Origin of the sequence: Achromobacter piechaudii NBRC 102461, from assembly GCF_001571245.1 — a bacterium.
In the GTDB taxonomy this organism is placed as follows: Bacteria; Pseudomonadota; Gammaproteobacteria; order Burkholderiales; family Burkholderiaceae_B; genus Achromobacter; species Achromobacter piechaudii.
Window position 1 is genome coordinate 226028 of the sequence record NZ_BCTK01000013.1, and the last position, 114746, is coordinate 340773.

The following is a 114746-nucleotide window of genomic DNA, read 5'->3' on the forward strand; positions in this document are numbered from 1 at the left end:
GTAGGGTTCAGCAAGGTCGCTATCAAAGCTGGCAATTCCTGGACACCTGGGGCCTTTCTGCTGCCAGCCCCCCAGTTAATGAGGACGGTTCTCAGCGCGCGTGCCAATAGCGCCGCGTTTGCTTTAGTCGGTGCTGCCAGGTATGGCTTCGCCAATCCATTTACCAAGTGATAATCATGGTGGTATCCAGCATTGAACGAATTAATGGCGGTGACGATGGCCGCGTGGGGTGCAACAACAGTTAGTGGCATCGCTTCCAGTTCCCTACACATGCCCTTTGAACTCTTTTGAGAATTGCTGCCATAGCTCTACGTGTTCCCCACATTTGCGCGCTACTTGAATTGTGAGACCTCCACGTGTCTACGAAAGCCCGGGCGATTCACACATCCCACTCTTGTGACCGTTATTTTTAAATGGGGAGTCAGAGTCGTAGACTACCCCATCACTTCAATGAAACAACGATGCCAATCACAGCCAAGGCAGTTCCCGTGATCCACTGCCAGTGCTCCAGCCAGAAAGCAGCTAGCAACTTAATTGCCTTTACAAGCGGGGGCTGCTTGTAATGTCCTGGTCCAATAAAGACTACGTGACTGTCCGGATCATTTGGAGGTGGAGGCACGTAGGTGCCTTGGTACCATTCTCGCACGCGCTGTCTAATGCTCTTCTTGACGTTCAGGTGCCTGTTCATGTTGAGAGTGGACTGGAGGGAGCTCTATGTAGACACTCAAGTAGCGTCGCCCGGCCTTGTTGTGCGAGGAAAGAACCCTTAGCTTTTCCAACTAGCAAACGCAGAGTTATTCGGTTCACCATCACGGCCGAGAAGTTTTTCGGAGCTGCTTAGGTAAGAGGTGGTCAAGTTCTGAGTCGCTGAAGAAAAGCTCTTCCTGATGCTTGAGCGCGTTCTGCGCCGCGACGTAGGCTTTCGCATCCGTTCGGGGCGCGCTGCGGTAAATCTGCTCAAGCTCCTCGTTCATCGAGTCTCGTGCCGCAGCCGCTGCGTCGATCGAACCGCCCCGGGCAAGATCGACCAGGACGCTGAGTAGACGCTCTCGAACCCCCCATAATTTGGAAGCAGTCACAGTGTGCTTCTGCGCTTGCTCACCCAAGCTGGCCTCCTTGAAATACAGCAATAGCCCCAGTAGCACGGTTGAAAGCAGCGCACCCGCAATCGTCCCGGCCTTGCTATCTCCGAGCGCTGCAATCACAAGGCTCCCAGACGAAATTGCGGACAGAGCGATCTCAATCCGCTTGATGAGCTTATAGCGAGCGATATACCCGTCCGCCATTTTTTCGTGCGTCTTGTGCGTGTAGGCAACGCGTCCATACATTTCGCGAAGCTGCCCTTCTAAAGTGTCGTTCATCATGGTCACGATGGAAACTGAGTCCCGTAGATTTGCCGAAACTTATTCTTAGCCGCCCAGTTTTCGTTGGCTAGAACGTTCTTGATTGCGTCCACGGCGAGCGTATGGGCCATTCGTGCTTTGCGTTCGAATCCCCCCGTTCTCCGAGCCCAGGACTGACTGCCTGGCGCTCGCCAGTGGTTTTGGCTCGAGTCTTGATTCGCGAGAAAGTTAAAAAAGTCACGCGTCATAAAATCGTAGTAGAGATACGATTTGAGGCGGTGCTCCCATGTTTCAATGAACTGGTACGCGAGGGTGTCAATAAGCATCCCGCTCATCGGTACGTCGTTAGTATCGCGCCAGGCACGAACCATACGTCCGAGCGGGACTAAGTTGTAGTTGCAAGCTTGATTGCGTGTCGCAAATGCGTTGATCTCGTCTTTGGGCCAACATACCTTCCAGCTGCCTCCGTTGTTGTCATCTGCGAACGTGTAGCTGCCGTCAGTATTGAGAAAAACCGGCACGATCTCGAACGTGACGTTGTCAGTGAAGGGAATTTGGACGATCTGCCCATCAGCAATAACGACCGAGTTAGGGTAAGTTACTTCGATAGAGCGCTTCACCGATTGCAAAAGGGCCGACTGTCCGTTCGAAGAATGGCCGTCGTACTGCTTGTAGATGCTGTATGGCAATACGTACATGAGGTCAATGTCACTTACGCTGGCCACAGCTGTATTCCGTCCGTAAGATCCCCCATAGAAACGATTGGCTGTGTCAGATGTGGAATCCCGGAAGTCTGAATTGAGCCTTCTTGTGAGCCGTCCAGTTCGGTCAGCGATTGAAGCGCGCTTCAAAATGCCGGGCGGCAAAGCGCCGCAAAAAGTACTGAACCAGTCCGCCACTGACATGTTCGTTGGCCTCTAAGGTCTTGATTAGGAATCGGTGAACCCGGGGATGCCCCGTGCAACGCTCGTCTGCATCAGATGTGCTGTAATTTTATCCCAACGACTGTCAAGTAAAATTGAAAGTCTGGCATGCACGCTATTGCCCGCATGTTCTTGGACTCGCTCGCGAGATTCAAAATTGAATTATGTCCCAAAGTTCTGCTAATGAGTCACTTTGACGATCTACCGCGCCGCGACCGGAATCACGAGATCGAGGGTAAAGCGATCGCGGCATTTCAGCGACTCCTTAGCGAAAGTGGAGTCTTCATTCTGCAAGCGGCTGACCGCAAGGATTACGGCACCGATTGCCAGATCGAGGTTGTGGCCAACGGACAGGCCACGAATGTCCGGCTCCACGTACAACTTAAGGGAACTGAAAGTGCTTTGAAGGCGGATGGATCGTTCAACGTCGAAGTGCGTCGAACTAATCTCAACTATCTGCTGATGCAGGCCAGCAGCATGTATGTCGCCTATCACCTGCCTACAGATTCCTTACGCGTTCGCACGGCGGAGAGTATCACTCGTCAATATGAGCATGGCGGCAAGAACTGGACCAACCAGCAGTCGTTGACGGTTGCCTTCGCCGAAGAGTTGACGAGTGGGCGTCTGACCCAGCTGGCAGACGTCGCTCTTGCGGAGACGCTGTCCTCACGTGACCGGCGCGTCGCTCTAGCCCGTGTGCACGATGTGGAGCTGTGCACTCACGTTCTTGAGGCTCCACCAGACGTTCTCGTTCCCGCCGACCTCGCTCTAGCACGCAAGATGTTGGTGCAACTCTACGAGAGCGACGCAGACGTGACAATCAGCGCGGGCTTCGAAAAGTTTGCGGCCGTCCTGGGCACAGATAGTGAGGAAATGGGCATGTGCTATATGTCCGAGATTAACCTCGGAATGGATGGCTTGAGCCTCCACGCCGAGAGAATCGAGGAGGCTATCAGCCATTTCCAGGCAAGGCTCACAGAAAATCGTCACCTGATAGGTGCTCTGCACTACACGATCGGCAATGCTTTCCATGCGCTACGTAGAGAGCAGGAAGCAAAGTGTGCTTTCGAAGCTGCACTCGCTGATCCGGCGCTTACGACCAATCGCGAACTCGCGGCCATGGTTCATAAAAACCTTGGCACCAGTCTCGCGTTGCTGGGAGATATGGAGCGAGCGGTAACTCACTATCGGGAAGCTATACGGTTGAGTCCCAACCTCGCGGAGGCCCACACCGCATTGGGTATCTACTATATCAAGCTGGGGCTGTACCCGGACGCATTGCATCACTTCGACCAAGTTGTTTTTTCGGAACAAAGGCAAGGCCGCACTTCTACGGTTACCGGATGGCGGGCCAATGTCCTTTTCAACCTTGGCGATGGCCGGGCGGCGTTTCGAGAAATCAATGGGTTGATGGCTCAGGCCGGCCGCCTCCGTTGGATTTGGCCTTGGTGTGGTCGTCTGGTTGCAAGCTTTGGCCGCGCGAATGTAGACAACGCCCGCCAAGCTCTACCTTTTTGGCAACGCTACGTGAAGGCGAACCCCGATGACCCCGCCGGTAAGTGGGAACTTCTCATGGCCACGTTTTATCTGCGCGGTGAGGGGGAGGATGTTGCGAAGACTTACCGTGAACATCGCGAAGAGTTTGATCAGCACATCACACACATCGGTGCGGACCACGCGGCTCTAGCCTGGGACCAGTTAGGCCACTGGGCGCAGGACGACAAGGACTGGGTGGAGGCAGAGCGCTGCTTTCGCAAGGCATATGACTTGGCGGGTGGCGATTATGGTTATTGCCTAGCGATGGCCCTCAATGAATTGAAGCGCTTCGATGAGAGCGTGCCGCTGCTGCGGGAACAGGCTCTTATCGTTCAGCCGGATGCGTTGAGCTGGTTTCAACTGGGTGCTACTCAGTCCAACCTTAGTAGATGGCCAGAGGCAATCGAAGCATACGAGAGGGCGCTTGTCCTCGACCCAGAATATGCCCTCGCTATGTTCAACCTTGGCGGCGCTCACTGGAACAGTGGTGATAGAGCGATGGCGGAGGAGGTTTGGACGGCTGCAATTGAGCGTTTCCCCGACCATGAGCTAAGCGCGACTCTCAAGCGCGATCTTTCGCCGTTGTTTGGCGATCCTGCCACAGGCCAATGCTGCTAAAGCTTGCTAGACGTCCCGTGCTGCGGGAACTTACTGGCTGGAATGTCGACGATGCCTCATCAGATCCGGCGTGGTTGACCGAATGGATTCTTCTGTGAGCTAGGCAGGGCCTACGTTTTCCACGAGATTCTACCGGTTCAACGCGACCGACACCCGATCAAACAAATATGCCGTGAATTTCCCCGTGGGGTGTGCCGATCTTTCCCTCTGGTGGATGCATCCACGTCGACATTGAAGGTGTCCGTAGGTGCATTCGAGTGGACGCGGACTTTTGTCCGCACGAATTCAGGGGCACAACGACGCCAGTCACAGCAAGAGCAGTGGCCGTGAACCGCCGTTAGTGACCGGCCGCTGCCGGCCAGGAGCAGTCGACAGCGCTTAGGAAAGCCGACAGTTAACTTCAAGCCAAAGTATGTGCAGAAACTAGATCAAAGAGGCTTCAATGGGGCTCATCTACTGCGGCAGCGATTCTCTAAAGTTTGGTTAAAGGGCAAGACCAATTCCGAGTTCATCTGCGCGCGACTTGAGTAAGGCATGATCCGTTTTTGCACGCCCACGCCAGTAGGTTTGATTATTGCCTTCGATCCCAGCTAATAGCTCAGTCATTCTCTCAATGTCAAACTCTGCGGCATGAGGACGGATGAAACGTGCGAAGGTTGAATCGGCAGTGCTGAACGCCCCACTTGCGCAGTAGATTCTGATAGCGATACGAAGGGGCTCCTGTCTAAGATTGCCTTGATCTGCAAAACTACTACAACCTACTCGGCACATACGCCGGTGAGGCTGTTTTACTTTAACCAAGCAGGCTCCGCGAAAACCGGGGCGATTCAGGAGGAAACCATGATTTCAGTTGGTGCGGTGTATCACGGTCCAGAACTTCAAGGCTGCGAAGTTAACCAAGCCATCATGGCCGCGAGCAAGATTCTTAAGGGTTTCAGAGGCGGGCTTGAATCGATAAGTACGCCATGGGTGAATGCGGTGTTTGTTGTTTCTGGATCCTTGGCTCAGGTGGATTTTCAGGGTTTGGAGTACGGGAAATATTCAAAAGAAAACAAGGGTGTGGTTGTTAAAGTTGCCGTACCAAAGAAAGTCATTGATGGTGGTGATTTAAGAAAGTTCATCATTGATTCTTTGCATGGCGCGAATGCGATGGCATTCGAATTTTTCCGGCAAAAGGGAGAAGAGTTTCCGCTGCGTGATGCGGAAAATCTGGTCGCCAAAGTTGAGGAGGAGTTCCAAGAAGGGTAGAAATTGCTCTTGGCGCTCGTATGTCGCCTGAGTCAGTCCACCAACGGCGCGGGCGAGACCACTTACTTCCGCTATGACCTGCGCGGCAACGTCACAGGCGTGCGCAATCCCGGAATGTCCACGGAACTGCGCACCGCCTACGACGCGCGCGGCAACAAGAACTTCGAGGCCGACGGCAACGGCAGTGCGTCGACCTGGGCCTATGACTACTTCGGCCGTCTGGTGGCGCACACCGACATTGGCGGCGCCAAGTACTTCTATACCTACGACAATGCCCGTCAGCTTCTGACCCAGACGAATACGCGCGGCCAGAACCTGAACTACAGCTACGACGCCGCGGGCCAGGTCACGCGCATCTATGACGCCGCCATAGGTCAGATCAAGGACTATTCCTACGACCATGCGGGCAACAAGGTGCGCGAGCGCACCGCGCAGGGTGGAGGCGTCTACCAGAACAACATCATGGCGTATGACGCGCTGGGACGGCTGCGGCAGGTCTCGGACAACTACCTGCGCCAGATCATCGACTACGACGCCAACGGCAACCGGACCCGGGTGCAAACCCAGTACGCGGATTCGTCCGATACGTGGCGCAACCAACAATGGTGTCAGACTGCGATTTCGCGGCGAAATTGCGAAACTGCAGTCCGACACCATTAATCGTTCCAGACGCTGTCTACGACCGTTGAGTCGCATATGGCCAGAATTGGAGGCATGCGGTACGCTGTGCCCCCTGCGTCAGGGAGGCCGATGGCAAACCCTTCGGCAGCATTCGAGCCCAAGGCCTACAGCGTAGCTTTTGAAATGCAGCTGCTTGATGAAGACCTCGATAGAGGAAGAAAAATACATTTTAATCGGGCGAACGCTGCTCTTGATAATGCAATGAAAGCGAATCCGGATTTTGCAAAAATGATGAACGACATGATGAAGGTCCGGTTTCAGTAAAATTGGCTGATAGTTTTGAAGAGTTCATCGCTGGATTGTCCGTTGATCCAGACAATATATGAAGGAAGATCATGGACCGATATGCGGGAAAACCTCTTTTGCGGCTCCTCGAATGTTATGTGTTGCATGCAATTGGTCACCTTGATGCAAAGCAGGGTGATTTGTTGAAGGCCATGGAGCCAAAGTTGGCAGAAATATTTGGCGCGAAAGGGACGTGGATTGATATTGTGAGCGCGCAAGTGGGATTTGCGCCGGAAATGTCTGGAAAAATTAGAGCGATATGGGAGGCTGGGGTTTTGAAGTCCCAGCAGATGGGCTTGGATGTTGATCCAAATGATTTTGCAGTCGAATTTGTGGATACTAATTTTTCCACTATGGACTAATCCCGACGCGAATTTTTCAGGGAGTTGCCGCAGTGACGGTTTTTTCAGAATGCCCTGCGTCAACTCGGAACATGCGGTGGGCAATAGAGCGACTTAATATTCTGGCTGCATGCTGCAAAGCTTCGCATTGGCTGCGCCCTGTGAAATTCGCTGGCGCGTCCTCCTACTTGCCGCACCTTTTCTTGCAGCATGACGCGGGCCGCGTCTGTAGCCTCCCATCCTGATACCCCCCGCCGATGTCGGGTTGCGCGCCGATAAACGAGTGCTGCTCGACGGGCGGGTGGGCCGGGCTGGATGGGGAGCCAGCCCGACGGTCCGCAGCGTCAGGCGGCGTTCGGGACGTGGCTTTTTAGTTTCTGGTCGTTGAGGTTGGCGAGCTTGGGCAACAAGCCCAGCTCTACGTTAGGCGCGGGCGACACCACTTACTTCCGCTATGACCTGCGCGGCAACAAGAACTTCGAGGCCGACGGCAACGGCAGTGCGTCGACCTGGGCCTATGACTACTTCGGCCGTCTGGTGGCGCACACCGACATTGGCGGCGCCAAGTACTTCTATACCTACGACAATGCCCGCCAGCTTCTGACCCAGACGAACACGCGCGGCCAGAACCTGAACTACAACTACGACGCTGCGGGCCAGGTCACGCGCATCTATGACGCCGCCATAGGTCAGATCACGGACTATTCCTACGACCATGCGGGCAACAAGGTGCGCGAGCGCACCGCCCAAGGTGGAGGCGTCTACCAGAACAACATCATGGCGTATGACGCGCTGGGACGGGCAGTAAGCAATTAGGAGTTAACGGTCAGAAGCAGTAAGGATAGCAAGGGATCGAAGAAGCCCACTGACGAATGATTGCTTTCGGCCCATTCCAGCCGGTCAGCTCAGTCAAAAACCAGCCAGAAGGGGGCGGCCATGCAGCGGCTTCGAGAGCATCTACTTGAGGATTGAAGGTGTCTACGAAAGCGAGACTGATTCAGTTTGAAAGTCCGAGTTAGTTCAGATCGAGTCCACTCCCATACGCATAGCAGAGAATGCTAGGTACGCATCAGAGGGATCCAATTCTTCAGCTTCCGGACCTGCAAGCCAGGAATCGAGCTCGTCGTCAAACTCGGAGATAACCCATTTCAGGTTTTCCTTTACCGACTGAGGAGTTTTACTAAAGACATCCTCCCGAATCCAGTCATCCGTTACCCCCCAGAAGACAGCGTATGGAACAAGTACTCTGAGACCTTGGGGAACGTCGTCGATGTCCATCGACACTCGTGCCGCAACTTGGACGAAGCTCGGCCATTCGTCCTCTATTTCTTGCTGACTAAGAACACGTCTTTCACTACTCATTTTGACAAGGCCTCCTTCATTCGCTCATAAGAATTCCAGTACTCCTGGCGGATTACCGACGGAACCCTGGCAGCATCAAACATCTTCTCAGAATGAGCCGCCGACATACAGGTGGTGCGGCGAGTATGTCAAAAAATGCGGCGTTGGTGACTGTCCGCTTGAATCCACAGCCGAAAGCCGCCACTGGCAACAAGCGCCCCGATGTCGCCAATACAAAGCACGACGCTTCCAACTCTGACAATTCCCAACTCACAGCCGAGTGTCTCGAGACGTCCGTGTCTCCTCCGCAAAGCCCGTACTGGCATCTCCCATATCTTGGGGCTTAGACCGTCGAACCAATTCAATTGCGTTTGTTGCTAAGTTCGCCATTCCTTGACCTGCAGACCGTTTATCGGCGAGGAATAGAAGAAGATCTCCGCACAATGGCAGGTGTTGCCCACCAAAGCCAAAAGGCGAACTTCAACGCAAAAGGCGAACTTTCTTCCCTCCGCTCGGGATTCCCCCAATTCAAATTCCTCTTGCGGAAAATCAATGTTCTATAGGACACTTTGTGTCATTAGAGCGGCGAGACCGCATTCCAGGGGAAGAGCATGAAACTTTTGAGCAAGATGGCTGCGCTGGCGGCGGCGTTCGTTGTTGCGGGCAACGCGCAGGCGGCGTATCCCGAGCGGCCGATCCGCCTGGTGGTGCCTTTTGGGGCGGGCGGCATCACCGATATCGTGGCGCGGCAGGTGGGCAAGGGCATGGGGGACGCGTTGGGGCAGGGCGTCGTCATTGAAAACCGGCCCGGCGCGGGTGGTGTGATCGCCGCGCAGTTGGCGGCCAGTGCGCCGGCAGATGGCTACACGATTTTCATGGGCACCGTGGGCACGCAGATCGTGAACCCGCTGATCTATCGCAAACTCAGCTACGACGCCAACGCGTTCGCGCCGGTGGGGATGGTGTCGGGATCGCCGTTCGTGCTGGCGACGCGGGCGGGCTTGCCTGCCGCGAATTTCGAGGCCTTCGTCGCCTATGCGCGCGCCAATCCCGGTCGGCTGAATTTTGGTTCGGCGGGCAATGCCAGTTCGCCGCACCTGGGCCTGGAGCTGTTGAAGCTGACGGCGGGCGTGGATATCGTTCATGTGCCGTTCAAGAGCGGCAGCGAAGCGGTCAATGCCGCCATCGGTGAGCAGGTCGACGTGGTGATGGACGCCAGCCCGATCATCATGCCGCACGTGGCTTCGGGCAAGCTGCGCGCGTTGGCGGTGGCGTCGGACAAGCGATTGGTATCAGCGCAGGCCGTGCCCGCCAGTGCGGAAGTCGGCGACGCCGGTTTGCAGATCAGTTCGTGGAATGCGTTGCTGGCGCCGGCGGGCACGCCGCCCGAGGTGCTGGCGGCGTTGAACGCGGCGTTGCAGAAGACGCTGGCGTCCAAGGAATTGAAGGACCGGCTCGCGGCTCAGGGTACGCAGCTGTACACGGGGTCGGCAGAGGAATATCAGCGGTTTATCGCGGCCGAGAAGTCCAAGTGGACCGACATCGTGAAGCGCGCCGATATCAAGATGGATTGAGGACGGGGGCGGTCCGCATGGAGCCGCCCGATGATCGATGCACCCTTTCAACCCTCACCGCCGTCCGTCGCGCTCACGCGCGCGGACGGCATAGACGCTGTCCAGGACGGACGGCATGACGGAGACAAGATGAGCGATACGATGCACCTGGGAAAAGACGAACTGATCGCGCGCGCGCAGGCCGAGATGCAGCGCCAGTTCGATACGCCGCAATGGACCCTGCGCGAACGGCTGGCGCTGACGTGCCGCATCCTGTTCGATGGCGGTCATGATTCCGGGTTGGCCGGGCAGATCACTGCGCGCACGCCGGAAGCGGGGCGTTACTACACGCAGCGCTTGGGCCTGGGGTTCGATGAAATCACGGCCAGCAACCTGTTGGTCGTGGACGAAGACCTGCGCGTGCAAGAAGGCGGCGGCATGCCGAATCCGGCCAATCGCTTTCATTCTTGGATCTATCGCGCGCGGCCCGATGTGAACTGCATCATCCACACGCACCCCTTGCATGTCGCGTCGCTGTCGATGCTGGAGGTGCCGCTGGAGGTGTCTCACATGGACAACTGCACGCTGTACGACGATGTGGCGTTTCTGAAGGACTGGCCGGGCGTGCCGGTCGGCAATGAGGAAGGCGAGATCATCTCGGCCGCGCTGGGCGACAAGCGCGCAATTCTGCTGTCGCACCACGGCATGCTGATCGCGGCGGGTTCGGTGGAGGAGGCTTGCGTGCTGGCGTTGCAGTTTGAACGCGCGGCTCGCATGCAGCTGTTGGCCATGTCGGCCGGCAAGATCCAGCCCATCCCCCCCGCGCTGGGCCGCGAGGCGCACGACTGGATCCTGACGCCCAAGCGTTCGCAGGTGGGCTTTTCTTATTACGCGCGCCGCGCGTTGCGGGCGCATCCGGACGTGTTGTCCTAAGCGGGGAACAGGCGGGGGGGTGCCCCCGCTCGACGGCGGCGTCGGTTTCGGGCATTCTTACCGGTCGGATTTTCACCGCCCTGTCCATGAACGACCTGCCGCCCCGTCTACGCACCCTGCGCCGCCAGCAAGCGCTTTCCCTGGAGCAGCTTGCGCAGCGCACCGGGCTGACCAAAAGCTATCTGTCCAAACTCGAGCGCGGCTTGAGCGAACCGTCGATCTCGACGGTGTTGCGCCTGGCCGAAGCGTATGGCGTGGGCGTGTCGCAATTGGTGGGCGCGGACGACGCCGCCCAGGACGAAGTGGTCAGCGTGGTGCGCGTGGCGGATCGCGAGGCGCTGCAACGCGGCGGGCCCGGCTCGCAATACCATTACGAATCGCTGGCCGGACACCGCAAGATCAAGGCGATGGAGCCTTTCGTGGTGCATCCGCCGCGCGACTTTCCGGATGCGGCGGCCGTGTTCCCGCATCCCGGCGAAGAATTCCTGCTGGTGCTCAAGGGCGCCATCGAGGTGCAGGTGGGCGAACGCCAGTTCCGTCTGGAAACCGGCGATTCCGTCTATTTCGATTCCGAATTGCCGCATCGCATGCGCACCGTCAGCCGGGCGATGGCTGAAGTGCTGGTGGTCGCGGCGCATTGACCACAAACAACACAAGATCCCACAAGACAGGCAGCCCATGAAACACGACCAATCGCGGCTCGTCCGCATCGATGCCGGCCCGATGAAGAACCCGGTGCCCGGCAAGCCGCGCCGCCCGATCTCGGGCGATGCCGCCTTCCAGACCGTTACCGCCTTCGAAGGCAATGCCGGCAAGGCCGAAGCCGGCGTGTGGGAAAGCACCGCAGGCGTGTTCCAGTCCAACACGACGGGCTATATCGAATTCGGCACCATCGTCGAAGGCTCGGCGCGCCTGGTCGATCCGGACGGCACCGTGCACGAGCTGACCGTGGGCGCCGCCTTCGTCATGCCCGAGGGGTATACCGGCCGCTGGGAAGTGGATCAGTTCGTCAAGAAGATCTATTTCATCAGCCGGACGGCATGAAGACGGGCACGACGTCCATCATGCGTTCTGGCAAAACACCCGCGCGCTAAGGCTGAGGCCGCTGCGGGTAGGCGGACGTGCCAAACGTATTGCCCATGCGGTTGCCGATGGTGGCCGGCGTGGGCAGACCCATCTGGTTGGGCGGGCGTTGCGTGATGGCCTCGGACTCCAGCACGGTGGGCGGGCGGGGCCGCACGTCGGGCGCCATCTTCTGGTTCAGGCAATCGTAGGACAAGGCCCGGTAGCCATTGACCTCGGTGTCGATGCACGCGCCGCCGGGGCGCGCCGGCGCCGGCGCGGTTTGCGCCGCTTGGGATGGCGATGGCGCGACCGGCGCGTCGGTCCCGAGGGCCTGCGCGGCAACATCCGACATGACGGGCAGCATCGCCGCCGACCACAGCAACAGGCCAGCGGCCCGGAACACCCCGCGCATGCGCGCTCCTTGAACAGCGTGGCCAGGCGTGGCCGCGCAACGCAAAAAGTATAAAGATCGCCACCCCCGCATAGGTGACGGTTGCGTGGCGCTTGCGCGGCGAACGCGCGGCAAGTGTCACGAATGCGTCATTCGACGCCTCTAGCATGGCGGCTTTTCCAGGCGCGGGCGCTTACGGCGTCCTCTGTTGCGGCCATGTCAGGCGTTTTTCCCTTGCGGTCACGGATATGAAAGGCGTCTTCACGGGGCCCGGCGCAGCCTTGCGCGCCTGTATCGCCTGGGGGCTGCTGGCGCTTGCGCCCACCGGCCATGCCGCGCCGCCCGCCAAGCCCATGCACTTTGCCATCGCGGCGCAGCCGTTGGCGCAGGCGCTGGTCGAGTACAGCCTGGCCAGCGGCCTGACGGTGCTGGTGGACAGCAGCTTGACGGCCGGTCGGCACGCGCCCGCCGTGGTGGGCGCCTATACGCCAAGCGAAGCGCTGCGCAAGCTGCTGGCGGATTCGCCCTTGGCGATTCGCTATGCCAGCGCGCAGTCGTTCACGCTGGTCGCCAAGGATGACGATGCGGCCGCTGCCCGCGCGGTTTCGGGCAAACGTTTGCGCGACACGCCCTATGCCGCCGTGGTGCAGACGGCGCTCAAGCGTGCCCTGTGCTCGGCGGCGTCCACGCAGCCGGGGAACTATCGCGCATTGGTGCAGTTGTGGTTCGACAAGGCCTGGCGCGTCAGTCGCGTGGGCTGGGTGTCGACCACGGGGCAGGCGGCTCTGGACCGTCGCCTTGAGTCCGCACTGCAAGGCGTGGTGATCGGCCCGTTGCCGGCGGGTACGTCGCAACCGCTGACCGTGTTGTTGACGCCACGCAGCACGGCGCAATGCAACGCTGACGGGGGAGCCGGCAGTGCGGGATAACAAGCCGGACGGATCGTTGCGGGCGTTGTTCCTGGAACGCTACAACGACTTTCGCAATCAGCTGCGCCGCCGCCTGGGCTCCGACGACCTGGCGCACGACGCCATGCAGGAAGCCTTTCTGAAGGTGAATGACTTGCCCGCCAGCTCGTCGATCCAGCAGCCCGCGGCCTATCTGTTTCGCGTGGCGTTGAACATTGCGGAAGACCAGCGGCGACGGGATTCGCGGCTGCTGACCGGGGTCGAGATCAGCGAACTGATCCACTTGGCCGACGAGGCCGCAGACCCGGCGCGCATCGCGCAGGGCCGCAACCAGATCGACGCGTTTCAGCGTGCACTGCAAAAGCTGCCCGAGCGCACGCAGCAGATGGTGCTGGCGGCGCGCGTGCATGAGTTGCCGCATGCGGAAATCGCGCGGCGCTACGGCGTGTCGGAACGCATCGTGTCCAAGGAACTGAAGCGGGCGCTGGACCATTGCGCACAAGAACTGCTCGCGGCCGGCCAGGCAAGCGGCAACGGAACGAGCGCCGCCTCTCGCGATGCGCGCCGGGACGACACACCATGGCGTTGACGATGAGCATGCCCGCAAGGAACAAGAATGAAGATGCCGCCACGCGGCAGGCGCAGGCCTGGTTGCTGGCGCTGACCTCTGGCCGCGCCACCGAACAGGACGCGCAGCGGTTTCGTGATTGGCTGCGGGCGGACAGCCGCCATCAGGCCGCGTTCTCCGCGCAGAAGCAGCTGTGGCAAGGCATGGGCCCGGCCATCCAGCAGGTGCATGCCGAGCGCGCAAGCCGCCGCGCGTCCAAGCCGGTCTTCACCGGACGCCGCGCGTTTCTTGGCGGCGCGCTGGCGGCGTCGGCGGCGTATCTGGCGTTCAAGCCACCGCTGGGTCTATGGCCCAGCGTCGATGCGCTGGGCGCGGATTACCGCACGGCGGCTGGCGAGCAGCGGCGCGTGTCGCCGGTGCAGGGGCTGGACGTGGACATGAATACGTTGACGCGCATCAACGTGGGCCGCGACGCCAACGGTGCGGTGATCGAGCTGGCCGAAGGCGAGGCCGAGATACGCAGCGGCGCCACGCCCGCGATCGTGGTGGCGGGCAGCGGCCGCATCAGCGCCAAGAATGCCACGTTCAATCTGCGCTACATCGACGGGCAGGCGCGGCTGTGCTGCCTGTCGGGCGCGCTGCGGCTCGTGCATGGCCAAGGCGTGTTCGACGTGGCCGCCAACCGCGAACTGCGCTATGACGATGCGCGCGTGATCCCGCCCGTCGCCGTGGACACGGCCGTCGTGACGGCCTGGCGCCAGGGCTGGCTGGTGTTCAACCAGCAGCCGCTGGCGCAGGTGGTGGACGAACTGAACCGCTATCGCCGGGGCCGTCTGGTGCTGATGAACGAGCAATTGGGCAAGCGCCTGGTGCAAGCGCGATTTTCGTTGGCGCAGGTGGCCGATGCCGAGCGCTTGATCAGGGATGCGTATGGCGCCCGCGTGACACATCTGCCGGCAGGCGTGGTGTTGTTGTCATAAGTGCGTCGCAAAGCGCCTGTCTGGATGAATTATTTGTGACAGCGTTCCGGTCTGCATTTTTCTATCCGTCTGTCTTGTTCTAGGTGACGAACACGCGCGATTGGAACAAGGGATGGCGATCATGCAGGCACGGATGGCGGATACGGGTGGCAAGCGGAACATTGGGCGCGTGCCGGGGCACAGGCGCCCGAATTGGCGTCCTACGCCGCTGTCGCAGGCCGTCACCGCATTGCTGATTGCCGGCAGCGCAAGCAGCGCGGCCCAGGCGCAGCAACGCGCTTTCAGCCCCGGATGGTTCTCAGACAAGAACGCGGTGCAATCGACCGCGCAACGCACCGGCCGCATGCCCGACGGCAGTCTGGCCGGCATCGGCGCAGGCGCGCGCCAACAGGCGCAATCGCGTCAACAGTTGCAGCGCTCGCTCGATAACCTGAACCGCACGGCCGCTGCCGTCGCCGCGCAGCAAGCGGCGCAGGCCGCGGCACGCGCCGCCGCGATGGCAGCCGCTGGCGATACGCCGGACGGGCTGGTCGAAGGCGGCCTGTGGGCGGCAACGGGCGATCAGGCCAAATGGGAAGGCGCCAAGGCCGCGACGTCCAGCGTGGACAAAGGACGCCAGCTTGTCACGATCGAGCAGACGCAGTCGCGCGCGATCCTGAACTGGGACACCTTCAACGTCGGACGCAACACGACGCTGCAATTCAAGCAGGGCGCGGACGACGCGGTGCTGAACCGGGTGGTGGGCGCGGCGGCCAAGCCCAGCCAGATCCAGGGGGCGATCAAAGCTGATGGCACGGTGATGGTCGTGAACCAGAACGGCGTGATCTTCTCCGGCACCAGCCAGGTGAATGCGCGCAATCTGGTGGCCGCCGCCGCCACGATCACGGACGCGCAGTTTCGTGACAAGGGCCTGTACGCGGACAACGGCGCGCAGCCGACCTTCCAGGACGCGCGCGGCAATATCGAGGTGCAGGCCGGCGCATTGATCGGCACCGCCGCGCCGACCACGTCTACGGCGGGTGGCGGCTATGTGCTGCTGCTGGGCAAGGAAGCGACGAACGCGGGCACCATCGATACGCCGTCGGGGCAGGCTGCGCTGGCGGCGGGCGACCACTTCGTGATCAAGCGCGGACAGGGCACGTCGGGCAATCTGGTGTCTACGACCAAGGGCAATGAGGTGTCCCTGACCGGCACGCCGGGGCGGGTCGTCAACACGGGTCTGATCCAGGCCGCCGTGGGCGACGTCACGATGACCGGTGGCGACGTCGTTCAGAACGGCGTGGTGCTGTCCAGCACGTCCGTCGATACGCGCGGCACGGTCCATCTGAATGCGGTGGGCGACGGCGGCAAGATCACGCTGGCCGAATCGAGCACAACGGCGATCCTGCTCGATCGCAGCGGCGCGCTCGCGCTGGACAGCCAGCGCGACGGTTTGCGCGTGCCGGTCACGCCGGCTTCCGACACCACGGTAGTGGCGGCGGGCGCGGATCGGCGCGAGCTGTCGCGCGTGGAGATCGCCAGCTCGGGTACGGTGGATTTCGCGTCCGGTTCGATCACCTTGGCAACGGGCGGCCAGATCGCCGTGCAGGCCGCGCAGCGCACGCTGCTGCGCGATGGCGCCATCCTGGACGTCGCGGGCGCGGTAGGCGTGCCGGTGGCGATGGAGAACAACAGCGTCAAGATCAACGTCCAGGGCAATGAACAGCGCGATGCGCCGATCAACCGCGACAGCGGCAAACTGAACAGCAACGATATCTGGGTGGACGCGCGCGAACTGGTGCTGGTGAAGGCCGGCACCAACGGCTATGCCAACGACCGCTGGTACACGGCGGGCGGCTTGTTGGAAGTCAGCGGCTACCTGGGCACGCAGGGCCACGCGGTCAACGAGTGGATGGCGCAAGGCGGCAACGTCGAGTTCACGGGCGGCGACGTGGTCACGCGCGCGGGTTCGCAGATCAACGTGTCGGGCGGCACGCTGGATGTGCAGGACGGCAAGATCCAGCAGACCTGGCTGCGCGGCGTGGACGGCCGGCTGTACGAAGTGTCGCGCGCGCCGGGCGACCTGGCCTACACCGGCCTGTACAAAGGCTACGAGGCCGTGCACGAACGCTGGGGTCAGACGCAGTATTACTACAACCCGCTGATCGCGCCGAAGGAGCGTTTCGAAAGCGGCTACACCGTGGGCCGCGACGCGGGCCGGCTGGTGGTCGGCACGAAGAGCGCGGTGCTGGAAGGTGAATTGGTCGGGCTCTCGTACCAAGGCGAGCGTCAGACCGCTGCCCCGCAGGCCGGGCTGGATGGTTATCAGCAGTCGCAGCGGGCGGCGGCGCGGGGCGCGCAGTTGGTGGTCGGCACGTATACGCCGTATTACATCAAGCGCACGGGCGCGTTGGACTACGCGCTGGGCTTGTCGGATGGCACGATCCAGCACGTGATGTTGTCGGATCAGGTGGCGGCCATCGCGGCCGGCCTGGAGCTGGACACGGCGTTGCCCGAGGACCGCGCGGGTAGCCTGCACCTGGACGCCGCGCAGTTGAATCGCGCGGGGTTGGGCGCGATCAGAATCGCGGCGCAGGACATCACGGTGCAATCGGATGTGCAGGTCGGGCCGGCCGGCGACATCACCTTGTTCGCCAACAAGGTGTCGGTGGACGCCACGCTGACCGCGCGCGCGGGCAGCATCCGCCTGGGCAATGTGCTGAACCAGATCACGGCGGCGGGTGCGATGGACAGCATTGCGGGCGTCGCCGAGCAACCGTCCGTGACCTTGAGCGAGCGCGCCCGGCTGGACGCCCGAGGCATGTGGACGAACCTGGCCTTGTCGCCCGAGCTGACGGCCAGCATGCCGTATTTGAACGGCGGCTCGGTCTCGGTGCGCGGCACCGGCGATATCGCGCTGGCAGAGGGCAGTGTGATCGACGTCAGCTCGGGCGCTGTGCTGCGCCCCAAGAACAAAGTGACGGGCGGCAAGGGCGGCAACACGACGATCGACGCGGTGGCCGCAAGCGACGGCTCCGTGGGCGCGGTCACCCTGGGCGCGCAGCTGCGCGGCTACGGCGTGGAGGGTGGGGGAACGCTGACGCTCGTCGCGGGAAAAATTGCGCTGGGGGAGGCATCGACCAGCGTGCCGGCCGTGGCCTCGACGCTTGCAGCGGTGGGCCAAGACGACACCGTGCTGACGCTTGCCGCGCCGTTCTTCCAGCAGGGCTATTCACGCTACGAGATCACCGGCAACCAAGGCCTGACCGTGGCCGAGGACGCGCGCATCGACGTGCTGATGCCGGTCTATCGTCCGATTGCGGGCGCGGCGAGCTTGGCGACCGGCACCGACCCGGCAGCGGCGCTGGACCAGTGGTTGCCGCCGCTCTATCAGCATGATCCCGTGGCGGGGACGGCGACGCTGCGGCGCGGCGCAAGCCTGCTGCTGCAAAGCGGCCGCAGCGTGGCGCCGGCCGGCGCCGACACCAATGTCGAACTGAATATCGGCCGGGGCGCGCAGATCAATGTGGATCCTGGCCAGACCATCCAGTTGCGTGGCGCCGGGCAGATCACGGTGTCGGGCGCGCTGACGGCGGCGGGCGGCAAGATCGATATCCGCCAGCTGCGCATGGGCGCGCTGGACGTGGCCGAGTCCTTGGAAACCGCCGATGGCCAGGTGCACAACCGGTCCATCTGGATAGGCGAGCAAGCGGTGCTGGATGTGGCGGGCCGCGCGGAAACCGGCGTGGATGCGCAAGGCCGCCGCTACGGCGTGGCGGACGCGGGCGGCTCCATCGTGATTGGTGGCGAGATCGACCACGATCGCGCCTCGGCGACGTCGGCCGACGCCTACGTCATCGTGCGCCCCGGCGCGGTGCTGAACGCGTCCGGCGCGAGCGCGCTGGTGGATGTGAATGGCGTGGGTCCGGTAATGCTTAACCGCGATGGCGGCCGCATCTCGCTCAGCTCGTACAACGGCCTGCATCTGGATGGCACGTTCATCGCACGGGCCGGTGGCGCCAACGCGTCGGGCGGCACGCTGGACATCGCGCTGGAAACGCCCTTGTATCGCACCTGGGGCGAAAACGTCGCCGGCATCGACGTGCAGGTTCCGCGCGAACTGGTCCTCGGAGCGGGCCGTGCCGGCGATGCGCTGGATGCCGATCTGAAGCCGGGGCAAGCCGCCGCAGCGCTGCGCGATGGCCAGACCCGCCTGGATACCGCTCGCCTGTTGGCGGGCGGGGGCTTCGACCACCTGGGGCTGCTGTCCAACGGCCTGATGTCCTTTGATGGCGATGTTGACGTGCGGACGGCGCAGAGCCTGCGTCTGTACGCCGGCGCGTATTCGCTGGCGCCGGACGCTGACGCGCAGACTCGCGTGAACCTGGCGTCTTCGTATGTGCGCTTGTCTGGCTTGGGCAAGTACGCGGCCTCCAATGGCGTGCTGCGGCCACGCGTGCTGTTCAGCGACGCGCGCGAGGTCGGCGAGGGCGCGTTCACGGTGAACGCGGGCAGACTGCTGGAAGTGGGCAACAGCTTTTCCTTCGGCACGCAGGGGGCCATCGTCCGCAGCGAGGGTGGCGCGCTGCCGGTGGCGCGTGCCGGCTTTGACCGCGTGACGCTGGACAGCGCGGGCGACCTGCGCTTTCTGGCACAGAACGATAACGAGCCACGCACGCGCTTGTGGACGCGCGGCGATCTGACCTTGAGCGCCGCGCAGATCTATCCTGCCACGGGCGCGGAAGCCGAAGTGCGCGCGGGCTACACGCGCCGCGAGGACGGCACGCAGTACTTCGATCCTGAACGCCGCTTGACGGTGGCCCGCCACGACGGCGCGTCGGGTGAGTTGCCCGCGATCCCGTATTCCGCGTTCGGCTCCTTGCATCTGGCCGCCGCCAGCATCGAGCAGGGCGGCGTGATCCGCGCGCCGTTGGGCGCGATCGTGCTGGGCGAGATGAGCGAACGCATGGGCACGCAGCGCCTGAGCCTGTTGCCGGGCAGCGTCACGTCCGTCAGCGGCAACGGATTGCTGATGCCTTATGGCGGCACGACTGATGGCGTGTCGTACAAATTCAAGGGCGCGGACGTGTCGCTGGTGGGCGTGGGGGGCGCGACGGGCCTGGACGGCCAGGCCATGCTGCGCACGGGCATCACCTTGGCGTTTCAGGACGTGGACGCACAGCCCGGTTCGGTCATCGACCTGTCGGGCGGCGGCGAGTTGACGGGCGCGGGCTTCGTGTCCGGCCGGGGTGGTTCCACCGATGCGCGCTATTCGCCGCTGGTGCGCATCAATCCCAATGGCGGCTTCACGTTGCCAGGCCTGGCCAGCAACCCCGTCTACGCCATCGTGCCGGGCGCACAGGCGACGGTGGCGCCCGTGGGCGGCGAGGCCGGCGCGTCCACGCCCGGCCTGGGCCAGCAGATCACCATAGGCGCGGGCGTACCGGGCCTGGCGGCCGGCACGTATACCTTGATGCCGTCCACCTACGCCCTCTTGCCCGGCGCGTTCCGGGTCGAGATCAACGGCGGGGCGTCGGCGGGCGCGGCGGTGACGCCGATGCAGATGCGCAACCGGTCGTGGGCCGCCAGCGGCACCTTGTCGACGGCGGGCTCTCAGGTGGCGAACAGCCTGGCCAGCGCGGTCATCCTGACCCCGGCGAGCGTGCTGCGCACGCTGTCGCAATACAACGAGATGAGCTACGCGAGCTTTGTGGCGGCCGACGCCGTGACGCGTGGCGTGCCGCGCGCGATGTTGCCGGCCGACGCGCGCACCTTGCGGCTGGCGCTGCATCCCGGCTCGACAGACGGGCAGGCCCTGAGCTTCGAAGGCCTGGCCAACTTCAAGGCCGCGCAAGGCGGCTTCGGCGGGGCGGTGGCGCTTAACGGCGGCAGCTCGACGGTGGAACTGCTGGGCACGGGCCAATCGCCCACGGCCGGCTTCGAGGGCGCCTCGGTCGCGGCCGACGCTTTGACGGCGATGGGCGCCAGCCGTCTGGTCATCGGCGCGTTGCCGGTGGTGTGGTACGGGCAGGGCGGCCGCTTCTATACCTTCCAGGCGTCGGCCAACAATGTCGTGCTGCGCGCGGGCGCACAGTTGATGGCGCCCGAAGTGTTGATTTCGGCGCGCACGATCGAGCTTGAGGCCGGCGCGGGAATATCGACCTTGGGCCGGGGCGCGCCGTCCGTGGATTCCACCAGCGGCTACGCCTTCCAGCCCGGCGTCGCCGGCTTGCTGGCGGTTTCCAATGGCCGCCTGGACGTGCTGGCGCCCAACGCGCTGGGCACGGGCGCCATCCGCATCGGGACGTGCGCCGCCGCGCCTTGCGCAGGATCGACGAACCTGTATTCCGAAGGGACCATCGCCGCCGCCACCAATGGCGCGTTCGATCTGGGCGAGCAGGTGCGCTACGGCACGCGCAACCTGTCCCTGGCCGTCGGCGCGGTCAACGTTGGGACGGCGCAAGCGCTGGAGCATGCCGCGACGCAGGGCCTGCTGCCCGCCGGCCTGACGCTGAACCAGGACATCCTGGGGCGTCTGTTGCGGGGCGACACCAGCACGGGCGCGCCCGCGCTGGAAGTCCTGACGCTGACCGCGCGCGACTCGATGAACTTCTACGGCACCGTGGCGCTGGACACGCGCGATCCGGTGGCCGGCAAATACAGCCTGGCCACCTTGGCGCTGGGCACCCCCGCCATCTATGGGTACGGCCAGGCGGGCGACGAGGCCGGCATCCGCACCCAGAACCTGGTGTGGAACGGCGCCACGCAAGCGCCGGGCGCGGTGGTCGCGGGCGGCGCGGGCACGGGCAAGGGCGTGCTGCGCATCGATGCCGAACGCATTGAATTCGGCTACGCCCAGGGGGCGCAGCCGAACGGGCAGGAAGACAATGCGCGGCTGGCGCTGGGCTTTGCCAGCGTCAACCTGAACGCCAGCGACCGGATCACCGCCAACCATCGCGGCAGCCTCTCTGTCTATGAATCGCAAGGCGCGTTCGACAGCGCCACCGGCCGCTATGCCTATAGCGGCGGAGACTTGAATCTGAATACGCCTTTGCTGACGGGCGGTTCGGGTTCCGTCAACCGGATGCTGGCGGGCGGCAACCTGCGCCTGGCGGCGCTGCCTGGCGCGATCACGGCACCGGTGCAGGACCTGGGCGCGGAGGTCGGCCTGTCCGGCGCCACCGTGCAAGTGGATGGCAGGATCGTGCTGCCCAGCGGCAAGCTTACGGTGCAAGGCCGGGATGGCGTCGTGCTGACCGGGGCGTCGCAGATCGACGTGGCCGGCCGCGCCGTCGCATTCAACGACGTGATGCGCTACAGCTGGGGCGGCGACGTGATCCTGGAAAGCAGCCAGGGCAACATCCGGCAAGAGGGCGGGGCGGTGATCGACCTGTCGGCGCAACAGAACAACGCGGGCACGTTGCGGGCCGACGCGTTGGCGTCGTCAGCCGGCGTGGTCGATCTGCAAGGCCGCATTCTTGGGGCAAGCACGGGCCATTACGATGCGGGCGGCACGGCCGTGCCGTATCGCGCCGGCAGCATCGACGTGCGCGCCCAGCATCTGGGCGCGGCCGGCTCGTTGAGCGCTGACTTTGACGCATTGAACCAACGGCTGAACGAGGGCGGCGTCTTTGGCGCGCGCAGCTTCCAGTTCAAACAGGGCAGCCTGACGCTGGGCAACGCGCTGCGCGCCAACGACATCAACCTGTCGATCGACGGCGGCAGCCTGACCGTGGCCGGCGTGGTGGATGGCAGCGGCGAACGCGTGGGGCGCATCCGCATGGCGGCGCGCGACGGGCTGACGCTGGCGTCCAACGCCGTACTGGACGCGCATGGCTCCGTGTTGCGAGTGGACAGCTACGGCAAGATCATCGACGCGCCCAACCGCGCGGTGATTGAACTGAATGCCGGCAGCGGCGTGCTGACGCTGGCTGGGGGCGCGCGCATCGACCTGCGCCATGGCACGGCGGCCACGCCCGGCATGGGCGCAGGCCAGCACGATGGCATGGCGCGCGGCACGCTGGACCTGCTGGCGCCGCGCATCGACGCGGCCGGCAACACCGGCATCAACGGCGGCGCGGCGGCGACTCACGGCGATATCGCCATCGACGCGCGCGGGCCGCTCACGATCGAGGGCGCCAAATCCATTTCGCTGGTGGCGACGCAACGCTACGACGATGCGCGCCCCGGCGATCCGGCGGACCGGGCCAGCGGGCGGGGCTATCAGATCATCGACCAGGCCTACCTGGACACTCTGCACAGCGACAGCACGACCTTCATCCGCAATGCGTTGGCCAACGGCAATCTGCTGAACGCCAAGCTGGCCGGCTTGAACAACGCCGCCTACCGCGACGTGTTCCACCTGCGGCCGGGCGTCGAGATCGTCAGCAGCACGGCCGATGGCGATCTGGTGGTGCAGGGCGATCTGGACCTGTCGCGGTATCGCTATGCCAGCCTCAATCCGCGTTCGCCGATGACCTCGGCCTATGGCTCCGGCGAGGCCGGCGCGCTGACCCTGCGCGCCAAGGGCAACCTGGACGTTTACGGCAGCATCAACGATGGCTTCGCGCCGCCGTCCGCCACGCCCGACGATGAGCATGGCTGGATTCTCGTACCCGGCGCGCAACCGTTCGGCGGCGACGTGGTCTTGCCGCGCGGCGGCGTCGAGCTGGTCGCGGGCACCGAGTTTCCCGGTGGCAAGACGTTGAACTACGCGCTGCCCTTGCAGGCGACCACGCTGGCCGCTGGCACGCGCCTGCCCGTCGAAGCCGCGCTGAACCAGCCGCTGTCGATCGCGGCGGGCACGGTGCTGTCGGGCGACGTGCGCGACTCAGCAGGCCAGTTGCTGTACGCGGCTGGCAGCATACTCAAGCAGGCGGTCGATCTGCCGGTGGGCACGCGCCTGGGCGCGGGCACGCTGCTGACCGCGGGCACGGCGATGCAGGCCTTCACCTGGCCGGCCAACGTGGCGCTGCCCAATCTGCACACCACGCAGGCCTATGAGCCCAACGTGCTGCTGATGGCGGGCGCGATCACGCTCAAGCAGGGCGCGTTGATTCCGTCGCAGGCCAAGCTGGTGTTTCCGGAAGGCGTGGACTATGTCGAGCTGCGGCCCGGCACGGCGGCGGACCAACGGCGCAATTGGGCGCTGGCGCAGATGTTGCCGGCCGGCAGCCAGTCCTGGTCGCTGCGGCTGGTGGCCGGCGCGGACCTGGGCGCGGCGGACCCGCTGCGCGTGCTGCCCGGGCCTGGCGCGGGCAAGCTGAATCTGGCGGACAGCCATTACAACGCCACGTTGACGGCCGGCGCCGGCCTGGTCTGGGGGCCGGAGGCCGAGCCGTCGGGCTTTGATCCCTACACCAAGGTGCCGGACGATCTGCTCTGGTTGTGCGACGTCGTCGAAGGGCTGTGCATGCCGCCGCCTCGTTGGGCCTGGGGTCCGGACAACTGGTTCGGGCACCCGGCCGGATCGCCCGTGGCGGAGGCCGATCTTGGGCTCTGTGAGCTGTCGACGGAGCAGTGCTACGAGAATAAATCGTCGACGACGGTTACCGCGCATACCCAGAATTTCAGCGTGCTGCGCACCGGTACCGGCGATCTGGATCTGGCGGCGGGCGGCGACATCAGCCTGATGTCGGCCTACGGCGTCTACACGGCGGGAACGCAGTCCACCGACGTGGCGGCCGCCTACCAGTTGCCGCGTGGCCGCTACGAAGCGACGGTGCTGGGCGATGCGCATTCCACCACCTACGAACCCTTCGTCACGGCGGGCGCCGGGTATCAGGCCTGGTATCCGGAAGAAGGCGGCAACCTGGGCCTGTACACGGGCGGCGCGTTGCGCGGCGACGTATGGGGCCAGACGCGCGGCGCCACCTACGATGCGCGCGTGATCGATCCCAGCGTGGGCATCGGCAACTGGTTGTGGCGCCAAGGATCCGGCAGCGCCAACGGCGGCGATACGCCGACCGCGTGGTGGATCAACTTCGGCAGCTACGTCAAGGCGCCCGGGGAATTCAAGGACAACACGCCGCTGCTGGTGGGCTTCACGGGCTTTGGCGCGTTGGGCGGCGGCAACGTCAGCCTGCGCGTGGACGGTGACGCGGGCAACATCGAGTCGCGCGGGTCCCTGAGCAACCCGCGCAGCCAGGGCCTGATCGTGGCGGTGGGCAGCAGCGGGCGCGTCGCGGCCGACGGCAGCATCACGCTGACGGGCGGCGGCGATATCGACATGCGCGTCGGGGGCGGCCTGAACCCGACGCAGAACGCGCGCGGCCTGGTGTCTTCCACGGCGGGATCCACGCCGTACTACGGCGACCCCGCGCTGGACCTGCAAGGCGCGCTGATCAACCTGCGCGGCCATGCGGGGCTGTCTGGCGGCGCAGTCGGCGGACTGGATTTGCAGTACGGCAACCAGACGACCCAGCAGGACGCCAAGGACAGCCGTGGCTACGACCCCTACGTCTCGACGATGGCCAGCGCCACGGGCGGACTGGTGCTGATTCCTGGCGACTCGGTCATGCGCGTGGATACGCGCGGCGATCTGGTCGTGGGCGGGGCCAGCGACCCCGGCCGGGTCGCGTTGCCCAACAGCACGCCGTACCGCATGACCGACGGAACCTTGCGCACGGGCGGCGGCTACAGCTGGTTTTCGATGTGGACGGAGAACACCGCCATCGAACTGTCCAGCGCGGGCGGCAACCTGACGCCCAGCCGGCAGACCTCGCATAGCGCGCAGGGCCTGAGCCTGCAAACCCGGCGCAATACGTCCGCGTCGGATGGACGCTATCTGTATCCGTCGATCCTGCGCGCCACCGCCTATGACGGCAGCATTTATGCGGGCCTGTCGGCGGGCTATCTGAACAGCGAGCAGACGGGCCTGCCGTACTCGCTGACCTTGGCGCCGGGCATGCATGGCCAATTGGAAATGCTGGCGGGCGATTCGATTTACGCGGGCGGATACGCCATCAACCGTTCGGGCGCGGATCCGTCGAGCGTGGCGAACGTGCTGTCGCCGGCCTTTGCGGGCTACCTGTCCGAGGCCAACTCCAATGCGGCGCTGGGCAACAAGGGTGTGGACGGCATCGCCGGCGACCGCTACACCCATTTCCCCCTGTTCTACTTCAATGCGCCGACGGCAGGCGAGGCGGGCTCCAACGCCGTCACGCGCTTCTACGCCCGCGATGGCGACATCGTCGGGCTGCGCACGGGCGAGCTGCTGTCCGTCGTGCAGGGGCCGAACACCGGGCAGTCGTGGTACGAAGCGTCGGGTCCGGTCTGGATGATGGCGGGCCGCGACATCGTGGCCTCCGGCACCGACACGGGCGTCAAGACCGACGTGCCGACGACCAATGGCATGAACTTCGGCGCGAGCGGCACGTCCGTGACGTCCACCGGCAATCTGTTCCTGCACCGCGATCCGCTGGACGTATCGCGGGTCTCGGCCGGGCGCGACATTCTGTACAGCTCGTTCCAGGTGGCCGGCCCCGGCGTGCTGGACGTGTCGGCGGGCCGCAACGTGCTGATGGCGGACCGCGCGTCCATCACCAGTCTGGGCGCGGTGCTGCCGGGCGATTCACGCCTGGGCGCATCGATTGCCATTCAGGCGGGCGTGGGCCCCAAGGGTCCGGATTACGCGGGCTTCATCGCTCGCTATCTGGACCCGGCCAAAGCGGCCGACCCCGGCCGCCCGCTTGTGGACCAGGGCTTGCCGTTCAAGACCTACGAGGCCGAGCTGCTGTTGTGGTTGACCCAGCGCTACGGCTTTGCCGGCAGCACGGACGACGCACGCGCCGTGTTCGCGGCGCTGCCTGCCGAACAGCAGCGCATCTTCGCCCGCCAGGTTTATTTTGCCGAGCTGCGCGCCGGTGGCCGCGAATACAACGACAAGACCAGCCCTCGCAATGGCAGCTATCTGCGCGGCCGCCAGGCCATCGCCGCGTTGTTTTCCGACGCGACGCCAGGCGCTTACGCAGGCGACATCACCTTGTACGGCGCGGCGGGCATACGCAGCACCTTTGGCGGCGACATTCAGCTGATGACGCCCGGCGGGCAGCAGGTGTTCGGCGTGGAAGGCGTGGCGCCGCCCGCCACGGCCGGCATCATCACGCAGGGCGAGGGCAACATCCAGCTGTATGCACGCGGCAGCATCCTGCTGGGGCAGAGCCGCGTCATGACGACCTTTGGCGGCGACATCACCGCCTGGTCGGCCGAAGGCGACATCAACGCCGGCCGGGGGTCCAAGACCACCGTGCTGTATTCGCCGCCCAAGCGTGTCTACGACGCGGTCGGCAACGTGACCCTGTCGCCCAACGCGCCCAGCACCGGCGCGGGCATCGCGACGCTGGCGCCCTTGCCGGAGGTGCCCGCGGGCGACGTGGACCTCTACGCCCCGTTGGGCACCATCGACGCGGGCGAGGCCGGCATCCGTGTGTCGGGCAACGTCAACATCGCGGCCTTGCAGGTGGTGAACGCCGCCAACATCCAGGCCCAGGGAGACAGCGTGGGCGTGCCGGTCGCGGCGTCCGTCAATGCCGGCGCCCTGTCATCGGCCAGCGCGGCGGCCACTTCGGCCGTCAACGCGGCGGAAGCTTCGGCGCAGCGCGCACAGAACGAGGCGCGTCAAAACCAGCCTTCGGTCATCAACGTGCAGATCCTGGGATATGGCGACGAGCCGGTGGCGGGCGCTGCACCGGCCGCCGCGCCTGCGGGCTCGGCGGCGGCGCTGCCCAAGTACGACGCCGCCAGCGCCGTGCAAGTGCTGGGCGCCGGGGCACTGAACGCCAGCGAAACCGGGGGCCTGAGCGCGGAGGAAAAAAGCAGGCTGACGATGTGATCGCGGCGGCGCGCAGGGGCGGGCGACGTCCGCCGCTGCGCTCGCCGCGATTTTTTTTTGATGAAGTTTTTCTTACAACGCGTGGGTCACGGCCAGCCAATACGTCTAGTAACAAGCAGAAGCCATGGACGTGGCGTTGCAGGCGGAAGCCGTAACGGGATTGTCGTAAAGCGCTGCACGGCAGGGGCCGGTATCAACCGGTTTTCACACAAGGAACTGAGTGCATCGTCATGCATGATTTCGAAAGTAGGGGCAGCGCGTTGCGCGCCATATTGCGCCGCGCGCCGCACGCGTTTGCCTTGGCCATCGCCATCAATACCGCTTGGGCGCAGGCCGAGCCCGCAGACGCTGGCCGCCGCGTGAACATCAACGAATACATCGTGCGCGGCAACACCGTGCTGCAAGCCCGCGACATCGAACGCGCCGTCTATCCCTACCTGGGCCCGGACCGCACGCTGTCCGATATCGAAGCGGCGCGCGAGGCCTTGCAGACCGTCTATCAGGAACAGGGCTATCAATCCGTCTACGTGGATCTGCCCGAGCAGCAGGTGGCCGATGGCATCGTCTTCCTGCAGGTGTCCGAAACCAAAATCGGCCGGGTACGGGTGGTGGGTGCGCAGCACTATTCGCCGCTGACGATCCGCGACGAGGTGCCCGCGTTGCAGGAGGGGCAGGTGCCCAACTTCAACCAGGCGCAGGCAGAACTGACCGGCTTGAACAAGGGCGCGAGCCGTCAGGTGGTGCCGCTGGTGAAGGAAGGGCGCTTGCCTGGCACCATGGACGTGGACCTGAAGGTGGAAGACAAAAGCCCCTGGCATGCCAGCGTCGGCTTGAACAATGACTACAGCGCCGACACCTCGCGGCTGCGCAGCACGGCGTCGCTGGGCTACGACAACCTGTGGCAACTGGGCCATTCCGTCAGCCTGACCTTCTTTACCGCGCCGCAGGAAACCGACAACGCCAAAGTGTGGTCCGGTTCGTACTCGATGCCGCTCGCGCCGCGCTGGGGATTGCAGTTCTCGGGCTACAAGAGCGACAGCAACGTCGCGACCCTCGGCGGCACCAACGTGCTGGGCAAGGGCTATTCGTTTGGCGTGTCGGCCATCTACACGATGGACCCGCAAGGCGACTGGAGCAATTCCCTGTCCATCGGCCTGGACTACAAGAAGTTCGACGAGTCCACCCGGTTCGGCGCCAGCGAAGACCAGATCCCCATCAAATACCTGCCGTTCACGCTGGCCTACAACGGCTATCGCTATACCGAGTCGTCGCAAAGCAGCCTGGGGCTGTCGGTGGTGGGGGCCAGCGGCTCCTTCTTCAACCAGGGCAGCGACTGGAAGGAATTCGACGACAAGCGCTATCAGGCCAACCCCAGCTTCGCCCTCGTGCGCGGCGATGGCACGCATACGCAAAACCTGTTCGGCGACTGGCAACTGGGCCTGCGCGGCGCATTCCAGCTGGCCTCGGGCGCGCTTGTCTCGAACGAACAGTTCTCGGCCGGTGGCGCGACCAGCGTGCGCGGTTACCTGGCGGCCGAACGCACGGGCGATGACGGCATCCTGGCTTCGCTCGAATGGCGCACGCCGTCGCTGGCGCGCTGGCTGGGTCCGAACGTCAATGAATGGCGCTTCTACGCCTTTGCGGACGCCGCGAGCTTGCGCTTGCGCGACCCGCTGCCCGAACAGGATTCCCGTTATTCGCTGGCCAGCGTCGGCCTGGGCACGCGCCTGCAAATGATCGATTGGCTGTCGGGTTCCCTGGATTGGGGCTATCCGTTGAAAGACGGCCCCAACACCCGCAAACACGATCCCCGCCTGAACTTCAGCGTGCGCGCCAGCTTCTGAGCGCACGCGACTTTTCCATCCCGGAGTCTTACTCATGCAACGCCTATTGATGCTCCTGCTGACCGTGTTGGCCGGCGTCTTGCCGTCCGCCGCCAATGCCTGGTGGCAACCGGACTGGCAGTACCGCAAGCAAATCACCGTCGACAGCACCGCGCAGGGCATGCCGCTGGGCGGCGCTGCCGGCCGCACGCCGCTGCTGGTGCGCCTGCATACCGGCAATTTCACCTTTGACGGCATCAACGAGAAGGGCGCCGACATCCGCTTCGTGGCGGCCGACGACCAGACCGTGCTGAACCATCAGCTGGAGTCGTTCGACCCCTTGCTGGGCATGGCACTGGTGTGGGTGGACCTGCCCGATCTGGCCGACGGCCAGCGCCAGGACATCTGGATGTACTACGGCAACCAGAAGGCGCCGGCGTCCGCCAACGGGCAACTGAGCTTTGACCCGAACTACACGCTGGTCTATCACTTCGACGGCGCGGCTGGCGCGCCGCCGCGCGACACCACCGCCTACAGCAACCATGGCCAGACGCCCACGGGCGCGGCGGTTGACGGCGTGATCGGCCGCGCCGCGCAGTTCACGGGCAACGCGCCCTTGATGCTGCCCGCCAGCCCCTCGCTGGCTATTCCCGCCGCGGGCGCGTTTACGTTCAGCGCCTGGGTGCGCGCCGACCAGCCGGCCGGCGAACAGCTGGTCTATGCCCGCCGCGATGCCGGCAACTCGCTGCTGATCGGCATCAACCAGGGCGTGCCCTTCGTGGAAGTGAACGGCCAGCGCAGCCAGCCCGGCCAGCCGCTGACGCCCGCCGCCTGGCAGCACCTTGCCGTGTCGGCCGATGGCAGCCAGGTACACCTGTATGTGAACGGCCGCGCGACCGCATCGCTGGCCGCCAGCCTGCCGCCGCTGGCCACGCCCGCCGCGCTGGGTGGCGATGTGCCGCTGCCCGCCGTTGCCGCCGCGCCGGCCACGCCCGCCGTCGATGGCGCGGCGTCGGCCGACGCCGCCACGGCTCCCGCGCCGCGTCCGGTGTACGCGCCGTTCGTGGGCGCGATGGATGAAGTGCGCCTGTCCAAAGTGGCGCGTCCGGCAGCGCTGATCCATGCGGATGCCGCCTCGCAGGGCGCGGAGTCCCGGCTGGTGGCCTATGGCGCCGACGAAGAGCAGTCGGGCATGGGCTTTGGCGGCCTGGGCTTCCTGCTCAAGGCGGTGCCGCTGGACGCGTGGATCATCATCGGCGTGCTGGTGCTGATGATGGTGCAGTCCTGGATCATCATGTTCAGAAAGAGCCGCAACGTGGCCCGCGTGTCCGCCGCGAACGAGGCGTTCCGCGACAGCTTTGCGACGGTTGGCCAGCGGCTGGAACTGCTGGCCGATGACACGGCCCTGGCTCAACGGCTTGCCAACGCATCGCTGTGGCGCCTGTACCGCGTGGCCATCAACGAAATCCGCACGCGTCGGGCCCAGGGCGCCGACACCACGTCGATCTCGGCCGCCACCATCGAAGCCATCCGCGCATCGATGGACGCCGTGCGCACCAAGGAAAACCTGGCGCTGGGTTCCAAGCTGGGCTCGTTGTCCAACGCGATTGCCGGCGGCCCCTACATCGGACTGCTGGGCACGGTGCTGGGCATCATGGTCGTGTTCCTGGGCACCGCGATGGCGGGCGACGTGAACATCAACGCCATCGCCCCGGGCATGGCCGCCGCCTTGCTGGCAACCGCGATGGGCCTGTTCGTGGCCATCCCCGCGCTGTTTGGCTACAACCGCCTGGTGTCGCGCAACAAGGAAGTCAGCGCCGACATGCGCGTGTTCGTCGACGAATTCATCACGCGCCTGGCCGAAGTGCACGGCGAAACGCAAGCGCAGGAAGCGGCCCACCGCCCCGCCACGCGCGCAGCGGCCGAACGCCCGGCCATGCGCGAGGCGCAACCCGCGTCCGCAGAAGCGTAAGGAGCAGCCATGGCTTCCGTATCCACTTCCCAGGACGATGATGACGACGCGCCCGTGGACGGCATCAACATCACGCCGCTCGTCGACGTGTTGATGGTCGTGCTGGTCATGTTCATCCTGACCGCCACCGCGCAGATCGCCGGCATCAAGGTCAACCTGCCCAAGGCCAGCTCCACCATGGCCCTGTCGCAACCCAAGACCAAGGCCATTTCCGTCAACGACGCCGGCCAGGTATTCCTGGACGCGTACCCCGTGACCTTGCCCGAGCTGGAAGACCGGCTGCGCACCGAAAAGGCGCTGAACCCCGACTTCCCGGTGATCGTGCGCGGCGATGCCGCCGTGCAATACCAGAAGGTCGTGGAAGTGCTGGACCTGCTGCGCCGCCTGGAGCTTGCTCAGGTCGGCCTGGTTACCGGCAAGCCGCAATAAGGCGGGATCAACGTCATGCCGCAACACGCATCCGATCCCTTGCGCGGGCCGCATCCGGCGCGCCGCTGGCTGAAGCTGGCGGCCGTGGCCGTGGCGGCGATCCTGGCAGCCTACGCACTTTGGCGCTGGGCCAACGATATGTCCGGTGTCCGGCGCGATGCGCCCAAGGTCACGGCCATCATCCCGCTGCCTCCGCCGCCGCCTCCCCCGCCCGAACCCGAGAAGCCGCCCGAACCCGAGCAGCCCAAGGAAGAGCCGGTGGCCACGCCCGAGCCTGAACCGCAACCCACGCCCGAACCGCCCAAGCCGCAGGACGACGCGCCCGTGCGCCCGGCCGACGACCTGGCCAACCCGATGCAGATCGACGGCGATGCGCAGGCCGGCAGCGACGCCTTCAACATCGGCGCGGGACAGGGCAAGGGCATGTCGGGCGGCGGCGGGGGCCGCGCGGGCAACGCCACCTACAGCCAATACCTGGCCTATGCGCTGCAAAAGATCCTGCGCGAAGACGAACGCACCCGCAATCTGACCTTCCGCCTGCAAGCCAACATCTGGCTCACGGCATCGGGGCAGATCACGCGCGTTGAGTTGACGCGCGGCAGCGGCGACGCCGACGTCGATGCCCGCGTGGTCGCCGCCCTGCGCGCGGTGCCGGGGCTGGACGAACGTCCGCCGGCATCGGCCAGCATGCCCATCCGCGCCTCGCTGACCGGCCGTCGCCCGTCTTGATGTCTCACATTGAATTGATCCTGGAGTGACTAGAGCATGAAGTTCCCTTTGAACCGGTTGGCGGCATCGCTGGCGTTGGTCCTGGCGGGCGCCGCCTCGCTGCCTGCGCACGCCGCGCCCGCGCCGTCCGAGAACGCCACCATCAATCTGATCCGCCTGCTGGTGCAGCAAGGCGTGCTCAAACCCGAACAGGCCAACGCGCTGGTGGCGCAGGCCGAAGCGGAAGCCAGCGCTGCCCGCCAGGCTACGCCGGACCGGGGCGCCTCTGTCGCGCAGGCCGGCGACGTGCGCGTGCCGTACATCCCTCAGACCGTGCGCGACCAGATCCGCGATGAGGTCAAGGCCGAAGTCATGGTGCAGGCCAAGGAAGAGAACTGGGCGCAACCGAACACGTTCCCCGACTGGGTCTCGCGCATCACGGTGGAGGGAGACGTCCGCGTGCGCGACGAATCGCGCCTGTACAACGGCGGCAACAGCAACGAGATCACCGACTTCGCCAAGCTCAACGCCAAGGGGCCTTACGACGTCAACCCCAACACCAACGGCGGCTATCCGCCCATGCTGAACACGCGCGAAGACCGCCGCAACCAGCTGCGCATCCGCGCCCGGCTGGGTGTGCGCGCAGAGATGTCGGAAGCCTGGTCGGCCGGCATCCGCCTGGCCACGGGCAGCGACGACAGCCCGGTGTCCACGTCGCAGACGCTGGGCGGCGGCATGGGTAAGAAGGACATCTGGCTGGACCAGGCTTACCTGACCTATCGCCCCGCCAAGTGGGCGACGGTGACGGGCGGACGTATCGCCAACCCCTTCGAGTCCACCGACACGCTGTTCTCCAATGACCTGAATTTCGATGGCATCGCCGCGATCTTCAAGCAGCCGCTGCAAGGCCGCGACGTGACCCTGTTCGGCACCTTGGGCGCGTTTGCGACCGAATACGCGAACAACGGCTGGAACTCATCGTCGATGAATGAAGGCGCAACGGAAAACAAATGGCTGCTGGGCGCGCAGGTGGGCGCGGACTGGAAGATCAACCCGCAGAACAGCCTGCGCGGTGCGTTGGCCTACTACCATTTCGACAACATCGCGGGCCAGCGCTCAAGTTCGTGCTCGCCTTGGGCCGGCGCGGAAAACTGCGACACCGACTGGTCGCGTCCCGCCTTCATGCAGAAGGGCAACACCCTGTTCCTGCTGCGTAATATCGCGCCCAATCCGCTCAATCCGGCCGATACGCCGCAGCCGCAATACGTGGGCCTGGCGTCCAAGTTCGACCTGTTGGACCTGAACCTGCGCTGGGACACGCGCGTGTTCGACGGACTGGGCCTGCGCCTGAACGGCAACTACATCCGCAACCTGGCCTACAGCAAGAACAAGATGGCGACCCGCTCGCAGGGCTATATCGTCAATAACTTCGGCGACAACGGCGACATCGAAAGCGGCCCCAATGCCTGGATGCTGCAAGCCACGCTGGGCCGCTCGTATGACTTGAAGGAAAAGGGCGATTGGCTGGCCTTCGTCGGCTACAAGTACATCCAGCCGGACGCGCTGCCCGATGCATTCAACGATTCGAGCTTCCACCAGGGCGGCACCAACGCGCGCGGCTACTACATCGGCGCGGGTTATGCCTTCGAGAAGAACGTGTACGGCGTGTTCCGCTGGATGAGCACCAAGGAGATCTACGGTCCGCCCTTGGCCATCGACACGATGCAGTTTGAAATCAACGCCAGGTTCTAAGGCCATGGACATGCATACCTTATGGGATGAATCGCGCCATGGGCCCGCATCGGGACGCGGGCGGCGGCTGGCGGCGGCCGTGGCCTTGTGCGCGGCCGGGCTGGGTATCGCGGGCGGCGCGCGTGCCGAAAGCATGGAAGAGCGCCTGCGCGCCCAGCTGCGCATCACCACGCAGCAGCTACAGCAGTTGCAAAGCGAACAGGCGCAGAGCAATGCCGCCAAGGTGGCCGCCGAAACGCAACGCGATGCGGCGCAGAAAGAGCTGGAGTCGTTGCGCGCGCAATTGGCCAAGAGCCGGGGGCAGGCTGAGAAGCTGGCCGAGCAGCAGGACGCCGTGAGGGAAAGCGCACAGACCCAGGTCGCGGCCACGCAGGCGCAGTTGGGCAAGTTCAAGGGCGCGTACGACGAACTGCTGGCGATGGCGCGAGCCAAGGAAGCGGAACGCCTGGCCCTGGCCCGCACGGTGGCGCTGCGCGATGAAGAGATCAAGACCTGCGTGGCCAGGAACCGCCAGATGTACGAGGCGGGCAAGGAAATCCTGCACGCCTATGAAGGCATCAGCACCGGCGACATCCTGGCCATCAGGCAACCCTTTGCGGGCAAGGCGCGCGTGCAGTTCGAAGAGCAGGCGCAGGCCTATGGCGACAAACTCTACGACGCGAAGATCCCCGCCAGTCAAAGTCAAGTCGCTGCAACCTCGCGCCCGTAGCCTTGCTTTTCCGAATCGTCTTACTTGAATTTCAGGACCCTCAGAATGACCGAATCCAGCTTGATCCTTGATGTCAACGCCGAACGCCTGCAAGCGCTGCTGCAATCCGTTGGCTATCGCGTAACGCTGTCCGAGCAGAACGGCATGGTGCAGCTTTTGAGCGCCAGCCAGGGCGTGGGCTTTGCCGCCCGCATGGGCAACCCGGCCGAGCAGGAAGGCCATTTCCTGGACTACACGTTGAGCTGCGCGCTGCGCGTGCAAGGCGAGGTGCCCGCAGGCCTGGCCGAGCGCTGGAACGTGGAAAAGCGCTTTGCCCGGCTGTCGGTGCAGGGCGCGTTCCTGGTGCTGGAGCTGGACGTGATCGTGGCCGGTGGCGTCTCGGAATCTTATTTGCGCGCCACGACCGAATTATGGGACCGGCTGCTGCAAGAGTTCCTGTTGTTCCTGCGCGCCAACGCGTCGGCCCAGGCGGACGCTGAGGCGGCGGAAGGAACCGAACCATGAACCCGGCCGCTATTCCCGGCAGGCGGCTGCGCGTGACGGCGGCCGTGCTGCTGATCGCCGCGCTGGCGGGCGCCGTTGCCCTGATGCGCGGCAAGGGCGCGCCAAGCAGCGAGGCCGCTCCTGCTCCTGCTCCTGCCACTGCAATGGCCGCACCAGCCCCCGCCGCCGTCAAGCCGTCGGCGAATACGCCTGAACCCCGGCCCACGGCAGTCGCTACGCTGGGCGCGGTGCGTGTCGAACGCGACGAGCTGCTGGGCCAATTGCAGACCTTGCCGCCGCAGGCGCGCCAGCAGTTGCAGGACAATCGCGCGGGAATGGAACAGTGGCTGCGCGCCCGGCTGGCCGAGAAGGCGTTGATCGAACAGGCGCGCGCGCAAGGCTGGCAGGACCAGCCCGAGATCCGGCGCGCGGTGCAGGCTGCCCAGGAGCGCATCGTGGTGCAAAGCTATCTGGAGTCGGTCAGCCGTGCGCCCGACGGCTATCCCACCGACGCGGACTTGCAAGCCGCCTATGAGCGCGCCAAGCCGCAGCTTGCCGTGCCCGCGCAATACCACGTCAGCCAGATCTTTCTGCCCGCGCCGCTGGGCGATGCCGACGCGGTGGCGGCGACGCGCAAGCAAGCGCAGGAACTGACCAAGCGCGCCCAGGCGCCCAAGGCGGATTTTGCGGCGCTGGCGCAAGCCCATTCGCGCGATGAGACCTCGCGCGGGCAAGGCGGCGACATCGGCTTTGTGCCGCTGGCGCAATTGACGCCCGAAATGCGTCCGGTCATCGAGCAGATGAAAGCCGGCGAGGTCTCTGCACCGGTCCAGTCGGCAGCCGGCTTCCATATCCTGAAGTTGACAGCGCTGCGGCCGGCCAGCGTGACGCCGTTCGAGCAGGTCAGCCCGCAACTGCGTACCGCGCTGCGCAGCCAACGCCAGGAGCTGGCGGCGCGCGCCTATATGGAAGGTTTGCTGAATGCGGGAACCGTCAGCATCGATGGCGCAGCGCTGAACGCCGCGCTTGAGCAGGCCATGGCGGCAAAGCCCGTCCAAGGCTCGGTCGCCCGCGTTCCGTGAACGGTCCGGCGCCGTGACGCATGAGCCGGCTCGCGCCGCGACCCACGAGCCGGCTTGCTCCGTCACGCAAGCGCTGGACCATCGCCTGACCGAAGCGCTGGGAAAAGCCCAACCGCCCGCCACGCTGCAAGGGGCGACGGCGTTGTTGCAGGCGTTGCGGCGCGCCTTCCCGGATGATCTGGCGCGCTGGTTTCCCCTGGTTCCGGTGTCACCGCCGGAACCCCTGTCGGACCCCGCGCCGCAGCGTACGCGCGACCCGGCGCGCGTGATGGGGCTGGATGCGTCCGACCTGCGCGTCCTGTATCACGCCATCCGGGTCGTCTGGCTGGCCGAACTGGTGTTCGGCTGCCCGGATGAAGCGCGGCGCTGGCTGCGCGCGCCGAAGCGGCGGCTGCACGGCCGTGTGCCATTGCTGCTATGCCAGCACGGGCGTTACGCCGCGCTGATCGAACAATGGCTGATCGATATCGACGAAGGAAACGGACCATGACCGCGCTGTGGCGCCTGAGCAATGCTCGTGACCTGATGCCGCGTGCCCGCCCGGCCGGCCGTTGGCATGGCGCGGGCGCGCCCGTCATCGTGCTGGAGGCAAGCGCGGCGGCGGCCGTCCTGGCGCGGCTGCTCCTGGCCGAGGTCGCACACCCGCGCTCGCTGCCGCGCCACTACCAACTGCTGGCGGTGACGGCGCCCGCTGGCTCGGTCGATCAGGCCGCGGCGCCCCTGCGCTGGCAGACGGACCTGCGCGCCACCCAGGCGGTGGGCGACGCGTGGCTGAAGCAGGGAAGCTCGTTGCTGCTGCGCGTGCCCGCGAGCGCGGGTGGATTCCAGTACCTGCTCAACACCGCGCATCCCGACATGGCGCGCTGCCGGGTGGCGTCGTCGGCGGTGTATCCCTATGCGCCGCACCTGGGCGCCATGGCCGCGGCCGTCCGCGAGAACGCCGATTGGCTGGCCCCCGCCAGCGAGGCCGCCCAGCGGGACTAGAATGTTGCCAGCCGGCGCCACGCCGCATGCAACCTTGTTCCGTCAGGAGCCCGCCGTATGACCGCCATCTCCGCTGCCCCCACGCCCGGCGCAGCGTTGCCCGCCACCACCGCGCAGGTGGACATCATTTCAATTCAGTCTCAAGTGGTCTACGGCTACGTGGGCAACAACGCGGCAATGCCCATCTTCCGCCGCGCCGGCTTGCGCGCGGTGGCGGTGCCGACTGTCGTACTGAGCAACACGCCGCACTACCCGACGCTGCATGGCGGCGCGGTGCCGCTGGATTGGTTCGAAGGCCTGCTCAAAGGCTTGGATGAGCGCGGCGTGACGCGTGTGGCGCGCGCCGTGGTGTGCGGTTATCTGGGGCAGCCGGGGCAGGCGGATCTGCTGGCGCGCTGGTTGCCCGCGCTGCGCGCCGCGCGGCCTGACGTGCGCGTGCATATCGATCCCGTCATGGGCGACCGCAACGACGGGCTCTATGTCGATGCGGGCCTGGTCGCGCAATACCGCAAGCTGCTCGTGCCCTTGGCCGATGGCATGACGCCCAATCATTTTGAACTTGAGATGCTGGTGGGCCGGCCCTTGTCCACGATCGACGAGGTGGCGGCGGCGGCGCGTGAATTGATCGCGCTGGGGCCAGACTGGATCGTCGTGACCAGCGCCGCGCCGATGGCGGCGCCAGCAGGGTCCTTGCAGCTGGCCATCGTCACGCGCGACGACCTCAGCATGGTGACGCACCCCGAAATCGCCATTCCGCCGTCGGTGCATGGCACCGGCGACGTGTTCATGGCCAGCGTGACCGCGCAGCTGTTGACGGGGCTGGCGCTGCCCGAGGCGGTGCGCCGGGCGGCGGACGAAGTCACGTCCGCGTTGCGGCGCACGCGCGAGTTGGGCTGGGAAGAACTGGCGGTCGAAGGGTAGGCCGGGCGCGCCGGATCAATACGTCTTGTACGGCAGGAACTTGCCGCTCATGACGATCTGCACGCGGTCCCCTTTGGGATCGGCTTCGCGCGACAGGTCCATCTTGAAGTCGATCGCGCTCATGATGCCGTCGCCGAACTCTTCGTTGATCAGCGCCTTGAAGGTCGTGCCGTACACGTTGATCAGTTCGTAGAAGCGATAGATCAGCGGGTCGGTGGGCACCGAGGTCGGCAGCGAACCCTTGTAGGGCACCACTTGCAGTTGCACCACCGCATCTTCGGGCAGGTCCAGGATGCGGGCGGCGGCGCGCGCCTGATCCTCGGTCATCGTCATCTGGCCCAGGAGCGCGGCGGTAGTCCATTCCTTGCTCTGGCCGACGGCTTCGGCAATGGCCGTCCACGACAGCTTCTTGTGCAGCTTGCGGGTCACGACCAGTTCGGTCACTTCAGCACGGGACATCATGATGGGGTTCACTCCTTGTGGGATGCCTTGTCGACCAGGAAGTCGACGAGATGGTTGCGGATTTCGTAGTAGCGCGGTTCGTGGTGCAGGCTGGCGCGGGTGCGGTCGCGTGGCAGGTCCACGCTGACCGACTCGGCGATGCGGGCGTAGGGGCCCGCGCTCATGAGCAGGATGCGGTCCGATAGCAGGATGGCTTCGTCCACATCGTGCGTGATCATGAATACGGTCTGGCGGGTCTGCTGCACGATGGCGCGCAGCTCGTCCTGGATGGTGCCGCGCGTCAGCGCGTCCAGCGCGCCGAAGGGTTCGTCCAGCAGCAGCATCTTGGGCTGGATGGCGAAGGCGCGGGCGATGCCCACGCGCTGCTTCATGCCGCCCGACAATTCGCTGGGCTTCTTGCCAGCCGCATGCGCCAGCCCGACCATGTCCAGATAGCGCATGCTGTGTTCACGCACCTGGTCGCGGGTATAGGCCGGCCAGCGCGAACGCACGCCGAATTCCACGTTTTGCAGGGCGGTCAGCCAGGGCAAGAGCGCGTGCGCCTGGAACACCACGCCGCGTTCCAGCGACGGCCCGGCGATCTGGCGGCCGTCCATGATGACGACGCCCTCATTGGTGTCGTCGATGCCGGCCAGCACGTTCAGGATGGTGGTCTTGCCGCAGCCGGAATGGCCGATCACGCAAACGAACTGGCCTTGTTCGATGTCGAAGTCGATGTGCTCGAAGACGGGCGGCTGCGGCTGGCCATTGCGTCCCGGATAGCGCTTGCCCAGGCCCTGGACTTGTAGAAAGGCTTGGCTCATGGCGTCACTCCCGATAGCTGACCAGCCGTGCGGCGCGCGCCAGCACGGTGTCCAGCAGCATGCCGATCAGGCCGATGAAAAGAATCGCGCAGATGATGTTCGCAATCGACAGGTTGTTCCATTCGTTCCAGACGAAGTAGCCGATGCCGGTGCCGCCGATCAGCATTTCAGCGGCCACGATCACCAGCCACGCAATGCCCACCGAAATCCGCATGCCGGTCATGATGGTCGGCGCGGCGGCGGGCAGGATCACCTGCAAAGCCGTGCGTAGCCGCGATACTTCCAGCGTGCGAGCCACGTTCAGCCAGTCCTGCCGCACCGCGCCCACGCCGAACGCGGTGTTGACCAGCATGGGCCACAGCGAGCAGATGAAGATGACGAAGATGGCGGACGTGTCGGCGTCCTTGATGGTGTAGAGCGCCAGCGGCATCCAGGCCAGCGGCGAGATCGGCTTGAGCACCTGGATGAAGGGGTCGAAGGCGCGATAGACGGTCTTGGACATGCCGATCAGGAACCCCAGCGGGATGGCGACCAGCGCGGCCAGGCTGAAACCCGTCAACACGCGCGCCACCGAGTACGCCAGTTGAACGCCGATGCCCTTGTCATTGGGGCCTCGGTCGTAGAACGGATCCTTGATGTGCTGCCACAGCTTTTCACCGACCTTGGGCGGGCCGGGAAACGGCGTCTTCGATCCGCTGGCCGCCGCATTGCCCACCAGCGCCGCGTAGGCCGGGTCCACCGTCACGCCGCCCGTGTCGGGGCGGGTGGCGGCGTGCCACAGCAGCAGGAACAGGAGGAACAGCGCGACGGACAGGAACGTCGCCCGCCAATATTGCACCGACCGCATCAGCTTCTCCGGATCTTGAAGCTGGCCAGATAGGCTTCGGGCTGCGCGGGGTCGAACGGCTTGCCCATGACGCTGAACGTCTTGACGGTCTCGGCGGGCGGCGTCAGCCCGGCTTCACGCATCAGGCGCACGGCATCGGTCGCCAGGAACACGTCGGCCGCGACCTTCTGGTAGTCGATGTCGCCCTTGACCTGGCCCCAGCGCTTCATCTGCGTCAGGATCCATACGGCGAAGGACTGCCACGGCATGGGGTCGAAGTCGATGCGGTTGGGATCGGTCAACACTTTGCCCAGGCCGTCGGCGTAGGTGCCGGTCAGCACCTGTTCGACCACGGTGACCGGCTGGTTCAGGTAGTTGGGCGCAGCGATGACGGACGCGATCTCCTTGCGGTGCGCGGCGTCGCGGGCATAGGCGGTGGCTTCGATGATGGACTTGAGCAGCGCCTGATAGGTGTTGGGCATGGCCGTCACGAATTCCTTGCTGGCGGAAAACGCGCAGCAGGGGTGGCCGTCCCACAAGGCCTTGGACAGCGTGTGGATGAAGCCCACGCCGTCGTACACGGCGCGCTGGTTGACCGGGTCGGGCGCCAGGAAGCCGTCGATGTTGTCGGCGCGCAGGTTGGCCACCATTTCGGGAGGCGGCACCGAACGGATCTGCACGTCGGTGTCGGGGTCCAGCCCGTGTTCGGCCAGGTAGTAGCGCAACAGGTAGTTGTGCATCGAGTAGTCGAACGGGACGGCGAACTTGAAGCCCTTCCAGTCTTTGGGATCGCGCCGATCCTTGTGTTTCATGGACAGCGTGATGGCCTGGCCGTTGATGTTTTCCACGGCCGGCATCGTCCACGGCACGGCGCGGCTGGCGCCCACGCCCATCGAGATGGCCAGCGGCATCGGCGACAACATGTGGGCGGCGTCGAATTCGCCGGACATGGCCTTGTCGCGGATCAACGCCCAGCCGGCCGTCTTGACCACTTCCACGTCCAGCCCCTGCTTGGCGTAAAAGCCCATCGGGTGAGCCATGATGATCGGCGTGGCGCAGGTGATGGGGATGAAGCCGACTTTCAGTTTCTGCTTTTCCAGCGGCCCGGTCGATTGCGCGAAGGCTTCGCGCGCGGCGGCCAGCGGGAAGATCGACGCGATGGCGGCCATGGCGGTGCTGCCGCCCACGGCGCGCAGGAAGCGGCGGCGCAGGGCGTCTTGCGGAAAGATCGCGCGCATGACGGCCTGGTCGACGGCGTTGCTGGCCGCGTCGCCGCTGACGGCGGATTGGGCAGCGCGTTCGTGCTCGGCCTGCGAGGCATGGCGGCCGCAACCGCAGGCAAGTCGGCTGTTGGCGTCAAAGGGATTGGTGAACAGGGACATGGTCGGCTCCGGCCAGTAGGGGTTGGAGCCATCATGGGGCCGTGCGCGCCGTGCCGGTATCCCGGCTTTGACGATATGCGTGTAGGGGGCTTACTACGCGGTGCGCGGGCGCGCCGCGCTGGTGCGATCAGGGGCTACAGCGCACCCAACTGGTGCGTGTTGGCGTAGGCGACCAGCTCGACCAGCGTGCGCACGCCCAGCTTTTCAAAGATGCGGCTGCGATACGTGGAGATGGTGTTCACCGACAGGGCTAGCTGTTCACCGATGGCGGACACGGAGCGCCCGGCCACGAGCAGTTGCAAGACCTGGAATTCACGGTTGGACAGTTGTTCGTGCGGCGGGCGGCTGCTGTCCTGGCGCACGGTGTGGGCCAGCAGTTCGGCCACGGCGGGCGTGACGTAGAGCTTGCCGGCCGCCGCGTTGACCAGCGCGCGCAGCAGCTCGTCCGGGTCGCAACCCTTGTTCAGGTAAGCGTGCGCGCCGGTGCGCAGGGCGCGCACGGCGAATTGCGTTTCGGGATAGACGGACAGCATGACGACGCCAAGCGCGGGGTAGTCGGCGCGCACGGTCTTCAAGACGTCCAGCCCGTCGCGTTCGCCCAGCGCCACGTCCAGCACCATGGCGTCGTAGTGGGTCGTGCGCAGCGCGCGCAGCGCCGAGGGGGCGTCCGCCGCGTCGTGCACCAGGGCGACGCGCGGGTCTTCTTCCAGAATGCGGGCCAGCCCCCGGCGGATGATGAGGTGGTCGTCGACGATAAGCAGGTTCAGAGCCATGGGACGGGTCAGGTGGGATGGAGCCGCAGGCGGGCGCGCATGCCGGCGCCGGGCGCGCTGTCCAGCGCCAGGTCACCGCCGATGCCGCGCGCGCGTTCGCGCATGCCGAGGATGCCGAAGGTGTGGCGCGCTTCGGGCAGCTGCATGCCGATGCCGTCGTCTTCCACGGTCAGCAGCAGCCCGTCGTCGCTCCAGACGGCGCTGACGTTGACGCTGCGCGCGCAGGCGTGGCGCTGCACGTTGGTCAGCAGTTCCTGCACGATGCGGTAGACGGCGATCTCCGCGTTACGGTCCAGGCGGCGGCGTTCGGTGTCGGGCGGGCACAGGTAGCGGCATTGCAGGCCGGTGCGGGTTTGCAGGTCTTGCAGCAGGGATTCCAGCGCGGCCCACAGGCCCAGGTGGTCCAGCACCACGGGGCGCAGGTCGCTCAGGATGCGGCGCGTCGCGCCCATGGCGGTCTGCGTCACTTCCAGCATGCGGTCCACGTGCGATTGCAGGGCTGGGGTGGCGCCCAGCTGGCGGCGCAACCAGTTCAGGTCCAGTTGCAGCGCGGTGAACGAGGCGCCCAGGTCGTCGTGGATATTGCGCGCGATGTGGGCGCGTTCTTCTTCGCGCAAGGTGGACAGGTGCGAGGACAGCCGGCGCAGCGACTCGTGCGCGTTGCTCAGTTCGGCCGTGCGTTCGCCGACGCGGCGTTCGAGCAAGGCCTGCGTGCCGTGCAGTTCACGTTCGATGCGCTTGCGCTCGGTGATGTCGGAAAACGTGACGACGGCGCCAACTACCTCGCCCTCGTTGCGGATGGGGTAGGACGCGTATTGCGCGTCGAAGCAGGAACCGTCGCGGCGCCACAGCACTTCGTCATCGACGCGCACGCCCCGGCCTTCTCGGAAAGCCTGGAAGATGCGGCAGTCGTGCACGGGCATCAGCGCGCGGTCGGCGTGGGAGTGATGAATCAGGTAATGCATGTTGCGGCCCACGACTTCATCAGGCGTGTAGCCCAGCAACGTCGCGCCCGCGCCGTTGATGAAGATGCAGCGGCCGCGCAGGTCGATGCCGTAGATGCCTTCGCCGGCCGATTCCAGCAGCATTTCAAGCTGGCGTCGCCACGCGGCGTGATGCGACAGATGTTTGAGGTCGGCAAACATGGCGCGGCCCGGATTCCCTTGTTGTGTTTTTTTAAGGGAGTTTACGGGATCGGATGTTTGCTGCGGGTCGAACTCAGGGTGGGGATATCCCTTGCGCGATCCACCCGGATCGCGCAAGCGGGGCGTTGCCTTACGCGATCAGGGCACCAACGACAGGCCCACGCGGAACTGCGATTCGTTGCGCTGGTTGTAGCCCAGCAGCGTTTCGCCGTAGCCGTTGAAATATTGCAGATGCAGATAGCCGTTCATGTTCAGCCACGTGCGTTGCAAGGGCCAGGCGAAGTCCAGCTGCGTGGTGCGGCGCTTCTGGTCGCCCTGGCGATACATGGCCGAGACCACCGCGCCATTGTCCTGCGCCCAGCGCAATTGCCAGTCGACGCGGCCGGCGTAGTCGGCGTAGTCGCGGTTTTCGTCGGCCACGCTGAAGTAGGCCTTGACCTTGGGGGCGAAGGTCAGCGTGCTGCCGCTGTCGAAGCGGTAGTGGAAGCGCGGCTCGATGTAGCCGTCGTTGACCGAGCGCGAATCGGCCCCGTCCTTGCCATTCGAGTTGTGTTCCACGCCGGTGTTCATGCCGAAGCGCCAGTTCTGGTTGGCGGACTGCCAGATGTTGTCCGACAGCCAGAACGCGCTGGGGTTGAACGTCGTGTCGATGAACGGCATCGAATCGCTTTGCAGGTCCCACAGCGAGGTCTGCGTGTAGGCCAGGTAGAAGTTCTCGCCCCAGGTTGCCGGGCGGTCGCCCGAGGGGCTGAAGAGGCGGTACTTGGCGCTGATCTGAAAGCGAGCGGTCGTCTGGCCGCGCGTGCCGATGTCGAAGTACACCGGCTTGTATTCCGAAATCGAACTGCGGAAGCGGTCGAACGCCGTGACGGGCTGCGCCGAGGGAATGGCGGCGGCGGTGGGCGCGGGGCCTCCGTCGGGCGAGGCCCCCACGGCGGTGACGGCGGCCACGGGCACCGGTTGGCCGCTGCGGGCGTCCACCACCGGGCCTTGGGCCGGCGTGCTGGCCAGGGTGCCGGTCTCGCGCCCGGTGGCGTCCAGCGCCATCATCGACGGCTGGCCTTCAATGGAAACCGCTTGCAGGCCGCGCGCGGTGCTGGGCACCACGGCGGTCCACGCCATGCGCGCAAAGTTGTTGACCGGCACGCTGTAGCTGGCGCGGTCGCCGGCCAGCTTGGCCAGGCTGCGCACGATCTGGCCGTCCTGGCTGCGCCATTGCAGCACCAGTTCGGGTGGCGCTTCCCAGTTGGCGCGCGCGCTGCCTTCGTTGAAGTACACGGCTTCGATGGTGACGGTCTCGCCCGGCGCGGCCGAGGGCCGGTCCAGGCGATACGACACGCCCGCAGCGGCGGAGCCGGCAGCGCAAAGGGCGACGGCGGCAGCCAGGACGTGCAGAGAGAAACGAGGGTGTGCAAGACGGCGTGAGGGCATGGTGCGGTGTGTTGTTCTTGTGACGAGGCAATGTAGCATCGCCCGCCGCAACTATTTGTAAGGCAGGCTTATCGGATGTAGGAGGTGTAATAAACAGGCGTTACGCGGCGATTCAGCGCGATGCCTCGCAGGCCGCATGCAACAAGGCCCCGCGCGTTGCGGACAACGCGCGGGGCCTTGCTTGTCAGGCTTGACGGTCGGGCTTATTGGCCGAACTTGATGCCTTGAGCCAAGGGCAGGTTGCGCGAGTAGTTGATGGTGTTCGTCGCGCGGCGCATGTAATTGCGCCAGGCGTCCGAACCCGATTCGCGGCCGCCGCCCGTTTCTTTTTCGCCACCAAAGGCGCCGCCGATCTCAGCGCCGGACGTGCCGATGTTGACGTTGGCGATGCCGCAATCCGAACCCGAGGCAGACAGGAAGGTCTCGGCTTCGCGCAGGTCGTTGGTGAAGATGGCCGACGACAGGCCTTGCGGCACGCCGTTCTGCAACGCCAGCGCGTCGGAGAATTCCTTGTAGCGCATCACGTACAGGATGGGCGCGAAGGTTTCGTGGCAGACCACGTCGGTCTGGCCGGGCATCTCGGCGATGGCCGGACGCATGTACCAGGCGTTAGGGTATTCATCGGCCAGCACGCGTTCGCCGCCCGTGACCTTGCCGCCCTGTTCGCGCGCGGCCTTCAGCGCGTCCTGCATGGCGTCGAACGAACCGCGATCGATCAGCGGACCGACCAGCTTGCCGCTGTCCAGCGGGTTGCCGATGGGCGCGCTGGCATAAGCCTTGTGCAGGCGCTCGACCAGCGCATCGGCCACGCTTTCATGCACGATCAGGCGGCGAGTGGTGGTGCAACGCTGACCGGCCGTGCCGATGGCGCCGAACACGATGCCGCGCGCGGCCATGTCCAGATCGGCGGTGGGGCCGACGATGATGGCGTTGTTGCCGCCCAGTTCCAGCAGCACGCGGCCGAAGCGTTGCGCCACGCGCGGGCCCACCTGGCGGCCCATGCGGGTCGAACCGGTGGCCGACACCAGCGCCACGGTGTGCGAATCGACCAGCGCTTCGCCGACTTCACGGCCGCCGATCAGCACTTCGGACAGGCCCGCGGGCGCATCGCCGAAACGCTGCATCGCCTGCGCGAAGAGGGCCTGGCAGGCCAGCGCGGTCAAGGGCGTTTTTTCAGACGGCTTCCACACCACGGCGTTGCCGCAGACGATGGCCAGCGCGGCGTTCCAGGACCACACGGCCACCGGGAAGTTGAACGCGCTGATGATGCCGATGACGCCCAGCGGATGCCAGGTTTCCATCATGCGGTGGCCGGGGCGTTCGGACGCGATGGTCAGGCCGTACAACTGGCGCGACAGGCCCACGGCGAAGTCGCAGATGTCGATCATTTCCTGCACTTCGCCTTCGCCTTCGGCGATGATCTTGCCCGCTTCCAGGCTGACCAGCCGGCCTAGCGCGGTCTTGTTTTCGCGCAGCGTTTCGCCCAACAGGCGGATCAGTTCGCCCCGGCGCGGTGCCGGCACGTCGCGCCAGGCCAGGCTGGCCTGGCGCGCGCGCGTGATGGCGGAATGGGCCTGGGCCACCGTGTGTTCATGGACCTGCGCCAGTTCAGCGCCGTCAATCGGGCTGCGCGCGGTCAGCGTGCCGCCGGTAAGGGCGTCGGCGTTCAGGCCGAGCGCTCGCAGGATGTCTTGGGGGGTGTCCATGCCGGTTCCTTGGATTGCCAGCGAAGTCATTGCTTCGCTTAAGGGTTATGCCTAAGTGGCGATTCGGGAAAAAAATTTACTATACGAAACTCCAGCGTGAATTGCGAAACTTTTTTTCTAAACCGTCTTTAGCGTCGTTTGCCCCCCTGGGCGGCGGAGCGGGGCGGTCGGAAACCCTCTTCGAGGTGCATCAGTGGCAGACGCTTTACTCGATGTCCAGGCAGTCACCAAGACCTTCCAGCGCGACGGGCAAGCCCCGCATCTGGCCCTGGACAACGTGGATTGCCAGCTGAACCGGGGGGAAGTGATGGTCGTCGTCGGCCCATCCGGTTCCGGCAAGAGCACCTTGCTGCGCACGCTGAATGGCCTGGAAAGCATCGATAGCGGCACGATCCGCGTGGACGGCGTGTCGCTGACCGATCCGGCCACCGATGTGAACCGCTGGCGCACCGAAGTGGGCATGGTGTTCCAGCACTTCAACCTGTTCCAACACCGTACTGCGCTGGATAACGTTGCGCTACCCCAGCGCGTGGTGCGTGGGCGCAGCCGCGCCGATGCCGAGCGCTACGCTCGCGAGCTGCTGGGCCGGGTCGGCATGGCCGACTACGGCGAGCGCTATCCCAGCCAGTTGTCCGGCGGCCAGCAGCAACGCGTGGCGATCGCCCGGGCGCTGGCCATGGACCCCAAACTGATGCTGTTCGACGAAGCCACCTCGGCGCTCGATCCCGAAACCGTGGGCGGCATCCTGGAACTGATGCGCCAACTGGCGCGCGATGGCATGACGATGGCGGTCGTGACCCACGAAATGGGTTTCGCCCGCGACGTCGGCGATCGCGCGCTGTTCATGGACGCGGGCCGCATCGTGGAGCGCGGTACCCCCGACGAGGTTTTCTGCCACCCCAAGGAGCCGCGCACGCGCGCCTTCCTGGACAAGATCCTGTAGTCCAAGCACAGGCCGGTCCGGCAACTCCGGGCGCTGCCGGCCATGCGGCATCACCACCAGCTTTGCCCGGAATGACACGGTTTCATCCACCTCTAGGGGACATTCAAATGTTGAAAATCAAACAATGGCTGGGCGTGGCCAGCGTCGCGTTCGCGGCGGCCACCGTGGCGCTGCCGGCGCAGGCCGACGAGTTGGGCGACATCATCAAGCGCGGCGAATTGCGCGTGGCGGTGCAGACATCGGGACCGCTGATGAGCTTCATGGACAAGTCGGGCAATCGCACCGGCCTGGCCGTGGAAGTGGCCAAGCGCATGGCCGACGACCTGGGCGTCAAGCTCGTGTTGCAGGACTACGAGTGGAAGGGCCTGCTGCCCGCGCTCTTGTCGGGCAAGGCCGACATGGTGGCCGCCGACATGACGCCCACCCCGCAACGCGCCGCGCAGGTGCTGTTCTCGGCGCCGATGTTCTACGCCGAAACCGTCGCCGTCGTGCCCAAGGATTCGCCCTACAAGTCGTATGAGGAATTGGACAAGGCGGGCGTGAACGTCGGCGTGCTGGGCGCCAGCACCTACGCCGAAGTGGGCAAGAAAATGCTGCCCAAGGCCACGATGAAAGAGTTTTCGGGTGGCAGCGCGCCGGTCGGCCAGGCCCTGTCCAGCGGCCGTCTGGACGCCGGCATCATGTCCATGTCCACCGCCAACCAGTTCCTGGTGGACTTCGGCAACCTGCGCGTGCTGGACGGCGTGATGGTGCGCGAGCCGCTGGCCTTCGCCGTCGGCCCCAACGCCTTCCGCCTGAAGTTCTGGCTGGACAACTGGCAGACGCTCAAGACCGCCGACAACACGCTGCCCGAACAGGTGAAGTACTGGTACTCCACCGACTGGAAGAAAGACCACTGATCGATAGCGCGGCACAACAGGGGAGACCGGAGCGCCCATGGACTGGTTGATTGATTACTACAACTGGCGCATCGTCAGCCAGTACACGGGCCAGTTCGCCACCGGCCTGGCCAACACGCTGATCGCGGCGGGCGCAAGCCTGGTGCTGTCGGTGCTGGCCGGCGTGCCGCTGGCCTTGCTGCACATGTCGCACCGCGCCGCCGTGTGGCGGCCGGTCGCCGCCTACGTGCAATTCATCCGGTCCACGCCCCTGCTCGTGCAGATCTACCTGGTCTATTACGCCGTGCCCATGCTGATCCCCGGCGCCAAGGGCTGGAGCGAAATGGTGCTGGGCATCATGGCCATGACCCTGCACCACGCGGCCTACATGAGCGAGATCATCCGCGTCGGCATCGAGTCCGTGCCGCGTGGCCAGATCGAAGGCGCCAAGGCCTGCGGCATGAACTATCACCAGCGGCTGCGCTACGTCGTGCTGCCGCAAGCCTTCGTCAACACGCTGCCGCCCCTGTTGGGGCAGACCGCCGTGCTGATCAAGGACACCTCGCTGCTGTCCTTGATCACCGTATTCGAATTGGTTGCGGCGGGCGTCCAGATGAACAGCGATCGCATCGTGCCCAACGAAAGCTTCCTGACCATCGCCGCCGGTTATCTGCTGATCTACGGCGTGATGTTGTTGTTGTCCCGAGGCGTCAGCCACTGGTTGGCCGGCCCGGCCTGGAACGCGAGGTAAGCATGCTGGATTCCTATCTGTCCACCGCCGGCGTCGTGCTGCCCTTTCTGCTCAAGGGCTTCTGGGTGACGCTGAAGATTTCGTTCGTGGCCATCATCGCCGGGTCGCTGCTGGGCTTTGTGATCGGCGTGATCCGCAGCTATCACATCCGTGGTATCCACCAACTGCTCGGCCTGTACATCCACATCCTGCGCGGCACGCCGTTTCTGGTGCAGCTTTATATCTTCTACTTCGTGCTGCCCAGCACCGGCATCGAACTGCTGCATTGGGATTCCGGCACCGCCGCGTTCGTGTCGCTGTCGGTGTACACGTCCTGCTATGTCGCGGAAATCGTCATGGGCGCGATCCAGTCCGTGCCGCGCGGCCAGACCGAAGGCGCGATGACGCTGGGCCTGCGGCCCCTGCAAATCCTGCGGCTGGTGGTGTTGCCGCAGGCGATGCGCCTGATCGTGCAGCCCATGAGCGGCGTCTACGTCATGCTGATCAAGAGCACCGCCATCCTGTCGGTCGTCGGCATCACCGAACTGACGCGCCAGGGCGAGGTGTTCATCATCACGTTCCCGGCCAAGTCGCTGTTCATCTACGGCATGATCGCCGCCATCTACTTCATCTATTGCTACCCGTTGCTGCGCCTGGCCAACTGGCTGGAGAAGCGCCTGACGGGCGGCCTGCAAGGCGCAAGCCTGCACTGACACGGACCCCACCGGCATGGCCTCCGAGTACATCGACACCTATTACAAGCGCACGCTGTCCGACAGCGACACGCGCTATCCGCCGTTGGCCGGCGTGGCCAGCACCGACGTCTGCGTGGTCGGCGCCGGCCTGGCCGGCTTGTCCACCGCGCTGGAACTGGCGCGGCGCGGGCGCAACGTCACGTTGCTGGAAGGCCGGCGCATTGCCTGGGGTGCTTCCGGCCGCAACGGCGGCTCGGTCTCGCCCGCGTTCTCGGCGGGCGCGGACGCCATCAAGCGCCATGTCGACGAAGACCACTACCGGCAGCTGTACCGGCTGTCGATGGAAGGCGTGGAGATCATCCGCGACAACATCCGCACGCTGGCCATCGCCGATGCGCACAAGGTGGACGGCCGCCTGCGCGTGGTGCGCTACGAAGCCACCGACGCGCTGAACCAGTGGTGCGACGCGCAGCGCCGCGACTTCGGGCGCGACGTGCGGTTCCTGACGCGCGCCCAGGTGCGCGAACGGCTGGTGTCCGACGTCTATCACCAGGGCGTCGAAGACCCGGCATCTTTTCACTTCCACCCCTTGAACTACGCGCGGGCGCTGGCCCGGGAATGTGTCCGGCTGGGCGTGCGCATCCATGAAGATTCCCCGGTCACGGGCGTGACGCTGGACGGCGCGATCAAGCACCTGAAAACAGCGCAAGGCCAGGTCGACGCGCGCACCGTGGTACTGGCCACGGGCGGCTATACGGGCGACGTGGTGCCGGCCTTGCGGCGCGCCATGTTGCCGATCGCCACCTACATCATGCTGACCGAACCGCTGGGCGACCGGGTGCTGGACGCCATCCGCAGCACCGCCGCCATCGGCGACGACCGGCGCGCTGGCAACTATTACCGCGTGCTCGATGGCGGCCGCATCGGCTGGGGCAGTAGAATCACCACCCGTGTCGAGGACCCGCCCGATCTGGCCGAGTCCTTGCGCCGCGAATTGCTGTCCGTCTACCCGCAGTTAAAGGGCGTGCGCGTTGAAACCGCATGGTCGGGCCGCATGGCCTACGCCCGTCACCTGATGCCGCAGATCGGCCAGTTGGCCCCGGACGTCTGGTACTGCACGGCGTTCGGCGGGCACGGCATGAATACCACCTCGATTGGCGGGCGCGTCGTGGCCGAAGGGATCACCGGCGACACGCAGCGCTACAAGCTGTTCGAACCCTTTGGCCTGGCCTGGAACGGCGGCGCGCTGGGGACGGCGGCGGTTCAACTGACTTATTGGTCTTACCAGGCGCGCGACTGGTGGCGGGAGCGCACTACGCGGGCATGACAAGGTACACAGGATGCAAGGCAACAAACAAAGCGCATTGGCACAACGGCTGCGAGCCTTGCGCCAGGCGCGCAACTGGACTCTGAAGCAGGCGGCGGCGGCCACCGGCGTCGCCGCCTCGACCCTGTCCAAGATAGAGAACAGCCTGCTGTCGCCCACCTATGACAACCTGATCAAGATCGCGGCGGGCCTGGAACTGGACGTGGCCGAACTGTTCAGCGCGTCCGACGCCCACATGGGCACCGGCCGGCGCAGCCTGAGCCGCCAGGGCGAAGGCCGCCAATACGAAACCCCGTACTACGACCACCGCCTGCTGTGCACCGCGCTGTCGCACAAGCGCATGATGCCGTTCCACACCCGCGTCAAGGCGCGCTCGTTCGACGAATTCCAGGACTGGAGCCGCCACGGCGGGGAAGAATTCGTCTATGTGCTGGAGGGCGAAGTCCAGCTCTACACCGAGTTCTACGAACCGGCCCGCCTGAAAGCCGGCGAGAGCTTCTATATAGACAGCCGCATGGGCCACCGGGTGATTAGTCTGAGCCCGGAGGACGCCATTGTGCTGTGGGTGTCGACGCACACGGATATCGAGGAAGCCTAGGCGACGATCCGGGCGCGCACACCTTTTTGCGCAACAAGGTAAAATGCGCCGCCCGGATATATTCCGGAGCGTCAAAGACTGCGCGGCAGTAGCTCAGCTGGATAGAGCACGGGCCTTCTAAGCCCGGGGTCGGGGGTTCGAGCCCCTCCTGCCGCGCCATCAAACTGTAAAAAGGGTTAGGCTCGGGAATTATTTTCGAGAGGCCCGTGTAAATTTGCACTCGCCATTCTGAGTGCGCTCGGATTTGCACTCAGTTTGCACTCGCAGCCGCCCGGTCCCGCATAGCTTCCAGCGCCGCGATGTAGCGCAACGCCGCGTCCTTGTCGTCGGTCCATGCAGAGGCCAACAGCGACCCTTGCTTGTTCAGCGACTGCACGATCCACCAACGGCCGCGCTCGCGCAGGCGGTTCTGCGCAATAGATGTGTAGTACAGGCGGACGGTCGTTTGCTTGGCCTTGGCTCGCGCCGGGTTCCACGCGGACTGCTGCGCAATCACCCCATCACCGAATTCCACATACGTGCCTGTGGCCCTTACGCCTTCCGGGCGGTATTTCTGTGGCTGCTCGCTTAGCACCTGCTCGATAACCGCGAGGGGATCAGCCGGAGCGGGCACGGGTGTGTACGAAACGATCTTGGATGCGCAGGCGGTCAGCAGCACCGTCAGCATCGCAGCGAGTATTGCTTTCATGGGTCCTCCCGGAACGTGAGGCCGAAATGATAGCTGGACGACGCAGGCCGAATTTCGATGCGATTTTCCGAAGGGGCAGACGCACACCGGTCATCCCTGCCGTCATCTGTTAATGCACCCGAAGGTTGCCAACCCTACACCCGGTCCTGGGGAAAGAACCCGGCCTGCAATGCCTGTTTCAGGCATTGCAGGATTGCCGCTGCCGGACCGCCCGGGGGTGCTGTGTTTATAATGCGAATCGTTATTGTTCCAATTTTTGTGCGGGCGCAGCCTTGTCTTCCTCATCCGATGTTATGAAAGGCCGGGCGGTCGAGGACCTTTATCGTGTCCATCACCGCTGGCTGGTGACACTACTGCGGCGCAAGACGGGTAACGTCGACCAGGCGGCCGACTTGGCGCACGACACCTTCGAACGGGTCTTGCGTGACGATATCCGGGCCATCATCGCGGCGCCGCGCGCCTGCCTGACCAACATCGCTCGTACGCTGACTATCGGCCATTTCCGCCGGGCGGCCGTCGAGGCGGCCTATTGCGAGGTGCTGGCGCGCCAGCCCGTCGACGTGGCCCCTTCGCCGGAAGAGCAGGCGCTGGTGATCGAGGCGGTGACGGCGGTGTGCGCCGTGTTGGATGGCTTGTCGGTGCACGTGCACCGGGTGTTCATGCTGGCGCAGGTGCAAGGCCTGTCGCAGCCCGAGATCGCCCGCGAACTGGGCATATCCACCAACGCCGTACAGAAAGCCTTGTCCAAGGCCTTGCAGCATTGCTATCTGGCGATCTATGGCTGACGCCACGATGCAGAGCAAGCGTGCCCCGGACGGCTTGCCGGTCGATCGCAAGCGCCTGGCGCAGGCGGCCGACTGGATGGCACGCCTGCAAGGCGAGCCCGGCGACGCCACGGTGGCCGCCTGTCTGCGCTGGCGTCAGGCGCATCCCGACAACGAAACCATCTGGCAGCGGATGTGCGCCATGCGCGGCGATCTTGCGGCGCGCTGTGCCGTGGCGACGCCGGCGGTCGCGGTTGAATTGATCGAGCGGGCCGCGATGCGCCGCGCGCGCCGCGACGCGCTCAAGTGGATGGTGACGGGCAGTGCCGTGGCCGGGCTGGCATGGGCCGCCGATCCGTGGGAACGTTGGCCCGTCCTGCTGGCGGACCAGCGCACGGGCACGGGCGAGCTGCGCACCCTGACGTTGGATGACGGCACGCGCATCGTCATGGGGCCCGGCACCGCGCTGGACCTGCGCCTGGACCAGCGGCCTCGCTCTCTTGCGCTGCGTTCGGGTGAAATCTTGATCACAAGCGCCGGTTCCAACAACTTGGGCCCGCTGTCGGTGATGACGCGAGACGGCGTGTTGACGCCGGTGGGTACGCGCTATTCCGTACGCGACAACGGGGATGACCTGGGCTATGAGATTGCCGTTTTCGAAGGGGCGGTGGATATCGTCGCGCGCGCCGATGGGCGGGTGACACGGGTGCTGGCAGGCAAGCAGACGACGTTGCAAGCGTTGGGCGTCGGTCCGGTGCTGCCGGTGGCGCCGGGCGCGGACGCGTGGACGCATGGCATGTTGTTGGCCGACCGGATGCCGCTGGGCGACTTCGTGGCCCAACTGGCCCGCTACCGGAAGGGCGTGCTGCGTTGTGATCCCGCAATCGCGGGGCTGGAGGTAGTAGGCACGTATCCGTTGGCGGACACCGACAGCATCCTGACGATGCTGCCCCGGGTGTTGCCCGTGCGGGTGCATTACCGCACGCGGTATTGGGTGTCCCTGAGCGCCGCCCATTGATGGCGCGGTGAAGTTGTTACAGGAAAGGCGGAATTTCAGCGTTCGAGCGAAAGAGATAGAGAACGGCGCCAACACACCGGCGTATCTGTTTTCCATCCCAGTCTAGGAACTCTGAGTCATGGCCTTCCCCCGAGCCGCCCGCCACACCCTTCTTGCGTCGGTATTGCTTGGCGCAATCCTTCCCCATCTGCCGTCTTCTGCTTGGGCGCAGGCGGCGGCCGACGATCAACGTCGCACCTATCGCATTGACGCGGGCGGCTTGAATGCCGCCTTGTTGAGCTTCGGCGCTCAGGCAGGGGTGTTGATCGCAAGCGATCCCGCCGTCACGTCGGGTTTGCAGAGTCCGGGCGTGGACGGGGTGATGAGCGTCAGGGAAGGGCTCGTGGCGTTGCTGCGCGGCACGGGTCTGGAGGCTCTGCCTGAGCGTGACGGGTATCGCCTGGTTCGCGTGCCGCCGCCCGGCGTGACTCAGCTTGAGCCCGTCACCGTGCTGGGCCGCGCGGGCGTGACCGAAAACACCGGTTCTTTCACCGCCAGTTCGGCCACGGTGGGAGGCAAGACGGCGCAAGCGCTGCGCGAAGTGCCGCAAAGCGTGTCGGTGATCACCCGGCAAGAGATCGAAGACCGGCGTCTGGTCAGTCTGAACGACGTGATGAGCGCCACGCCGGGCATCTCGATGTTCCAGGGCGCGATGCTCAGTAGCAACTACCTGTCGCGCGGATTCGCAATCGGCAATATGCGCGTGGATGGCGGGGCGTCGATGTACCGCTCGTTCGGTGCGGACGATGACATGGCGTTCTATGACCACGTCGAAGTGCTGCGCGGTGCTGATGGCCTGTTTGGCGGCGCCAACGAAGCGGGCGGCACGATCAACCTGGTGCGCAAGAAACCCACCCCGGAATTGCAGATCATCGCGCAGGCCGAGGTAGGCAGTTGGGCCTATAAGCGCACGGATCTGGACGTGAGTGGTCCGCTGACGGAAAACGGCAAGCTGCGTGGGCGCGGCGTGCTCGCCTATGAAGACAAGGACTTCTTCTACGATGTGGCGCACAGCCGCCGCACGCTGGGCTACGGGATGCTTGAAGCGGATCTGACCAGCACCACCACGGCCTTTGTCGGGGCGTCTTATCAAAAGCGGGACTCGTCTTATCAAGGCTACGGTTTGCCGCGCTATGCCACCGGCGAGGACCTGAAGCTTCCCCGCAGTACCTACCTGAGCGGCGCCGACGATCAGGCGACCCGGACCATCGTCAATCTCTTCGGGCATGTGACGCAGCAGCTTGGAGGCGATTGGAGCGCCAACCTGGACATCAACCATGAAAACTCGCACCAGGACCGCTTCGATCACTATTTCTCCGGCGCGATCGACCCCTTGACGGGGAGCGGGCTGTTCGACGCCGCCAGCAACCAGAACGAGCACTTCAAGAACACGTCCATCGACTTGTCCGCCAATGGTTCGTTTGGCCTGTGGGGCCGCCGCCACCAGGTGGTGGTGGGCGCCAGCTGGGAACGTTTCCGGCCTAGCACTTATGGTTCCAAACCGTCCAACCGCGGCCAGGCGGTGCCTGACATCTTCGAGTTCAATCCATACGATTACCCGCGCGGCACGGACTTCACGCCGATGTGGAATCAGACCACCGACACGCGGCAGGTCGGCGTGTACGGGTCGCTGAACATGCATCTGGCGGATCCTCTGCATGTCATTGTGGGCGGTCGCCTGAGCCGGTACGACTACACATTTACGAACCAGACATTGAATGCGGCAAGGGAGGTCCTGGCAACGTCGGTGACCCAGTACCAGGACGACAATGTCTTCACGCCGTATGTGGCCGCAACGGTTGACCTGAACGACACGTGGACCACCTACGTCAGCGTCGCCGAAACCTTCAAATCGCAAGCCAACAGCCTGCAAGGCCCGGCGCCCGGTAACCCACTGGATCCGGTGACCGGCCGCAACTACGAGATCGGCCTGAAGGGCGAGCATCTGGACGGCAAGCTGCATAGCGCCTTCGCCATTTATCAGATCGAGCGCAAGAATGCCGCCGTGCGCGATGCGGCCTATCCGTCCAGCAGGGCGGGCAACGGCGCGACTTGCTGCTTCCTGCCCAACGGGAACATCGTCAGCAAGGGCTTTGACGCGGAACTGAGCGGGGAAGTGGCGCCGGGCGTCCAACTGACAGCCAGCTACAACTACAACCAGAATCGCGACCGCAATGCGTCGGGTGGCAGCTATCAGCCGCTGACTCCCAAGCACATGGCCAAGATTTTTGCGACCTACCAGTTGCCAGGCGAACTGCATCGCTGGAAAGTGGGCGGCGGCGTCAGCATCCAAAGCACTACCTATGTCAGCGGCAGCGCTTACTTGCGTAATGCCAACGGCAGCCTCAGCACGCAAAGCACGCCATACAAGTTCACGCAGCCGGGTTACGCAATCTGGAATGCGTTTGCCCAATACCAGATCAGCGACAACTGGTCGGCGCAGGTCAACGTGAACAATCTGTTCGACAAGACCTACTACAGCACGGTCGGTTACCTGGACTACGGCAACTTCTACGGGACGCCGCGCAGCGCCGCATTGACCTTGCGCGGCCGCTTCTAAGCCGTTGTCGCCCGCCGCATCCAAGGGGAACCCCCTTGGTGTGGCTGGGATCAGGCCTGGACGTGTTCCTCAGTACCTTGAGCCTGATTCTTGAGCAGAGCCACGACGCTGCCGTGGAAATGTCCGCTGGAACATGGGATGGGGCGGAGGCCCCATCGATAGCTGCGCGGTGGGTGGCGAGTCCTCCGATACTCAGTCCTTGAAATGAGGGGCTCGAATATCCCCCATCTCAAATTCTCAAAGCCGCCCCATTCACTGGCTTGACCATCACACCCGCCAGATCCACCCCTTCCAGGCACCGCACATTGATCGCCCAGCCGGTAAAGGCTTGCTTTCCCTGCGCCAGTTCTTCAGCCGTGGGCGCGCTGGGCTTGCGAAACGGCAGTATCCCGCATCGAGGGCAGAAATAATCCCTGGCGGTTTGCGTACCCCATTGATAGACGCTCAGGTCTTCCAAGGGGGTGACCAGGCGCAGCGCGTCTGCCGGCACGCGATGGATCAGCGCACCGCGTCGTTGGCAGATTGAACAATTGCAGCTGCGGACATGATCCAGATCCATGTCGACTTCAAAGCGGCACGCGCCGCAATGGCAGGAGCCTTGATAGGTTTGCATGACGCGACTGCTTATTAGAGTGGGCAAGCGGGTCAGGATAGCGGATAGGGCGATCCGTAGCGCGATGGCCCCATGCTACGTGGACTCGGTCCCGAGCTTGGCCTGCCATTCCGCCAGCACACGGTCGCTGAGGGCGGTGGCTTGGCCCAGGTAGTTCGCCGGATCGCTCAATCGGTCGAGCTCTTCCCGGCTCAATAAATTACGCGTCGCCTCGTTTTGCGTCAATGCGTCCTGGACCGCGACTTTCAAGGTGCAGCGCCTGCGCACGGCCTCTTGCGACGCTCGTTCAATGACTTCATGCGCCTGCATCCGGCCGATTCGTGACCCCAGCGCCAACGCATACGCTTCGGCCAGGACCAGCCCGTTGGTTGCGTCCAGGTTGCGGGCCATTCTGGCCGCGTCGACTTCAAGGCCGTCCAGCATGCTCACCGCGTGGCGCAGCGCGCCGCCAGCCAATGCGCAGATCTGCGGCAAGACGTCCCATTCCGCCTGCCATCCGCCCAATGCGCGTTCGTGCTCCTGGACCATCGCGGACAACACCGTGGACACGAGCGGCGGCACGCGGGTCGCGGCGGCCAGGATGGCGGCGCTGCCGACGGGATTGCGCTTGTGCGGCATGGTGCTGGAGCCTCCGCGTCCCGGCCCGCCGGGTTCTGCCACCTCGGCGATTTCAGTCTGCGCCATCAGCGATACATCGCGGGCGATCTTGCCCAACGTGCCGGTCAGTACGCCCAGCGTCGCGGCGACATTGGCCAACCGATCGCGATGCGTGTGCCAAGGCATGCCGGGTAGCGCCAGGCCAAGTTCTTCTGCGAAGGCGTGCGCGACGGCGGGGGCGGCATCGCCCAGGCTGGCCAAGGTGCCGGCCGCGCCGCCGAATTGCAGCAGCGCGATCTGCTCGGCGTCTTGCCGCAGGCGTTGCCGGCTGCGCTCCAAGGCTTCGAGCCAGCCCGCCGTCTTCAGGCCGAAGGTGGTGGGAAGCGCATGTTGCAACCAGGTCCGGCCCACGATGAGGGTGTCGCGGTGGGCGGCGGTGAGCCGCGCGCATGCCGCTTGCGCGGAGCCGATATCCTGATCCAGTTGTGCAATGGTCTGCTGGAGCTGCAAGACGAGCGCGGTATCCAGGATGTCCTGGCTGGTGGCGCCCCAATGCACGTAGCGCGCAGCCTCGGGGTCCACCTGCCGCACGGCCGCCGTCAGTTGCTTGACGAAGGGAATGGCGATGTTGCCGGCCAACATCGAGGCGGCGGCGATCTGCTCCAGGTCGAGGATGCCGTCGATATCATCGGCATGGCAGACCTCGTCGATACAACGGGCGGCGCTGTCGGGAATGACGCCGCACCGGGCCTGGGCGCGTGCCAGCGCCGCCTCCACGGCCAGCATGCGGCGCAGGGTGCCGGGGCCGGAGAACAGCCCCATGATGTCGCGGTCGGAGTAAATCTGTTCGGTCAGGCCGGATAGAGTCGTCATGGTTCGCGCCGTTCTACAACGCTGTCAGATGTCGAAGAAGACGGTTTCGCCGGCGCCTTGCAGCACGACATTCCAGCGCAGCAGGCCGTCGTCGGAGGCAGTTGCAATCAGCGTGGCGCGGCGCGCGGCCGGGGTCTGGCGCAGCACCCAGTCCTCGTCATTGGCTTGGGCCTCATCGGGGAAATACATGCGGGTGGACAGATGCTTGAGCAATCCACGCATGAACAGCGAGACGACCAGATGGGGGGCTTGCAGCGCGCCGTCCGGGGCGGGAACGCGGCCGGGCTTGATCGTGGTGATGCGAAACGAGCCGTCCGGCTCCGTGGGCACGCGCCCGAATCCCGTGAAGCCCGCGGCTGCCCCTTCACTGCCGGCATGGCGCGGGTCGTCGGGGTGGCGATAGACGCCGCGTGCATCGGCTTGCCAGATCTCGATCATGCCGTCGGGAACCGGCTTGCCCTGTCCATCGGTAACGCGGCCATGGATAGTGACCGGCGTTGCGCCCAGGTCGGGCAGGCCCGCCGTCAGGTCGGAACAGTTCAAACCCGACAGGCCGATGTGCAGGTAGGGGCCGACGGTTTGTGAGGTGGTGGGGTAGAGCATGCGTTACTCCATCGGGGTAGCGTTACGGCCGCGCAGCACGATATCGAAGCGATACCCCAGCGCGTATTCGGGCACGGTGGTTTCCCAATCGAGCGTGGCCACCAGCCGCGCGCGGGCCTTGGCGTCCGGCACGCATTGGAAGATGGGGTCGAATTCCAGCAGCGGATCGCCCGGAAAGTACATCTGCGTGACCAGGCGCGTGGCATAGGCGCGGCCAAACAATGAAAAGTGGATGTGCTGCGGGCGCCAGCCGTTGTAGTGGTTGCCCCAGGGATAGGCGCCCGGCTTGATCGTCTTGAATTGATAGCGGCCTTGCGCATCGGTGACGGTGCGGCCTTCGCCGCTGAAATTCGGGTCCAGCGGCGCATCGTGCTGGTCGCGCTTGTGCAGGTAGCGGCCGGCGGCATTGGCCTGCCAGATTTCGATCAGGGCATCGGGCACGGGGCGCCCATTTTCATCGAGCACGCGACCCGACACGATGATGCGTTCGCCGATGGCGTCCACATTGGCGATGCGTGAAAGATCGTTGTCGCCGTTCTTGACGAAGGCGGCGCCGAACGCGGGGCCGGTGATTTCGGACAAGGTCTGCGCCACTGCAATCAGCGGTTCGTTGGGCGATCGAAGCAGGGTGGATCCATAGGGCTCGAAGCGGTAGCCGGGCTGCGTGTCCCAGAAAGGACGCCGGTACTGGGCAAGATCGGACATTGCGTAAGCTCTCCTTTGTATGGCGGTTCAAACCGGCCCGTTCGACGATGCGAACGGGCCGCGAGGATCAACCACCGAACCAGCGTGCGGGAACGATGACCAGCGCCGGAAACGCGACCATCAGGAACATGACCAGGAATTCAGCCGCCATGAACGGCACCACCCCGCGCGTGACGTCATCCATCTTCATCTTGCCCACGCCCGCCACCACGTTGAGCACCGCGCCCACGGGCGGCGTCACCAGGCCGATGGAGTTGTTGATGATGAACAGCACGCCGAAATACACCGGGTCAATGCCGGCCGCGCGCACCAGCGGCATCAGTACGGGCGTTAGGATCAGGATGGTCGGCGTCATGTCCATGGCGGTGCCTACCACCATGACCAACACCATGATGGCCGCCATCAGCAAGATCTTGTTGCCCATGAACGGTTGCAGCATGTCCACCACCTTGGCGGGCAGGTCGGCCACGGTGATCAGCCAGGCGCTGACCATCGCGGCGGCTATCAGGAACATGACGATGGCGCTGGTCTTGGCGGCAGATACGAACACGGCGTACAGCTGGTTGAGCTTCAGTTCGCGGTAGACCAGCGTGGACACCAGCAGCGCGTAGGTCGCGGCGACGACGGCGGCTTCGGTGGGCGTGAATACGCCCATGCGCAAACCCACCAGGATGATGACCGGCAACATCAGCGCCCATAACGCCTTGCGGAATGCGGTGCCGATTTCCTGGACGGACTTGCGCGGGGGCGGCACCAGTTTCTCGCGGCGCGCGAGCCAGAACCAGGTCAGCCACAGCGCGCCGCCGAGCATCAGCCCAGGAACGATGGCGGCCATGAACAGCTTCGATATGGACACATTCGCCGCTACGCCAAAGATCACCAGCCCGATGCTGGGTGGGATGACGGGGCCGATCACGCCGGTGGCTGCGATCAGTCCACCCGCGGTATCTTTCCTGTGGCCGGCGCTGACCATCATGGGCAGCAGCAAGGCGGTCAACGCGGCGGCATCGGCCACGGCGGAACCGGACAGGGCGGACAGCAGGCAGCCGGCCATGATGGTCACGTAGCCCAGGCCGCCCTTGACGTGGCCCACCAGCGCCAGCGCCAGGTCCACGATGCGGCGCGACAAGCCGCCCACATTCATGATTTCGCCGGCCAGCATGAAGAACGGCACGGCCAGCAGGGGAAAGCTGTCGGCCCCGCCAATGACGTTCTGCGCCAGGATCTGCGAATCGAATATGTCCAGATGCCACATCAGCGCCACGCCGCTTGCCAACAGCGCGAAGGCAATGGGCACGCCCAGCGCCATGACGCCCAGCAGCGACCCCAGAAAAACAACGATGGTCATGTGCTTCTCCCCGGCGCGCTCTGTTGGGCGTCGTCCAGAATTTGCTTGATCTGCACGGCCTCTTCGGATTCCTGGATCATGATCAGGTCCTGGTCGCGCAGCTTGCCGCTCAAGACACGGTAAAGGTCCACCGCGATGATCAGCCCGGCCAGTGTCGAGAACACCAGGCCCGCTGCATACACGATGGCGATGGGCAGGCCGCTGACCGGCGCGCTGACTTCGGCGTTGATGACGGCCTGTTCCCAACTGCCCTTGAACATCAGGCCCACGATGTAGAGCATGATGATCTGACCCACCACCAGGCAGATCTTCTTGCCCGCAGTCGGCAGCTTGGCCACCACCATGTCCATGCCCAGGTGGCCGCGTTCCTTCAGCGCGATGACGGCGCCCAGGAAAGTCAGCCAGATGAACATCCAGCGCGAGAGTTCTTCCGACAAGGTAATGCCGGAATTGAAGCCGTAGCGCGCGACCACGTTGCCAAAGACCAGCACGACCATCGCCGCCAGCAGCAGGGCGATGGCCATCTCCAGCACGCGGCATGCGCCCGCGATGAGCCTGTCTATGAAGACCATGGGCCTGCTCCTTGCACAGAGGGATGAACGTTGCGCGTCGTCATGCCTTGGCTTCCCGCAGGAGGTCGACCAGCCCACGCAGCGCGGTCAGGTACGAATGCGGGCCCAGGCCTTGCACCGTGCCACGCACTGCCGGCGAAATAATCGAATGCGCGCGCCACGTTTCGCGTGCCGCGATGTTTGACATATGCACTTCCAGCGTGGGGAAAGGCATGGCCTTGATGGCGTCATGCAGCGGCACGCCGTGTTGGGTCAGGCCCGCCGGATTGACCAGCGCGCCCTGCGCCGCGTCGATGTTTTCGTGCAGGAAATCGATCAGCGCGCCTTCGTGGTTCGATTGCAGCGTCGCCAGCTCAACGCCCAGCTCGCTGGCCAGCGCCGTCAGGCGCTGATTGATTTCCGACAGGGTGGTGGTGCCGTAGATATGCGGCTCGCGGCGGCCGAACAGGTTGAGGTTCGGGCCGTGCAATACAAGGATCTTCATGATGGATGGGCCGGTGCGTTTACTTGCGGATGCGCGCGAGTTCGTCGTTGTAGAGCTTGACGATGGCGGGGTCGTAGCTGCCGGTGAAGTGATCGATGACCGGTTTGACGACCTGCTGCATGCGGACTTTTTCGCCCGGTTCGATCGTGTTGTATTGAATGCCCTTGGCTTGCAGTTCGGCCACCGCCTTCTGCGCGGCCTCGCGGCTGACCTTGCGTTGATAGCCGCGCGCTTCGTCGGCCGATTCGTTCATCATGCGTTGCTCGGCGGGCGAGAGCTTGTCCCAGAACTTCTTGCTGACCAGCACGATGTTCGCGGCGTAGACATGGTTGGTGGCGCTGACGTATTTCTGGACTTCGTAGAACTTGTTCGACAGGATTACCGAGTACGGATTTTCCTGGCCGTCCACCGCTTTGGATTCCAGCGCGCCGTACAGTTCGGCGAACGGCATCGGCACGGGGTTGGCTTTGAATGCCTTGAACGTATCCAGGAACACCGGGTTGGGAATGACGCGGATCTTCAGCCCCGACAGGTCTTCCGGCTTGGTGATGGGATGCTTGGAGTTGGTCACGTTGCGAAAGCCCAGGTCCCAGAAGCCCAGTGCAACCAGCCCTTTCTCGGGAAGCTTGGCGATCAGCGCCTTGCCCAGCGGGCCGTCCAGCAACGCGTCGGCCTGTCCGAAGTCGGTCACGGAGAAGGGCAGGTCGATCAACCCGAATTCCTTGACGATGCCGGCCAGCGATGTGGTCGCCGGGGCCGACATTTCCTGCACGCCGCCTTGCAGACCGGACTGCTGCTGCATTTCATTGCCAAGCTGCGACGCCGGGAATTCCTTGACCTTCAGCTTGCCGCCGCTCTTGGCGGCGAGGATCTCCGCAAACTTCTGCACGCCCGCGCTGACGGGGTGATCGGTATTGTTCAGGTGGCCGAAGCGGATGGTGCGTTCCTGGACGTCTTGCGCGCTGGCCGTCATGGCGGCCGAGCATAGAACGCCCATCAAGCCCAAGCAGAAAATGCGGGTCTTCATCGTTGTCTTCTTCCTGATTTTTGGAATGTTCTCGATGTCTTGGATGACTCGGTAGTGGAATGTAATTCCGAGTGGAATAGTTTTCCACCTAGGGTTATCATCCATTACCCCATTACTTGTTGAGATGACATGGCCGGAGTCCTCGAACGCGCGCTCGCCGTCATGGAGCACCTATCCTCCAGACCCGAAGGCGTGCCGCTAGCCTCGCTTGCGCAGCAGTTGGAAATCCCACAAAGCGCCGCCCATCGCTTGCTGACGGACCTGTGCCGTTGCGGCTATGTCAGGCAGATCCGCGATCACGGTGACTATGCGCTGACGGCACGCGTCGCCTCTATCGGTCTGAGCTATCTGGCTGCCACCGGCATCGTCGATATCGCCCAGCCGCTGGTCGACCGGCTTGCCGACATTTCGGGCGAACTGGTGCGGTTGGCCATCGTCGACAACGAGCGGCTCACCTGGGTGGCCAAAGCGCAAGGCGCGCGCCATGGCCTGCGCTATGACCCTGAAATGGGCTCGGACGCCAGGCTGTCTTGCAGCGCTTCCGGGCATGCATGGATGTTGACGATGTCGGACGAGCGCGCGCTGGATCTGGTGTCGCGGCAAGGCTTCGGATCGCCCTCTGAATACGGGCCGAACGCGCCGACCACGATCGCGGCGCTGACGAAAATGCTGCATGCGGGCCGCAAGCGCGGCTACGCAATGATCAACGAAGTGTTCGCGCCGGGCATGACGGCCATGGCGGCGCCAGTGCAGCGCAAGGGTGAAGACGCCATCGGCGTGCTCAGTATCGCGGGCCCGGCCATGCGGCTGACCGAAGCGCGCATGGTGGAGCTAGGCCCGCACTTGCTGGCAGCCACGGAAGAACTGGCGCTGGCCAGCTTGGCCTCCCCGATGTTTCGCAAGCGTTTCCCCATGCAGGGCCGCAACGCCGACGAGGATACGGTCAAGTAATCGAGGCCGCGTCGGCGCTGGCGGGCCCGTTGCCCCAGGTGCCCACGCGGGCCGAGCGCAGCAGGGGCGACGCCTCGCCCGCTTGCGCCAATTCTCCGGCCGCGCGCAGCAGCGCAGGCCCGAACTTTTCCATCGCCTTCACGGTCAGCCGTTGCGACGGCCCCGCCACCACCAGGATGCCGGTGCTGGCGTGGCCGGGACGGCGTATGGGCGCGGCCATTGCGCTCATTCCGGCGGCGTAGACGTCTTGCAGGATGCTGTAGCCGCGACGGCGGTGGGCATCCAGGCTGGCCAGCAGCGCGCGGATTGACGTAGGCGCGTTGGGGCCGAAGTCGCGCGGCTTGCCCAGCCCCTGTTCCGTGACATAAGCGATGGCCTGGTCTTCCGGCAGGGTCATCAACCACGCGTGGCCCGCCGCGCTGCACGACAGCCGCAGGTCTATACCCATATCGGGGTCGTAGAGCAGTCCTGATTTTGCGCCCTGCGCCTTGGCCACCAAGGTCAGCCGCTTGCCGTCCACGATGGCCAGGCGCACCAGTTCTCCGGTGGCCAAAGCGAAGCGGTCGATGACCGGTTGCGCGATGTCCACTACGCCGGAGCGCCCCAGAAAACTCAGCCCCATCGAGGCCAGCTTGGTCGTCAGCGCATATTCTCCGCGCACCGGCGTCTGCCGCACATAGCCGTACTTCATCAGTTCATGCAGCGTGCGATGGCAGCCGCTGCGCAACTGATTCAAGTCGTCGGCAACAGTGGCCAGCGCCACGCCGTCAGGGTGCTGGGCCAAGTATTCCAGCAACGCCAGTGTTTTTTCAATCGCCCCGCTCATTGCACGCTCCTGAGGTTTGACGCGGTGAAAATTGCGCGCCGTTCAAATTTTGAATTTGGCCAAAATTTGAACGGTATTCAAAATTATGCCCTATGCTCGCAGCCACTATTTCGTTGCCGACACCAACCGAGAGAGGGGTTGCGATGCAAACCAGAAAGCCGTTCGTCCGCCTTGCCGTAAGCGCCGTCGCCACACTGATCGGGTGTTTGACCTGGAGCGCCACGGTGGCGGCGCAAGAGGTCAAGGCGCGCACGTTGAAGTTCGCATTCAGCTTGGCGGAGGACCACCCCTTGGGCCAAGGCGCGAAAAAGTTCGCCGATCTGGTTGCCGAGAAAAGCGGTGGCAAGATGAAGGTATCGATCTACGCCAACGCGGTGCTGGGCGGCGATCCGCAGAACCTGTCCGCAGTACGGGGCGGCACCTTGGATTTCACCTCGATGGCCACGGGGCTGCTGGCCGGCATCGACAAGCGGTTCATGGTGTTTGACCTGCCCTTTCTGTTCAACGATGCGCGCGAAGCCTATGCGGTGTCGGACGGCCCCGTCGGCCAGCAACTGCTGGACGGACTTGGCGCTCACGGTTTGGTGGGCCTGGGTATCTGGGACCTGGGCTTTCGCAACATGACCAACAGCAAGCGTCCCATCGCCAATGTGCAGGATTTTCAGGGCTTGAAAATCCGGGTCATTGCCGCGCCGGTCTACATCGATATGTTCAAGACGCTGGGCGCCAATCCCGTACCGATGACGTTCGGAGAAGTCTATGGCGCGCTGGAATCCAAGGCCATCGACGGGCAGGACAATCCGGTAGGTGTGATCCAGTCCGCGAAATTTGCCGAGGTGCAGAAATACCTTTCGCTGACACGACATATCTATACCGGCATGCCGTTCCTGATGAGCAAGAAAACTTGGGACGGCATGACGCCGGCCGAACGCAAGATCATTCAAGAGGCCGCGGCCGAGGCCAAGTCGCAAGAGCGAAAGATATCGCAGGCCAAGGAAGCCGTCGCCATCGAGGACCTGAAGAAGCTGATGCAGGTGAACGCTTTGACCGCGCAGGAGGTCGACGGTCTGCGCGACGCCGTCAAACCGGTCGTGGATAAATTCGCTGGCGAGATCGGTCCCGACGTCATGCAGCAGGTTGCCACGGAATTGTCCGCACTGCGGGCAAAGCGCTGATCATGGCGCTGCTTGGCAAGGCGGCCATCGCCATGTGGTGGGACATCGCGCCGGCCTGGCGCTCGGAATTTGAAGACTGGCATTCCCATGAGCACTTTCCCGAACGCATGGGCGTGCCGGGCTTTCTGCGCGGTTCGCGCTGGATAAGCGCTCATGGTGGGCAAGGGTTCTTCGTCATGTACGAGCTGGACGCCTACGCCACCCTGAGTTCGCCGGCTTACCTGGGCCGGTTGAATCGGCCCACGCCGTGGTCCACCAAGCTGATGCCGCAGCATCGCAACATGATCCGCAGCCAGTGCAAGGTGCTGGAAAGCGTCGGCGGCGGCCTGGCAAGATACGCGCTGACCCTGCGCCTGTCACCGCGCGACGGCGGCCAGGACGGGTTGCGGGCCTATCTGAAAGCGTATGCGGACGCTGCCTGCCTGCGTCCCGGCATTACGGGCGCCCACCTGCTCATGACCCAGACCCCCGCGATTCCCCAGACCACCGAGCAGGCCATACGTGGTGCCAAGGACGGAGTCGCCGACTGGATCTATGTGGTCAACGGCTATGAAATCAACGCGGTCGCCGCTTGCGAAGGCGAGCTGCGCACAGCCGAGGAACTGGCGTTGCACGCGGAGCCGGCGGCGTTGTGGTCGGACATTTACTGTCTGTCGCATAGCTTGGAAGTGTTATCCCCGACTCCCAAGCACCAAAACTTCGTCGACAATTGAGTGATATCCCACTTCGATATCCCTCTCCATGACCACCGCCGACCATCCCTTTCTTGCTTCCCTGACCCTCAATACCAGCGAAGACGGCCTGCGCTATCTGCAAGGCAATATCGACACGTCGCCCGACATCAATGGGGGGCAGGTCTACGTTTCCGTGCAAGTGCTGGCGGACTCCCGCGATAACGAAGCCGGGCTGGCGGCGTTCGAGCGGATCATCGCCGATCTGGGCGTGTACATCGGCAAGGCGTCCGCGTACCTGGAAGAGGTCTACCGCAGCGAGCCCGCCTTGCTGGGTTGCGATGCGTCCTTCCAGTTGCCGGCCGGCATGCCCCTGGTGGACGGCCCGGAGATCATTTTTCACGGCGAGGAAGAATGGTCGATCCTGTTCGCCGAAGGCGTGTTCCCCATCTGCGAGCCCTACGGCATCATGGTGAACTTCGAGGATGGCGAGGTCGCCGACTTCACCGACCTGTCGGGCGCCGAGGACGATTGATCGTCCGTCCGGCTACGACTTGGAACGAATATTCGACGTTTGGCTTGCTATAAAGATGGATTGCCACCGCCATCTTGGGCCAGGAAAAATGTTGATTCGATTGCTGAGTCGCCCCGCCGTGGTGCTCGTTGTTGCCGCACTCTCCGCTTGTTCCTCCACGAAGCCACCCGCCCCCAGCACGGCTACCGGCGCAGCCGCTGCAGAAGAGCGGGTCGTCGCCGACAACTGCAAGATCCTGCGCAGCCGCTGCATTTTTGAAGGGTCTTACGATGCGGGCGAGCGCAACTATGCCGAGCTGGAAGCCAAGCGCCTGAACAAGGCCGAATTGGATCGGCTGCGCCGCATGGCGCAATAGTCCGGACAGCGTCCGGACTACGCACGGCCCCAAGGCGTTTTTATTAATGGTTTTGGGAGGCTGGCGATTATCTATTGACCTGCTTATTCCCGGTTGATTATCTCGCTGATGGTTTATTGCAGAATAATCCGCAATAAAGTTAATGCGTTAGATACTTTCTGTCTGGTTTGATTGCCTTTCCTAAACATCGGCGTTCCGTCCCTCACTACACTGCGCGGTCGGTGTAGAAATGCGAATCCGGAATGCTGAACAGGGCGGTGATAGTGCATGTGGCTTCTTTGCTTGTGCTTTGGCCATCACAAAAAATAAGGCAGGAGATAATCTGTGTGGAATATCCCGTTAATCCCCGAATAATTGTCTTGATTCGGAAAGACGTGTTTTTGCAGTGGAACGCGCCGTCGCAAGGTGGCTGCACTTCCGGCCCCGAACAAGGCGTGGCGCCTATCAAGGCGGTGACCGGAATCCGGGGCTGATCCGCCGACCGCGCGGCCCGTCATTGCGCGGGCGATCTGCGCGCAAGCTCAATCACAATCTTGTTTTTCAAATCCAGCAGGTCGGCGGCATGTTGCCGCGCGACGGCCGCTGGCGTGTCGTCTGTCATCAAGCTCAGATTCAAGGCAAGCGTCTGGCCGCCCGGCACAAGCAGCGGCGTGGACATGGCGACCACGCCCGGCTGCCACGAGGCAACGCAATAATCATCGGCGGCGATTTTTGCAATCGCCCGATCGATGTCCGCGACGATGGGTTTCCACGAAGCGCTGCGATAGCCCTGCATTATTGTCTTCAGCAATGCCTGCCGCGCCGCTAGGTCGCGCGTGGCCAGATAAGCGCGGCCCAATGAGGTCAGCTCCATCGGCACGCGCTGGCCCGCCACGATGGTGCGTAGCGACGCCCTGCGGTTATAGCGAATCGACTCCAGGTAAACCATTTCGGTGCGATCCGCGCCGGCCAATCCGATATTGACGCGCAGCTTGTTGGAGACGTCACGCATGAACGGCGTGGCGGCGTTCAGGACGGGCGAGGCGGCGCGCATGGCGTGCCCCAGGCTCAGGACGGGCGCGGCCAGCCGATAGGCGCGCGCGCCGCGTTCATATTCCAGAAAGCCGCTGGTGACCAGCGTCTGCGTCAGGCGGCTGACCGTGGCTGCCGACAGGCCGGTGCGCTCGGCCAGTTCGCCATTGCCCAGCAGGTCGGTGCCGGGCTTGAACGCGCGCAGGATTTCCAGCCCTCGGGACAGCGAGCGATTCTGGCCGATGCCATCGAAACGTCGCGGCGTGTCGGGCGACTGATCTGAGAAAGGGGGCGTCATTGCAATTCCACCAGGTGGAAATGGGTGAGTGTGTTTGCGCACTGTAGCGCCTACCGTGTCGATATCGCCAGCCAAGAAAAACCCGGCATCGGGACTCGCTGGCTTATCGACCCAGACGGAGGCAACAAGATGGCGGACTACGAATTCATCAACCTGCAAGTGGACGGCGGCGTGGCCACGCTGACGCTGAATCGCCCCGAGAAGCGCAACGCGATCAGTGACGCAATGCGCGCCGAGCTGATTCATGCGCTGGAGGCCGTTGCCGCCGATCGCGGTACGAAAGCCCTGGTGCTCACCGGTGCAGGCAAGGGCTTTTGCGCGGGCGGCGACATCTCCGGCATGCAGCGCCGCATGGACGCACCCGCGGGCGAGGTCGCCTTCAATGGTTGGTCGCGCCAGCAGCGCGTGCATCATGCGGTCAGCCTGCTGTTTCGCATGCCCAAGCCGACGATCGCCGCCGTCAATGGGGCAGCCGCCGGCCTGGGCGCCGACACCGCCCTCAGCTGCGATTTCATTGTGGCCTCGGAAGGCGCTTCGTTCACCTGGAGCTACATCGCGCGCGGACTGATTCCCGATGGGGGCGGCATGTTTTTCCTGCCGCGCCGCGTGAGCTTGGCGCGCGCCAAGGACCTGATCTACTCGGGCCGCAAGGTCTTGGCCGACGAAGCGCTCGCCTTGGGTATCGCCGACCGCCTGGCCCCGGCCGGCGAGGAACTGCGCGCGGCGCAGGCCTGGGCGGCGGAGTTGGCGCAGGGCTCGGCGACGGCGCTGGCGCTGGCCAAATCCATACTGGATCAAAGCTCGGAGCTGACCGCCGACCAGGTGTTCGCCATGGGCAGCCAGGCCCAGGGCATCTGCTACACCAGCACCGAACACCGCGAATCCGTGGCGGCCTTTCTGGCGAAGATGGACGAAGCCAGGGCGGCTGCCGGGCGCACCGAGGCAGGCGCGCGATGAACGGCATCGAAAAGCTGCTGCGCCCGCGCAGCGTCGCCGTCGTCGGCGCGTCGGCGGATCCGGCCAAGACGTCGGGCCGTCCCGTGGCCTATCTGCAAAAGCACGGCTTTGACGGCCGCATCTATCCGATCAACCCCAAGGCTTCCGAGATCGCCGGCCTGCGCTGCTATCCGGACGTGCGTTCGCTACCGGAAGCGCCGGACGTCGCCATCGTGCTGTTGGGCGCCGAGCGCACGCAGCAGGCCATACGCGAACTGGCCGAGCTGGGCACGGGCGCGGCCATCGTGCTGGCCAGCGGCTATTCGGAAACCGGCGACGAGGGCGCGCGCCGTCAACGCGAACTGCGCGAGGCGGCGGGTGACATGCGCATTCTGGGCCCGAACACCATCGGCCTGGTCAACCTGACCGACCGCATCACCTTGTCGGCCAGCGGCGCACTGGAGCTCGATCAGCTGCATAGCGGCGCGGTCGGGCTGGTGTCGCAAAGCGGCGGTATTCTGGGCGCCCTGCTGTCGCGGGCGGCGGCGCGCGGCATCGGCTTTTCCAAACTGATTTCCACCAGCAACGAAGTCGACCTGGATCTGGCCGATTTCGTGGATGCGCTGGTTGACGACCCGGCCACGCACGTCATCGCACTGTATGTGGAAAGCATCCGCAACCCGCGAACTTTCCGCGCGGCGGCGCGCAAGGCGACGGCTGCCGGCAAGCCCATCGTGGCCTTCAAGATCGGCCGCTCGGAATCCGGCGCGCAGGCGGCGGCCTCGCATACGGGCGCATTGGCGGGCGCTGATGCCATGTACGACGCCTTGTTCGACGAGACGGGCATCATCCGCGCGCAGATGTTTTCCGATCTGCTGGACATCCCCGCCGCGCTGGCCAGCGCGCGCAAGCTGGCTGGGCGTCGCGTGGCGATCCTGACTTCCACGGGTGGCGCGGGCACGCTGGTGGCTGACAGCCTGGGCATGGCGGGGTTTGAGCTGCCTGCGCCCGATGCCGATACCGGCGCCGCTTTGCGCGCGCTGCAAACGGGTGACCACGCGGCGCTGGACCGCAACCCCATCGACGTGACCCTGGCGGGCTTGCAGCCGGACCTGTTGCGCGGCGCGATCCGCATCGTGTTGGGCAGCGATCAGTACGACGCCCTGGTCGTCATCGTCGGCTCGTCCGCCGTGGCGCAGCCCGAGTTGATGGCCGACGCGCTGCGCGATTCGCTCGCGTCGGGCGGCAAGCCGGTGTTGGCGTTCATCAGCCCGCACGCGCCGCGCGCCGGGGAAATCCTCAGCCGCTACGGCATCCCCGCCTTCAACGCGCCGGATAGCGTCAGCGCGGCGCTGTCCGCGATGTGGCGCGTGCACGTGGCGAGCAAGCTACACGCCGAGCCGTCTTTGGCGTCTCCTGTGCCAACGCCGATGCTCGTGCCGTCACCCTCGGCTGCGCCGATCGCCGATCTGGAACGCGGGTCGCTGGACGAGGCGCAAGCCAAGGCGCTGTTCGCCCGCTTCGGCATACCGGGTGTGCGGGAAATGACGGTCCGATCGGAAGAGGAGGCCATCAGCGCGGCGACAGCGCTGGGCCCGCGCGTGGTGCTCAAGCTGCTGTCGCGCGACATCACGCATAAAAGCGACGTGGGCGGCGTGGCGGTCAATGTCGCGCCTGAAGACATCGCAGCGCGCTTGCAGCAGATGCGCGCGGACGTGCAGCGTCATACCGGCCACGCGCCGCAGGCCTTTCTGGTCCAAGAGATGGTGACGGGCGCGGCCGAACTCATCGTGGGCGTGCATCACGACCCGCTGGGCACGGCGTTGCTGCTGGGCATGGGCGGCGTGGTGGCCGAGCTGGTGCGCGACACCACGCTGCTGCTGTTGCCGGAAGATGGCGCGCCCCTGTCGGCGCAGGATGTCGAAGCGGCTTTGCGGCGCCTGAAGACCTGGCCCCTTCTGGATGGTTATCGCGGCCGCCCGAAGGCGGACGTGCCCGCGCTGATCCAGGCGGTGCAGGCGTTTGCGCGCATGGCCAGCGCGATGCAAGAGCAGTTGTTGGAAGCAGAAATCAACCCCTTGTTCGTCAAACCTTTGGGGCAGGGAGTGTGTGCGGCGGACGGGGTGGCGGTGCTGAAGGACTAGCGGCGTGAATGCGCTTGCGGGCTGGGCGATCCGCCCGCCCGCTCTATGAGACGCGCCGCATCAGATCGGCGCATGGAAAATCAGGAGACAAAGATGAAAAACAAATTGTTGGCATGGGTGCCCGCCAGGGCCGCTGCGGTGGCGATGTTGGCCCTGGGCGCGCTCGGCGCGCAACCGGCGCATGCGGAATTTCCCGACCGGCCGCTGCGCATCGTCGTGCCGTTCACACCGGGCGGAGGCACGGACATCGTCGCTCGTCAGCTTGCCAAGGGGCTGACCGACGAACTGGGGCAGTCGGTCATCGTCGAGAACCGTCCGGGCGGCAGCACCATCATCGGCACCGAGAACGTGGCCAAGAGCCCGCCTGACGGCTACACGATGTTGATGGCGACGTTCGCGCATGCGGTCAACCCCGCCATCCACAAGAAGTTGCCCTACGATACCGAGCGGGCGTTCGCGCCTGTCGCCTTGATCGGCAAGTCGCCCAACGTGCTGGTGGTTTCGCCCAATTCCAAGTTCAAGTTCAAGAGCGTGCAGGACATCCTGACGTATGCCCGAGCTAATCCGGGCAAGCTGACGTTTGGCTCTTACGGCAACGGCACGTCGGCGCATCTGGCGGGCGAGTTGTTCAAGAGCCTGGCCAAGGTCGACATCCTGCACGTGCCCTACAAGGGTTCGGGGCCTGGCATCAATGACCTGATCGGCGGGCAGATCGACATGATCTTTTCCACCTCGGCCAGCGTCAGCGGCCAGGTCAAGAACGACCAGCTGCGCGCGCTGGCCGTCACGACGCAAGATCGGTCGCCGTCGTATCCGGGCGTGCCCACTGTGGCCGAGGCGGGTGTGCCGGGGTACTACGTGGACAGCTGGTACGGCGTGTTCGTCGCGCAGGGCACGCCGGGGGCGGTCATCGATCGCCTGAATGCCGCCATCAAGAATGTCTCGACCAAGCCGGATTTCCTGGCGGCGCTGGAGTTGGAAGGGCTGGTGGCCAGCGTCGGCACGCCGGCCGCGCTGGGCGAGTACGTGAAGCAGGAAGAGGCGCGCTGGAGCAAGATCGTGCGCGAGGCCGGCATCACCGACAACCCTTGATCGGATGCGCGCTCCAGAGGGGGCGCGCGCGTTTGGTCTGGCGCAATGCAGGGGTCTTGAACGCGTAGGCCTGCAACGCATGGGTCTTGCCACCCCTCGCATACCGGCGCGACAAGCGCTGAACGCTTGCCCGACTCTCAATCACTCGGATGCAGATCGCCGGGCGTGTCGACGTCGGCAAGCACGCCGGGGTCGTCCACTTCAACGTCATGCACCGGATGGCGCGCCAGCAATGCGCGCGCGCCCACATCGCCCGACAGGGCGGCAAGCTCAGGCCATCGTTCACGCGCGAACGCCACGGGATGGCCGCGCTTGCCTTGCCACCGGGGCGCCACGATGCCGTGCGCCGGCGTCAGCGCGGCCACTTGTGCGCAGGTGGCTGCGCGCAACCAGGGCATGTCGGCCAGCGCGACCAGGCAGGAGGATTCGGCGGCGTCGCTGTGCTCGATCAGATGGCGCGCGGCGGTAGCCAGGCTATCGCCCATGCCGTCCGCATTGGCAGCCACCGTCACCACTTCACATCCCGCCGCGATCAGCAGCGCGCGCAGCGCATCCTGATCGCGGCGCAGCACCGCAATGGTGCGCGCAGTGGCCTGGCGCAGCGCGCGGGCAGAGGCGAGGCCCACGGGCGTGCCGTCGTCCAGCATTTCCATCAACTTGTCATGGCCGGGCGCGACGGCGGCATAGCGCCGTCCGTAGCCCGCGCCCAGCAGGATGCCCACGCAATGGGGGTAGGGGGGCGTGGGGGCGGGGGCGGGCGTGGATGAGGGCATGTGAGGGTTTGGGAACGGAATTTGCTGCGCGGATGCGTTTGGTGGTCGGCGCCGGGCAGCTTGCAGATAGCCCGCTACGCCTTCCGCCTCGATTAGTGAATTTCACTTAACGGTGTATGCGGATTTTGCCTCTTTTCTTGGCGCGCGGCCCACTGTTAGAGTGATTTCGATGTTCCCAAAGGCGTCATGATGGAAAGTCTGGATCTGCAAGTCTTGCAAGCCATCCGCGAGTGGCGGGGACAGGGCCACGCGCTGGTCCTGGCGACCGTGGCCGCGACTTGGGGCGCGTCGCCACGACCGCGCGGGTCCTGGCTGGCGGTGCGCGACGATGGGCGCATCGCGGGGTCGGTGTCGGGCGGCTGTATCGAAGACGACCTCATCGACAAGATGCGTCGTGGCGAGCTTTGGCGCTCGCAGCCTTACGCGCTGACCTACGGCGCGACGCGCGATGAAGCACTGAATTTCGGCCTGCCTTGCGGCGGCATCCTGGAACTGCTGATCGAACCCAATGCCGATGCCGCGCAATTGCAGGATCTTGCCGAACGCTTGCAGCGCGGCGAGCTGGTCAACAGAAGCGTAAACCTTGCCGACGGCGCGGCCCGGCTGACCGCCGCAGTGCCGGGCGATTGCTTTCAGTGGGACGGCAAGACGCTGACTACCTTGCACGGACCGCAATGGCGCCTGCTGCTGGTGGGCGCGGGCGACATCGCCCGCTATGTGGCGCCCATGGCCGTGGCGCTGGGTTTCGACGTCACGGTGTGCGACCCCCGCGACGAGTACGCCGCGTCGTGGAACGTACCCGGCACACGGCTGGTGACGTCGATGCCCGATGACGCGGTGACGGCGCTTGTGCCAGACGTGCACACCGCAATCATCATGCTGGCACATGATCCGAAGCTGGACGACATGGCCTTGCTGGAAGCGTTGCCGTCGCCTGCGTTCTTCGTAGGGGCGTTGGGATCGCGCCGCACCAATGCACAGCGCCGCAAGCGGCTGGTGGAGCACTTCGGATTCACAGAAGCGATGGTCGCGCGCCTGCATGGCCCCGTCGGCCTGCCCATCGGCAGCCGCACGCCGCCCGAGATCGCCGTGTCGATCCTGGCCCAGCTGACGCAGCAACGCATTGCACACACCACGCAGGCCGGCGCGCATCCCAAAGAATGGGAATGCGGATTGCTGGCGATCGACCCGGAACACGGCGCGCTCCGCGTGGCCGACTGAACAACAGAGGAGCAGCCTTGGAAAACTCACACGCAATCAAGATCACCCGGCGCAATCTGCTCAAGGCGGGCGCAGTGTCGGCGACGGCGATCGCCGCGCCCTCGATGTCCGTGGGGCAGCAGGTCTCGCAGGCCGGCATGCAGCCGATGACCGCTACTGTGACGCTGCGCGTCAACGGCGCGGCGCGCGAGGTGGCGCTGGACATGCGCACCACCTTGCTGGATGCGCTGCGCGAACACCTGCATCTGACCGGCACCAAGAAGGGTTGCGATCATGGCCAATGCGGCGCCTGTACGGTGATGCTGGATGGCCGCCGCGTCAATTCCTGTCTGACGCTGGCCGTCATGCATGATGGCGCAGAAATCACCACCATCGAGGGGCTCGGTACGCCGACGGCGCTGCACCCGCTGCAAGCCGCGTTCGTCAAGCACGACGGCTATCAGTGCGGCTACTGCACGCCGGGCCAGATCTGTTCGGCGGCAGGCATGCTTGAAGAGCTGTCGCAAGGCGTGCCCAGCCATGTCAGCGCCAGCCTGACCGAACGGCCGCTGCTCAGTGCGGACGAAATCCGCGAACGCATGAGCGGCAACATCTGCCGCTGCGGCGCGTATTCAAACATCATCGAGGCCATCACCGAGGTGGCGGGGAGCAAAGCATGAGGCCGTTTACTTTTGAGCGCGCGCGCACCCCGGCAGAAGCAGCGGCCAGCGCCGCCCAGGTGCGCGGCACGCGCTTCATCGCTGGCGGCACCAATCTGCTTGACCTGATGAAGCTGGAAGTCGAAACGCCCACGCACCTGGTCGACGTGAACGGCCTGGGGCTGGACCAGATCTCGGAGACCGCCGATGGCGGCCTGCGTATCGGCAGCCTGGTGCGCAACACCGACCTTGCCGCCGACGAACGCGTGCGGCGCGATTACGCCGTGCTGTCGCGCGCCATCCTGGCGGGCGCATCCGGGCAGATCCGAAATCGCGCGACGACGGCCGGTAATCTGTTGCAGCGCACGCGCTGCCCGTATTTCTATGACACCAACATGCCATGCAACAAGCGCGCGCCGGGCACGGGTTGTTCGGCCATCGGCGGCGTGACACGGCAGCTGGCCGTGATCGGCACGAGCGACGCCTGTATCGCCACGCATCCCAGCGACATGGCGGTGGCCATGCGCCTGCTGGATGCCCAGGTTGAAACGGTGAAGCCCGGAGGAGGCACGCGCGTGATTCCTATCGCGGACTTCTACCGCCTGCCCGGCGACACGCCGCACATCGACACCGCACTGGAGACCGGCGAGCTCATCACGGCAGTCGCCTTGCCGCGCCCGCTGGGCGGGGTGCACGTGTACCGCAAGGTGCGCGACCGCGCCTCGTTTGCGTTCGCGCTGGTGTCCGTCGCGGCGGTAGTGCAGTCCGATGGGAGCGGCCGGGTGGCGCTGGGCGGCGTGGCGCCGCAGCCGTGGAGGATGGACGCGGCCGACGCGGCGATGCCGCAGGGCGCGCGCGCCGTGGCGGATCGCCTGCTGGCCGATGCCCGCCCCACCGCCGATAACGCGTTCAAGCTGACGCTGGCGGCAAGAACCCTGAGTGCAGTGCTGGCGCAAGCGAGGGCCTGACGCGATGAAATTCGATACTCCCGCTACTCAAAATCCCATCGACCAGTTGAAGGTCGTGGGCCACGGCGTCGACCGCATCGACGGCCCCTTGAAAACCACGGGCACCGCCCCTTATGCCTACGAGCGCCACGACGTGGCGCCGCAGGCGGCCGTGGGCTATGTGCTGGGCGCGGCCATCGGCAAGGGCCGCATCGGCTCGATGGACATCGAAGCCGCCCGGCGCGCACCCGGCGTGCTGGCGGTGGTGACGGCGCAAAACGCCGGCAAGCTGGGCAAGGGCAAGATGAACACCGCCAAGCTGCTGGGCGGCCCCGACATCGAGCACTATCACCAGGCCATCGCGCTGGTGGTGGCCGAGAATCTGGAGCAGGCGCGCGCCGCGAGCCGGTTGATCCGCGTGCAGTATGAACGCGCTCAGGGCAAGTTCGATCTGGCGGCGCAGAAATCCGCCACGGACAAGGCCGGCAAAAATGAGCCGAAAGAGGATCGGGTGGGCGACTTCGAAAGCGCCTACGCGCAGGCGGCGATCAAGATCGACCACACCTACACCACGCCCGACCAGTCGCACGCGATGATGGAGCCGCACGCGTCAACGGCGATGTGGGAAGGGGATGCGCTGACGGTGTGGACTTCCAATCAGATGGTGGCTTGGGGCCGGGGCGACGTCGCGCGTACGCTGGGCGTGCCGCGCGAAAAGGTCCGGCTGATATCGCCCTACGTGGGCGGCGGCTTCGGCGCCAAGCTGTTCGTGCGGGCCGACGCGGTGCTGGCGGCCTTGGGCGCCCGCGCGGCGGGCCGGCCGGTGAAGGTGGCGCTGCAACGTCCCTTGATCGCCAACAATACGACGCACCGCCCCGCCACGATCCAGCGCGTGCGCATCGGCACCACGCAAGACGGCAAGATCACGGCAATCGGCCATGAAAGCTGGTCGGGCGATCTGCCCGGCGGCCAGCCGGAAGAAGCCGTGCAGCAAACGCGCCTGCTGTACGCCGGCGCCAACCGGCTGACGGCGCTGAACCTGATGGAACTGAACCTGCCCGAAGGCAACGCCATGCGCGCGCCTGGCGAAGCGCCGGGATTGATGGCGCTGGAAATCGCGGTGGATGAAATGGCGGAAGCGGCGGGGCTGGACCCGGTGGAATTCCGCGTGCGCAACGACACGCAGGTGGACCCGTCCAAGCCCGACCGCCCGTTCTCGCAACGCCGCCTGATCGAATGCCTGCGCCTGGGCGCGGATCATTTCGGATGGGCTGATCGCAGTCCGCGTCCCGGCTCGCGGCGCGAAGGGCGCTGGCTGGTGGGTCTGGGCGTGGCGGCGGCGTTTCGCAACAATCTGGTGACCGATTCCGCCGCGCGCGTGCGCCTGGACGCGGCCGGCCAGGTCATCGTTGAAACCGACATGACCGACATCGGCACGGGCAGCTACACGATCATTGCGCAGACTGCCGCCGAGATGCTGGGCGTGCCGCTGGCCAAGGTCATCGTGCGGCTGGGCGATTCGACGTTTCCGGTGTCGGCCGGCTCGGGCGGGCAGTGGGGCGCCAATAGTTCCACGGCGGGCGTCTACGCCGCCTGTGACAAGCTGCGTGCCGCGATCCTGCAACGGCTGGGCTTTGCCAGCGACGGCGCGGTGTTCGCCGACGGCATGGTCACGGACGCCAACGGCCGCCAGGCCACGCTGCGCGACGCGGCGGCAGGCGGCGATCTGGTCGCAGAAGACAAGCTGGAGTTCGGCGACCTGGACAAGAAGTTCCAGCAATCCACGTTTGGCGCGCACTTTGTCGAAGTCGCGGTGGACGCGGCCACGGGCGAGACCCGCATCCGCCGCATGCTGGCGGTGTGCGCGGCCGGCCGCATCCTGAACCCGAAGACGGCGCGCAGCCAGGTGATCGGCGCGATGACAATGGGCGTGGGCGCGGCCTTGATGGAAGAGTTGGCCGTGGATGACCGGGTCGGCTATTTCGTCAATCACGATCTGGCCAGCTACGAGGTGCCGGTGCACGCCGACATCCCCAGCCAGGAAGTCATTTTCCTGGATGAAACCGATCCGGTTTCTTCGCCGATGAAGGCCAAGGGCGTTGGCGAACTGGGCCTGTGCGGCGTGGGCGCCGCCATTGCCAACGCGATCTACAACGCGACGGGCGTGCGCGTGCGCGACTACCCCGTCACGCTGGACAAGCTGTTGGCGGGGCTGCCCGAGCTGGCCTGAAACAAGCCCGGCCCGCGCGCTTACGCGGTTCCCGCCAGCGACAGGATTTCGTCGTGCAGCGCGCGGCCTACCCAGAGGCCTTCCTCTTCGCTCTTGGCGCGCGCCTTGAAGCGCCGTTCCGAGGGCAGCCGCGCGCCTTGGCCGTTGATGGCGTCCAGCATGGCTTCGGCGGCCTGCGCGTTGGCGGGGGCCATGCCTCGGCCCAGGATGTCGGGGTCCAGCGCAATCAGCAGCTCGCCATGCAATGGCGCGCCGCCCTTGCCGGCGTCGAATGCCTGCGACTGCATGCTGGTCCAGTCGCCGATCAGCGGACCGGCCAGCAGCTCGATCATCGTGGATAGCGCCGACCCCTTGTAGGAACCGAAGGTCAGCATGGCGCCGGCCATGCCTGCGGCGGCGTCGGTGGTGGGGCGTCCTTCCGCGTCGATCGCCCAACCTTGCGGAATGGGCCGGCCCGTGCGGCGGTGCAATTCGATCTCGCCGCGCGCGACCATGCTGGTGGCGAAGTCGAACACATAGGGGTAGGGGCCGGGACGCGGCCAGGCAAACGCCAGCGGGTTGGTGCCGAACACGGGACGCGTGCCGCCCGCGGGCGCGACCCAGCTATGGCTGGGCGTCATCGCGACCGCCGCCAGACCGTGTTGCGCGATGGCTTCCACCTCGGGCCACAACGCCGAAAAGTGAAAGCAGTTATTGATGGCCAGCACCGCCACGCCGTTGCGCCGGGTCTTTTCCACCAGATGCGGCAAGCCTTCTTGAAATGCCAGCAAGGAATACGCGCGCTGCGCATCCACCTGCACGACAGCGGCGGTGGGATGCGTGATGACGGGCAGCGCGCTGGGGCTCACCAGGCCCGACTGCAAGGTACGCACGCAGCCGATCAGGCGGTACATGCCATGCGATTGGCAATCGTCGCGCTGCGCGGCGGTGATGGTGCGCGCGATTGCCGAGGCGTGTTCGGGGGAAAAGCCATTGCGGCTCAGGACGTCAAGCGACAACGCATAGACCTGCTCGATCGAAAGATGGATCTTGTCGGTGTTCACATTACCTCCGGTACTGCATTGCATGGCCCGGGCCGGCATCGCCGGCGGGGTCGAAACAAAGCGAGTCGCAGCGGACTGCGCCGGGCCAGTGTAGCGGGGTGTGCGCCGGAGTGTGTCGGCTCGCATCGGAAGCGCCCGCAAGCGCAGTCGACTTGCCAGAAAGCGACTCACTTTTGTCGCTGGCGAACACGGCCCGGGAAGTCTTAACGCGCCGCATCAATCGTCGTACAAAAACCCTTGTACAAGCAGTCGGATTGCGTTTTGCAACGCAGCAATACAGTTCTTCGCCATACCCCTGATATCTCGCGTTTTTTCTGATTTATCAGAGCGCCAATTAAGCATCCTCCTAGTTAATTTGCCGCCTCTAAATCGTATCGTTCAGGGGCTCGCTGCAACCCATCCCCGCGGCATGCCATGCCGGGGTTGGCGAGCACCCTAAGCGGGTCCGGCCGTGTCTGGCCGGGCAGGCATCAACGCATGGACGGCCAGGCAGCCGCGCGCGGCAATGACCCCAATCATCCGTCGAGGCGCCCAGATGCAGGCCGCCCTTCCAATCTCCTCAAGAGGAACTCGCATGAAGCGCAGTATCGTGACATCCCTTGCCGCCGCAGGCTTGCTTGCGGCCACGTTTGCCCCTGGCGCAAGCTTTGCCGCAGGCGGCACCGTCAACTTCTTCGGCTCGATCAATGACGTGACGTGCGACGTCGAAGGCAGCGTGGGCGGCGCCAACGGCGTAGTCGACGTCCCTTCGTTCGGTACGGTCAAGCCCGAGGACATCGTCCAGGGTTCAGCGCCCGAACGAGACTTCCAGATCAGGGTGCACGGCTCGGCCGAGTGCGCTGACGAAACCAAGGTGCACTTGCAGTTTCATGCCAACCACCCGAACGTCGACAAGGTCACGGGCAATCTGAAACTGGTCGGTGCTAACCCTGCGGCGGGCGTGCAGATCCAGATCCGCAACAACCGCTCCGAGGCTCCCGTCAACACCTCGCCCATCCGCCTGGGCATCGTCGACCCCAACCCGCAAGTGGCCGAGGTCAAGAACAGCCAGGCCGTCCTGTACTACTCGGCCAAATACGTGCCCGCCGACCCGTCGGCCACGTCGGTCGGTTATGGCGACGGCGATTCGTTCGTGACCTACACGCTGCGCTACAACTGAGCCTGACGATAGCCATGAAGACGATCATCGGGGCGTCTGCCCGTTCCGCGCTCGCGCACGTGCTGTCGCTCGCTTTGGTCCTGTGCGCCTGGGCGATTCCCGCCCAGGCCGCACTGGTACTGCAAGGCACGCGCCTGGTCATCAAGTCCGACGTTCGCGATGCAATCATGCTGGTGCGCAACAACGGCGGCTCGCCGGTGCTGGCCCAAAGCTGGATCGACGATGGCAGGGAAAATCTCCTGCCCGCCGAGCTGCGCGTGCCGTTTGTTCTGACGCCGCCCATCATGCGGATCGAACCGAACAGCGCGGCCAACATACGCATCACGTATACCCAGGAACCGCTGCCGACCGATCGCGAAAGTGTTTTTTACCTGAACGTCGTGGAGACGCCGCCGCGTGATCCGGCGGTCGCCAACATCCTGCAGTTTTCGTTCCAGACAAGAATCAAGATCTTCTTCCGGCCAGCCACGCTGCGCGATGAGGCTGCCGTGGCGCCTGACAAGCTCACCTGGAAGCTGGTGCGCACCGCAGAGGGTAAGCGCGCGCTGGAAGTCTCGAATCCCACGCCTTTCCATGTGTCCTTTGCGCGCATCGAGCTGGTCTCGGGCAATCGCAAGATCGATGTCGACAACGGCATGGTCGCGCCCTTCGCCCAGGCCAGATTCCCGTTGCTTGTGGAAGCGTCCGGCGTGCGCGATGGCGCATTCGCCGTCCGCTACGAAGCCATCAACGATTTCGGCGGTCGGCGCGTCCTCAACAAGCGCCTGCTTGATTGAGTCGTGGAACCTTGTACGCGGAGCTTGTCCGGCTTGTCCTCCTGCCTATCGGTATCGGCGCGAACCTGCGTTCGCCAGTCTTCTTGCGCGCGTCCCTGGATGCGGCGACGTTCCGGCCTGTCTCGACGCGCCCGTTGCTGCGTCGCGGCGGCCGCCTGCTCGATCGCAGTCGCCAGCGCCTGGGCGCAAGATGAAGTTGCGGTGTTCGACCCCTACATGCTGATGCAGGAAGTGGGCGGCCCCACCATCGATACGCGGCGCTTTCAGCACGCCAACTTTGCGCAGGCGGGCATGCATCGGCTGGACCTGTATTTCAATGGCCAGTGGCGTGGCATCCAGGTCGTGGAATTCCGTCACGTGCCGGGCCAGGAGAGCGCCGTGCCGTGCTACGACGCGCAGATGCTGGCGCTGGGCGGCCTGGATCTGGGCAAGGTGTCGCGCGCGGACGGCGTGGAACCGCTGCCGTCGACGCCGTCCTGCGAGGACCTGGCGCGCTACGTGCCCGGCGCGAAAATCCGCGTGGACATGGCCCAGCTGGCCCTTTACGTGACCTATCCCGACTATCTTCAAAAGCTGGCGGTCTCGAACCGCTATGTAGATCCGTCGCAGTGGGACAGCGGCATCACCGCTGCGCGCATCAATTACAACGCCAACGTGTTCTCTACGCAAAGCAATGGCCAGCGCATGACGCGCGGGTATGCCGGGCTGAACGCCGGGCTGAACCTTGGCGCGCTGCGAATTCGCCACAGGGGTTCGGCGTACTGGTCCGAGCAAAGCGGCACCCGCTATCAGGCCAGTTCCTATTACCTGCAAACCGACATCCCTGCCTGGCAGACGCAACTGCTGCTAGGCGAAAGTTCCACCAGCGGCGAACTCTTCGATGCCGTGTCTTTTCGGGGTGTGCAACTGGCCAGCGACGACCGCATGCTGCCCGAGACTCTGCGCTACTACGCACCCATCGTGCGCGGCACCGCCAACAGCAACGCCAAGGTGTCGGTCTATCAGCGCGGATTTCTCATCTATGAAACCACTGTCGCGCCCGGCTCTTTCGCCATCGAAGACGTGCGCGCGGCCAGCTATGGCGGCGACCTGGAAGTGCGGGTGACCGAAGCAGACGGCAGCCTGCGCAGTTTCGTGGTGCCGTTTGCCACCATCGTGCAACTGCTGCGTCCGGGCATGACCCAGTACAGCCTGACCGCGGGGCGCGCGGCCGATCCGGGACTGCGCGCCAGTTCCCAATATGTGATGCAGGGCACGCTCAAGCGCGGCATCGGCGATGCCGTCACGGGTTACGGCGGCCTGGCGTTCACGGATCACTACCGCTCGGCGCTGCTGGGCGCGGCGATCAGCACGCGGCTGGGCGCGTTTGCCGCCGACGTGACGGGCGCGCGCGCCGACCTGCCGCTGGAAGGCAAGCGTTCGGGCGCCAGCTACCGGCTGACCTACAGCAAGGACTTGCCTAATAGCGGCACGAATTTCTCGCTGCTGGCGTACCGCTATTCCACGAGCGGCTATGTGGGCTTGCGCGACGCGGTGGCGCTGGGCAGCCTGCCCGCCGGCTACCGCTATCAGCGCGAGGGCCGCATGCGCAGCCGCTTCGACCTGAACCTCAGCCAGACGCTGGGCCCACGCTGGGGCAGCCTGTATGCGTCGGCATCGGCGTCTAACTATTGGTCGCAGGCGGGCGGCGATGTCAACTTTTCGCTGGGCTACAACAACGACTGGAACGACGTGTCCTATTCGATTGCGCTACAGCGCGTGCATAGCGCGGCGGCGGGCGCGTACTGGGCCGGCGGCAGCCAGAAGAGCACGCAGGTGACCGTCAGCGTCGCCATTCCGCTGGGCGCGTCCATGACGCGCCGCGCGCCACGTCTCAGCGCGGTCTACAGCGCGGACAGCCGTGACGGTGCGCGTCTGTCCTCCAGCGTCAGCGGCGCGCTGGACGACGGGGGCGCGGCGACGTACTCGGTGTCGGCCTCTCGCAATGGCCGCACGAGCGACAACGCCATCGACGCGGGCGTGGGTTACGACTACGCGCAGGGCACGGTGTCCGCCAGCATGGGGCAGGGCGCGGGCTATCGTCAGGCATCGCTCAGTGCCACGGGCGCCATGTTGCTGCATGGCGGCGGCGTAACGCTGGCGCAGACCCTGGGCGAAACGGTGGCGCTGGTCCAGGCCGACAATGCGCAGGGCGCGCGTGTGGGCTACGGCCTGAACCGGGTGGACGGCGGCGGCTATGCGGTGGTCGGCAGCTTGAGCCCGTATCGTTTGAATTCGGTGGACGTCGACCCGGCCGACCTGCCCGATGACATCGAGCTCAAGGCCAGTTCGTTGAACGTCGCGCCGCGCGCGGGCGCCATCGTCAAGCTGGTCTACCCCACGCTGCGTGCACGCCAGGTCCTCATCGTCAGCACCCGCGACGACGGCTCGCCTTTGCCGTTCGGCGCGCAGGCCCTCGATGCGCGCAGCGGCTTGGCGGTGGGCGCGGTGGGGCAGGGCAGCCGGGTGGTGATGCGGGCCGAGGCGGACCAGGGCGCGGTGCGCATCGAATGGGGCGAAGGCGAGCAAGAGCGCTGCGGCATCGATTATGTGCTGCCCGACCGTCAGGCGCGCAACGGCGGCGCGTACGACGTCCTGCAATTGCCCTGCGTCTCGCTGCGCAACGATGGGGTTCCTGGGGGCGGCGTCGGTCCGCTGTCGCTGCGATGAGCCCGCGCTGGCTCGTCCGATGGCGCGATGCCTGCCTGACGCTGGCGATGGCGATTGCACTCGGGCTTGCATGCGGGTGTCCCGCGCACGCGAATCTGGTCGTCACGGGCACGCGCTTCGTCTACCCGGCCGGGCAAAAGGCGCTGACCTTGCGCACCGGCAATGCCGGACAGCGTCCCATCCTGGTGCAGAGCTGGCTGGACGCGGGCGATGCCGACGCCGACCCCGCCCGGGTGTCCGTGCCCTTCCTGCTGACTCCGCCCGTGTTCCGGCTGGATCCGGCGGGGCGCACGAACCTGCTGCTCAGTCACACGGGCGAGCCGATGCCGCAGGATCGTGAATCCGTTTTCTGGATCAACTTCCTGGAAGTGCCCGCGCGCGACCCGGCGCAGGCGAACCTGTTGCAGCTGGCTTATCGGCTGCGCATGAAAGTGCTGTTCAGGCCGCCAGGCCTGCCGGGAACCGCCGAGGACGCCATTGGCAAGGTGGCGTGGACCTACCTGCCCGCCGAGAACGAAATCGAGGCGCACAACGCCACGCCGTATGTGGTGTCGCTTGCGAGCCTGGAACTGGAGCGGGCGTCCGGCGCGGCCGGCAAACCTGGCTCGCTTCGGCCGCCGATCGCCCTGAGCGGCCTGACCATTGCGCCCCTGGCGCGAACGCGGTTCCGGCTGCCGCAGGGGGCGGCGCCCGCCGCGGGCAAGAACGCATTGCGATATCAAGCCGCCAACGACGACGGCGAAATCATCGAGGGCCGCCTGCCACTGGGCGTGGCCCTTCCCAACTGAAACCGGACCGCAGGGCAGCGATGGCTCGCGGCATCCGGGGCTAGGAGACGACATGGACAAGAAACGTACGCGGCGTGCGTGTGGGTGGAAGGCGTGGGCGTTGTGGCTGATGTGCAGCGCCGCACCGCAATGGGCGTTGGCGGCCGACGAGGTGCTTGCGGCAGCGGATTGCAAGCTGAGCGACGCTTTTGGTTCGGACTGGCGTGTGGTCGAACCGTTGACTACGCAGTCGGAGCCCGGTCAAGTGCTGTACGAAAGATTCGCGCCGATTCTGCTTCGTTATACCGTGGTGGGCCTGCCTGGCGAGGAGGAGAAATTCCGGCTGCTGGTCTCGGCAATGTGGTTCAAACCGCCTATCGACATCCACGGCGCCGTGCCCACCAACGTGCAGGGGATTGGGTTGCGGATCCTGTTTCAGGACGCTCCAATAAACACTGCCCGCATGCATCGGGTCTTGGCGGCCCACGACCTTGAACGACCGTCCTCTGGCAGCGGATTCGTTTTGTATAGAGCAGAGTACCGGCAGCAGTTGATATTGACGGCCAAGCCCGAAGATCTGCCGCTTAAATTGCGGGTCACAGGCGTCGCTGCCGATATGGGTATGGCGATAGGGTTTTTCACCGCGCCCGTGGGCGCCGTCGGCGTGGGCGCGATGGTCCCCCTCCCGCACTGGGAGCAATCGTTGCCCACGGATCCACCCGGCGCAAAGCTCTGTGTTATCGAGTCCGTCTACCAGGGAGACCGGATTTTCGGCATGGGCGCCAATGGGGATGGGCAGAGCATCGACGTCAAACATCATTGCGAGGCGGGCGCACACCAGGACATCAGGGTGGACATGCCGCCTGCCTACGTCGCTGACTTTCCGGCCGAGGGAGTGACGTCTGCCGCCAAGCCCTTTCACATCCAGTTGAACCGATGCAGCGCGCTAGCGCGGCCGCAGGTCAAATTCCGGGCCAAGAGCGGCCTGGTCGCCGGCACGGACTCCGTCCTGGCCTTGCGCGACGCCTATGCCGATGGGCGACAGCCGGCCAAGGGCATCGGCATCATCGTCGAGGACGGCAACGACGAGCGCGTGCGCTTCGGACCCGTCGGCGGCGCTTACGGACCCGAATACGCCATGGTTCCCTTGGACGGCGGCGCAAAATTGTCCCTGGCGGCGCGCTATATCCGCACGGCCAAGGACCGCAACGATCTGCAAGGCGGCGTGGCCAACGCTGCGGCCGAGTTCACGTTTGAATTTCCCTAGGTAGTCGCGTCGCAGCCGCGGGGCTCACTCATGCAAAGCGGGCGCGATCCGGTGGCATCGCGCCCGCTGCATTCTAGCGCCGACGTGCTTTGCTCTGCGAGCGCCGTGTCGACTTGAAGTGGCAGCCCGAGCGCTTGCACCTTCAGGCCGGGGTCAATGCTGCGAATCGAAGAGGCGTCTTGAAGAAGCGTCCTTGAAGATGCGTCTTGACTACGCGTCTTCAGCTAGCGCCCGGCAAGCGCACACGAGCAAGGCGTCCCTTGACGGACGCCTTGCCCGCGCCCCTTACCAGATGGTGCCGCTGTTATGGCCCGCCACGGGGCCACGGGTTTGCAGCAGCCACAACCACCACGGATGGTTGACGCTATTGCGCGCATGCGACTGATGGATCAGTCCTGCGTTCTCGCCAGCCAGGCCGCCCAGTGTGGCGAACAGGCCGCCGCTGACTTCACCATATGCGGAGCCGCCCATGATTTCCCCGGTGACAAGATTGCGTCCGGCCAGGCCTCCCACCCGGCTCTTGAATTCGCCCCGGGCGCTGCCACGCGCGACGGCCTGATGGATCGTGCCCCGGTTCACGCCCACGAGTGCGCCGACGTCGCCCCAGTCCCGCCCCGAGACGTTGCCCTTGGCTTCGGCTTGCATGAGCTTTCCGTTGTTGTAGCCGACCAGTCCGCCGATGGCGCTGTTGTGACCGCCGCTGACGTGGCCGCTGGCGGTGACGTTGTCGATGGTCCCGCCGTTGTAGCCTGCCAGTCCGCCGACCGAGAAGGCCGCACCGCTTTGCACGTGGACGTTGCCGAAGGCGGAGGACTGGGCAATGATCGCGTCGTTGGCGCCGACCAGGCCGCCGAAGTGACCGTTGCCGGAATCGCCGCTATGCGTCAGCGCACCGCGTGACTGCACGTTGTAGAGCGTGCCGCCCGCGCCGTTGTAGCCGGCGAAGCCTCCTGCATGCACGTTGTCCGAAACGTGCACGGCCACCTCCGCGCGGGATTCGCTGATGAAGCCGCCGTTGTTGTCGCCGATCAGCCCGCCGACGCGGCCGCCCTTGGCCTTGAGCGTGGACGCCGTGACGCTGGAACGCTCGATCTGGCCTTCGTTGCTACGGCCCACCAGGCCGCCCACGGCGCCATGGCCCGCGCCCAGGTCTGTCAGCTGCGAACCTGTTGCGTGCACGTTGGTGATGGTCCCCGAATGGGTGCCCACCAGCGCGCCGGCGGCCTTAATGGGCGATTGCGCACCCTTGGCGGTGGTGACCGAAATGTCCGACAGGTTCAGGTTGCGGATGTTGCCCGAGGACTGGGCGAAGAGGCCCGCGTGGTTGTTGCCGCGGACATCGAACTTGCTCAGGGTGTGGCCCAGCCCCTCGAATTCGCCGGTGAAGGCGGCTTGATCGTTGCCGATGGTGGCCATCGGGCCGCCGCCCTCCAGGCTCTTGCCCAGCGCGTAACGGCCGGCCAGGTCCTGGTTCATCGACTCCCATTGGCTGATGTCGTTGATGACGGTATAGCGGCCCTCGCGCGTTTCATAGGTGGCGTCCTTGCCGCTCAGTTCCAGGGATGCGCCCCTGCCCAGCTCGAAGTTGGACTTCGCGATCATCGCCAGCGCCGCGTTGTCACCGGCCAGCCTGACGTGGGCATTGACGCGCAGGTCTCCCTCTTGCGATCGCACGGCGACGGACGCGCCATTGCCCTTGGCTGTGATCGGGGCGTTCACGTGGACGTGCCGCGCCGCCTGGAAGGACAGGGCCGAACCGTTGTCCCATTGCAGCGGGGCGTGGATCGCGACGTCGCCGGCCGTGCTGATGAGCGAGACGTTGTTTGTCTCCAGATTCTTGTTGAGCGTTCGTGCGGCCAAGGTGGTGCCGGGGCCCGCCGCATACGCGTCCCGGGCGACGCTGATGTGGGTAGAGATGATCGACAGCAGGCCGTTATTGCCGGATGCCGAGCGCGTGTCGATCAGGACATCGGGACGAAAGAGTACGGACTTGCCCCTGAGCCACACCGTGCCGCCCGGCATCCCGTCCCCGCCCGTGGCGATCAGCTTGCCCCCTACGTCGATCTGGGCGGAGTCACCGCCGTCCAGCACGATGGCGCCGGACTTGCCGTTCAGTGACCGGGCTTCGATCAGGCCTGCGTTGTTGACGACCAGCGCGCCGACGCCGTCGGTGGAACGGCCCTTGAGCAGGACCTTTCCACCGTTGGCTTGCAATGTGCCCATGTTCTCCACAATGGCATTCATCGCGCCTCGTTCGACCTGAAGGTCCAACATGGAATTGCCACCAAAGCCCAGAATGAATGCTTGTCCAGACCCCAGCGCGATACCCCCCTGGTCGGCTCGAATATGGCCGTAGTTGCTGACCCCTTCGCTCAACATGACGACGCTGCCGCCATCTTCTGCGGTGATGCTCCCGTCATTTACGACCGACGCGTTGCTTCTGCCGCTGAAACGCATCAGCCCATCGCCGAGAAAGTCGTCGTCGCTGACCAATTTGGTCGAGGCGACCAGGCCGCCCACTTTCACTTGGGAACTTGAACCAAAGTAGATGCCGTTTGGGTTCATCAGGAACACGCGGCCATTCGAGGTAAGAGCGCCATTGATATGACTGAAATGCATGCCCAACACCTTGTTCAGCACCGCAGACGAACGCCCCGGCTGATCGAATATCACCTGCTTGCCTTCGCCGATGTCAAAGCGTTGCCAATCGATGATCATCTTGTCCGTCTTTTGCTGAATCCGCATGGTCTTTTTATCGGCTTCCACGGCGATCTGGCCCGTGCCGTGCTGGATGACGCCCGTCGTGGGCAAGTCCTGCGCCTGGGCAAGGCCGACCGCGCCCAGCAAGGCCAGCGCCACGGCGCTCAGGCGCAGTCCGCCCGCGGATTTTCCGCGTCGGCGCGCGCATTCGCTGGCGGCGACCCAGCCGCCACGCGTGTCGCTCCAAACCAATGCAAAGGTCTTGTTCATGTTTTCCTCCTGGGGAAAATGCTGCGTGCGAGCAGGAGTGCGCGCGACGTAGCGGGTGGGGTGAGACTCAGAAGTAGCGGGTGGCCTGCACCCAGAAGCGCGGTTGCCGATCGGTAGCCGCCGCCCCGTCGCTCTGGCTCCAGGGCCACGCGGCGCTGACGCTGACCAGGTGGTGTGCGCCGCCATGGGCGACGCCCAGGCCGAATGCGCTGAGCGATTGGCGGTTGCGCTCCGCTGTCCAGGCGCGTTTGTTCGTCTGAACGGAGCCGGTGTCGAAAAAGCCCGTGAACTGCAAGCCCGGCAGCGGCAGGTAGCGCAGCTCGCCGGTGGCTTGCCAGCCCTGGTCGCCGCTGGCCGCGCCCGGGGCGTAGGCGCGCACGCCATAGGGGCCGCCCAGGCTGAATTTCTCGGCGCTGTCCAGGTTCTTGCTGGCCCATTGCGAGCGCACGCGCCCATATACCTGGAACGGCCCGCCCGTGCGTTGCAGGCGGCTCAGGCTCAGGCTGACCACGCCGAAGCCGCCGCCCGAGTGTTTGACCTGGCGGTCGTCGCGCCGCTGGGTGTCGTCGCCAAAGCGCAGGTTGCCTCGCGACACGGCCAGATAGCCGCCGTTGCTTGCGCCGCCGAACAGCGTGTCGGTGACGCCGGCGCTCAGCGCGGCCGTCCACAAGTCGATGCGTTGCACGCGCGACAGATCGAAGGCGTCGTAATCGTCGCGCAGGCGTTTGTGCTCGTACTGTAGCGAGGCCTGGACATTGGCGTCGCGGCTGCGCAGCACGGTCTGCCGAAGCGACACGTTGCTGTTCTGCGCGCGTCCATGCGCCTGTAGCTCAGTGAACTCGCGGCCCAGTTCGTAGCGCATGTTGGACGCGCCCACCCCCACGCGCGTGGACCAGGGGCCGACGGGCGCTGAATAGTCCAGGTGGTAGTAGCGCTGCGTGCGGTCGCTGGACAGCAATCGCATGTCGAACTGGTCGCCCAGCGCCAGCGGGCTGTTCAGGCTTGCCGCGAGGCTCAGGCGGTATTCGCCTGTATAGAGGCCGCCGTAGTTGTCGGCGTCGATGCTGCCCGCGATCCATGGCCCCGGCTCTGCGTTGACGATCAGGTCCGTCGCGCCCGGCGTGGCGCCCGCGCGCAGGGTGCCCCGGGCGATCACGCCCGGCATGTCGTTCAGACGCAGCAACGCGCTTTCCAGGTCGCCGCCATGCACGGCCTGGCCGTCGGGCAGGGCCGCGAGCAGGGGCGTCAATGCGGCGTCGCGCGTGCGTGACGCGTTGTTCAGCACAATCTGGCCGTACACGCCTTCCACGACCTGGATGCGGATCATGCCGTCCTGAACCTGCTGAACGGGCAGATACGCGCGGGCCAGCAGATAGCCGTCGCGCCGATAGTGCGCCGAGATGCGGGCGGCCGCCGCCCGCAGCCCATCCAGGTCCTGTTCGGATCCGCTCAGGTCGGCCAGCAGGGCCTGCAACGTGGCCGCGTCATAGACGGCGTTGCCGCCCAGCACAAAGCCGCGAACGATCACGGTGCCCGCGCGCGCCGCGTCGGGTTCGGTGTTGACGCCTGCCGGCTCGGGGCCGGGCAGGTTCAAGGATGGCGCGGGCCGAGCAGGGGGCGGCGCGGGAATGGTGGCTTCCAGGTCGCGCAGCGAACGGCCCGCGTCCGGAAGTTGCGCGTGGATCGGGGCGGTACAGAGCAGCGCCGCGCTGGCCGCGCAGGTGGCGCATGTCGTCCGCGCAGACCGCGTGAGATGTGCGTGGCATATTTGCCATGCAGGCCGCGCGCGCCATGGCAGCCCCATGAATAAGGCGGACCAGACCGCGCGGTCGGACCACGTGAACCGAGGCGCTCGCCTCGCGCAGCGGGCATGCGTGAACGCCGATCGGCGGGTAGCAGTGGGCGTGCAAAAGCCATCAGCCGGAGAAAACCCGCCGGTATCGGGTTGCCGCATTTTCATTCGCACCATCCGAGGTAGCCGATGTATCGGGGCTGGTGACGGACCCGTGCGTACCCGTTGCCACAAGGGCCCGGACCGCGCCAGAACCCAGCACGTGCAGCGTCGAATGACTATACGAAGGTGGGGCACGCGTCGCGCTAAGACGACTACGAATTGCCTATGTGATGACTAAGATTGTGTGCAGAGAATCCGATATACGGACGGTATCGGAAAGGCGCGCGCAGCCCGCCGCGCTGGCGTCATGGCTGCGCGTCAAAGGCCATGCGCCGACACGATTCGCCAAACTCTTTCAATGCGTCGTGCAGTTGCAAAACGATGGCGTCCAGCGATAGCAGATCACCTTGCGATTCCAAACAGGCTTCGCTCAGTACCGAACAGAGCCGGCTTAACTGCGCGTCGCCCGTCATCTGCGCCGCGCCTTTGATGCGGTGCGCCAGCTGGCGCAGCGCGGCGCGATCATTGCTGGCGTGCAAGACCTGCACGCGTCCCATGTCGATATCGTTGGCCTTGATGAAGGCGTGGGCCAGCGTGCGGATGCGCGCCGGGTCCGCGCCCGTCAGCTCGTAAAGCGTGCGTACTCGGCGCTCGTGCCGCAGCCGCGCAGCGGTCGGGACGACGCTGTGCGCAGCGCGCTCATACTGTGCAGGGCTGCGCCGGTCCAGGGATCGTGCAGGGTCTTCGTTGTCGTTCTTCTTCATGAGCGTGCTGGATGGTCTTGCAACTCTGCGTGTTTTGACGATAATCGCGAAAGCCGGTTGGGCGTGATGGGGATGCGTCTGACTCGCGCGCCGGATCGTTGCGAGTGGGGTATTTTCGTAGTATTCCTATTCTCTTATTGACGGTACCGCAGCACTATATCGGTCTATCGATATCGCTTCACGCGGCGGTCACCCATGCAACTCAGCCGATGAAAAAATGGAACTTGCTTGCGTCGGGCGTTATCCCCACGTGCAAGGCAATATGTTGCCCGGGGGGTCCCGATGTGGAAGAGGGAAATGCAGCAATGTCATCACGATACATTCGCGTGATCGTCGCCGACGACCACCCCGCCGTGGCGCTGGGGGTCAGCTATGAACTTGGACTGGACCCGGCCATCGATGTCATCGGATGCGCCGAAAACTCCACCGATCTGGTCGCGCGGCTTGAAACGCAGCACTGCGATGTGGTCGTGTCGGACTACACCATGCCGGGCGGTAAATATGGCGATGGCCTGGGCCTGATCGCTCTGTTGCGACGGCGCTATCCCGCGCTGCGCGTGGCGGTGCTGACCATGATCGACAATCCCACGCTGATCCGCGCCTTATTGGCTTACGAGAATCTTTGCGTGTTGAGCAAGTCGGATTCCACCAGCCACATCATCAACGCCGTGCACGCCATGTACCAGGGCAAGACCTACTACTCGCCCACCATCAAGGACATGATCGTCAACCAGGCTTTCGTGCTGGGGCGCGCGCGGCTGACCAAGCGCGAAGCCGAGATCGTGCGCCTGTTCTGCGCAGGCGCGACGGTCACGGAAATTTCGCAGATGTCGCATCGCAGCGTGCAGACGGTCAGCTCGCAGAAGCGAAGCGCCATGCGCAAGCTGGGTATCGAACGCGACGCCGACCTGATCAAGTACGGGGCGGACGCGGTCCAGAGCCAGCTGGGCGATGGCGGCTTTCCGGCATTGCCCCGGCAGGAAAAGGCGGTCTGGACCCCGGCCTGAAGCCGCTGGAGGTCAGAAGCCGACCGCCTGGCCGTCGCGTCGCGAATCCGATGCCGCCACGTAGCCGCCCTGCGGCAAGCGGCAAATCAATTGCGCCGAACCGAATTCCAGGCTGTCCACCGGCGCCACCGCCACATTGTGGCCGCGCTCGCGCAGCGTCTGCACCACGTCGGCGGGCAGATGCGATTCCACATTCACAACCGGGCCCTTCTCGACGCGGAAGCGCGGCGCATCGCTCATCGCCTGCGGGTTCTGCTTGAACGCCGCCAGCCGCGTGACCATTTGCAGATGGCCTTGCGCCTGCATCGATCCGCCCATCACGCCGAACGACATCAGCGCCTGGCCGCCGCGCGTGACGAACGCGGGGATGATCGTGTGCATGGGCTTTTTGCGCGGCGCCACCTGATTGGCGTGGCCGGGCGTCAGCACGAAATTCAAGCCTCGGTTGTGCAGGCTGATGCCCGTGCCCGGCACCACGACGCCGGAACCGAAGCCGTGGTAGTTGGACTGGATGAACGACACCATGGTGCCGTCCGCATCGGCGGTGGTCAGGTAGACGGTGCCGCCCGTGGCGGGCGTGCCGGCCGTGGGCACGCTGGCGCGGTCCATCGAGATCAGGCGCGCGCGCTCGGCCAGGTAGGCGCGGTCCAGCAAGGCCTTGGCGTCCGTGCGCATGTGGCGCGGGTCGGCCACGTGATGATGCAGGTCCGCAAACGCCAGCTTCATCGCTTCGATGCTGACGTGGTAGTAGTCGGCGCTGTCCACGCCCATGCCTTCCAGGTCGAACTGTTCCAGCATGCCCAGCGCCATCAGCGCGGAAATGCCTTGGCCGTTGGGCGGAATTTCGTGCAGTTCGACATCGCGGAACGATTGCGAGATGGGCGCGACCCATTCCGGGCGATGCTCGGCGAGATCCGTGGCGCTCAGTGCGCCGCCCGTCTGGCTGGCGAAGTCGCTGATCTTGCGGGCGAGTTCGCCGCGATAAAAGCTGTCGCCGCCGCTTTGCGCAATGTCGCGCAGGGTCTTGCCCTGCGCCGGGAAGCGCCACCATTCGCCGGCTTGGGGGGCGCGTCCTTGCGGCAGGAAGGCCTCGGCGAAACCGGGTTCGTGCGCCAGCTTGGGCGCCTGCGTCGCCCATTGGCGCGCGATGGTGGGCGATATGGGGAAGCCTTCCTCGGCATAGGCGATGGCCGGCTCGAACAGCTTGGCGAAGGGCAGCTTGCCAAAGCGGTCGGACAGCGCCTTCCAGCCGGCGACCTGGCCAGGCACCGTGACGGTGCCCCAACCGGTGCCGGGCATGGCCTCGCGGCCATTGAAGTATTCGGGGGTCCAGGCGGCGGGCGCGCAGCCGCTGGAATTCAAGCCATGCAGCCGGCCGTCGTGCCAGACCAGCGCGAACATGTCGCCGCCGATGCCGTTCATGACGGGTTCGACCACCGTGAGGGCAATCGCGGTGGCAATGGCGCTGTCAACGGCATTGCCACCGGCCAGCAGCATGCGTAGCCCCGCCTGCGCCGCCAGCGGCTGGCTGGTCGCGACCGCATTGGCGGCCAGGACCGGCATTTTTCGGGAAGCGTACGGAAAAGACCAATCGAAGGAGGGGGGCATGATGCTGGAACTCGTGGTTTAGGATTACTGCGGGGTGATGCCGGCTTGGTCGATCAGCTGCTTGGTACGCGGAATTTCGGCCTTGATGAAAGCGGCGAATTCCTCGCGGCTGCCACCACGCGGCTCGGCGCCGGCTTCGGCGAGCTTACCGCGCAACGTCGGATCCGCCAGCACCTTGTTCACGGCGCGGTTGAGCTTTTCCAGAATCGGGGCGGGCGTGCCTTCCGGCGCGACCAGGCCGTACCACGGGGCGATGTCGTAGCCCGCATAGCCTTGTTCGGCGATGGTGGGAATGTCCGGCGCCAGCGCGGAGCGCTTCGAATTGGACATGCCCAGCGCAAGCAGCGCGCCGCTCTTGACCTGCGGCAAGCCGGTCATGATGGTGTCGAAGTACATCGACACCTGGCCGGAGAGCAGGGCCGGGATGGCTTCGCCCGCGCCCTTGTAGGGCACGTGCAGGATGTCGATGCCGGCGATGGACTTGAGCATTTCGCCCGCCATGTGCGAGGTCGTGCCCGTGCCGAACGACGCATAGGTCAGCTTGCCCGGATTGGCGCGTGCATAGGCCACCATCTCGGGCAACGTCTTGAAGGGCTGTTGGGGGTTGGCCAGCAGGATGTTCGGCGTGTAGGCCACGAGCGACACCAGCGCGAACGCGTCCGGGTCGTAGGACAGGCGCTTTTGCATGAAGCGGTTGGTGACGACGGCGGCGGGGCCACCCATCAACAGCGTGTAGCCGTCGGGCGCCGAGCGGGCCACCGAGGCGCTGCCGATAGCCGCCGCAGCGCCGGGGCGCGCTTCAACCACGAAGGGCTGGCCCAGTTCGGTGGCCAGCGCCGCGCCCAGTTGGCGCGAGATCAGGTCCGTGGCGGAGCCGGCCTGGAACGGCACGACGATGCGCACGGGGTGCTGCGGCCAATCGGTGTCGGCGGCGGCGGTTTGTGCGCCGGCCTGGGCCGCGAAGGCAGCGGCGGCCAGGCCGGCCAGCGTCCGGATGAGACGAAATTTCATTGGATTCCCCTTGATCGCGTTATGGAGTGATCGCGCCGGGCGGGTCTGCTGCCCCTTCCGCCGCGTGACCCGCCCCAAAAGGGACCGGCCGCAGGCAATTAGACGGGAGGCCTCTTCTGCGGACCATTGGTGTTTGCATCCATGGATCACTGGATCCAGTTTGTGTTATTTTTGCGTTTATCTATCATGGCGGCTTCCAAGCCCCGGGAACGACAATGCTGCAATTCCAGAAGACAGCGATCAGCGCCGAAGACGAGGCTTACCTCCATCTGCAACGCGAAATCCGCCTGGGCCACTATGCGCCGGGCCAACGCCTGGTGCCCGACGTGGTCGCCACCGAGATCGGCACCAGCCGCATGCCGGTGCGCGGCGCGCTGCGCCGGCTGGCCTCTGAAGGCTTGGTTGAAATCCGCGCCAATCGCGGCGCGGTGGTGCGGGGCCTGAACCACCAGGAAATGCTGGAAGTGTTCGAAATGCGCTCGGTGCTGGAAGGGCTGGCCATGCGCAATGCCGTCCTGCACATGAACGCCGAACACGTGCGCCGCCTGACCAATATGCTGGAACAGCTGGACCAGGGTTCCAGCGACTATCTGGACTGGACGTCCGCGCACCGGGAATTTCATGAATACCTGTGCAGCTTCTGCCAGCAGCCCCGGCTGCTACGTCAGATCTCCGAGCTGCATTCCGTCGTCGAGCCCTACATGCGCCTGTGGGCGGCACAGCCCGGCCGCGTGCTGCGCGTGCGCGAATCGCATCAAGAGCTGATCGACGCGCTGCAAACGCGCGACCCGGCGCGCTGCGAAGCGGCAATGCGCCAGCACGTGTTGAACACGGTGCCCGCGTTGCAGGCCTTCCTGGAAAAAAAGGGCTGATGCTGTCCTGGCGGGCGCGAGGCGAGGGCGGCTGCCTGCGCTGACTGTGGCGCACGCTTGCGTCGTTGCTCGCAAGGTGTTGCGCCGATGCCCGCTGACCGAACAGGTTTTCTCATCACGCAGGCTTTCGGCTTATAGCCGGGAGTAATATGTCGCGTCGGCCGGCCTCTGGCCCCGGCAAGAACACGCCGATTCGCGCCGCGTCCTTCTCACCCGTATCGATAGCGGAATGTCATCCGCGCCTGTCCTGCGGTGTCTGCAAGCCCTGGCGCGTCCACGGCCATAAAAAGACATCGAGGAGACGGGTTTTGAACAAGCAAGAGTCGGGCGGCTGGTATTTCGGCTGGAACATCGTCGGCGCCGCCGCGGTACTCACCCTGCTGACGGTGGGGCTGCGCATGGGCATCGGGCCGTTTTTCCTGCCCATGGCCGACGGCCTGGGGTTTTCGCGCAGCCTGCTGTCGGGCATCGTTGCGGTGGGCATGCTCTGCTATGGCCTGGCCATGCCCCTGGCGGGCTACCTGGTCAGCGTGCGCGGTACGCGCTTCGTGCTCCTGACGGGCACAGCCATCGTCGTGGCCTCTGCGTTGTGGACGGTGTTCGCGCGCGGTCCCATCGAATTCCTGCTGTCCTTCGGCGTGGCGTTGTCCGTCGGCCTGGCCTTCACCAGCCCCGTGGCACTGACGCCCATCATCAGCCGCTGGTTCACGCGGCAGCGCGGCATGGCGCTGTTTTTCCTGTCTACCGGCTCCATGGCCGGCATTGCCTTGATGACGCCCACGCTGACCTTTGCGATTGCCGCCGTGGGTTGGCAGGAAACGCTGTTGGCCTTCGCCGTGCTGTTCGCCTTGTTGACCGTGCCGATGGCGCTGTTCGTCATGCGCGATGCAGCGCCCGAACACACCGACCTCTTGCCGCACCAGATTCCTGACGGCAAGGCATCGGCGCGCACCGCCTCGCCCACCAGCAAGGCCCCCGCGCCGAATGTGCGCGACGCCCTGCGCACGCTGCCGTTCTGGCAGGTGGCGCTGGGCCTGTTCGCCTGTGGCTACAGCATGAACCTGCTGGGTACGCACGGCATGCCCATGCTGATGGACCATGGCTTTGACGCCACCACCAGTTCGCTGGGCATCGGCCTGATCGGGCTGGTCGCCATCTTCAGCACGCTGGTGCTGGGCCGCATGTCCGACCAGGTCGAGCGGCGCAATATCCTGGCGGCGATCTATCTGGTGCGGGGATTGGGTTTCTTCGCGCTCGTGATGGTGGGCGCGCATTGGGAGCTGTACGCGGCGGCCACCATCGGCGGCATCGTGTGGGCGGGCAGCATCGCCTTGTCCTCGGCCATCCTGGCGGACGTCTATGGCATCCGCCTGGTCGGCGTGCTGTATGGCCTGACCTACCTGGGTCATCAGGTGGGCGGCATGATCAGCTCGTGGCTGGGGGGCTGGGCGTTCGACACCTTCCACACGCACTGGGTCGCTTTCGGATCCGCTGGCGTGTTGCTGCTGCTGGCGGCCGCCATCTCTTTGCGGTTGCCCGGACGCGGCCTTGCGCGCGCGCCGGCAACCGCCAGCCGCTGAAATCAGCGGTCTTTCAAGAGCGTGACCAGTTCCGGCACGTAGCGTTCGCCACCGCCTTGCGTCACGGCCTGGTCGAACGTGTGCTGCACGGCGGCGCCGATCTCGCGCACGGCGCCGGCTTCGGCCGCCATGGTGTTGTAGTAGGACAGGTCCTTTTGCGCGTTCGACATGAAAAAGCGCAGTGACGACGGATCCTGCTCCAACAGATAGGGCTTGATGCGTTCCAGCGCCACGCCGCCGCCGCCGCCCTTGCCCAGCACGTCGGCGAACACGGCCGGGTCGATATCCGAGCGCAGCGCGCACGCGGCGGCTTCGGACAGCAAGGCCACCACGCCCAAGGACACGTAGTTGTGCAGCAGCTTCATGCGATGGCCGGCGCCCACGGGGCCGGCATGCGTGATGTTTTCGGCAAAGCAGGCCAGGATGGGCTTGCACTCTTCGAACAGCGCCGCGTCGCCGCCGACCAGCAGGTTCAAGCGGCCTTCGGCGGCCTCCTTGGGCGTGCGCGTCATTGGCGCGTCCAGGAAGCGGCCGCCGGCATCCGTCACGGCCTCGGCAACCTTGACGGTCGACGACGGAATGGCGGTCGAGCAGTCGATGATGACCGTGCCCGCGCGCAAGCCTTCCAGCACGCCGCCTTCGGACAGCAGCACGGCTTCGACCTGCGGGCTGCCGGTAACGCAAAGGATGATGACGTCCGACTGAGCCGCCAGCGCGGCGCCGCTGGCCACGCTGGTCGCGCCAGCCGCTTTCAGCGCGTCCAGGGGCTGATTGCCCGGATGCTCAAGCACTGTCAGCGTGTGACCATGCTTGACCAGATTGCTTGCAATGCCGTGGCCCATGAGGCCAATACCAACCATGCCGACTTTCGCCATCTTCGACTGCTCCTGCCATGTATAGGAATGTTGTGGCGTAAATCTTACTCTTAGATCTCCCCGGGCATGAAGCCGCCGCGCGACCAAGTTGCGCCTGTGCTTGCAATCCAGGGCACCTGCTGTTTGCGTACGCTGCGCGTACAACTCTTGCCATCGGGTATGTCCGAGCAGATGGGGTTTGCGATACTTTCAGCCATCCAATATCGGATGCTCTTGATTTCACGCCATGACTGATTCCATACCCGAAGGCTTTGCGCCGTGGCGCCCCAGCAGTCCGTTCATGACGCATCTGGCGGACCTGGGCACGCTGTACCGGCGCGACGCCGACAGCGTGCTGGCGCTGCGTGTCAACGAAGCGCACACCAACATGCATGGCATGGCGCACGGCGGCCTGTTGGCCACGCTGGCGGACAGCGCGCTGGGGCACACCATCGCCGAACAGGCGCAGGTGTCGATCGTGACGGTGCAAATGTCGGTGGAATACCTGAACGCGGTGCAGCCCGGCGACTGGCTGCAAGCGCATGTGCAGATCGACAAGCAGGGCAAGCGCCTGATCTACGCCCACTGCCTGCTGCGCGCGGACGGACGCGTCATGCTCAAGGCGAACGCCGTGTTCGCCGTGCGCGCCGCGCCATCGCCCGTGTCGGACGGCTGACGGCCGGGCGCACGCACGGCGCATCACGCGCGGCTCACGCCCGCGCCCACGCTGCGAAACAGCTTTGAAAAGCCACGAACGCAGCGTTCGAAACTTTCAACTCCTCATGGAACGAGGGCGCGAACATAATTCTCCGAAAGCAGTTGAACAACGGAGACACTATGCTTCACAACGCCCTGCGCGGCATCAAAGTCGTGGACTTGTCGCGCATACTCGCCGGCCCCTGGTGCACGCAGAACCTGGCCGACCTGGGCGCCCAGGTCATCAAGATCGAACACCCTACGCGCGGCGACGATACGCGCGGCTGGGGCCCGCCTGACCTGCAATCCGAAGACGGCGGCGCGGCCATGTCCGCCTATTTCATGGCGTGCAACCGGGGCAAGCAGTCGGTCGCCATCGACTTCGCCTCGGAAGCGGGCGCCGACCGCGTGCGCGAGCTGGTGGCCGACGCCGACATCCTGGTCGAAAACTACAAGGCGGGCGGGCTGCGCAAGTATGGGCTGGACTACGACACCCTCGCTCGCATCAACCCGCGCCTGATCTATCTGTCCATCACCGGCTACGGCCAGTCCGGCCCCCTGGCCCAAAAGCCCGGCTACGACTACGTGTTCCAGGGCATGGGCGGGCTGATGAGCTACACCGGCCAGCCCGATGGCACGCCCGGCGCGGGTCCGTTGCGCACCGGAGTCGCGGTGGTGGACCTGATGACGGGCATGTACGCCACGTCCGCCGTGTTGGCAGCCCTGCGCCAGCGCGACCAGACCGGGCAGGGCATGCCATTGGATATCTGCCTGCTTGACGTCGCCGTGGCGCTCAACGCCAATCAGGGCGCCAACTACCTGGTGTCCGGCGTCGCGCCCAAGCGCAGCGGCAATGCCCATCCGAACTGCGCGCCCTACGAAGTGTTCGCGTGCGCTGACGGCCACCTGATCCTGGCGATCGGCAACGACGGTCAGTTCTCCCGCTTTTGCGAAGTGGCCGGCCATCCCGAATGGGCGCTGGACGCCCGCTACGCCACCAACAGCGCGCGCCTGGCGCACATGGACAGCCTGCGCGCGAGCGTCGCGCAAGTCTTGGCGGCCGCGCCGCGCCAGCACTGGACCGACGCGTTCGACCGTAGAGGCGTGCCGTGGGGGCCGATCCACACGCTGGACGAGGTCTTTGCCCACCCGCAGGTGCTGCATCGGCAATTGGTGCAGACCGCCGCGCATCCCGTGCTGGGCGAAATGCGGCTGGTGCGCAACCCGCTGTTGGCCGGCACGCCGGTTGACGCGCTGGGGGCGGCGCCGCCCTTGCTGGGAGAACACACCGACCAAGTGCTGGGCAGTCCGGCCACGATTTGAACCACCCCTGAGGAGACAACAATGAAACCGATCCACACGACGCTTGCAGTCCTGCTGGCCTGCCTGGCCACACCCGGCCTGGCCAACGCGGACTATCCCGACAAGCCCATCCGCCTGGTGGTGCCCTATGCCGTGGGCGGCACCACCGACATCATTGCCCGCGTGGTGGGCAACAAGCTGGGCGCGCAACTGGGCCAGTCGGTCATCATCGAAAACAAGCCGGGCGCGGGCGGCAGCATCGGTTCAGCCTACGCCGCCAAGCAGCCGGCCGATGGTTATACGCTGGTGATGGCCGTCGAAAGCTCGCACGCCGTCAACCCCAACGTCTACGCCAAGAGCGCCTACGATCCCGTCCGCGATTTCGCGCCGATCAGCAACCTGGCTGACGTGCCCAACGTGCTGGTGGTGAACCCCGGCATGCCCGCGGCCAGCCTGCCGGCCTTTCTGAAGCTGCTTAAGGCCGAGCCCGGCAAGTACGCGTTCGGCTCGTCGGGCAATGGCGGACTCAGCCATATGAATGGCGAACTGTTCATGAAGACGACCGGAACGCGCATGCTGCATGTGCCTTACAAGGGGCTGGGCCCCGCCTTGAACGACCTGGTCGCCGGCCAGGTGCAGGTGGTGTTCGACAACATCCCGTCGTCCTATCCGTTGATCCAGGCGCAGCGCATCCGCCCCTTGGCGGTCGCGGCCAGACAGCGGCTCAAGGTCCTGCCCGACGTGCCCACTTACGCCGAGGCGGGCCTGCCCGCCATGAACCACCCGTCGTGGTTCGGCCTGGCCGCGCCTGCGGGCACGCCGGCGGCCGTGCTGGACACCTTGAACGCAGCCGTGCGCCAGACATTGGCGGACCCGGCCACGGTCGAGGCCATCGAACGGCAGGGCGCCGTGCCCAGCCCGATGTCGCGCGAGGAATTCGGCGCCTTGATCGCAGAGTCCTACGGTCACTGGAAGACGGTGGTCGAGGACATCAAATTCGAGAAAATGCAGTGACAGGAGCGCATGTGAACATCACCAACCTGAGCTTTCCCCATGCCGCCGTGCAGATCGACGCGGCTGGCATCGCCACCCTAACCATGCAGGATGCCGGCGTGCTGAACATTCTTGGCACCCCCGTCATCGATGGCTTGCGCCAGGCGCTTGCGCACTTGCGCGACGACGACTCTGTGCGCGTGCTGGTGCTGCGCGGCTCGGGCGACCGCGCTTTCGTGGCCGGGGCGGACATCGCCGAAATGGCCGCGCTGAACGAAGCCAGCGCCCAGCGTTTCATCTCGAACCTGCGCGACCTGTGCAACGCGGTCCGGCATTTTCCCGTGCCGGTGATCGCCCGTATCCCCGGCTGGTGCCTGGGCGGCGGGCTGGAGTTCGCGCTGGCTTGCGACTTGCGGATCTGCTCGGACGAGGCGCAGTTCGGCATGCCCGAAGTCAAGGTCGGCATCCCGTCCGTGATCCATGCCGCGCTCATGCCTCGTCTGATCGGCGCCGCCAACAGCGCGTGGCTGCTGCTGACGGGCGAACTGATCGATGCGCGCCGCGCGCAGGATTGGGGCTTGGTCAATGCCGCCGTGCCGCCCGCGCAGCTGGATGACGCCGTGAACAAGCTGGCGCAAGGTTTCGCGGCGTTGGGCCCGGCCGCGCTGCGTCAACAAAAGACCTTGCTGCGCCGCTGGGAAACGATGTCGGTGGACGACGCCATCGAAGACAGCGTTGCGGAATTCGGCGCAGCCTTCAACACCGGCGAACCGCAGAAATTCATGAACGACTTCCTGGCCAGCAAGCGCCGCAAACAGGGGTGATCAGCTCTCGCCGCGCGTGGCGGCGACGGTCGGATCGTCCAGCAGGTATTCGGCAACCTGCTCCACGAAGGGCGACAGCGGCACGTCGGCCTGCGTCACCAGCGTCAGTTCGCGCAGCGCCCAGGGTTCGCTGATGGCTACCGCCGCAATGCGCTGATCGCGCAGCGCGGCGGCCGCCACGCTGCGCGGCACCAGCGACACGCCCACGCCGGCCTCGACCATCGACAGGACGGCGTCGAAGGTGTGCACATGGATGCGCACCTTGGGCGCCTTGCCCGCAAGCCTGGCCATGTCGCGCAAGAAAATATAGTTGCTGCTGGCGCGGCTCATGCACACGAAATCCAGATCCAGCACCGCCGGAAAGCGGATGGGCGAATGCTGCACCACCGGATGGTTCAGCGGCGCCGCGATGATGAGTTCGTCCATCGCATAGCGCACCGCCTGCACGCCAGCGGATTCGGCGTGGCCCGCGAAGATGCCGATGTCCGCTTCCTGCCCCGCGATAGCGGCTTCGATGGTGTTGCTGGAGCGCTCTTCCAGCAGGATGTTCACGTTCGGATTGGCCGACAGGAACCGGCTCAGGCTGGGAACGATGAATCCGTTCAACGAACTGCTGTTGGCGAACAGCTTGACGCTGCCTTTGAGCCCGCTGGCAAAGCCGCTGACTTCGCCATGCATGCGCTCCACGCCGGCCAGCAGCGAGCGCACGTGCTTGAGCACGAAAGCGCCTTCCGTCGTCAGCTCCATGCCGCGCGCCTCGCGCTTGAACAGCGGCACGCCCATCGCCAATTCCAGGTTCTTCAAGCGATAGCTGGCGCTGGACGCGGTCAGGTGCACCGTGTTGGCTCCGCCCGACAGGCTTTGGGCCTCGGCGATGGCCAGGAACAGGCGCAGGTCGGTGAGTTCGTAACGCATGCGAGTAGATCAGCGTGTGGGCGTGGGGCGCGTCATAGATAAGGCGTGGCCAACCAGATGATCTTGTTGCGCAGCCGCTTGGCGAAGGGCGCGCGGGCCAGCGTATCCAGCGTTTCAGGCTTGGCGTGCCCGATCAGCGTGTCGATTCGATTGCCGATCCAGCGCGCCACGGCGGGGTCGTAGATTTCGCTGTCCAGCTCGAAGTTCAGGCGCAGGCTGCGAGGATCCAGGTTGGACGAACCGACATAGGCCCAGGCGTCGTCCACCGTCATCAGCTTGGAATGGTCGAACGTGCCCAGCGCGCGCCACACATTGCAGCCCGTGCGCACCACCTGGTCCAGCTGCGCCGACATGGCGTAATCCACCAGCCGCAGATTGTTCTTGTCGGGAATGACGATGTCCACGCGGATGCCGCGCCGTGCGGCGGTGGCCAGCGCGCCGATCAGCGTCTGGTCCGGCAGGAAGTAGGGCGATTGGATGCGCACGTGATGCTGCGCTACCGCCAGCGCGCCCAGCAGCATGTTGTGCGAGCTGCCCAGCGCACGGTCGGGCCCCGAAGGCACGCAGCGCATCGGCACGTTGCCGCTGGCGGCAAGCGCGTGCGGATCGAACCACGGCCGCGCTGGCAGGGATTCGTGAGTGGTGAAATTCCAGTCGTGCGCGAACACCGACATCAGCTGCGTCACCACCGGCCCTTCGACCCGGAAGTGCGTGTCGCGGTTGACGGCCTTGCCCGCCAGCGCCGTGACAAACGCCGCCCGCACGTTCATGCCGCCCGTAAAACCGATGCGGCCATCGATCACCATCACCTTGCGGTGGCTGCGCAGATTGGCGTAGGGCATGCGCAGCACGCCCAGCGGATTGGTCATGAAGCGCGCCACCGGCACACCGCCGCGCGCCAGCATGCGCACGATCGGCGGACGTGAATATTTCGAGCCGATGGCGTCGATCAACACGCGCACCTGCACGCCGCGTGCCTGAGCCTCGATCAGCGCCTGCGCCATTTCGCGGCCGATGTCATCGTTGTCGAAAATATAGCTTTGCATCGCGATGGCGCTGCGCGCCTCGCGGATGGCCTGCATCATGGCCGGATAGGCTTCGTCGCCACCCGCCAGCGGTTGCACCGCATTACCGCCCAGCAGCTGAAATCTGCTGACACGGTCGCCCAGGATCTTGAGCGACGCAAACTGCGGCCCGGACACGGCCGCCACATCCACGGGCAGGGTGTCGACCTGCTCGGCATCGACCACCATCGCTTCGTCACGCTGCTGCGACACCCGCGTCTTGCGGATCCGGTTGATGCCGGCCACGAAATAGATAAGGGCCCCGAACAATGGAGAAAACAGCGCCATCCCGACCCAGCCGATCGCCGCCCGCACATCCTGCTTGGTCATCGCGGCATGCACCGCCGCGCCCGTGCCGGCCACGATGCTGACGGCGAACGCCAGATGAGGCCAGTAATCGATCAAAATTGCGTGTATGCGATCCATAGCGATGACGTGAAAACCAGCCTAGGGGAGTGAGCCAGCGGCAAGGATAGCAAGCGGCGCGCGGTTGCAATGAAGAAGTTTAGGGGGGCTTTTGACGCCTCGAAAAAATATGCTATAGTTCGGCCTCTTCGTTGTTGAGCTTCTTTTGAAAGCGCGGCGGCGAGGAAAAAGATAGGAAAAAACGCAAGTGAAAAAGCCACGCGAAAACGTAGCAACTTCCTTGCAACGCAGTACCAGAGGTGGCTGTAGCTCAGTTGGTAGAGTCCCGGATTGTGATTCCGGTTGTCGTGGGTTCGAGCCCCATCAGCCACCCCAAAGAATTCAAAGAAAAAGCCGCTTATAGCGGCTTTTTTCTTGCCTGTCGATTATGCGATGGTGACAGGCTCACGCCTCGAATAGCCTGCCTTCAGGCGGGGTTCATACTTCGACGTTCAACTCAGCAATTTCCTACGCTCGCAGCGTTGATCCATATGCGTGGATCCTGTCACTCCAAGAATCGCAGGCGCGAGAATGGGGACGGAAATCTTGTTGAAAAGCTTTGATTTGTCCGAGGCTATGTGGGGCTTAGTTGTTCGTTGGTTTGCGTGAAGTGAACCCAACTGCTTCGTTTTGACCCTAGGCCTGCTCGACCTTTTCAGCTACCCAAAATCAGCTGCTGATCCAACCGCCCTTGGCTGGGTTCGTGGAAAAAATCGCGTCGCAACCATTGATGACGCCAAGCCCGGTACGCGGCGCAGTCACACGACGAGCGGCATTTTCCATACGCGCTTCGATCCTTCGAAGATCTCGAGCATGCTCTGTAGGCGGCGTGCGACCCCTCTGCTTGATCCAAAAGCCCGGACCAGATTTAGCTTTTCTGCCGCCGCACGTTTTGAACTTCTGTTTGTGGCTTTTTGAAATATATTTTTTAAAATGGTAAAACCATCGCTGCAATTTTGCACCGAGGAAGGCTTAACTACCATGAAGCAACTGAATTTGAAGTCGGATCTGACCGTGGGCGATATCATCGGCCACGGAATTATCTGGATCCTCTTGAGTATCGTGACGCTGGGTTTGGCTCTTTTTGTGTTCCCGTATTACATGCAGCGATTCATCATCAGCCGGACTTCGGTGCTCGATGATTCGGGTCGCCGTGTAGGCCGTCTGGTATGCACCATCGACCTGGCCAGCATTATCGGGAACATCGTCCTGTGGGCGATCATCTCGATCGTCACTTTGGGCATCGGATATTTGATCTTCTTGTACAAGATCAACGCCCATTGCATGAATCACACCAAGGTAGTTGAGCTCAATATCTAACTAGCGAATCTTGCCAATTACCCCCCTCCGGGCGGTAATGAGATGATCAGCCCCATCCCCACGTAGCGGCAAGCCGCGTGGGGATTGTCTTTTCCGGGGGGATCTCTTGCGGAGCGCCTCGCCGCATCCACTCGCCGAAAGGCGACCGACTCGGCGGGAACGTTAAATCCCGCGCCGAGCGGTCGTCAGCCCCGTTACCGAGCAGTCGTCAACTGCTGCCCCGTCTTCATGTAGTACTTGGCGCGGGCAAGGCCTTCGTCCGCGTGAGGACGGCATTCCCAGTCTTTCAAGCCGCACCAGGCGGCTGTCGCGATGCGATAACGTCCTTCGCCCATGGGTTCACGCGTGATGCTGTAAGCCAGCGCGTAATAGTTTTTGTAGGGGCGTTCCGTTTCGATCAGGTTCGAGGTCTCAGCAACAACACGCCATTTCGAGTTGTTCGCCACGTAGTAAATCCCGCGTTCCCACATCAGCTTGCACTCGCTCGCGTTGTTGCAATACAGCGGCGTGTCCAGTGCGTTTTGCAGCTCAGGTGTCAGGTTGGCGCTGCGATTGACTGCGCATCCGGTGAGCAGGACGGCGAGAGAAAGAACAGCAAGGCGCGGAAGTGTCAAAGGAAACTCCTGATCTGATTTGGGGTTTGGATTGCGCGTCACACAACTGGCCATCTGACGCTGACAGTGGGGGGTAGTAGCCGAGAGGATGAGTCGCTTTACTCGACATAGATACCGACAAGCATTCTATAGAAAGATGTCTTTATAGGGACAGGCTGAAATGCAATAGCGAGTGCGGGCGGCTTGGGGGGCTTGGGCGATCTCGACATTAATTCCGCACGCGCGTGAACTTTTATCGTCCGCGACGCTTACAACAAGCGCTCGTCCACACCATTACGCAAGTCATACGGCGACCACAGAATTCGCCCAACGATGCGGACCTCGCAGCCGTCTTCCTTTTCCAGCGCGAAGGGGGCGTAAGCCGGATTCAGCGACTTGGCCAGCCATGCGCCTTCGCGTTCGCGCGCGATGCACTTTACGATCATCTTGCCGCCGTGGTTGATCGCGTACACGGTGCGGGGATCGATCTCTCGCGGGTCGGTGATGGGGTCTTCAAAGAAAAGCATCGGGCCGCCGTTGCGGATGACGGGTTCCATGCTGTCGCCTTGCGCGTAGACGATCTTCATGCGGTTGATGGGCAGCTTGAAGGATTCCAGGAACGAGCGGCGCAGCAGGATCTCGCCGATCTCGGTCTCGTGATAGTTCTCGATGCCCAGGCGGCCGGCGGCCAGACGCACATCCAGCTCGGGGATGGGCATGAACGCTTGATCGTTCGCGGAATAGCCCGCGTTGGCGACGTGGCCAACGTTGGCCGCCGTGCTGATACGCAAGGCCTGCATCCGATCCGCTTGATGCGTGGTGAGGCCGTCGGGATCCCAGGGGGCGGCAGGCACGGGCGCCATCGGGAATTCGTCGGCCACGGCATCGATGTTCATGATGGCGCCGCGCTTGGCGGCAGGGCTCTTGGATGACGTCGCAGCGCCTTTGGCCTTCACGCCCATCTGACCCAACGCCAACAGCAACGCGCCTTCCAGGCGTTTGAGCTGGTCGTCGCCCAGGCCTTTGAGCAGCGCCAGGGGGACCGACGGAAAGGGCCAGGTCGAACCCGAGGCGGGCGCAGCGGAAAGTGGCGGGGCGGAGGTCAGGGAAGCGGCCTTTTGGGCTTCGGCCGCCAGGCGAGGGCTGATCGCGGCCAGTGTGCAGCCAAAGCCTTCGGCATAAGCCATCGCGGCTTCGATCCCAATGGGACGGCGGCCGGTGATGTGCTGATAAATCATCGCCTGGCCGCCCTTGACGTGGTGGTCGCGAGCAAATGCCGCGCGGTTCACGCCTTCAAAGCGTGCGCGCAGGGCGGCGGCTTCCTCTTCGATAGTCCACATTTTCATATAGCAATGCTATGCAAATAAAACTATAGCATGGCTTGCCAATAAGCTGTAGCGTCGCTATAGTTTTGGTGATGAATCTACACGATTATTTCAAGCAGGAGGGGGCGCTGACCGCTGCGGCAGTCGCGCGGCGCGTGGGAGTCTCACCCGCACTGATCTATCAATGGCGCACAGGACGCCGGCCGGTGCCGGTCAAGCACTGCGCGTTGATCGAACGGGCCACCAATGGTCAAGTGACCCGGCGCGATCTCCGCCCCATCGACTGCTCTCGAATCTGGCCCGAGTTGGCCGAAGGGAGACCGGCGCAATGAATTACTACCCCCATCACATCGGCGATTTCAATAGCGCGACGCGGCATCTGACGCGAATCGAGCGCAGCGTCTATCGCGACCTGATCGAACTCTATTACGACACCGAAGCCCCGCTGACGCGGGATATCGAAAAGCTCTGCCGTTTACTGATCGCGCGTTCCGACGACGAGCAAGCCGCTGTCGCGCAGGTGCTGCAAGAGTTCTTCGCGGAATCCGAGCAGGGCTGGCGGCACGCGCGCTGCGACGCCGAGATCGCGCGTTATCACGGCAACAAAGAAGCCAAGTCCGCCGCCGGCAAGGCCAGCGCGGCAAAGCGGGCCCGGCGCGTTTCGCAAGAGGCGTCCGGCGACGCGGCGCAACAGCCGTTGAACACCTGCGCAACCAACCAGGAACCAAAACCAGAACCAGAACCAGAGGGCAACCTACCCGGCGCGGTGGAGCCCGGTAGCCGGCGCAGAGCGGGTGTTGACGTCATCGACATGCCGTTGCCGGCCTGGCTGGATCGCGCCGATTGGGTCAGCTGGGTGGCGGATCGCAAGGCGCGCAAGAAGCCGATCACGCAAGAGGGCGCACGACGGCAGTTGCAGCAATTGGCCGGCTATCACGCCGAGGGTATCGCGGCGCGCGATGTCATTGCGCACAGCATCGCCAGCGGCTATCTGGGGTTGTTCCCGCCGCGCCACGTAACGCGTCATGAACCGCGCACGGCCGGTGGTCAGCGCGCGCGTCAACGCGCGGACTGGTCCACCGAGTTGCGCAGCGTGCTGGCGGAAGGCCATGCGCGCAGCGAGATCGATATGGGGGTGATCGATGCCGCTGGTTGAATCATCTGTCGGTATGGGCGCATTGGTCGTCAACGAAATGCACCTCTTGTACGGCGCGAAGTTTGCGCAGCAATGGGAAGGTCTGACCCCGCGCGAATTGAAGGATTCCTGGAATCAGAAGCTGGCGGGACTGAGCGAGGCGCAGGTGCGGCGCGGGCTTACCGCTTGCCTCACGCGTGAATGGCCGCCGACCCTGCCGGAATTCCTGAAGCTGTGCTGCCCGTGGCTGATCGCCGAGCTTGCCTATCACGAAGCCGTGCGCGGCGTGTCGGCGCGGCGTCGGGGCGAGACGGGCGACTGGTCCCATCCAGCGGTGTATTGGGCGGCGGTGGGGGTCAGCACGGTCGATCTTCTTAATAGCAATTACGGTGCGCTCAAGGTCCGTTGGGAACGGACCTTGACCGAAGAACTGGCCAAGGGCGCCTGGCCCGATATTCCGCCGCCACGCGCGGCGTTGCCCGCACCTGGCCAGACGCTGTCCACGCGGGCTCAAGCCGAGGAGGCATTGAAAAAAATGGGAGCAGGAAAGCTGCTGGCCGCTCGCAGCCGGTCGCATCGGGAATGGATTGAACGCTGGGAAGCCCGCATCGCGCAGGGCGGCCACCCGACCAAGGCGATTGCCGACATGTTGGCAGTGGCCAAGCAAGCCGCCCGGAAGGAGGCCGCATGATGACGCCAATCGCAAACGATGCACGCTCGCAAGAGGGCATGCGCGCGGGCAAGGCGCGCAAGCCCATCAGAACCTCGTCGGCTACGCAGGCGGGCCTGCCGCGTTGGGTGGACGATGAAATCCACAACTGGGCGCGGTCGCAATGGGAGGGCGATTGGCCGGGGCCGCGCCGCATGCTTCACGAAGCGCCGCACGCATGCGAGTTTCCGCCGCTGCCCGGCCACGATGACGACGACGAGCCGTTGCGGATTCCGGTCAATCACGAACGCGCGCGCCGCGTGCACGCCTTGTACGAAGCGCTGCCGCTTGTGGAGAGGCGCGTGGTGCAGGCCGAATACACGCGGCGCGCCGACTACGCCGACCTGTCCGCGTCCGCGCGCCAGGACCAGGCGTGCCGCGTCATCGGCATCGCGTTGCCGTACTACAAGGTCGCGCTTGGCAGTTTCAAGCAACAGGTCTGGAGGATATTCAAATGAAGTATGCGCACGAAGTCATCGATCTGCTAGCGGCCTATCCGGGCCGTGAATTCAGGATGGCCGAGATCCTGCGTCACGTCAGCCGGGGCATACCGCTTGCGCCCGCCTCGCAAGAGGCGATGCGGCGTGGCGCGCGCCGCGTACTCGAACATCTGTTGGACGCGGGCCATGTGCAGCGCTGCGGGGGCAACACCAAATCGGCCACCTATGCGTGGTCGCGATTGGGACACGCGGTTCATAAAAATTCTGCTTCTTTGGGACCGGATTTGAGACAATAGCTGCGGGCCATTGCGCCCACACGATATGCAGCCCGCCAACCTTCAACGGTTCGCGGGCTTTGTTTTTTTCCGGCCCCGCATCGACCGATGTGCCGCTATCGACCATCGCTCGCGCTTGGTCGCGATTGGGACACGCGGTTCATAAAAACCCTGCATCTTTGGGACTGGATTTGAGACAATAGCTGCGGGCCATTGCGCCCACACGATACGCAGCCCGCCAACCTTCAACGGTTCGCGGGCTTTGTTTTTTCCGGAGCCCACATTGACCGACGTGACGCCTGACAACGCAATCCTTACGCTGCTTGCCTCCGCTGCAGGCGACGTGCCCGTCGTGCTTGCCGACCAAGCCCAGGCGTTGCCCGCCCCGCCGTACATCGCCATGGCCATAAGCTGGGTGCAGCCTGGCCCCGCCGAGGCCGGCAGCGTCGACGATGAGGGCAATCAGCCCGTACATGACCATCGCGACGCCAGCGTCGAACTGCGCAGCGTGGGCCTTGCCGCCTATCGCGCCTTGCACAACCTGGGATTGGCGCTGCGTCATCCCGCGTTCGAGGAACAGGCGGAAGCGCTGGGCCTGGCCGTGTTTCAGTCGGGCCGCATCGAACGCGTACCGCAGGAGGCCGCGGGTGCGGCGAGCGAGCTGCTGGGCGTGCTTGAACTGGGTATCCGCTACGCGCACACCTATACGGAATTTGTCGGCCTCATTGAAACGGTGACCGGCACGATCACGACAACAGGCGGGCTACAGCCCAGTCTGCAAACTTCCTTTTCCACGCAGATCGAGACGGCGCGCTAGCGTCCTCGGTCTTCATTCACGTAGTCCCCGCCGCCTTTGGGCGGTTTTTTTTTGGAGCCGCAAATGGCAAAAATCGACCGGATCGTCAATGTGGCGATCTCGCTGAATACCACGGCGATCAAGGAGCAGAATTTTTCTGACCTCCTGATCCTGGGCGCGCACGCGCTGGCCGTCAACCGCGTCATGGCGGTGACCGAGCCGGGCGAACTGCTGGACCTGGGCATGGCGCCGACCGACCCGCTCTACATCGCCGTGCGCGATGCCTTCAAACAGATTCCGACCGTGGCCCGTGTTTTCGTCGGTCGCCGCCAGGTGGACGCGTCGCGCATTTCCGTGACGCGCGCCTCTGTCGCCGACTACACCGCCACGCTGTCGTGGCGCGACGCCGATGGTGTCGTGCAGAAGGCCGACGTGAATGTCTCGGGCCTGCCCGACAGCACGCCGCAGACGCTGGCTACCGCCCTGGCCGCCGCCATCGCCGAAACCCAGGCCCCGGTGACGGCCGTCGCTACTGGCACGGACGTCAGCGTGACGGCCACCGTCACGGGCCAGGCCATTGCCATCGCCGTGTCGGGCAACCTGCAACTGGCCGCGCCGGTCAGCACCGAAACTCCGTCGGCCGCGCTCAATGCCTGCCTGCGCGAAAACGGCGACTGGTACGGCGTGTCGCTGGCCAGCCGCGTCGAAGCCGACGTACTGGACGCCGCCGAATGGGTGGAATCGAACGAACGGCTTTTCGGCGTGTCCAGCGCGCAGGCCGGCATCATCGATGCGGCGGTGTCCAACGACATCGCGTCGCGCTGCCAGCAAAAGCAATTCTTCCGCACGCACGTGTGGTTTCACGGCCAGGCCGCCAGCGAATCGCTGGATACGGCGGTTGCCGCCAACCGCTTCACGTTCTACCCGGGCGGCGAGACCTGGGCCAATACGCGGCTGTCGGGCGTGACCTATGACAGCCTCGCCGAAGGCGAAGCCCTGGCCGCGCATGCCAAGAACGCCAACACGTTCGAGCAGATGCGCAACTTTGCCGTCACGCAGAACGGCAAGGTCGCCGCGGGCGAATGGATCGACGTGATTCGTGGCCGCGACTGGCTGGCCGAGCAGGTCAAGATCAACGTGGCATCGCAGCTGATCAACGCCAACGGCAAGGTGCCTTATACCGACGCGGGCATCCAGGTCCTGGTCAACGGCATCCGCCAGGCGCTGCTGCTGGGTCAGAGCCGTGGCCTGGTTGCGCCCGATGAAATCGACGACGCGGGCCGCAAGATTCCCGGCTTCGTCATCAACGTGCCGCGCGCGGCCAGCGTGTCGTCCAACGACAAGGCCAACCGCATCTTGCGCGACCTGACCTTCAGCGCCCGCCTGGCTGGCGCCATCCATGTTGCCGAGATCAAGGGCAACCTCACCTACCAACAACTGTAATCGGGGCCTATCCATGTCAGTCAAAACCTATGCACCCAACCAGGTGAAGATCGTGATGGGCGCGCTGCCCATCTCCGGCCTGGCCGAAGACACCTTCGTCACCGTGACCGAAATCGGCGAAGGCATTGCGTCCGTCGTCGGCGTCGATGGCGAAGTGGCGCGCTCCATGTCGCGCGACTCGCGCCTGAAGATCACGTTGACCTTGATGCAGACCAGCGCGAGCAACGCCGCGTTGACCGCGCTGCACCAGGCCGATCGCGCCACCGACGGCAACGGCGCCGTGCCGATTTCGGTGACCGACCTGCGCGGCACGTCGCTGCACGCCTCGGATTCGGCCTGGATCGTCAAGATGCCGGACGCCGGCTATGGCGCCAAGGTCGGCAGCCGCGAATGGACCATCGAGACCGGTCCGGCCATCAACGTGATCGGAGGCAACACCTGATGAGCGC

Annotated in this window: 104 protein-coding genes, 2 tRNA genes and 1 pseudogene (2 of these 107 running past the window's edge); 71 read left to right on the forward strand and 36 right to left on the reverse strand. The window is 64.9% G+C overall.

Features of this window, described 5'->3' with window-relative positions; genetic code table 11:
• The 3 genes from API01S_RS29250 to API01S_RS24095 form a co-directional block, all read right to left on the reverse strand.
• On the reverse strand, positions 1 to 272 hold the 5' end (the start) of the coding sequence (locus API01S_RS29250) for a hypothetical protein (RefSeq protein ID WP_156487172.1). 538 nt of this gene lie to the left of the window's left edge; only the first 272 of its 810 coding nucleotides appear in the window; it begins with the start codon at positions 270 to 272; its stop codon lies off the left edge, out of view.
• Between the two features lie 537 nt (positions 273 to 809).
• Entirely contained in the window at positions 810 to 1364 is a 555-nt protein-coding gene (locus API01S_RS24090) for an SLATT domain-containing protein (protein ID WP_061306345.1), read from the reverse strand.
• Positions 1365 to 1366: 2 nt separating this feature from the next.
• Complete coding sequence (locus tag API01S_RS24095) at positions 1367 to 2248, reverse strand: SMODS domain-containing nucleotidyltransferase (RefSeq protein ID WP_061306346.1); 882 nt, start codon at positions 2246 to 2248, stop codon at positions 1367 to 1369.
• A 126-nt stretch (positions 2249 to 2374) separates the two neighbouring features.
• Here API01S_RS24095 and API01S_RS24100 point away from each other — a divergent pair, with 126 nt between their 5' ends.
• From API01S_RS24100 to API01S_RS24125, 6 genes are all read left to right on the forward strand, one after another.
• Entirely contained in the window at positions 2375 to 4420 is a 2046-nt protein-coding gene (locus API01S_RS24100; protein ID WP_254598621.1) for a tetratricopeptide repeat protein, read from the forward strand.
• Between the two features lie 735 nt (positions 4421 to 5155).
• Entirely contained in the window at positions 5156 to 5668 is a 513-nt protein-coding gene (locus API01S_RS24105) for a hypothetical protein (protein WP_156487173.1), read from the forward strand.
• A gap of 9 nt (positions 5669 to 5677) precedes the next feature.
• On the forward strand, positions 5678 to 6328 hold the full coding sequence (locus tag API01S_RS24110; protein WP_061306348.1) for an RHS repeat domain-containing protein: 651 nt from the start codon (positions 5678 to 5680) through the stop codon (positions 6326 to 6328).
• 90 nt (positions 6329 to 6418) lie between these two features.
• A complete protein-coding gene (locus tag API01S_RS24115; protein WP_156487174.1) occupies positions 6419 to 6613 on the forward strand; it encodes a hypothetical protein in 195 nt (64 codons plus the stop codon).
• Between the two features lie 71 nt (positions 6614 to 6684).
• Positions 6685 to 6996 (forward strand): hypothetical protein, encoded by a 312-nt coding sequence (locus tag API01S_RS24120; RefSeq protein ID WP_061306350.1) that lies wholly within the window; start codon positions 6685 to 6687, stop codon positions 6994 to 6996.
• A gap of 378 nt (positions 6997 to 7374) precedes the next feature.
• Positions 7375 to 7791, forward strand: coding sequence for an RHS repeat domain-containing protein (locus tag API01S_RS24125; protein ID WP_061306351.1), 417 nt, complete (start codon positions 7375 to 7377; stop codon positions 7789 to 7791).
• A gap of 204 nt (positions 7792 to 7995) precedes the next feature.
• Here API01S_RS24125 and API01S_RS24130 read toward each other — a convergent pair whose 3' ends face one another.
• On the reverse strand, positions 7996 to 8253 hold the full coding sequence (locus tag API01S_RS24130) for a hypothetical protein (protein ID WP_156487175.1): 258 nt from the start codon (positions 8251 to 8253) through the stop codon (positions 7996 to 7998).
• Positions 8254 to 8927: 674 nt separating this feature from the next.
• On the opposite strand from API01S_RS24130, the gene API01S_RS24135 reads away from it, so the two are divergent.
• From API01S_RS24135 to API01S_RS24150, 4 genes are all read left to right on the forward strand, one after another.
• Positions 8928 to 9890 carry a Bug family tripartite tricarboxylate transporter substrate binding protein gene (locus tag API01S_RS24135; protein WP_061306353.1) on the forward strand — a complete coding sequence of 321 codons (963 nt, stop codon included), beginning with the start codon at positions 8928 to 8930 and terminating at the stop codon, positions 9888 to 9890.
• A gap of 129 nt (positions 9891 to 10019) precedes the next feature.
• Positions 10020 to 10802, forward strand: coding sequence for an aldolase (locus API01S_RS24140; protein WP_061306354.1), 783 nt, complete (start codon positions 10020 to 10022; stop codon positions 10800 to 10802).
• Positions 10803 to 10888: 86 nt separating this feature from the next.
• Entirely contained in the window at positions 10889 to 11443 is a 555-nt protein-coding gene (locus API01S_RS24145; RefSeq protein WP_006220820.1) for a helix-turn-helix domain-containing protein, read from the forward strand.
• Between the two features lie 37 nt (positions 11444 to 11480).
• A complete protein-coding gene (locus API01S_RS24150) occupies positions 11481 to 11846 on the forward strand; it encodes a cupin domain-containing protein (RefSeq protein WP_039883436.1) in 366 nt (121 codons plus the stop codon).
• Positions 11847 to 11892: 46 nt separating this feature from the next.
• Here the strand turns inward: API01S_RS24150 and API01S_RS24155 are convergent, their stop codons facing one another.
• Positions 11893 to 12279, reverse strand: coding sequence for a hypothetical protein (locus tag API01S_RS24155; RefSeq protein ID WP_061306355.1), 387 nt, complete (start codon positions 12277 to 12279; stop codon positions 11893 to 11895).
• A gap of 227 nt (positions 12280 to 12506) precedes the next feature.
• Here API01S_RS24155 and API01S_RS24160 point away from each other — a divergent pair, with 227 nt between their 5' ends.
• The 15 genes from API01S_RS24160 to pdxK all read left to right on the forward strand — a co-directional run bounded on the left by API01S_RS24160 (position 12507) and on the right by pdxK (position 38388).
• On the forward strand, positions 12507 to 13187 hold the full coding sequence (locus tag API01S_RS24160) for a secretin and TonB N-terminal domain-containing protein (RefSeq protein ID WP_254598620.1): 681 nt from the start codon (positions 12507 to 12509) through the stop codon (positions 13185 to 13187).
• Positions 13177 to 13755 (forward strand): RNA polymerase sigma factor, encoded by a 579-nt coding sequence (locus API01S_RS24165; protein WP_006220816.1) that lies wholly within the window; start codon positions 13177 to 13179, stop codon positions 13753 to 13755. The genes API01S_RS24160 and API01S_RS24165 overlap by 11 nt, the downstream gene beginning before the upstream one ends.
• A 2-nt stretch (positions 13756 to 13757) precedes the next feature.
• The gene (locus API01S_RS24170; protein WP_254598619.1) at positions 13758 to 14714 is read left to right on the forward strand and encodes a FecR family protein; all 957 of its coding nucleotides are present in this window, start codon (positions 13758 to 13760) and stop codon (positions 14712 to 14714) included.
• 112 nt (positions 14715 to 14826) lie between these two features.
• Entirely contained in the window at positions 14827 to 27525 is a 12699-nt protein-coding gene (locus API01S_RS24175) for a filamentous haemagglutinin family protein (protein ID WP_061306358.1), read from the forward strand.
• A gap of 230 nt (positions 27526 to 27755) precedes the next feature.
• Complete coding sequence (locus API01S_RS24180; RefSeq protein WP_061306359.1) at positions 27756 to 29369, forward strand: ShlB/FhaC/HecB family hemolysin secretion/activation protein; 1614 nt, start codon at positions 27756 to 27758, stop codon at positions 29367 to 29369.
• A 34-nt stretch (positions 29370 to 29403) separates the two neighbouring features.
• Entirely contained in the window at positions 29404 to 31320 is a 1917-nt protein-coding gene (locus tag API01S_RS24185) for a DUF2341 domain-containing protein (RefSeq protein WP_061306360.1), read from the forward strand.
• A 9-nt stretch (positions 31321 to 31329) separates the two neighbouring features.
• Positions 31330 to 31749: an ExbD/TolR family protein gene (locus API01S_RS24190; protein ID WP_046804844.1), complete on the forward strand. Its 420-nt coding sequence runs from the start codon at positions 31330 to 31332 to the stop codon at positions 31747 to 31749.
• Positions 31750 to 31764: 15 nt separating this feature from the next.
• Complete coding sequence (locus tag API01S_RS24195; protein WP_006220808.1) at positions 31765 to 32478, forward strand: TonB C-terminal domain-containing protein; 714 nt, start codon at positions 31765 to 31767, stop codon at positions 32476 to 32478.
• A 36-nt stretch (positions 32479 to 32514) separates the two neighbouring features.
• The gene (locus API01S_RS24200; RefSeq protein ID WP_061306361.1) at positions 32515 to 34209 is read left to right on the forward strand and encodes a putative porin; all 1695 of its coding nucleotides are present in this window, start codon (positions 32515 to 32517) and stop codon (positions 34207 to 34209) included.
• Between the two features lie 10 nt (positions 34210 to 34219).
• Positions 34220 to 34918, forward strand: coding sequence for a DNA repair protein (locus API01S_RS24205; RefSeq protein WP_254598618.1), 699 nt, complete (start codon positions 34220 to 34222; stop codon positions 34916 to 34918).
• Positions 34919 to 34963: 45 nt separating this feature from the next.
• Positions 34964 to 35422 (forward strand): YbjN domain-containing protein, encoded by a 459-nt coding sequence (locus API01S_RS24210; protein WP_061306363.1) that lies wholly within the window; start codon positions 34964 to 34966, stop codon positions 35420 to 35422.
• Positions 35419 to 36483, forward strand: coding sequence for a peptidylprolyl isomerase (locus API01S_RS24215; RefSeq protein ID WP_061306364.1), 1065 nt, complete (start codon positions 35419 to 35421; stop codon positions 36481 to 36483). The genes API01S_RS24210 and API01S_RS24215 overlap by 4 nt, the downstream gene beginning before the upstream one ends.
• A gap of 13 nt (positions 36484 to 36496) precedes the next feature.
• On the forward strand, positions 36497 to 36973 hold the full coding sequence (locus API01S_RS24220; protein ID WP_061306365.1) for an MbcA/ParS/Xre antitoxin family protein: 477 nt from the start codon (positions 36497 to 36499) through the stop codon (positions 36971 to 36973).
• The gene (locus tag API01S_RS24225; RefSeq protein WP_061306366.1) at positions 36970 to 37467 is read left to right on the forward strand and encodes an RES family NAD+ phosphorylase; all 498 of its coding nucleotides are present in this window, start codon (positions 36970 to 36972) and stop codon (positions 37465 to 37467) included. The genes API01S_RS24220 and API01S_RS24225 overlap by 4 nt, the downstream gene beginning before the upstream one ends.
• A 57-nt stretch (positions 37468 to 37524) precedes the next feature.
• A complete protein-coding gene (gene pdxK, locus API01S_RS24230; RefSeq protein WP_061306367.1) occupies positions 37525 to 38388 on the forward strand; it encodes a pyridoxine/pyridoxal/pyridoxamine kinase in 864 nt (287 codons plus the stop codon).
• A 15-nt stretch (positions 38389 to 38403) separates the two neighbouring features.
• Here pdxK and cynS read toward each other — a convergent pair whose 3' ends face one another.
• The 8 genes from cynS to amaB form a co-directional block, all read right to left on the reverse strand.
• Positions 38404 to 38847, reverse strand: coding sequence for a cyanase (gene cynS / locus API01S_RS24235; protein WP_039884384.1), 444 nt, complete (start codon positions 38845 to 38847; stop codon positions 38404 to 38406).
• Between the two features lie 11 nt (positions 38848 to 38858).
• On the reverse strand, positions 38859 to 39653 hold the full coding sequence (locus API01S_RS24240) for an ABC transporter ATP-binding protein (RefSeq protein WP_050729742.1): 795 nt from the start codon (positions 39651 to 39653) through the stop codon (positions 38859 to 38861).
• 4 nt (positions 39654 to 39657) lie between these two features.
• The gene (ntrB, locus tag API01S_RS24245) at positions 39658 to 40500 is read right to left on the reverse strand and encodes a nitrate ABC transporter permease (protein ID WP_061306368.1); all 843 of its coding nucleotides are present in this window, start codon (positions 40498 to 40500) and stop codon (positions 39658 to 39660) included.
• Positions 40500 to 41861 (reverse strand): CmpA/NrtA family ABC transporter substrate-binding protein, encoded by a 1362-nt coding sequence (locus API01S_RS24250; protein WP_006220797.1) that lies wholly within the window; start codon positions 41859 to 41861, stop codon positions 40500 to 40502. The genes ntrB and API01S_RS24250 overlap by 1 nt, the downstream gene beginning before the upstream one ends.
• A gap of 134 nt (positions 41862 to 41995) precedes the next feature.
• Complete coding sequence (locus API01S_RS24255) at positions 41996 to 42634, reverse strand: response regulator (RefSeq protein ID WP_006220796.1); 639 nt, start codon at positions 42632 to 42634, stop codon at positions 41996 to 41998.
• An 8-nt stretch (positions 42635 to 42642) separates the two neighbouring features.
• A complete protein-coding gene (locus tag API01S_RS24260) occupies positions 42643 to 43779 on the reverse strand; it encodes a sensor histidine kinase (RefSeq protein WP_050729744.1) in 1137 nt (378 codons plus the stop codon).
• A gap of 138 nt (positions 43780 to 43917) precedes the next feature.
• Positions 43918 to 45210: a phospholipase A gene (locus API01S_RS24265; protein ID WP_061306369.1), complete on the reverse strand. Its 1293-nt coding sequence runs from the start codon at positions 45208 to 45210 to the stop codon at positions 43918 to 43920.
• Positions 45211 to 45413: 203 nt separating this feature from the next.
• A complete protein-coding gene (gene amaB / locus API01S_RS24270; RefSeq protein ID WP_061306370.1) occupies positions 45414 to 46916 on the reverse strand; it encodes an L-piperidine-6-carboxylate dehydrogenase in 1503 nt (500 codons plus the stop codon).
• Between the two features lie 193 nt (positions 46917 to 47109).
• Here amaB and API01S_RS24275 point away from each other — a divergent pair, with 193 nt between their 5' ends.
• The 7 genes from API01S_RS24275 to API01S_RS24305 all read left to right on the forward strand — a co-directional run bounded on the left by API01S_RS24275 (position 47110) and on the right by API01S_RS24305 (position 52246).
• Positions 47110 to 47859, forward strand: a complete 750-nt coding sequence (locus API01S_RS24275; protein ID WP_006220792.1) for an amino acid ABC transporter ATP-binding protein — start codon at positions 47110 to 47112, stop codon at positions 47857 to 47859.
• Positions 47860 to 47966: 107 nt separating this feature from the next.
• Entirely contained in the window at positions 47967 to 48758 is a 792-nt protein-coding gene (locus tag API01S_RS24280; protein WP_006220791.1) for an ABC transporter substrate-binding protein, read from the forward strand.
• Between the two features lie 37 nt (positions 48759 to 48795).
• Complete coding sequence (locus tag API01S_RS24285; RefSeq protein WP_006220790.1) at positions 48796 to 49488, forward strand: amino acid ABC transporter permease; 693 nt, start codon at positions 48796 to 48798, stop codon at positions 49486 to 49488.
• Positions 49489 to 49490: 2 nt separating this feature from the next.
• Positions 49491 to 50180: an amino acid ABC transporter permease gene (locus API01S_RS24290; protein ID WP_050729746.1), complete on the forward strand. Its 690-nt coding sequence runs from the start codon at positions 49491 to 49493 to the stop codon at positions 50178 to 50180.
• Positions 50181 to 50196: 16 nt separating this feature from the next.
• Positions 50197 to 51489, forward strand: a complete 1293-nt coding sequence (locus API01S_RS24295) for an NAD(P)/FAD-dependent oxidoreductase (protein WP_061306371.1) — start codon at positions 50197 to 50199, stop codon at positions 51487 to 51489.
• A gap of 13 nt (positions 51490 to 51502) precedes the next feature.
• On the forward strand, positions 51503 to 52087 hold the full coding sequence (locus tag API01S_RS24300) for a helix-turn-helix domain-containing protein (protein ID WP_006220787.1): 585 nt from the start codon (positions 51503 to 51505) through the stop codon (positions 52085 to 52087).
• Between the two features lie 82 nt (positions 52088 to 52169).
• Positions 52170 to 52246, forward strand: a tRNA-Arg gene (locus API01S_RS24305).
• A gap of 91 nt (positions 52247 to 52337) precedes the next feature.
• Here API01S_RS24305 and API01S_RS24310 read toward each other — a convergent pair.
• Complete coding sequence (locus API01S_RS24310; protein WP_156329914.1) at positions 52338 to 52775, reverse strand: hypothetical protein; 438 nt, start codon at positions 52773 to 52775, stop codon at positions 52338 to 52340.
• Between the two features lie 293 nt (positions 52776 to 53068).
• On the opposite strand from API01S_RS24310, the gene API01S_RS24315 reads away from it, so the two are divergent.
• From API01S_RS24315 to API01S_RS24325, 3 genes are all read left to right on the forward strand, one after another.
• Entirely contained in the window at positions 53069 to 53560 is a 492-nt protein-coding gene (locus API01S_RS24315) for a sigma-70 family RNA polymerase sigma factor (protein WP_050729749.1), read from the forward strand.
• Positions 53553 to 54557, forward strand: coding sequence for a FecR domain-containing protein (locus API01S_RS24320; protein WP_061306372.1), 1005 nt, complete (start codon positions 53553 to 53555; stop codon positions 54555 to 54557). Before API01S_RS24315 ends, API01S_RS24320 begins: the two co-directional genes overlap by 8 nt.
• Positions 54558 to 54675: 118 nt before the next feature.
• Positions 54676 to 57156: a TonB-dependent siderophore receptor gene (locus API01S_RS24325; RefSeq protein WP_084802502.1), complete on the forward strand. Its 2481-nt coding sequence runs from the start codon at positions 54676 to 54678 to the stop codon at positions 57154 to 57156.
• Between the two features lie 229 nt (positions 57157 to 57385).
• On the opposite strand, the gene API01S_RS24330 is transcribed toward API01S_RS24325, so the two are convergent.
• From API01S_RS24330 to API01S_RS24365, 8 genes are all read right to left on the reverse strand, one after another.
• Positions 57386 to 57769 carry a GFA family protein gene (locus tag API01S_RS24330; protein ID WP_050729752.1) on the reverse strand — a complete coding sequence of 128 codons (384 nt, stop codon included), beginning with the start codon at positions 57767 to 57769 and terminating at the stop codon, positions 57386 to 57388.
• Positions 57770 to 57844: 75 nt separating this feature from the next.
• A complete protein-coding gene (locus tag API01S_RS24335) occupies positions 57845 to 59239 on the reverse strand; it encodes a 3-carboxy-cis,cis-muconate cycloisomerase (RefSeq protein WP_061306374.1) in 1395 nt (464 codons plus the stop codon).
• A gap of 24 nt (positions 59240 to 59263) precedes the next feature.
• Positions 59264 to 59842, reverse strand: a complete 579-nt coding sequence (gene pcaG / locus API01S_RS24340) for a protocatechuate 3,4-dioxygenase subunit alpha (protein WP_061306375.1) — start codon at positions 59840 to 59842, stop codon at positions 59264 to 59266.
• Between the two features lie 3 nt (positions 59843 to 59845).
• Complete coding sequence (pcaH, locus tag API01S_RS24345; protein ID WP_061306376.1) at positions 59846 to 60547, reverse strand: protocatechuate 3,4-dioxygenase subunit beta; 702 nt, start codon at positions 60545 to 60547, stop codon at positions 59846 to 59848.
• 67 nt (positions 60548 to 60614) lie between these two features.
• Complete coding sequence (locus API01S_RS24350; protein WP_050729756.1) at positions 60615 to 61895, reverse strand: TRAP transporter large permease subunit; 1281 nt, start codon at positions 61893 to 61895, stop codon at positions 60615 to 60617.
• Positions 61892 to 62458 carry a TRAP transporter small permease gene (locus API01S_RS24355; protein WP_061306428.1) on the reverse strand — a complete coding sequence of 189 codons (567 nt, stop codon included), beginning with the start codon at positions 62456 to 62458 and terminating at the stop codon, positions 61892 to 61894. Before API01S_RS24355 ends, API01S_RS24350 begins: the two co-directional genes overlap by 4 nt.
• Positions 62459 to 62507: 49 nt before the next feature.
• A complete protein-coding gene (locus API01S_RS24360; RefSeq protein WP_050729757.1) occupies positions 62508 to 62951 on the reverse strand; it encodes a type II 3-dehydroquinate dehydratase in 444 nt (147 codons plus the stop codon).
• Positions 62952 to 62970: 19 nt separating this feature from the next.
• Positions 62971 to 63978 (reverse strand): TRAP transporter substrate-binding protein, encoded by a 1008-nt coding sequence (locus tag API01S_RS24365; protein ID WP_050729758.1) that lies wholly within the window; start codon positions 63976 to 63978, stop codon positions 62971 to 62973.
• 129 nt (positions 63979 to 64107) lie between these two features.
• Between API01S_RS24365 and API01S_RS24370 the strand changes: the two genes are divergently transcribed.
• A complete protein-coding gene (locus tag API01S_RS24370) occupies positions 64108 to 64929 on the forward strand; it encodes an IclR family transcriptional regulator (RefSeq protein WP_061306377.1) in 822 nt (273 codons plus the stop codon).
• Here API01S_RS24370 and API01S_RS24375 read toward each other — a convergent pair.
• A complete protein-coding gene (locus API01S_RS24375) occupies positions 64922 to 65755 on the reverse strand; it encodes an IclR family transcriptional regulator (RefSeq protein WP_061306378.1) in 834 nt (277 codons plus the stop codon). The genes API01S_RS24370 and API01S_RS24375 overlap by 8 nt on opposite strands.
• Before the next feature lie 143 nt (positions 65756 to 65898).
• On the opposite strand from API01S_RS24375, the gene API01S_RS24380 reads away from it, so the two are divergent.
• Genes API01S_RS24380 through API01S_RS24395 form a run of 4 tightly spaced genes read left to right on the forward strand, consistent with a single transcriptional unit; the run spans position 65899 to position 68491 of the window.
• Positions 65899 to 66930 (forward strand): TRAP transporter substrate-binding protein, encoded by a 1032-nt coding sequence (locus tag API01S_RS24380; RefSeq protein ID WP_061306379.1) that lies wholly within the window; start codon positions 65899 to 65901, stop codon positions 66928 to 66930.
• Positions 66931 to 66932: 2 nt separating this feature from the next.
• Entirely contained in the window at positions 66933 to 67643 is a 711-nt protein-coding gene (locus tag API01S_RS24385) for a hypothetical protein (protein ID WP_061306380.1), read from the forward strand.
• 28 nt (positions 67644 to 67671) lie between these two features.
• A complete protein-coding gene (locus API01S_RS24390; protein WP_061306381.1) occupies positions 67672 to 68136 on the forward strand; it encodes a hypothetical protein in 465 nt (154 codons plus the stop codon).
• Positions 68137 to 68155: 19 nt separating this feature from the next.
• A complete protein-coding gene (locus API01S_RS24395) occupies positions 68156 to 68491 on the forward strand; it encodes a hypothetical protein (protein ID WP_322788547.1) in 336 nt (111 codons plus the stop codon).
• 493 nt (positions 68492 to 68984) lie between these two features.
• Here API01S_RS24395 and API01S_RS24400 read toward each other — a convergent pair whose 3' ends face one another.
• Positions 68985 to 69800, reverse strand: a complete 816-nt coding sequence (locus API01S_RS24400) for an IclR family transcriptional regulator (protein WP_061306382.1) — start codon at positions 69798 to 69800, stop codon at positions 68985 to 68987.
• A gap of 129 nt (positions 69801 to 69929) precedes the next feature.
• Here API01S_RS24400 and API01S_RS24405 point away from each other — a divergent pair, with 129 nt between their 5' ends.
• From API01S_RS24405 to API01S_RS24415, 3 genes are all read left to right on the forward strand, one after another.
• A complete protein-coding gene (locus API01S_RS24405) occupies positions 69930 to 70757 on the forward strand; it encodes an enoyl-CoA hydratase/isomerase family protein (protein ID WP_061306383.1) in 828 nt (275 codons plus the stop codon).
• A complete protein-coding gene (locus API01S_RS24410; protein WP_061306384.1) occupies positions 70754 to 72880 on the forward strand; it encodes an acetate--CoA ligase family protein in 2127 nt (708 codons plus the stop codon). Before API01S_RS24405 ends, API01S_RS24410 begins: the two co-directional genes overlap by 4 nt.
• A 93-nt stretch (positions 72881 to 72973) precedes the next feature.
• A complete protein-coding gene (locus API01S_RS24415; protein ID WP_061306429.1) occupies positions 72974 to 73972 on the forward strand; it encodes a tripartite tricarboxylate transporter substrate binding protein in 999 nt (332 codons plus the stop codon).
• Between the two features lie 137 nt (positions 73973 to 74109).
• Here API01S_RS24415 and API01S_RS24420 read toward each other — a convergent pair whose 3' ends face one another.
• The gene (locus tag API01S_RS24420) at positions 74110 to 74745 is read right to left on the reverse strand and encodes a nucleotidyltransferase family protein (RefSeq protein WP_061306385.1); all 636 of its coding nucleotides are present in this window, start codon (positions 74743 to 74745) and stop codon (positions 74110 to 74112) included.
• A gap of 186 nt (positions 74746 to 74931) precedes the next feature.
• Between API01S_RS24420 and API01S_RS24425 the strand changes: the two genes are divergently transcribed.
• Genes API01S_RS24425 through paoC form a run of 4 tightly spaced genes read left to right on the forward strand, consistent with a single transcriptional unit; the run spans position 74932 to position 79781 of the window.
• Positions 74932 to 75966 carry an XdhC family protein gene (locus tag API01S_RS24425; protein WP_061306386.1) on the forward strand — a complete coding sequence of 345 codons (1035 nt, stop codon included), beginning with the start codon at positions 74932 to 74934 and terminating at the stop codon, positions 75964 to 75966.
• Between the two features lie 17 nt (positions 75967 to 75983).
• Entirely contained in the window at positions 75984 to 76625 is a 642-nt protein-coding gene (gene paoA / locus API01S_RS24430) for an aldehyde dehydrogenase iron-sulfur subunit PaoA (RefSeq protein WP_006220758.1), read from the forward strand.
• Positions 76622 to 77572, forward strand: coding sequence for an FAD binding domain-containing protein (locus tag API01S_RS24435; protein ID WP_061306387.1), 951 nt, complete (start codon positions 76622 to 76624; stop codon positions 77570 to 77572). Before paoA ends, API01S_RS24435 begins: the two co-directional genes overlap by 4 nt.
• 4 nt (positions 77573 to 77576) lie before the next feature.
• A complete protein-coding gene (gene paoC / locus API01S_RS24440) occupies positions 77577 to 79781 on the forward strand; it encodes an aldehyde oxidoreductase molybdenum-binding subunit PaoC (protein WP_061306388.1) in 2205 nt (734 codons plus the stop codon).
• A gap of 20 nt (positions 79782 to 79801) precedes the next feature.
• Here paoC and API01S_RS24445 read toward each other — a convergent pair whose 3' ends face one another.
• Complete coding sequence (locus API01S_RS24445) at positions 79802 to 80863, reverse strand: Ldh family oxidoreductase (RefSeq protein WP_084802503.1); 1062 nt, start codon at positions 80861 to 80863, stop codon at positions 79802 to 79804.
• A 535-nt stretch (positions 80864 to 81398) separates the two neighbouring features.
• Here API01S_RS24445 and API01S_RS24450 point away from each other — a divergent pair.
• The 6 genes and pseudogenes from API01S_RS24450 (at position 81399) to API01S_RS24470 (ending at position 87502) form a co-directional block, all read left to right on the forward strand.
• On the forward strand, positions 81399 to 81983 hold the full coding sequence (locus API01S_RS24450; protein WP_061306390.1) for a fimbrial protein: 585 nt from the start codon (positions 81399 to 81401) through the stop codon (positions 81981 to 81983).
• A gap of 14 nt (positions 81984 to 81997) precedes the next feature.
• Positions 81998 to 82759, forward strand: a complete 762-nt coding sequence (locus API01S_RS24455; RefSeq protein WP_061306391.1) for a fimbria/pilus periplasmic chaperone — start codon at positions 81998 to 82000, stop codon at positions 82757 to 82759.
• A gap of 99 nt (positions 82760 to 82858) precedes the next feature.
• On the forward strand, positions 82859 to 85468 hold the full coding sequence (locus API01S_RS24460; protein ID WP_254598615.1) for a fimbria/pilus outer membrane usher protein: 2610 nt from the start codon (positions 82859 to 82861) through the stop codon (positions 85466 to 85468).
• A 47-nt stretch (positions 85469 to 85515) separates the two neighbouring features.
• Positions 85516 to 85911 (forward strand): annotated as a pseudogene (locus API01S_RS29670) (fimbrial biogenesis chaperone); the annotation flags it as partial.
• On the forward strand, positions 85894 to 86256 hold the full coding sequence (locus API01S_RS29675) for a fimbrial biogenesis chaperone (protein ID WP_409360616.1): 363 nt from the start codon (positions 85894 to 85896) through the stop codon (positions 86254 to 86256). The pseudogene API01S_RS29670 and the gene API01S_RS29675, both read left to right, overlap by 18 nt.
• Before the next feature lie 52 nt (positions 86257 to 86308).
• On the forward strand, positions 86309 to 87502 hold the full coding sequence (locus API01S_RS24470) for a fimbrial protein (RefSeq protein ID WP_006220748.1): 1194 nt from the start codon (positions 86309 to 86311) through the stop codon (positions 87500 to 87502).
• A gap of 285 nt (positions 87503 to 87787) precedes the next feature.
• On the opposite strand, the gene API01S_RS24475 is transcribed toward API01S_RS24470, so the two are convergent.
• From API01S_RS24475 to API01S_RS24485, 3 genes are all read right to left on the reverse strand, one after another.
• Positions 87788 to 90472, reverse strand: coding sequence for a two-partner secretion domain-containing protein (locus API01S_RS24475; RefSeq protein WP_061306394.1), 2685 nt, complete (start codon positions 90470 to 90472; stop codon positions 87788 to 87790).
• Between the two features lie 67 nt (positions 90473 to 90539).
• Positions 90540 to 92066, reverse strand: coding sequence for a ShlB/FhaC/HecB family hemolysin secretion/activation protein (locus API01S_RS24480; RefSeq protein WP_167351737.1), 1527 nt, complete (start codon positions 92064 to 92066; stop codon positions 90540 to 90542).
• Between the two features lie 605 nt (positions 92067 to 92671).
• Positions 92672 to 93130, reverse strand: a complete 459-nt coding sequence (locus API01S_RS24485; RefSeq protein ID WP_061306395.1) for an Hpt domain-containing protein — start codon at positions 93128 to 93130, stop codon at positions 92672 to 92674.
• A gap of 305 nt (positions 93131 to 93435) precedes the next feature.
• Between API01S_RS24485 and API01S_RS24490 the strand changes: the two genes are divergently transcribed.
• Positions 93436 to 94137 carry a response regulator gene (locus API01S_RS24490; RefSeq protein ID WP_006220743.1) on the forward strand — a complete coding sequence of 234 codons (702 nt, stop codon included), beginning with the start codon at positions 93436 to 93438 and terminating at the stop codon, positions 94135 to 94137.
• A gap of 12 nt (positions 94138 to 94149) precedes the next feature.
• Here API01S_RS24490 and ggt read toward each other — a convergent pair whose 3' ends face one another.
• Together ggt and API01S_RS24500 are read right to left on the reverse strand one after the other, a co-directional pair.
• Complete coding sequence (gene ggt, locus API01S_RS24495) at positions 94150 to 95745, reverse strand: gamma-glutamyltransferase (RefSeq protein WP_061306396.1); 1596 nt, start codon at positions 95743 to 95745, stop codon at positions 94150 to 94152.
• A 24-nt stretch (positions 95746 to 95769) separates the two neighbouring features.
• Positions 95770 to 96756: a Bug family tripartite tricarboxylate transporter substrate binding protein gene (locus tag API01S_RS24500; RefSeq protein ID WP_006220740.1), complete on the reverse strand. Its 987-nt coding sequence runs from the start codon at positions 96754 to 96756 to the stop codon at positions 95770 to 95772.
• A gap of 215 nt (positions 96757 to 96971) precedes the next feature.
• Between API01S_RS24500 and API01S_RS24505 the strand changes: the two genes are divergently transcribed.
• Together API01S_RS24505 and API01S_RS24510 are read left to right on the forward strand one after the other, a co-directional pair.
• Positions 96972 to 97628, forward strand: a complete 657-nt coding sequence (locus API01S_RS24505; RefSeq protein WP_006220739.1) for a GntR family transcriptional regulator — start codon at positions 96972 to 96974, stop codon at positions 97626 to 97628.
• Positions 97629 to 97936: 308 nt separating this feature from the next.
• Entirely contained in the window at positions 97937 to 99208 is a 1272-nt protein-coding gene (locus API01S_RS24510; RefSeq protein WP_006220738.1) for an MFS transporter, read from the forward strand.
• A gap of 2 nt (positions 99209 to 99210) precedes the next feature.
• On the opposite strand, the gene API01S_RS24515 is transcribed toward API01S_RS24510, so the two are convergent.
• Positions 99211 to 100083: an NAD(P)-dependent oxidoreductase gene (locus API01S_RS24515; protein WP_006220737.1), complete on the reverse strand. Its 873-nt coding sequence runs from the start codon at positions 100081 to 100083 to the stop codon at positions 99211 to 99213.
• Between the two features lie 226 nt (positions 100084 to 100309).
• Between API01S_RS24515 and API01S_RS24520 the strand changes: the two genes are divergently transcribed.
• The 4 genes from API01S_RS24520 to API01S_RS24535 all read left to right on the forward strand — a co-directional run bounded on the left by API01S_RS24520 (position 100310) and on the right by API01S_RS24535 (position 103877).
• Positions 100310 to 100738, forward strand: coding sequence for a PaaI family thioesterase (locus API01S_RS24520; protein WP_006220736.1), 429 nt, complete (start codon positions 100310 to 100312; stop codon positions 100736 to 100738).
• A 161-nt stretch (positions 100739 to 100899) separates the two neighbouring features.
• Positions 100900 to 102081 (forward strand): CaiB/BaiF CoA transferase family protein, encoded by a 1182-nt coding sequence (locus tag API01S_RS24525; protein ID WP_061306397.1) that lies wholly within the window; start codon positions 100900 to 100902, stop codon positions 102079 to 102081.
• A 21-nt stretch (positions 102082 to 102102) separates the two neighbouring features.
• A complete protein-coding gene (locus tag API01S_RS24530) occupies positions 102103 to 103074 on the forward strand; it encodes a Bug family tripartite tricarboxylate transporter substrate binding protein (RefSeq protein ID WP_061306398.1) in 972 nt (323 codons plus the stop codon).
• Between the two features lie 17 nt (positions 103075 to 103091).
• Complete coding sequence (locus API01S_RS24535) at positions 103092 to 103877, forward strand: enoyl-CoA hydratase (protein WP_061306431.1); 786 nt, start codon at positions 103092 to 103094, stop codon at positions 103875 to 103877.
• Here API01S_RS24535 and API01S_RS24540 read toward each other — a convergent pair whose 3' ends face one another.
• Together API01S_RS24540 and API01S_RS24545 are read right to left on the reverse strand one after the other, a co-directional pair.
• Entirely contained in the window at positions 103878 to 104792 is a 915-nt protein-coding gene (locus API01S_RS24540) for a LysR family transcriptional regulator (RefSeq protein WP_061306399.1), read from the reverse strand.
• A 32-nt stretch (positions 104793 to 104824) separates the two neighbouring features.
• Positions 104825 to 106282, reverse strand: a complete 1458-nt coding sequence (locus API01S_RS24545; protein ID WP_050729786.1) for a phospholipase D-like domain-containing protein — start codon at positions 106280 to 106282, stop codon at positions 104825 to 104827.
• Positions 106283 to 106521: 239 nt separating this feature from the next.
• Here API01S_RS24545 and API01S_RS24550 point away from each other — a divergent pair.
• Positions 106522 to 106597: transfer RNA gene (locus tag API01S_RS24550), tRNA-His, on the forward strand.
• A gap of 645 nt (positions 106598 to 107242) precedes the next feature.
• Entirely contained in the window at positions 107243 to 107581 is a 339-nt protein-coding gene (locus API01S_RS24555; RefSeq protein ID WP_006220728.1) for a DUF6693 family protein, read from the forward strand.
• A gap of 194 nt (positions 107582 to 107775) precedes the next feature.
• Here the strand turns inward: API01S_RS24555 and API01S_RS24560 are convergent, their stop codons facing one another.
• Positions 107776 to 108195, reverse strand: a complete 420-nt coding sequence (locus API01S_RS24560; protein ID WP_006220727.1) for a hypothetical protein — start codon at positions 108193 to 108195, stop codon at positions 107776 to 107778.
• A gap of 248 nt (positions 108196 to 108443) precedes the next feature.
• Positions 108444 to 109520, reverse strand: a complete 1077-nt coding sequence (locus API01S_RS24565; RefSeq protein WP_050729788.1) for a S24 family peptidase — start codon at positions 109518 to 109520, stop codon at positions 108444 to 108446.
• A gap of 71 nt (positions 109521 to 109591) precedes the next feature.
• Here API01S_RS24565 and API01S_RS28980 point away from each other — a divergent pair, with 71 nt between their 5' ends.
• From API01S_RS28980 to API01S_RS24605, 9 genes are all read left to right on the forward strand, one after another.
• The gene (locus API01S_RS28980) at positions 109592 to 109831 is read left to right on the forward strand and encodes a transcriptional regulator (protein ID WP_082306089.1); all 240 of its coding nucleotides are present in this window, start codon (positions 109592 to 109594) and stop codon (positions 109829 to 109831) included.
• Positions 109828 to 110655, forward strand: coding sequence for a YdaU family protein (locus API01S_RS24570; protein WP_050729789.1), 828 nt, complete (start codon positions 109828 to 109830; stop codon positions 110653 to 110655). The genes API01S_RS28980 and API01S_RS24570 overlap by 4 nt, the downstream gene beginning before the upstream one ends.
• 13 nt (positions 110656 to 110668) lie before the next feature.
• Positions 110669 to 111325: a hypothetical protein gene (locus tag API01S_RS24575; protein WP_255221309.1), complete on the forward strand. Its 657-nt coding sequence runs from the start codon at positions 110669 to 110671 to the stop codon at positions 111323 to 111325.
• Positions 111322 to 111801, forward strand: a complete 480-nt coding sequence (locus API01S_RS24580) for a hypothetical protein (RefSeq protein WP_254598614.1) — start codon at positions 111322 to 111324, stop codon at positions 111799 to 111801. The genes API01S_RS24575 and API01S_RS24580 overlap by 4 nt, the downstream gene beginning before the upstream one ends.
• Entirely contained in the window at positions 111798 to 112079 is a 282-nt protein-coding gene (locus API01S_RS24585; RefSeq protein WP_061306401.1) for a hypothetical protein, read from the forward strand. Before API01S_RS24580 ends, API01S_RS24585 begins: the two co-directional genes overlap by 4 nt.
• Before the next feature lie 271 nt (positions 112080 to 112350).
• On the forward strand, positions 112351 to 112875 hold the full coding sequence (locus tag API01S_RS24590; protein ID WP_061306433.1) for a phage neck terminator protein: 525 nt from the start codon (positions 112351 to 112353) through the stop codon (positions 112873 to 112875).
• Positions 112876 to 112938: 63 nt separating this feature from the next.
• Positions 112939 to 114297 (forward strand): DUF3383 family protein, encoded by a 1359-nt coding sequence (locus API01S_RS24595; RefSeq protein ID WP_061306402.1) that lies wholly within the window; start codon positions 112939 to 112941, stop codon positions 114295 to 114297.
• A 13-nt stretch (positions 114298 to 114310) separates the two neighbouring features.
• Positions 114311 to 114739 (forward strand): phage structural protein, encoded by a 429-nt coding sequence (locus API01S_RS24600; RefSeq protein ID WP_050729793.1) that lies wholly within the window; start codon positions 114311 to 114313, stop codon positions 114737 to 114739.
• On the forward strand, positions 114739 to 114746 hold the 5' end (the start) of the coding sequence (locus tag API01S_RS24605; RefSeq protein WP_061306403.1) for a phage tail assembly chaperone. The gene runs 478 nt beyond the window's last position; the window shows 8 of its 486 coding nt (coding positions 1-8); it begins with the start codon at positions 114739 to 114741; the stop codon falls past the right edge of the window. The genes API01S_RS24600 and API01S_RS24605 overlap by 1 nt, the downstream gene beginning before the upstream one ends.

Excerpts from the sequence above, each read along its gene's own strand:
- API01S_RS24420 (WP_061306385.1), bottom strand. The coding sequence starts at position 74,745 with ATGCCCTCATCCACGCCCGCCCCCGCCCCCACGCCCCCCTACCCCCAT.
- API01S_RS24405 (WP_061306383.1), top strand. The coding sequence starts at position 69,930 with ATGGCGGACTACGAATTCATCAACCTGCAAGTGGACGGCGGCGTGGCC.
- API01S_RS24375 (WP_061306378.1), bottom strand. The coding sequence starts at position 65,755 with ATGAGCGGGGCGATTGAAAAAACACTGGCGTTGCTGGAATACTTGGCC.
- API01S_RS24135 (WP_061306353.1), top strand. The coding sequence starts at position 8,928 with ATGAAACTTTTGAGCAAGATGGCTGCGCTGGCGGCGGCGTTCGTTGTT.
- API01S_RS24575 (WP_255221309.1), top strand. The coding sequence starts at position 110,669 with ATGGGCGCATTGGTCGTCAACGAAATGCACCTCTTGTACGGCGCGAAG.
- API01S_RS24595 (WP_061306402.1), top strand. The coding sequence starts at position 112,939 with ATGGCAAAAATCGACCGGATCGTCAATGTGGCGATCTCGCTGAATACC.
- pdxK (WP_061306367.1), top strand. The coding sequence starts at position 37,525 with ATGACCGCCATCTCCGCTGCCCCCACGCCCGGCGCAGCGTTGCCCGCC.
- API01S_RS24380 (WP_061306379.1), top strand. The coding sequence starts at position 65,899 with ATGCAAACCAGAAAGCCGTTCGTCCGCCTTGCCGTAAGCGCCGTCGCC.
- API01S_RS24310 (WP_156329914.1), bottom strand. The coding sequence starts at position 52,775 with ATGAAAGCAATACTCGCTGCGATGCTGACGGTGCTGCTGACCGCCTGC.
- cynS (WP_039884384.1), bottom strand. The coding sequence starts at position 38,847 with ATGTCCCGTGCTGAAGTGACCGAACTGGTCGTGACCCGCAAGCTGCAC.
- ggt (WP_061306396.1), bottom strand. The coding sequence starts at position 95,745 with ATGCCCCCCTCCTTCGATTGGTCTTTTCCGTACGCTTCCCGAAAAATG.
- API01S_RS24255 (WP_006220796.1), bottom strand. The coding sequence starts at position 42,634 with ATGGCTCTGAACCTGCTTATCGTCGACGACCACCTCATCATCCGCCGG.
- API01S_RS24150 (WP_039883436.1), top strand. The coding sequence starts at position 11,481 with ATGAAACACGACCAATCGCGGCTCGTCCGCATCGATGCCGGCCCGATG.
- API01S_RS24200 (WP_061306361.1), top strand. The coding sequence starts at position 32,515 with ATGAAGTTCCCTTTGAACCGGTTGGCGGCATCGCTGGCGTTGGTCCTG.
- API01S_RS24530 (WP_061306398.1), top strand. The coding sequence starts at position 102,103 with ATGAAACCGATCCACACGACGCTTGCAGTCCTGCTGGCCTGCCTGGCC.
- API01S_RS24315 (WP_050729749.1), top strand. The coding sequence starts at position 53,069 with ATGAAAGGCCGGGCGGTCGAGGACCTTTATCGTGTCCATCACCGCTGG.
- API01S_RS24160 (WP_254598620.1), top strand. The coding sequence starts at position 12,507 with ATGAAAGGCGTCTTCACGGGGCCCGGCGCAGCCTTGCGCGCCTGTATC.
- API01S_RS24330 (WP_050729752.1), bottom strand. The coding sequence starts at position 57,769 with ATGCAAACCTATCAAGGCTCCTGCCATTGCGGCGCGTGCCGCTTTGAA.
- API01S_RS24205 (WP_254598618.1), top strand. The coding sequence starts at position 34,220 with ATGCATACCTTATGGGATGAATCGCGCCATGGGCCCGCATCGGGACGC.
- API01S_RS24295 (WP_061306371.1), top strand. The coding sequence starts at position 50,197 with ATGGCCTCCGAGTACATCGACACCTATTACAAGCGCACGCTGTCCGAC.
- pcaG (WP_061306375.1), bottom strand. The coding sequence starts at position 59,842 with ATGCTCTACCCCACCACCTCACAAACCGTCGGCCCCTACCTGCACATC.
- API01S_RS24365 (WP_050729758.1), bottom strand. The coding sequence starts at position 63,978 with ATGAAGACCCGCATTTTCTGCTTGGGCTTGATGGGCGTTCTATGCTCG.
- API01S_RS24475 (WP_061306394.1), bottom strand. The coding sequence starts at position 90,472 with ATGAACAAGACCTTTGCATTGGTTTGGAGCGACACGCGTGGCGGCTGG.
- API01S_RS24175 (WP_061306358.1), top strand. The coding sequence starts at position 14,827 with ATGGCGATCATGCAGGCACGGATGGCGGATACGGGTGGCAAGCGGAAC.
- API01S_RS24215 (WP_061306364.1), top strand. The coding sequence starts at position 35,419 with ATGAACCCGGCCGCTATTCCCGGCAGGCGGCTGCGCGTGACGGCGGCC.
- API01S_RS24450 (WP_061306390.1), top strand. The coding sequence starts at position 81,399 with ATGAAGCGCAGTATCGTGACATCCCTTGCCGCCGCAGGCTTGCTTGCG.
- API01S_RS24210 (WP_061306363.1), top strand. The coding sequence starts at position 34,964 with ATGACCGAATCCAGCTTGATCCTTGATGTCAACGCCGAACGCCTGCAA.
- API01S_RS24490 (WP_006220743.1), top strand. The coding sequence starts at position 93,436 with ATGTCATCACGATACATTCGCGTGATCGTCGCCGACGACCACCCCGCC.
- API01S_RS24445 (WP_084802503.1), bottom strand. The coding sequence starts at position 80,863 with ATGCCGGCCCGGGCCATGCAATGCAGTACCGGAGGTAATGTGAACACC.
- API01S_RS24170 (WP_254598619.1), top strand. The coding sequence starts at position 13,758 with ATGAGCATGCCCGCAAGGAACAAGAATGAAGATGCCGCCACGCGGCAG.
- API01S_RS24565 (WP_050729788.1), bottom strand. The coding sequence starts at position 109,520 with ATGAAAATGTGGACTATCGAAGAGGAAGCCGCCGCCCTGCGCGCACGC.
- API01S_RS29675 (WP_409360616.1), top strand. The coding sequence starts at position 85,894 with ATGAAAGTGCTGTTCAGGCCGCCAGGCCTGCCGGGAACCGCCGAGGAC.
- API01S_RS24180 (WP_061306359.1), top strand. The coding sequence starts at position 27,756 with ATGCATGATTTCGAAAGTAGGGGCAGCGCGTTGCGCGCCATATTGCGC.
- API01S_RS24240 (WP_050729742.1), bottom strand. The coding sequence starts at position 39,653 with ATGAGCCAAGCCTTTCTACAAGTCCAGGGCCTGGGCAAGCGCTATCCG.
- API01S_RS24555 (WP_006220728.1), top strand. The coding sequence starts at position 107,243 with ATGAAGCAACTGAATTTGAAGTCGGATCTGACCGTGGGCGATATCATC.
- API01S_RS24095 (WP_061306346.1), bottom strand. The coding sequence starts at position 2,248 with ATGTCAGTGGCGGACTGGTTCAGTACTTTTTGCGGCGCTTTGCCGCCC.
- API01S_RS24460 (WP_254598615.1), top strand. The coding sequence starts at position 82,859 with ATGCGGCGACGTTCCGGCCTGTCTCGACGCGCCCGTTGCTGCGTCGCG.
- API01S_RS24410 (WP_061306384.1), top strand. The coding sequence starts at position 70,754 with ATGAACGGCATCGAAAAGCTGCTGCGCCCGCGCAGCGTCGCCGTCGTC.
- API01S_RS24455 (WP_061306391.1), top strand. The coding sequence starts at position 81,998 with ATGAAGACGATCATCGGGGCGTCTGCCCGTTCCGCGCTCGCGCACGTG.
- API01S_RS24520 (WP_006220736.1), top strand. The coding sequence starts at position 100,310 with ATGACTGATTCCATACCCGAAGGCTTTGCGCCGTGGCGCCCCAGCAGT.
- API01S_RS24470 (WP_006220748.1), top strand. The coding sequence starts at position 86,309 with ATGGACAAGAAACGTACGCGGCGTGCGTGTGGGTGGAAGGCGTGGGCG.
- API01S_RS24120 (WP_061306350.1), top strand. The coding sequence starts at position 6,685 with ATGGACCGATATGCGGGAAAACCTCTTTTGCGGCTCCTCGAATGTTAT.
- API01S_RS24290 (WP_050729746.1), top strand. The coding sequence starts at position 49,491 with ATGCTGGATTCCTATCTGTCCACCGCCGGCGTCGTGCTGCCCTTTCTG.
- API01S_RS24100 (WP_254598621.1), top strand. The coding sequence starts at position 2,375 with ATGCACGCTATTGCCCGCATGTTCTTGGACTCGCTCGCGAGATTCAAA.
- API01S_RS28980 (WP_082306089.1), top strand. The coding sequence starts at position 109,592 with ATGAATCTACACGATTATTTCAAGCAGGAGGGGGCGCTGACCGCTGCG.
- API01S_RS24540 (WP_061306399.1), bottom strand. The coding sequence starts at position 104,792 with ATGCGTTACGAACTCACCGACCTGCGCCTGTTCCTGGCCATCGCCGAG.
- API01S_RS24325 (WP_084802502.1), top strand. The coding sequence starts at position 54,676 with ATGGCCTTCCCCCGAGCCGCCCGCCACACCCTTCTTGCGTCGGTATTG.
- API01S_RS24320 (WP_061306372.1), top strand. The coding sequence starts at position 53,553 with ATGGCTGACGCCACGATGCAGAGCAAGCGTGCCCCGGACGGCTTGCCG.
- API01S_RS24415 (WP_061306429.1), top strand. The coding sequence starts at position 72,974 with ATGAAAAACAAATTGTTGGCATGGGTGCCCGCCAGGGCCGCTGCGGTG.
- API01S_RS24485 (WP_061306395.1), bottom strand. The coding sequence starts at position 93,130 with ATGAAGAAGAACGACAACGAAGACCCTGCACGATCCCTGGACCGGCGC.
- API01S_RS24155 (WP_061306355.1), bottom strand. The coding sequence starts at position 12,279 with ATGCGCGGGGTGTTCCGGGCCGCTGGCCTGTTGCTGTGGTCGGCGGCG.
- pcaH (WP_061306376.1), bottom strand. The coding sequence starts at position 60,547 with ATGTCCGATCTTGCCCAGTACCGGCGTCCTTTCTGGGACACGCAGCCC.
- API01S_RS24190 (WP_046804844.1), top strand. The coding sequence starts at position 31,330 with ATGGCTTCCGTATCCACTTCCCAGGACGATGATGACGACGCGCCCGTG.
- API01S_RS24260 (WP_050729744.1), bottom strand. The coding sequence starts at position 43,779 with ATGTTTGCCGACCTCAAACATCTGTCGCATCACGCCGCGTGGCGACGC.
- API01S_RS24280 (WP_006220791.1), top strand. The coding sequence starts at position 47,967 with ATGTTGAAAATCAAACAATGGCTGGGCGTGGCCAGCGTCGCGTTCGCG.
- API01S_RS24505 (WP_006220739.1), top strand. The coding sequence starts at position 96,972 with ATGCTGCAATTCCAGAAGACAGCGATCAGCGCCGAAGACGAGGCTTAC.
- API01S_RS24140 (WP_061306354.1), top strand. The coding sequence starts at position 10,020 with ATGAGCGATACGATGCACCTGGGAAAAGACGAACTGATCGCGCGCGCG.
- API01S_RS24515 (WP_006220737.1), bottom strand. The coding sequence starts at position 100,083 with ATGGCGAAAGTCGGCATGGTTGGTATTGGCCTCATGGGCCACGGCATT.
- API01S_RS24570 (WP_050729789.1), top strand. The coding sequence starts at position 109,828 with ATGAATTACTACCCCCATCACATCGGCGATTTCAATAGCGCGACGCGG.
- API01S_RS24090 (WP_061306345.1), bottom strand. The coding sequence starts at position 1,364 with ATGATGAACGACACTTTAGAAGGGCAGCTTCGCGAAATGTATGGACGC.
- API01S_RS24600 (WP_050729793.1), top strand. The coding sequence starts at position 114,311 with ATGTCAGTCAAAACCTATGCACCCAACCAGGTGAAGATCGTGATGGGC.
- API01S_RS24350 (WP_050729756.1), bottom strand. The coding sequence starts at position 61,895 with ATGACCATCGTTGTTTTTCTGGGGTCGCTGCTGGGCGTCATGGCGCTG.
- API01S_RS24300 (WP_006220787.1), top strand. The coding sequence starts at position 51,503 with ATGCAAGGCAACAAACAAAGCGCATTGGCACAACGGCTGCGAGCCTTG.
- paoC (WP_061306388.1), top strand. The coding sequence starts at position 77,577 with ATGAAATTCGATACTCCCGCTACTCAAAATCCCATCGACCAGTTGAAG.
- API01S_RS24335 (WP_061306374.1), bottom strand. The coding sequence starts at position 59,239 with ATGACGACTCTATCCGGCCTGACCGAACAGATTTACTCCGACCGCGAC.
- API01S_RS24425 (WP_061306386.1), top strand. The coding sequence starts at position 74,932 with ATGATGGAAAGTCTGGATCTGCAAGTCTTGCAAGCCATCCGCGAGTGG.
- API01S_RS24225 (WP_061306366.1), top strand. The coding sequence starts at position 36,970 with ATGACCGCGCTGTGGCGCCTGAGCAATGCTCGTGACCTGATGCCGCGT.
- API01S_RS24385 (WP_061306380.1), top strand. The coding sequence starts at position 66,933 with ATGGCGCTGCTTGGCAAGGCGGCCATCGCCATGTGGTGGGACATCGCG.
- API01S_RS24250 (WP_006220797.1), bottom strand. The coding sequence starts at position 41,861 with ATGTCCCTGTTCACCAATCCCTTTGACGCCAACAGCCGACTTGCCTGC.
- ntrB (WP_061306368.1), bottom strand. The coding sequence starts at position 40,500 with ATGCGGTCGGTGCAATATTGGCGGGCGACGTTCCTGTCCGTCGCGCTG.
- amaB (WP_061306370.1), bottom strand. The coding sequence starts at position 46,916 with ATGGACACCCCCCAAGACATCCTGCGAGCGCTCGGCCTGAACGCCGAC.
- API01S_RS24285 (WP_006220790.1), top strand. The coding sequence starts at position 48,796 with ATGGACTGGTTGATTGATTACTACAACTGGCGCATCGTCAGCCAGTAC.
- API01S_RS24390 (WP_061306381.1), top strand. The coding sequence starts at position 67,672 with ATGACCACCGCCGACCATCCCTTTCTTGCTTCCCTGACCCTCAATACC.
- API01S_RS24545 (WP_050729786.1), bottom strand. The coding sequence starts at position 106,282 with ATGGATCGCATACACGCAATTTTGATCGATTACTGGCCTCATCTGGCG.
- API01S_RS24585 (WP_061306401.1), top strand. The coding sequence starts at position 111,798 with ATGAAGTATGCGCACGAAGTCATCGATCTGCTAGCGGCCTATCCGGGC.
- API01S_RS24265 (WP_061306369.1), bottom strand. The coding sequence starts at position 45,210 with ATGCCCTCACGCCGTCTTGCACACCCTCGTTTCTCTCTGCACGTCCTG.
- API01S_RS24580 (WP_254598614.1), top strand. The coding sequence starts at position 111,322 with ATGATGACGCCAATCGCAAACGATGCACGCTCGCAAGAGGGCATGCGC.
- API01S_RS24360 (WP_050729757.1), bottom strand. The coding sequence starts at position 62,951 with ATGAAGATCCTTGTATTGCACGGCCCGAACCTCAACCTGTTCGGCCGC.
- API01S_RS24185 (WP_061306360.1), top strand. The coding sequence starts at position 29,404 with ATGCAACGCCTATTGATGCTCCTGCTGACCGTGTTGGCCGGCGTCTTG.
- API01S_RS24145 (WP_006220820.1), top strand. The coding sequence starts at position 10,889 with ATGAACGACCTGCCGCCCCGTCTACGCACCCTGCGCCGCCAGCAAGCG.
- API01S_RS24400 (WP_061306382.1), bottom strand. The coding sequence starts at position 69,800 with ATGACGCCCCCTTTCTCAGATCAGTCGCCCGACACGCCGCGACGTTTC.
- API01S_RS24435 (WP_061306387.1), top strand. The coding sequence starts at position 76,622 with ATGAGGCCGTTTACTTTTGAGCGCGCGCGCACCCCGGCAGAAGCAGCG.
- API01S_RS24500 (WP_006220740.1), bottom strand. The coding sequence starts at position 96,756 with ATGAAATTTCGTCTCATCCGGACGCTGGCCGGCCTGGCCGCCGCTGCC.
- API01S_RS24195 (WP_006220808.1), top strand. The coding sequence starts at position 31,765 with ATGCCGCAACACGCATCCGATCCCTTGCGCGGGCCGCATCCGGCGCGC.
- API01S_RS24370 (WP_061306377.1), top strand. The coding sequence starts at position 64,108 with ATGGCCGGAGTCCTCGAACGCGCGCTCGCCGTCATGGAGCACCTATCC.
- API01S_RS24115 (WP_156487174.1), top strand. The coding sequence starts at position 6,419 with ATGGCAAACCCTTCGGCAGCATTCGAGCCCAAGGCCTACAGCGTAGCT.
- API01S_RS24525 (WP_061306397.1), top strand. The coding sequence starts at position 100,900 with ATGCTTCACAACGCCCTGCGCGGCATCAAAGTCGTGGACTTGTCGCGC.
- API01S_RS24130 (WP_156487175.1), bottom strand. The coding sequence starts at position 8,253 with ATGGACATCGACGACGTTCCCCAAGGTCTCAGAGTACTTGTTCCATAC.